This is a genomic window from Desulfomonile tiedjei, assembly GCA_016212925.1.
In the GTDB taxonomy this organism is placed as follows: Bacteria; Desulfobacterota; Desulfomonilia; order Desulfomonilales; family Desulfomonilaceae; genus JACRDF01.
Genome location: JACRDF010000022.1, coordinates 1 through 115,343, shown reverse-complemented (window position 1 = coordinate 115,343; position 115,343 = coordinate 1). Strand labels below are relative to the sequence as shown.

General features: G+C 53.0%; 98 protein-coding genes (1 of these 98 running past the window's edge). 66 read left to right on the top strand and 32 right to left on the bottom strand.

The genetic code is table 11. The features are described from left to right. Positions 1-431 carry the 5' end (the start) of a hypothetical protein gene (locus HY913_10055; GenBank protein MBI4963608.1) on the bottom strand. The gene continues 1,012 nt to the left of window position 1, outside the view, so the window shows 431 of its 1,443 coding nt (coding positions 1-431); it begins with the start codon at positions 429-431; the stop codon falls past the left edge of the window. A 279-nt stretch (positions 432-710) separates the two neighbouring features. Between HY913_10055 and HY913_10050 the strand changes: the two genes are divergently transcribed. The 3 genes from HY913_10050 to HY913_10040 all read left to right on the top strand — a co-directional run bounded on the left by HY913_10050 (position 711) and on the right by HY913_10040 (position 2,102). Continuing rightward, positions 711-1,184, top strand: coding sequence for a hypothetical protein (locus HY913_10050; GenBank protein MBI4963607.1), 474 nt, complete (start codon positions 711-713; stop codon positions 1,182-1,184). 223 nt (positions 1,185-1,407) lie between these two features. Further along, positions 1,408-1,701 (top strand): DUF433 domain-containing protein, encoded by a 294-nt coding sequence (locus HY913_10045; GenBank protein MBI4963606.1) that lies wholly within the window; start codon positions 1,408-1,410, stop codon positions 1,699-1,701. Then, complete coding sequence (locus tag HY913_10040) at positions 1,701-2,102, top strand: hypothetical protein (GenBank protein ID MBI4963605.1); 402 nt, start codon at positions 1,701-1,703, stop codon at positions 2,100-2,102. The genes HY913_10045 and HY913_10040 overlap by 1 nt, the downstream gene beginning before the upstream one ends. Before the next feature lie 34 nt (positions 2,103-2,136). Here HY913_10040 and lptG read toward each other — a convergent pair whose 3' ends face one another. The 3 genes from lptG to HY913_10025 all read right to left on the bottom strand — a co-directional run bounded on the left by lptG (position 2,137) and on the right by HY913_10025 (position 5,333). Continuing rightward, complete coding sequence (gene lptG / locus HY913_10035) at positions 2,137-3,219, bottom strand: LPS export ABC transporter permease LptG (GenBank protein ID MBI4963604.1); 1,083 nt, start codon at positions 3,217-3,219, stop codon at positions 2,137-2,139. Positions 3,220-3,327: 108 nt separating this feature from the next. Beyond that, complete coding sequence (locus HY913_10030; protein ID MBI4963603.1) at positions 3,328-4,284, bottom strand: NAD-dependent epimerase/dehydratase family protein; 957 nt, start codon at positions 4,282-4,284, stop codon at positions 3,328-3,330. A 62-nt stretch (positions 4,285-4,346) separates the two neighbouring features. Continuing rightward, entirely contained in the window at positions 4,347-5,333 is a 987-nt protein-coding gene (locus HY913_10025) for a glycosyltransferase (GenBank protein MBI4963602.1), read from the bottom strand. Between the two features lie 332 nt (positions 5,334-5,665). Between HY913_10025 and tig the strand changes: the two genes are divergently transcribed. The 6 genes from tig to HY913_09995 all read left to right on the top strand — a co-directional run bounded on the left by tig (position 5,666) and on the right by HY913_09995 (position 13,205). Continuing rightward, positions 5,666-7,003, top strand: a complete 1,338-nt coding sequence (tig, locus tag HY913_10020) for a trigger factor (protein ID MBI4963601.1) — start codon at positions 5,666-5,668, stop codon at positions 7,001-7,003. Beyond that, a complete protein-coding gene (clpP, locus tag HY913_10015) occupies positions 6,984-7,628 on the top strand; it encodes an ATP-dependent Clp endopeptidase proteolytic subunit ClpP (protein ID MBI4963600.1) in 645 nt (214 codons plus the stop codon). The genes tig and clpP overlap by 20 nt, the downstream gene beginning before the upstream one ends. Before the next feature lie 76 nt (positions 7,629-7,704). Beyond that, a complete protein-coding gene (gene clpX, locus HY913_10010; protein ID MBI4963599.1) occupies positions 7,705-8,958 on the top strand; it encodes an ATP-dependent Clp protease ATP-binding subunit ClpX in 1,254 nt (417 codons plus the stop codon). 141 nt (positions 8,959-9,099) lie between these two features. Further along, on the top strand, positions 9,100-11,508 hold the full coding sequence (gene lon / locus HY913_10005; GenBank protein ID MBI4963598.1) for an endopeptidase La: 2,409 nt from the start codon (positions 9,100-9,102) through the stop codon (positions 11,506-11,508). Between the two features lie 344 nt (positions 11,509-11,852). Continuing rightward, on the top strand, positions 11,853-12,041 hold the full coding sequence (locus HY913_10000) for a hypothetical protein (GenBank protein ID MBI4963597.1): 189 nt from the start codon (positions 11,853-11,855) through the stop codon (positions 12,039-12,041). Between the two features lie 207 nt (positions 12,042-12,248). Further along, positions 12,249-13,205: a hypothetical protein gene (locus HY913_09995; GenBank protein ID MBI4963596.1), complete on the top strand. Its 957-nt coding sequence runs from the start codon at positions 12,249-12,251 to the stop codon at positions 13,203-13,205. A 60-nt stretch (positions 13,206-13,265) separates the two neighbouring features. On the opposite strand, the gene HY913_09990 is transcribed toward HY913_09995, so the two are convergent. Then, entirely contained in the window at positions 13,266-13,970 is a 705-nt protein-coding gene (locus tag HY913_09990) for a hypothetical protein (GenBank protein MBI4963595.1), read from the bottom strand. Positions 13,971-14,426: 456 nt separating this feature from the next. Here HY913_09990 and HY913_09985 point away from each other — a divergent pair, with 456 nt between their 5' ends. Next, positions 14,427-14,711 carry an HU family DNA-binding protein gene (locus tag HY913_09985; GenBank protein MBI4963594.1) on the top strand — a complete coding sequence of 95 codons (285 nt, stop codon included), beginning with the start codon at positions 14,427-14,429 and terminating at the stop codon, positions 14,709-14,711. 283 nt (positions 14,712-14,994) lie between these two features. Here the strand turns inward: HY913_09985 and HY913_09980 are convergent, their stop codons facing one another. Both HY913_09980 and HY913_09975 read right to left on the bottom strand, forming a co-directional pair. After that, positions 14,995-15,438 (bottom strand): DMT family transporter, encoded by a 444-nt coding sequence (locus tag HY913_09980; protein ID MBI4963593.1) that lies wholly within the window; start codon positions 15,436-15,438, stop codon positions 14,995-14,997. A 355-nt stretch (positions 15,439-15,793) separates the two neighbouring features. Then, positions 15,794-16,216 (bottom strand): hypothetical protein, encoded by a 423-nt coding sequence (locus tag HY913_09975; protein MBI4963592.1) that lies wholly within the window; start codon positions 16,214-16,216, stop codon positions 15,794-15,796. Positions 16,217-16,454: 238 nt separating this feature from the next. Here HY913_09975 and gap point away from each other — a divergent pair, with 238 nt between their 5' ends. The 19 genes from gap (at position 16,455) to HY913_09880 (ending at position 41,635) form a co-directional block, all read left to right on the top strand. After that, entirely contained in the window at positions 16,455-17,465 is a 1,011-nt protein-coding gene (gene gap, locus HY913_09970) for a type I glyceraldehyde-3-phosphate dehydrogenase (protein ID MBI4963591.1), read from the top strand. Between the two features lie 19 nt (positions 17,466-17,484). After that, positions 17,485-18,669, top strand: coding sequence for a phosphoglycerate kinase (locus tag HY913_09965; GenBank protein MBI4963590.1), 1,185 nt, complete (start codon positions 17,485-17,487; stop codon positions 18,667-18,669). Between the two features lie 169 nt (positions 18,670-18,838). After that, on the top strand, positions 18,839-19,597 hold the full coding sequence (locus HY913_09960) for a triose-phosphate isomerase (GenBank protein MBI4963589.1): 759 nt from the start codon (positions 18,839-18,841) through the stop codon (positions 19,595-19,597). A gap of 21 nt (positions 19,598-19,618) precedes the next feature. Further along, complete coding sequence (gene secG / locus HY913_09955; GenBank protein ID MBI4963588.1) at positions 19,619-20,041, top strand: preprotein translocase subunit SecG; 423 nt, start codon at positions 19,619-19,621, stop codon at positions 20,039-20,041. Between the two features lie 236 nt (positions 20,042-20,277). Next, a complete protein-coding gene (locus tag HY913_09950) occupies positions 20,278-20,529 on the top strand; it encodes a DUF465 domain-containing protein (protein MBI4963587.1) in 252 nt (83 codons plus the stop codon). Between the two features lie 32 nt (positions 20,530-20,561). Then, positions 20,562-22,262, top strand: coding sequence for a biosynthetic-type acetolactate synthase large subunit (ilvB, locus tag HY913_09945; GenBank protein MBI4963586.1), 1,701 nt, complete (start codon positions 20,562-20,564; stop codon positions 22,260-22,262). Positions 22,263-22,265: 3 nt separating this feature from the next. After that, positions 22,266-22,778, top strand: coding sequence for an acetolactate synthase small subunit (ilvN, locus tag HY913_09940; protein ID MBI4963585.1), 513 nt, complete (start codon positions 22,266-22,268; stop codon positions 22,776-22,778). Beyond that, positions 22,775-23,428 carry a phosphatidylserine decarboxylase family protein gene (locus tag HY913_09935; GenBank protein MBI4963584.1) on the top strand — a complete coding sequence of 218 codons (654 nt, stop codon included), beginning with the start codon at positions 22,775-22,777 and terminating at the stop codon, positions 23,426-23,428. The genes ilvN and HY913_09935 overlap by 4 nt, the downstream gene beginning before the upstream one ends. A 207-nt stretch (positions 23,429-23,635) precedes the next feature. Further along, complete coding sequence (pssA, locus tag HY913_09930) at positions 23,636-24,631, top strand: CDP-diacylglycerol--serine O-phosphatidyltransferase (protein MBI4963583.1); 996 nt, start codon at positions 23,636-23,638, stop codon at positions 24,629-24,631. Between the two features lie 203 nt (positions 24,632-24,834). Then, on the top strand, positions 24,835-26,370 hold the full coding sequence (locus tag HY913_09925) for a 2-isopropylmalate synthase (GenBank protein MBI4963582.1): 1,536 nt from the start codon (positions 24,835-24,837) through the stop codon (positions 26,368-26,370). Positions 26,371-26,772: 402 nt separating this feature from the next. Continuing rightward, positions 26,773-27,006, top strand: a complete 234-nt coding sequence (locus tag HY913_09920) for a hypothetical protein (GenBank protein MBI4963581.1) — start codon at positions 26,773-26,775, stop codon at positions 27,004-27,006. Between the two features lie 56 nt (positions 27,007-27,062). Next, on the top strand, positions 27,063-30,458 hold the full coding sequence (gene cooS, locus HY913_09915; GenBank protein MBI4963580.1) for an anaerobic carbon-monoxide dehydrogenase catalytic subunit: 3,396 nt from the start codon (positions 27,063-27,065) through the stop codon (positions 30,456-30,458). An 88-nt stretch (positions 30,459-30,546) separates the two neighbouring features. After that, positions 30,547-32,754 carry a CO dehydrogenase/CO-methylating acetyl-CoA synthase complex subunit beta gene (cdhC, locus tag HY913_09910; protein ID MBI4963579.1) on the top strand — a complete coding sequence of 736 codons (2,208 nt, stop codon included), beginning with the start codon at positions 30,547-30,549 and terminating at the stop codon, positions 32,752-32,754. A 137-nt stretch (positions 32,755-32,891) separates the two neighbouring features. Continuing rightward, positions 32,892-34,235, top strand: coding sequence for an acetyl-CoA decarbonylase/synthase complex subunit gamma (locus tag HY913_09905; GenBank protein MBI4963578.1), 1,344 nt, complete (start codon positions 32,892-32,894; stop codon positions 34,233-34,235). A 190-nt stretch (positions 34,236-34,425) separates the two neighbouring features. Continuing rightward, positions 34,426-35,316 carry a dihydropteroate synthase gene (locus HY913_09900; GenBank protein MBI4963577.1) on the top strand — a complete coding sequence of 297 codons (891 nt, stop codon included), beginning with the start codon at positions 34,426-34,428 and terminating at the stop codon, positions 35,314-35,316. Positions 35,317-35,845: 529 nt separating this feature from the next. Continuing rightward, positions 35,846-37,018 (top strand): putative C-S lyase, encoded by a 1,173-nt coding sequence (locus HY913_09895; GenBank protein ID MBI4963576.1) that lies wholly within the window; start codon positions 35,846-35,848, stop codon positions 37,016-37,018. 226 nt (positions 37,019-37,244) lie between these two features. Next, positions 37,245-38,762: an undecaprenyl/decaprenyl-phosphate alpha-N-acetylglucosaminyl 1-phosphate transferase gene (locus tag HY913_09890; protein ID MBI4963575.1), complete on the top strand. Its 1,518-nt coding sequence runs from the start codon at positions 37,245-37,247 to the stop codon at positions 38,760-38,762. Positions 38,763-39,369: 607 nt separating this feature from the next. Further along, complete coding sequence (locus tag HY913_09885) at positions 39,370-40,791, top strand: sigma-54-dependent Fis family transcriptional regulator (GenBank protein MBI4963574.1); 1,422 nt, start codon at positions 39,370-39,372, stop codon at positions 40,789-40,791. 397 nt (positions 40,792-41,188) lie between these two features. Continuing rightward, a complete protein-coding gene (locus tag HY913_09880) occupies positions 41,189-41,635 on the top strand; it encodes a hypothetical protein (protein ID MBI4963573.1) in 447 nt (148 codons plus the stop codon). A gap of 196 nt (positions 41,636-41,831) precedes the next feature. On the opposite strand, the gene HY913_09875 is transcribed toward HY913_09880, so the two are convergent. The 6 genes from HY913_09875 to HY913_09850 all read right to left on the bottom strand — a co-directional run bounded on the left by HY913_09875 (position 41,832) and on the right by HY913_09850 (position 47,774). After that, positions 41,832-42,974, bottom strand: coding sequence for a PLP-dependent transferase (locus tag HY913_09875; protein ID MBI4963572.1), 1,143 nt, complete (start codon positions 42,972-42,974; stop codon positions 41,832-41,834). Between the two features lie 31 nt (positions 42,975-43,005). Then, positions 43,006-43,974: a cysteine synthase A gene (cysK, locus tag HY913_09870; protein MBI4963571.1), complete on the bottom strand. Its 969-nt coding sequence runs from the start codon at positions 43,972-43,974 to the stop codon at positions 43,006-43,008. 107 nt (positions 43,975-44,081) lie between these two features. After that, positions 44,082-44,963, bottom strand: a complete 882-nt coding sequence (locus HY913_09865; GenBank protein MBI4963570.1) for a HesA/MoeB/ThiF family protein — start codon at positions 44,961-44,963, stop codon at positions 44,082-44,084. Between the two features lie 405 nt (positions 44,964-45,368). Continuing rightward, entirely contained in the window at positions 45,369-45,818 is a 450-nt protein-coding gene (locus HY913_09860) for an Rrf2 family transcriptional regulator (GenBank protein ID MBI4963569.1), read from the bottom strand. A 286-nt stretch (positions 45,819-46,104) separates the two neighbouring features. Then, positions 46,105-47,244, bottom strand: coding sequence for a 4Fe-4S binding protein (locus HY913_09855; protein MBI4963568.1), 1,140 nt, complete (start codon positions 47,242-47,244; stop codon positions 46,105-46,107). 119 nt (positions 47,245-47,363) lie between these two features. Next, positions 47,364-47,774 (bottom strand): MarR family transcriptional regulator, encoded by a 411-nt coding sequence (locus tag HY913_09850; GenBank protein ID MBI4963567.1) that lies wholly within the window; start codon positions 47,772-47,774, stop codon positions 47,364-47,366. A gap of 428 nt (positions 47,775-48,202) precedes the next feature. Here HY913_09850 and HY913_09845 point away from each other — a divergent pair, with 428 nt between their 5' ends. From HY913_09845 to HY913_09820, 6 genes are all read left to right on the top strand, one after another. After that, on the top strand, positions 48,203-49,528 hold the full coding sequence (locus tag HY913_09845) for a hypothetical protein (protein MBI4963566.1): 1,326 nt from the start codon (positions 48,203-48,205) through the stop codon (positions 49,526-49,528). After that, positions 49,525-50,637, top strand: a complete 1,113-nt coding sequence (gene hisC, locus HY913_09840) for a histidinol-phosphate transaminase (GenBank protein MBI4963565.1) — start codon at positions 49,525-49,527, stop codon at positions 50,635-50,637. Before HY913_09845 ends, hisC begins: the two co-directional genes overlap by 4 nt. Before the next feature lie 65 nt (positions 50,638-50,702). Next, entirely contained in the window at positions 50,703-53,009 is a 2,307-nt protein-coding gene (locus HY913_09835; protein MBI4963564.1) for a xanthine dehydrogenase family protein molybdopterin-binding subunit, read from the top strand. Continuing rightward, a complete protein-coding gene (locus tag HY913_09830) occupies positions 53,006-53,473 on the top strand; it encodes a (2Fe-2S)-binding protein (protein ID MBI4963563.1) in 468 nt (155 codons plus the stop codon). Before HY913_09835 ends, HY913_09830 begins: the two co-directional genes overlap by 4 nt. Positions 53,474-53,478: 5 nt before the next feature. After that, positions 53,479-54,330 carry a xanthine dehydrogenase family protein subunit M gene (locus HY913_09825; protein ID MBI4963562.1) on the top strand — a complete coding sequence of 284 codons (852 nt, stop codon included), beginning with the start codon at positions 53,479-53,481 and terminating at the stop codon, positions 54,328-54,330. 290 nt (positions 54,331-54,620) lie between these two features. Continuing rightward, on the top strand, positions 54,621-56,015 hold the full coding sequence (locus tag HY913_09820) for an ABC transporter ATP-binding protein (protein MBI4963561.1): 1,395 nt from the start codon (positions 54,621-54,623) through the stop codon (positions 56,013-56,015). Positions 56,016-56,251: 236 nt separating this feature from the next. Here HY913_09820 and HY913_09815 read toward each other — a convergent pair whose 3' ends face one another. After that, positions 56,252-57,364: a class I SAM-dependent methyltransferase gene (locus tag HY913_09815; protein MBI4963560.1), complete on the bottom strand. Its 1,113-nt coding sequence runs from the start codon at positions 57,362-57,364 to the stop codon at positions 56,252-56,254. A gap of 300 nt (positions 57,365-57,664) precedes the next feature. On the opposite strand from HY913_09815, the gene HY913_09810 reads away from it, so the two are divergent. The 5 genes from HY913_09810 to HY913_09790 all read left to right on the top strand — a co-directional run bounded on the left by HY913_09810 (position 57,665) and on the right by HY913_09790 (position 64,076). Then, positions 57,665-58,732 carry a methyltransferase domain-containing protein gene (locus HY913_09810; protein MBI4963559.1) on the top strand — a complete coding sequence of 356 codons (1,068 nt, stop codon included), beginning with the start codon at positions 57,665-57,667 and terminating at the stop codon, positions 58,730-58,732. A 38-nt stretch (positions 58,733-58,770) separates the two neighbouring features. Then, positions 58,771-59,838, top strand: coding sequence for an NAD-dependent epimerase/dehydratase family protein (locus HY913_09805; protein MBI4963558.1), 1,068 nt, complete (start codon positions 58,771-58,773; stop codon positions 59,836-59,838). A gap of 372 nt (positions 59,839-60,210) precedes the next feature. Continuing rightward, the gene (locus tag HY913_09800; protein ID MBI4963557.1) at positions 60,211-61,278 is read left to right on the top strand and encodes an NAD-dependent epimerase/dehydratase family protein; all 1,068 of its coding nucleotides are present in this window, start codon (positions 60,211-60,213) and stop codon (positions 61,276-61,278) included. A 70-nt stretch (positions 61,279-61,348) separates the two neighbouring features. Further along, the gene (locus HY913_09795) at positions 61,349-62,812 is read left to right on the top strand and encodes a radical SAM protein (protein ID MBI4963556.1); all 1,464 of its coding nucleotides are present in this window, start codon (positions 61,349-61,351) and stop codon (positions 62,810-62,812) included. A gap of 46 nt (positions 62,813-62,858) precedes the next feature. Beyond that, complete coding sequence (locus tag HY913_09790; GenBank protein MBI4963555.1) at positions 62,859-64,076, top strand: glycosyltransferase family 4 protein; 1,218 nt, start codon at positions 62,859-62,861, stop codon at positions 64,074-64,076. A 58-nt stretch (positions 64,077-64,134) separates the two neighbouring features. Here HY913_09790 and HY913_09785 read toward each other — a convergent pair whose 3' ends face one another. The 3 genes from HY913_09785 to HY913_09775 all read right to left on the bottom strand — a co-directional run bounded on the left by HY913_09785 (position 64,135) and on the right by HY913_09775 (position 68,386). Then, positions 64,135-66,291: a HAMP domain-containing protein gene (locus HY913_09785; protein MBI4963554.1), complete on the bottom strand. Its 2,157-nt coding sequence runs from the start codon at positions 66,289-66,291 to the stop codon at positions 64,135-64,137. Beyond that, a complete protein-coding gene (locus HY913_09780; protein MBI4963553.1) occupies positions 66,288-67,259 on the bottom strand; it encodes an ABC transporter substrate-binding protein in 972 nt (323 codons plus the stop codon). Before HY913_09780 ends, HY913_09785 begins: the two co-directional genes overlap by 4 nt. Positions 67,260-67,552: 293 nt before the next feature. Then, entirely contained in the window at positions 67,553-68,386 is an 834-nt protein-coding gene (locus tag HY913_09775; GenBank protein MBI4963552.1) for an aldo/keto reductase, read from the bottom strand. Positions 68,387-68,864: 478 nt separating this feature from the next. Here HY913_09775 and HY913_09770 point away from each other — a divergent pair, with 478 nt between their 5' ends. Beyond that, positions 68,865-69,545, top strand: a complete 681-nt coding sequence (locus tag HY913_09770) for an ankyrin repeat domain-containing protein (GenBank protein ID MBI4963551.1) — start codon at positions 68,865-68,867, stop codon at positions 69,543-69,545. Positions 69,546-69,835: 290 nt separating this feature from the next. Then, positions 69,836-71,479 carry an ankyrin repeat domain-containing protein gene (locus HY913_09765; protein ID MBI4963550.1) on the top strand — a complete coding sequence of 548 codons (1,644 nt, stop codon included), beginning with the start codon at positions 69,836-69,838 and terminating at the stop codon, positions 71,477-71,479. 698 nt (positions 71,480-72,177) lie between these two features. Here HY913_09765 and HY913_09760 read toward each other — a convergent pair. Continuing rightward, positions 72,178-73,392: a 6-phosphofructokinase gene (locus HY913_09760; protein MBI4963549.1), complete on the bottom strand. Its 1,215-nt coding sequence runs from the start codon at positions 73,390-73,392 to the stop codon at positions 72,178-72,180. Positions 73,393-73,669: 277 nt separating this feature from the next. Between HY913_09760 and HY913_09755 the strand changes: the two genes are divergently transcribed. The 4 genes from HY913_09755 to HY913_09740 all read left to right on the top strand — a co-directional run bounded on the left by HY913_09755 (position 73,670) and on the right by HY913_09740 (position 77,747). Beyond that, complete coding sequence (locus tag HY913_09755) at positions 73,670-74,995, top strand: hypothetical protein (protein MBI4963548.1); 1,326 nt, start codon at positions 73,670-73,672, stop codon at positions 74,993-74,995. Positions 74,996-75,662: 667 nt separating this feature from the next. Beyond that, positions 75,663-76,103 (top strand): hydrogenase iron-sulfur subunit, encoded by a 441-nt coding sequence (locus HY913_09750; protein MBI4963547.1) that lies wholly within the window; start codon positions 75,663-75,665, stop codon positions 76,101-76,103. A 43-nt stretch (positions 76,104-76,146) separates the two neighbouring features. Beyond that, positions 76,147-76,815, top strand: a complete 669-nt coding sequence (locus tag HY913_09745) for a methylenetetrahydrofolate reductase C-terminal domain-containing protein (GenBank protein MBI4963546.1) — start codon at positions 76,147-76,149, stop codon at positions 76,813-76,815. Further along, positions 76,812-77,747 carry a methylenetetrahydrofolate reductase gene (locus tag HY913_09740; protein MBI4963545.1) on the top strand — a complete coding sequence of 312 codons (936 nt, stop codon included), beginning with the start codon at positions 76,812-76,814 and terminating at the stop codon, positions 77,745-77,747. The genes HY913_09745 and HY913_09740 overlap by 4 nt, the downstream gene beginning before the upstream one ends. Positions 77,748-77,821: 74 nt before the next feature. On the opposite strand, the gene HY913_09735 is transcribed toward HY913_09740, so the two are convergent. The 8 genes from HY913_09735 to HY913_09700 all read right to left on the bottom strand — a co-directional run bounded on the left by HY913_09735 (position 77,822) and on the right by HY913_09700 (position 87,253). Continuing rightward, positions 77,822-79,054: an O-antigen ligase family protein gene (locus HY913_09735; GenBank protein ID MBI4963544.1), complete on the bottom strand. Its 1,233-nt coding sequence runs from the start codon at positions 79,052-79,054 to the stop codon at positions 77,822-77,824. A gap of 74 nt (positions 79,055-79,128) precedes the next feature. After that, positions 79,129-81,546, bottom strand: a complete 2,418-nt coding sequence (gene gyrB / locus HY913_09730; protein ID MBI4963543.1) for a DNA topoisomerase (ATP-hydrolyzing) subunit B — start codon at positions 81,544-81,546, stop codon at positions 79,129-79,131. Positions 81,547-81,590: 44 nt separating this feature from the next. Continuing rightward, entirely contained in the window at positions 81,591-82,685 is a 1,095-nt protein-coding gene (dnaN, locus tag HY913_09725) for a DNA polymerase III subunit beta (GenBank protein ID MBI4963542.1), read from the bottom strand. 223 nt (positions 82,686-82,908) lie between these two features. Next, entirely contained in the window at positions 82,909-84,264 is a 1,356-nt protein-coding gene (gene dnaA / locus HY913_09720) for a chromosomal replication initiator protein DnaA (GenBank protein MBI4963541.1), read from the bottom strand. A 70-nt stretch (positions 84,265-84,334) separates the two neighbouring features. After that, positions 84,335-85,234 carry a ParB/RepB/Spo0J family partition protein gene (locus HY913_09715; protein MBI4963540.1) on the bottom strand — a complete coding sequence of 300 codons (900 nt, stop codon included), beginning with the start codon at positions 85,232-85,234 and terminating at the stop codon, positions 84,335-84,337. Then, positions 85,179-85,985: a ParA family protein gene (locus HY913_09710; protein ID MBI4963539.1), complete on the bottom strand. Its 807-nt coding sequence runs from the start codon at positions 85,983-85,985 to the stop codon at positions 85,179-85,181. Before HY913_09710 ends, HY913_09715 begins: the two co-directional genes overlap by 56 nt. Positions 85,986-86,268: 283 nt before the next feature. Beyond that, on the bottom strand, positions 86,269-86,952 hold the full coding sequence (gene rsmG / locus HY913_09705) for a 16S rRNA (guanine(527)-N(7))-methyltransferase RsmG (protein ID MBI4963538.1): 684 nt from the start codon (positions 86,950-86,952) through the stop codon (positions 86,269-86,271). Beyond that, positions 86,936-87,253, bottom strand: a complete 318-nt coding sequence (locus HY913_09700) for a divalent-cation tolerance protein CutA (GenBank protein ID MBI4963537.1) — start codon at positions 87,251-87,253, stop codon at positions 86,936-86,938. The genes rsmG and HY913_09700 overlap by 17 nt, the downstream gene beginning before the upstream one ends. A 275-nt stretch (positions 87,254-87,528) precedes the next feature. Between HY913_09700 and HY913_09695 the strand changes: the two genes are divergently transcribed. Together HY913_09695 and HY913_09690 are read left to right on the top strand one after the other, a co-directional pair. Next, positions 87,529-88,053 carry a CarD family transcriptional regulator gene (locus tag HY913_09695; GenBank protein ID MBI4963536.1) on the top strand — a complete coding sequence of 175 codons (525 nt, stop codon included), beginning with the start codon at positions 87,529-87,531 and terminating at the stop codon, positions 88,051-88,053. Between the two features lie 201 nt (positions 88,054-88,254). Next, the gene (locus HY913_09690; protein ID MBI4963535.1) at positions 88,255-89,106 is read left to right on the top strand and encodes a TRAM domain-containing protein; all 852 of its coding nucleotides are present in this window, start codon (positions 88,255-88,257) and stop codon (positions 89,104-89,106) included. A 20-nt stretch (positions 89,107-89,126) separates the two neighbouring features. Here HY913_09690 and HY913_09685 read toward each other — a convergent pair whose 3' ends face one another. After that, a complete protein-coding gene (locus HY913_09685; protein MBI4963534.1) occupies positions 89,127-89,801 on the bottom strand; it encodes a hypothetical protein in 675 nt (224 codons plus the stop codon). A gap of 714 nt (positions 89,802-90,515) precedes the next feature. Beyond that, positions 90,516-91,565, bottom strand: a complete 1,050-nt coding sequence (locus HY913_09680) for a hypothetical protein (protein MBI4963533.1) — start codon at positions 91,563-91,565, stop codon at positions 90,516-90,518. A gap of 882 nt (positions 91,566-92,447) precedes the next feature. On the opposite strand from HY913_09680, the gene HY913_09675 reads away from it, so the two are divergent. The 4 genes from HY913_09675 to HY913_09660 all read left to right on the top strand — a co-directional run bounded on the left by HY913_09675 (position 92,448) and on the right by HY913_09660 (position 96,078). Then, positions 92,448-93,473, top strand: coding sequence for a hypothetical protein (locus HY913_09675; GenBank protein ID MBI4963532.1), 1,026 nt, complete (start codon positions 92,448-92,450; stop codon positions 93,471-93,473). 78 nt (positions 93,474-93,551) lie between these two features. Beyond that, positions 93,552-94,211 (top strand): dCMP deaminase family protein, encoded by a 660-nt coding sequence (locus HY913_09670; GenBank protein ID MBI4963531.1) that lies wholly within the window; start codon positions 93,552-93,554, stop codon positions 94,209-94,211. Positions 94,212-94,219: 8 nt separating this feature from the next. Next, positions 94,220-94,828, top strand: coding sequence for a hypothetical protein (locus tag HY913_09665; GenBank protein ID MBI4963530.1), 609 nt, complete (start codon positions 94,220-94,222; stop codon positions 94,826-94,828). A gap of 368 nt (positions 94,829-95,196) precedes the next feature. Continuing rightward, a complete protein-coding gene (locus HY913_09660; protein ID MBI4963529.1) occupies positions 95,197-96,078 on the top strand; it encodes an MBL fold metallo-hydrolase in 882 nt (293 codons plus the stop codon). A 93-nt stretch (positions 96,079-96,171) separates the two neighbouring features. On the opposite strand, the gene fusA is transcribed toward HY913_09660, so the two are convergent. Next, positions 96,172-98,208: an elongation factor G gene (fusA, locus tag HY913_09655; protein MBI4963528.1), complete on the bottom strand. Its 2,037-nt coding sequence runs from the start codon at positions 98,206-98,208 to the stop codon at positions 96,172-96,174. Positions 98,209-98,344: 136 nt separating this feature from the next. On the opposite strand from fusA, the gene HY913_09650 reads away from it, so the two are divergent. From HY913_09650 to HY913_09635, 4 genes are all read left to right on the top strand, one after another. After that, entirely contained in the window at positions 98,345-98,893 is a 549-nt protein-coding gene (locus HY913_09650) for a hypothetical protein (protein ID MBI4963527.1), read from the top strand. Between the two features lie 7 nt (positions 98,894-98,900). Beyond that, positions 98,901-99,365 (top strand): NYN domain-containing protein, encoded by a 465-nt coding sequence (locus tag HY913_09645; GenBank protein MBI4963526.1) that lies wholly within the window; start codon positions 98,901-98,903, stop codon positions 99,363-99,365. Further along, on the top strand, positions 99,362-100,174 hold the full coding sequence (gene pgeF / locus HY913_09640) for a peptidoglycan editing factor PgeF (GenBank protein MBI4963525.1): 813 nt from the start codon (positions 99,362-99,364) through the stop codon (positions 100,172-100,174). Before HY913_09645 ends, pgeF begins: the two co-directional genes overlap by 4 nt. A 185-nt stretch (positions 100,175-100,359) precedes the next feature. Beyond that, positions 100,360-101,646: a hypothetical protein gene (locus HY913_09635; protein MBI4963524.1), complete on the top strand. Its 1,287-nt coding sequence runs from the start codon at positions 100,360-100,362 to the stop codon at positions 101,644-101,646. 170 nt (positions 101,647-101,816) lie between these two features. Here the strand turns inward: HY913_09635 and HY913_09630 are convergent, their stop codons facing one another. Together HY913_09630 and HY913_09625 are read right to left on the bottom strand one after the other, a co-directional pair. Beyond that, on the bottom strand, positions 101,817-103,187 hold the full coding sequence (locus HY913_09630; GenBank protein MBI4963523.1) for a CoA-binding protein: 1,371 nt from the start codon (positions 103,185-103,187) through the stop codon (positions 101,817-101,819). A gap of 95 nt (positions 103,188-103,282) precedes the next feature. Then, positions 103,283-104,479 (bottom strand): PAS domain S-box protein, encoded by a 1,197-nt coding sequence (locus HY913_09625; GenBank protein ID MBI4963522.1) that lies wholly within the window; start codon positions 104,477-104,479, stop codon positions 103,283-103,285. Between the two features lie 577 nt (positions 104,480-105,056). Here HY913_09625 and HY913_09620 point away from each other — a divergent pair. From HY913_09620 to HY913_09610, 3 genes are all read left to right on the top strand, one after another. Beyond that, positions 105,057-105,326 carry an ogr/Delta-like zinc finger family protein gene (locus tag HY913_09620; protein ID MBI4963521.1) on the top strand — a complete coding sequence of 90 codons (270 nt, stop codon included), beginning with the start codon at positions 105,057-105,059 and terminating at the stop codon, positions 105,324-105,326. Between the two features lie 521 nt (positions 105,327-105,847). Continuing rightward, positions 105,848-106,318: a hypothetical protein gene (locus tag HY913_09615; GenBank protein ID MBI4963520.1), complete on the top strand. Its 471-nt coding sequence runs from the start codon at positions 105,848-105,850 to the stop codon at positions 106,316-106,318. Positions 106,319-106,454: 136 nt separating this feature from the next. Beyond that, complete coding sequence (locus tag HY913_09610) at positions 106,455-107,072, top strand: cysteine hydrolase (protein ID MBI4963519.1); 618 nt, start codon at positions 106,455-106,457, stop codon at positions 107,070-107,072. A 115-nt stretch (positions 107,073-107,187) separates the two neighbouring features. Here HY913_09610 and HY913_09605 read toward each other — a convergent pair whose 3' ends face one another. Next, positions 107,188-108,201, bottom strand: coding sequence for a stage II sporulation protein M (locus HY913_09605; protein MBI4963518.1), 1,014 nt, complete (start codon positions 108,199-108,201; stop codon positions 107,188-107,190). A 225-nt stretch (positions 108,202-108,426) separates the two neighbouring features. Between HY913_09605 and HY913_09600 the strand changes: the two genes are divergently transcribed. The 7 genes from HY913_09600 (at position 108,427) to HY913_09570 (ending at position 115,166) form a co-directional block, all read left to right on the top strand. Continuing rightward, entirely contained in the window at positions 108,427-109,260 is an 834-nt protein-coding gene (locus HY913_09600; protein MBI4963517.1) for an RDD family protein, read from the top strand. Between the two features lie 33 nt (positions 109,261-109,293). Then, a complete protein-coding gene (locus HY913_09595; GenBank protein MBI4963516.1) occupies positions 109,294-110,679 on the top strand; it encodes a hypothetical protein in 1,386 nt (461 codons plus the stop codon). 231 nt (positions 110,680-110,910) lie between these two features. Continuing rightward, the gene (locus tag HY913_09590) at positions 110,911-111,258 is read left to right on the top strand and encodes a hypothetical protein (GenBank protein MBI4963515.1); all 348 of its coding nucleotides are present in this window, start codon (positions 110,911-110,913) and stop codon (positions 111,256-111,258) included. Positions 111,259-111,549: 291 nt separating this feature from the next. Continuing rightward, positions 111,550-112,806, top strand: a complete 1,257-nt coding sequence (locus tag HY913_09585; protein ID MBI4963514.1) for an ABC transporter permease — start codon at positions 111,550-111,552, stop codon at positions 112,804-112,806. Continuing rightward, a complete protein-coding gene (locus HY913_09580; GenBank protein ID MBI4963513.1) occupies positions 112,799-113,464 on the top strand; it encodes an ABC transporter ATP-binding protein in 666 nt (221 codons plus the stop codon). The genes HY913_09585 and HY913_09580 overlap by 8 nt, the downstream gene beginning before the upstream one ends. Then, on the top strand, positions 113,461-113,877 hold the full coding sequence (locus tag HY913_09575) for a hypothetical protein (GenBank protein ID MBI4963512.1): 417 nt from the start codon (positions 113,461-113,463) through the stop codon (positions 113,875-113,877). Before HY913_09580 ends, HY913_09575 begins: the two co-directional genes overlap by 4 nt. 47 nt (positions 113,878-113,924) lie before the next feature. Further along, positions 113,925-115,166, top strand: a complete 1,242-nt coding sequence (locus HY913_09570) for an ABC transporter permease (GenBank protein MBI4963511.1) — start codon at positions 113,925-113,927, stop codon at positions 115,164-115,166. Positions 115,167-115,343 lie beyond the last annotated feature (177 nt).

Genomic DNA, 115,343 nt, shown 5'->3' with positions numbered 1-115,343 from the left:
AGCGCCACGAGAACGACCACGGCGAGGAACTTGGCCGAGGACCGAGTCAAATCCCTAAAGATCTCATAGGATACCGGAGTTACAAGCCTCACCCTGGGCCAAACCGACGCGAGCTTTCGGAACAGCCACGAAGCAGACCGCCAGTACTGGGCCTGGCCTTCTCGCAGAGATTCCGCGACCAGAGCAGGTTGATCCAAATCGGCGGGATGGATGGTTCCCCTTCGGGCCCGCAAAACCTCCGCCAGCCCTGAAAACCCCCAGAGGGCCCCGACAAGGATCGCGCAGATGGAACTTACGAGAACGATGAAGAGTTTCACGATAAAAGGAATGGATACCAGGACGCGCGCGGGAGTAACATCTGAGAATGACAGAGGAAAAAAAGGCCTGAATTCGATCCACAGGTCCCAAAGTTTCAGAAGACCTTCCCTCATAACTACAACGCCTGCGACCAAAAGCACAAGGCCGATCAATGCGGCGCCATTGGTTAAGAGAGGTACTTTACGAATGATTTGCCTGATGTCCCGCATACATTGTCATGGTCATCCCGGACAAGGGATGTCAAGAGAAAAAAAGGTTATTCTTGCGCGACAGAGGCTCTTATGTTAATGTCGCCCCGTCTAAGTAGTTGCATATTTTCTCATCCTGCCGTCTCATAATACCATGTGAATCCAAACAACTAGGACGGCCTTTGGTTCGGAAAGGAGTCGCTCGTGAGGATCAAGCGGACGGTCGCTCTACTCTTTGCCGGGTTCTTATTGAGCCTTTTGCTTCCCCCGATTTACGCGCAGGAGAAGAGGGCTGACAAAAAGCCCGTTCTCTCGCAAGAAGCCGCACAATTGATCGGCAAATGGGAAATCGTAAACACCAAAGAACCCAGCCAGCCGTACAGGACCGGGTACAAGGGCCGCCCTTTTGTAAACAGAGGGCCCAACGCGTTTACCCTTATCATGGAGTACCAGGAAGACGGGTCTTTCCGCCGCATTTCTCGCGTGGGGGACAACGAGACGGTCCACGAAGGCTCTTGGACGCTTAACGGCCATGAACTTCAGCAACAACGCAAGGGATCACGAGATCCTGAAGTCATGTATGTCCGCTTCGACGGGCCGGACCAGTACACGTCCATAGAAGTTTACGAAGGAACGCCGGACCCCGGTCTTTTCGCTCAGTTCAAGAAGGTCCCGTGAGACTGTTCCCAGAAGCCTCAGCCATTATGGGCCTCATACCCGAGAAGCAAGCAGCGTTTCTGCACTGTTGCCCCTGACTGTCTGCCAAGTATTCTTCTCATTCGTGAGCCAGGAAGTGAAGAATGTGCGAGAATGAGCGTGTACCCTGTCGAGATCGCTTGAGCAGCATTGACGGTCGCTCTAGTTCTTGATATTATTAAATCGACAGGACACGAAGGAGCATATGATGCCCAAGCGAGTAACGGAATCCGTGGGCGGTGAACCTTACGAGTATTACCCACTGGGGAAATATGTTGTGCGCGCTAAGGGCGTATGCGCTGGAAAACCTACTTTCAAATATACCCGAATCGAGATTGCAGGTACTCTATCAAGGATCGCGTCTGGTGAGACCATTGATGCCATCGTTGACGGGTACCGTGGGAGAGTGCCACGAGAGGCAATTCTTGAAGCGATTGAGATTGCAAGTAAACTCGGCAAAAAACCTAATAGAACACGGCCCAAGCGCGCGGCGGCCTAGTGATTGTACTCGACGAGCAATTACTAGGTCGGCAAATAGAACAGACTATTGCCGAATGGTATCGTGGTCCAGTCTGTTTTGTCACTGACTTGCGAGCAGGCATCGTTAAAGATGATGCCATCCCTTCCCTCCTTTGCCGGCAACGGCAACCAGCCTTTGTCACTATCAATACCAATCATTTCTGGAAAAGATTACGGGCTGATAGGCGCTTTTGTGTACTTTGTTTCAATGTCGGTGACAAGGATGTTCCAAGAATTCCTGGGCTTCTCAAACTTCTTTTCCGCAATCGTAATTTCAGCACCAAAGCTCAGCGAGCGGGTCACATTTTTCGAATAAATATTGATGAAGTAGTCAAGTTCTACAATGTAGGTTATCAAGCACCACAAACATTTCAATTATGATTGCTAGATCCCACAGGGAGGGGCCTTACCGGCTCTAGGTTCCCACTTGAAGCAGAAGAATCGCCGCTCCCAGCCCGAAGATCACATTTGCGGCCCAGGCCGCTGCAATTGGCGGAATGTACGCCCCGTGTCCCAAGGCAATGAACATGGTATGAACTATCCAGAAGCCGAAGGCTACACCGATTGACACCGCAAGCCCAATGGCCACGCCCCCGCCGCGTGGGCTGACCTTTATGGCAAAAGGCACACTCAACGCGGCCATAATCAGGCAGACCAGAGGGAAAGCGATTTTGTCATGCCAGTCCACAAGGTACCGAGTGGGGACCTGTCCTTCTTGGGAGATTTTATCGATGTAGTCTCCCAGTTGGGTAAGGTTCATTTCTTTGGCAAGTCTCTCCACCCTGCCGAAATCATCCGGAGATTTTTGCAATGGCGCGGTCATGGTTGGGAGGGTCTCAACCTGGAAACGTCCGTCGGGATTCCTCGAGGTTCGGTTCACTCCGTAGAGAATCCAATGGTCGTTCCACCACTTGGCCTTGTCTGCGAAGATCCTTTCCGCGAAGTTGTAATCGGAATCCCAGATGATGATCGAAATCCTTTCAAGGCTCTGTTTGGACCTGTCCAGGTTCCGAATGTGAGTGATTGAGTCACGCGACCGCAACCAGATCTGATCGCTCTTGAAGAACGTGGTATCCGATTTGCCGGCTATCTCAACATCCTGGACATACTCGCTGTAGCTGTTGGACCAGGGTATGACCGTTTCGTTGAGAAAGAACATCACCAGGCTTGCAATACAACCTATTACCAAGACCGGTCGAGCTATGTTCAGAGCGTCAATTCCGTTAGCTTGCATGGCGATGATTTCAAAGTGCCTGGCCATCATCAAAAGCGAGAGCATGCCGCCCAGCAAGACGCTGAGGGGTATTGCAAAGAACAGATATCCGGGGATCTTCGTCAGGAAGAATTTTAGCATCAGCCATCCTGACGGGTTGTGTTCGAAGTAGTATTTGATCTTATCCGTGATCTCTATGAGCAGAAAAACCAAGGTAAATCCCAGCACACATATGGAGAAGACCTTGACGAACTCTTTGGTTATGTAACGATCAATGATTTTCAAAGCTGACCACTTATATCTGTAACCTATCCCACGAGGAATTGCCTATTCACGTCCCGTCACTCCGGCGGAATCCGGGGTCCAGTCCCGCGTTCCGTGGTGCCACAGCCTCTAGCCGCGGGCGTTCAACAACCAGGGGTTGTCCAGAAGGTAGCACACGGTCCTGCGAATCCCTTCTTCTATACTTATCAGCGGCCGAAATCCTGCCTGCGAGATCTTCGAAATGTCAAGGTGAACGAAAGGGCTATCGCCCAACCACCCTCTGACCCCACCCGTGTAATGGTAGGAGACGTTCTTCAGTCCCATTTCTTCACAAACGATGTCGGCCAGGTCTGTGACGTTCATGTACTCCACATGGCCAAGATTAATAACGCTCTTGGGTTCCGGAATCCTTTCCAATGCCAGGAAGATACCGCGGACTCCGTCCTCTACATGCAGGTAGGACTTCCTCTGTTTGCCGTCGCCGAGGATTTCCAGTTTAGTGGGGTCCTCGCGAAGCTTGTTGACGAAGTCGTATACCACTCCGTGCGAGTAACGTTCGCCAATCCAGGACACGAATCTAAACGCAAGGCTCCGTATCCCGAAATACTCACAATAGGCCTGAATAATCGCCTCTGCCGACAGCTTCGACGCGCCGTAAAGTGATGTCTGGAGCGGCGCGTAGTCTTCCGGCGTGGGAAAACGATCCGGTTCGCCGTAAACCGTGGCTGAGCTGGTGAAAACGATTTCGGTCGCTCCCACCTTTCTCATGGCCTCCAGCACCCGGTGAGTGCCCATGACGTTTTGTTCCAGGTCAACGAAGGTATCCTTTATCCCTCCTCTTACATCTGCGTTCGCGGCAAGATGGAACACCATAGATGCCCCAGCCATTGCTTCTGCCAGTCCGGCCGAATCGAGGATGTCCCCTTGAATCAATTGGACGCGGCCGGTCTTCATGGCAGGCTCTAAGTACCGCCGGAAACCTGTGGAGAGGTTGTCGTAGACACTAACTTGTGTTCCGCGGCGGGCCAATTCATCGACCAGATGGCTGCCGATGAAGCCCGCTCCCCCGGTTACCATGACTTTCATGGTTTGCTTTTCCGTCCTGTTGGGTTGTTGATGACCAATAACTCCTTAATATGTGGAGGGGATTATTCGGCCCTGGAGATCCTCCTGGCCAGAGTCGAGCCCTCCTCAATTGTGTCTATGATGTACAACGGGCGCTCCCGGGACTCCTCGTAGGTTCGTACCATGTATTCACCCAAAATGCCTATGCTCGCGGTTATGATGCCGGTGAACAACACCATCAGCAGGCACAGAAGAACAATGGGCCACTGTTCCAAAAACCCTCTAACAAGGCCTAGAAGTAGCCAAACGAGACCTATCCCCGCTCCCGCAAGCGAGAGGGCCAGGCCGAACCAGAAAACCATGCGAACCGGCACGCGGGAAAATGGCACTATACCGTCCAGGGCTATGTTGATGGCTCCACGGAAAGAAATCTGGGCTTTGCCGGTGTGTCTCGGATCTCTGTCAAAAGGGACCACGGCTACGGGAAACCCGACCGCCGCAGTAATGCCCCTGAGGAAGCCGTGACGCTCTCGAAAGCGGCAAATCTCTCTGACGACCCGCGCGTCCAGGAGCCTAAAATCCCCTGCGTCTCTGGGAATTTTGACCTCCGAGATCCGATCCAAAAGCCGATAGAAGAAGCGAGCCGCCTGAAGATAGAGAGGATTTTCCCCTTTCCGTGAAATCCGTTGCGCTACAACCACCTTGTAGCCTTCACGCCATTTTTCAACCATCGCTTCAATGAGTTCCGGAGGGTCCTGAAGGTCCGCATCGATAACCACGCAGGCATCACCCAGACAATGGTCCAAACCTGCCAGGAGCGACAGGGGTTTGCCAATGCGACGAGAAAAAGTGACCAGCCGGATCGGATACCCTTGGTTGACCAGGTCAAGTATCTTTTCTCTGGTCCGGTCAGGACTCGGGTCCAGAGCGAACACTACTTCCCAACCGCATTCCAGTCGGTCAAAAACCTGCTTGAGCCTCTCCATCAGCGGTACGACGTTGTCCTCTTCATTGTAAAGGGGAACAACCACACTGATTACTGTTGTTCCGGCACGGTTCGGCGTGTTCAACTGTTGCTCCGTGGGATGGTCGTCCGAGAGGTATTTGAAGGCATGGCTGGGGTCCTGGGGGACGCGGGACTACCAAAAGGGCGTCACCGGTCATTCTTCCGAGATCACGTGGGCTGTTCAACAAGCTCTAACAGAATCACCGCTGAGGAGCAACAAAAATGAGGCAGAAGGGGCTGTTTCGGCTCCCCTTCCCTTTTCTTTTAAAGGCTTTTGCCGTATAATACAATCAGTCGGACGGCGAGAGGGCCGGAATGGGCTGGCCGGACCGTTCACCAAAAAAGCTTGTAAATTTACACAAATAATGTGGGGCTGCCGCCTATGAAAGAGGAGTTATGACAAACATTCAAGTTGAAGACCTGAGTGACGTGAAGAAAAAGGTCACTGTTGAGGTGCCGCAAGACAAGGTTCTGGAATTGCTAGACTCCCAGTACCGGGACCTGAAAAAGACTGTCCAAATCAAGGGCTTCAGAAAAGGCAAGGTGCCTCTTGAAATACTCCGGAGCTATTTCAAAACGCAAGTAGAGGCCGATACGGCCAAAAAAATCATCGAAGATACTCTGGAGTCCGGCCTGGAAGAGAAGAAGATCGTTATGGTCTCCGTGGTGAAAATAGACCCGGACGCGGTGGAAGCTGGGAAACCTTTCAAATACACCGCCGAGATCGAGGTTCCGCCGAGCATAGAAGTCAGGGATTACACGGGTCTAAAGCTGAAAAAGACCCGCCGCGAAGTAGGCGAGAAACAGGTCGAGGAGCGTCTCCAGAGTCTTCGGGAGCGGAACGCCCGATTGAGCCCTATTCCTGAATCAAGGGGCGTCAAAGAAGGCGACCATCTAGTGGTTGATGTGAAGGCTGAAGCCGAAGGAAATGTAATTCCCGCGTTGACCGTGACGGATTATCACATGGAACTGGGGAGGAATTTCTATCTTCCCGACTTCGATTCCAAGCTTGTGGGCTTGAAACCGGACGAGACGAAGCAGATCTCCATGGAACTTCCTTCGGATTTTCCGAGGAAGAACCTGGCAGGAAAGGCCGCTTCCTTCGAACTGACTGTCAAGGAAGCCAAGGAACGCATCTTGCCGGATCTGGACGATGATTTTGCCAAAGATCTCGGTGAGTTTGAATCCCTGGAGCAGGTCCGCGCGGAGATAACGGAAGATTTGCGCAAACTCGCGGAAAGCCAGTCTAAAAAAGAGATCGAAAACCAAATAGTGGACTTGCTGATTGAGAAAAATGCCTTTGAGGTTCCGGAATCCATGGTGGAAAACCAGGTGGACCATTTTCTGAATCAATCCATTCAGAGTCTGGTGTCACGCGGTATTGACCCGAAGAGGCTTCCCGCCCCTTCGGAAGCGCAGCGCGAGCAGATTCGGCCTTCAGCGGTCAGGACCGTCAAGGGCGGCTTGGTCATGAGAGCCATTGCAGAGCAGGAGAAAATTGAAGTAAACGATGAGGAGCTTCAGGCGGGCATCGAGGAAAGAGCCGGTGAGATAGGCTTATCCGTCGACTACTTGAAAGATCAGCTTGAAAGTAACAATATGTTGGAAGAGCTTCGCGCGTCGCTGCTTCAGGATAAAGTGTACAAACTGATACAGGAAGCCGCGGAGATTACCGAGCAAGAGCCTCCTTCGGAATCGGAGAAGGCTCCGACTGATGAAACAGAGAAAGAGTAACGAGCACATGTTGGTACCCATCGTTGTTGAACAGACAAGTCGAGGCGAAAGGTCGTACGACATATATTCAAGGCTTCTGAGGGAGAGGATTATTTTCCTCGGCAGTGCCGTGGACGACTACATAGCCAATCTGGTCATCGCACAACTCCTTTTTCTCGAGAGCGAGGACCCTGAAAAAGACATCAACTTCTACATTAATTCCCCCGGCGGTGTGGTGACCTCGGGTCTGGCAATTTACGACACCATGCAATATATTAAACCTGATATCCAGACTATTTGTATCGGTCAGGCCGCGAGCATGGGCGCATTGCTCCTGGCCGCGGGAACAAAAAGCAAGCGTTTTGCCCTGCCCCACTCACGGATCTTGATCCATCAGCCATTGGGTGGGTTCCAGGGACAGGCGACGGATATCGAGATTCATGCAAGAGAGATTCTGCGGATGCGCAGCGAACTCAATGAAATCCTGGTCAAACATACGGAGCAACCATTGAGCCGGATTGAAGCTGATACTGAGAGAGACTTCTTTATGAGTGGTGAAGAGGCCGCCCAATACGGAATAGTGGATACGGTGATTTCCCGAAGGGAGCTTCCCTCTGCTCAGGTGGTAACCAAAACCGTCCGCTGAGGCAAGCCCTGTGCGTCCGGACGAATAAAAGATATCAACGGTCTGCCTGCGAAGACCGAGTCCTAAGGAGGAATTTATGGCGGGCAGAAAAGGTAACTTCTCATCCCTTTACTGTTCTTTTTGCGGGAAAAGTCAAGATGAGGTTCGCAAATTAATTGCCGGACCGACCGTGTACATCTGTGATGAATGCATTGAATTGTGCAATGAAATTATAGCGGAGGAATACGAAAAAGAAGAACTTGGGCGCTCTCGGTCCAAGGTGCCTACACCGTCTGAGATTAAGACGGCCCTTGACGAATACGTGATCGGACAGGAATTGGCCAAGAAGATCCTGTCTGTGGCGGTCCATAACCACTACAAGAGGATCGAGGCCAAGCCCGATTTGGATGGGGTCGAGCTGCAAAAGAGCAACATACTGTTGATAGGCCCCACGGGTTCGGGCAAAACCTTGTTGGCCCAGACGCTGGCAAGGATTCTCAATGTCCCGTTCGCCATAGCGGATGCCACCACTCTCACAGAGGCGGGGTATGTGGGCGAGGACGTGGAAAACATCATTCTCACGCTTCTGCAAAGTGCTGACTATGACATTTCCCGAGCCTCTCGCGGAATAGTATACATAGATGAGATAGACAAGATCTCCCGTAAAACCGAAAACCCGAGCATCACCCGAGACGTCTCAGGAGAAGGCGTTCAGCAGGCGCTGCTCAAGATCGTAGAAGGAACGATGGCCAACGTGCCTCCCAAAGGGGGCCGTAAGCACCCTCAACAAGAGTTCCTGCAGGTCGACACGACCAATATACTGTTCATTTGCGGAGGGGCATTTGTTGGCCTTGACAGAGTCATTCATCAGAGAATGAACATGAAGTCGATGGGCTTCAATGCCCAGATCGGCGGTCCGAAAAGCTATGAAACCTCGAACATACTCGAAGAGGTGCAGCCGGAAGATCTGATTCACTACGGCCTGATACCGGAGTTTGTCGGCAGACTTCCGGTAGCCGCGACACTGCACGAACTGGACGAGGAGTCGCTTGTGCGTATCCTCCTGGAGCCGAAAAACGCCCTGGTAAAGCAATACAAGAAGCTCTTCGGGTTTGAGCACGTCAAATTGCGGTTCACCGATGAAGCCTTGAAAGCGGTTGCTTCCGAAGCGCTCTTGCGCAAGACGGGCGCTCGCGGCTTGCGATCCATACTCGAATCGGCCATGCTCGACATTATGTATGAATTGCCTGAATTCAAGAACCTCCAGGAGGTCATCGTCAGCGAGGACGTAATTTACTCCAATGCGGAATGCATCCTCGTGTTCGAGAAGGAGGCCGAAACGGCCTCCTGATCCGGGATTACCTCCCTCAAGCATCCTGGCTTTTCGTTCAGCCGATAACTCAAGCTAGCATCGAGTCGGAATTCGTCTCCAAGGTCATGGCAAGTCAGAGACGGTTCCGGCTCCTCTACCGATTTTTGCGAGGAATTCCAAATGTTTTTCGCTAAGAAGGAAGATTTGCCCGCGGCACCGCCATCCCTGTTGCCCCTGCTCCCCTTACGGGACATAGTGGTGTTTCCGCATATGGTGGTTCCATTGTTCGTCGGCCGGGACCGCTCCATTAAGGCCCTGGAATCGGCAATGAAATCGGACAAGATGATTTTCCTGGCATCGCAAAAAGACGCTCAGCAGACAAATCCCGAGGCAGAAGACATCTTTGATATTGGTACAGTCGGCCAGATCATTCAGATGCTCAAGCTTCCCGACAATACCATAAAGGTTTTCGTGGAGGGTAAGAAGCGCGGCAGGATCAGACAGTTCTTGGAGAGCGACAGGTTCTTCAAAGTTGAAGTCGAGCCTCTCGCGGATCAGTTTCAGGAACGAGACGTAGAAATGCAGGCCCTGGTTCGCGGGCTCAAGTCGGTGTTTGAAAATTATCTGGCCCATAACAAAAAGTTGCCCCAGGAATTCGTCACTGCGGTCCGCTCGACAGAAGACGCTACGAAGCTGGCGGATACCATAGCGGGCCAGTTGAACCTGAAGATCGAAGACAAGCAGGATCTGCTAACCAGATTGTCCTTGAGGGATCGAATTGAGAAGCTCCTGGAATTGATGCAGAGCGAAATCGAAATCGCGGAGATAGAAAAGAAGATCCGTGACCGGGTCAAGAAGCAGATGGAGAAGAGCCAGAAGGAATACTATCTCAGCGAGCAGATGCGTGCCATCCAAAAGGAGATGGGAGAAAAGGACGATTTCCGGAACGAAATAGCCGAACTGGAAGAGCAGTTGTCCAAGAAGAACCTGCCTCCGGAAGCTGATGCTAAGGTGCGAAAAGAAATACGAAAGCTCAAGCTTATGTCGCCGATGTCGGCTGAAGCTACGGTCGTCCGCAACTACGTCGACTGGTTCCTGGTGTTGCCGTGGTCGACAGGCCCGGAATCCGATCTGGATATTTCGGACGCTCAGAAGATCCTGGACGAGGATCACTATGGGCTAAAAGAGGTCAAGGAAAGGATCATCGAGTACTTGGCCGTTCAAAAGCTGGTTCCGAAGGCCAAGGGACCGATTCTCTGCCTGGTGGGCCCTCCGGGCGTGGGCAAGACTTCGCTGGCCAAGTCCGTGGCCCGCGCGACGGGTAGACAATTCGTTCGCATCTCGCTGGGTGGTGTGAGGGACGAGGCCGAAATCAGGGGCCATCGTCGCACCTACATAGGCGCGCTCCCCGGCAAGATCATCCAGAGCATGAAAAAGGTCGAAACCATAAACCCGGTGATGCTTCTGGACGAGGTGGACAAAATGAGCATGGACTTCAGGGGCGACCCTTCCGCGGCGCTTCTGGAGGTGCTGGACCCGGAGCAGAATCACGCGTTTAACGACCATTACCTGGATGTTGATTATGACCTTTCTCAGGTCATGTTTATAACTACGGCCAATACACTGCACGGGATTCCGGCTCCGTTGCAGGACAGAATGGAGATTATTCGGCTCCCCGGGTACACGGAAATAGAGAAACTCAAGATCGCCGAGCAGTTCCTGGTACCGAAACAGACCGAAGCAAACGGTCTGAACGCAGACAAGATAGGTTTCTTGCCCAAAGCGATTGTCCGGATAATTCGCCGTTACACGCGGGAAGCTGGTGTGCGAGATCTGGAAAGGCAAATCTCCAAAATCTGCCGAAAAGTTGTCCGCGAGGTCGTAGGCGGTGTGGTGGACTCCAAGTTGGAGGTTGACGCTAAACACGTTGCCAAGTACTTGGGCGTTCCCAAGTTCCGCTATGGAGTCAAGGAAGAAAAGGAAAAGGTTGGTGTGGCAACCGGCTTGGCGTGGACCGAAGTCGGGGGCGAGTTGCTCATTGTCGAGGTAGCCTTGATGCCGGGTTCGGGCAAGCTCATTGTGACTGGCAAGCTGGGCGAAGTCATGCAGGAGTCGGCCCATGCAGCGATGAGCTATGTCAGGTCCAGGGCTTGGGGCCTTGGCCTAAAGGCCGATTTCTACAACAAGGTGGACCTCCACATCCATGTTCCTGAAGGAGCGACTCCCAAGGACGGCCCCTCCGCGGGTGTAACCATGACATCGGCGATAATTTCAGCTCTCACCAAAAGACCTTTCCCCAACGACTTGGCCATGACAGGTGAGATCACGCTGCGCGGGCGCATCCTTCCAATAGGCGGCCTCAAGGAAAAATTGCTGGCAGCTAAGCGAGGCCTCATCGCGCGTGTCTTGATCCCTGGAGAAAACGAAAAAGACCTCAAAGAAGTGCCGCAGCGAATTCGCAGGGGTCTACAGATTATTCCTGTGGACCATATGGATGACGTGCTGAGCATAGTTTTCCCGGACATACAGCAAGCCGTGTTTCCCGAAGAGTCTCTTGCAACCGAGGCTACCTTTCAACTCAAACAATAGCGCCAATGTAGCCGGAGAGGGGTGGCTTTTTAGCCATCTCTCTCAGCCGGTTTGACAAGAAAGATCGAATAAACCGATGCGCGGTCAAGAAAGTTTCATTGGGTGAAGCCTACTTGTTTTCTTTGAACCGGATCTCGGGGCCTCTTCCGTCCTGACTTTGATATCCCGCTAAAAATACTTGACATCAGTCGAACACGGGTCGTAAATAGATCTGATCTTCTTTGCCGTGAAACTCATGTGATTTTTTAGGGTTTTAATTGGTGAACCGCTTTTTTTTTGAAAAAGGGAACCTTCGGCGATGAAAGATATCTTAGATATTGTAGTACGTAAAGAAGGAGTAGCTTATGCTGAAGATGGAAGGCTCCCGAGTCAGATTGACTCCCGAAAATGTGCACCGGATGCTGAAGCAAGGTATGTCCTTTAAGGAAATAGCTGCCCGATGTGATGTGTTTGAAGACGCTATCGACGCGTCCCTGGTGCGCTGGCTCAACCAAGGCCGGTGGCCTGTGGAAGACGACGCGGCCGCGGCGTAAGGATTCTCCATGAGGCGCGGTTTGTATCGCGTGTTGCCTAACCTCGTCTAAGCAAAAACTGCCCGTAATATAAAAGCCGACTTCCCCGTAAACAGGAGGCCGGCTTTTCTTATTGGCCGGATTCCGGGATTTCTTGGTTGCCCCCTCGTATGGAAAGGTATATAAACCGTCCCGCCGTAACGATTCCTTGAGCGAGGGGTCATACCGATGTGCGTTACATCAAACAGGACCGGCGGCAAGTTTCCAAGAACAAATCAGGTTTGTCGTTCTCGGTGGCGCGGGCACGCGGCCGCGAGCGACAAAGCTGCTTATTCGGCGGCACAGTGGTATCGCTACCCAATGCGTGTGATCGCGCGGATTTCATGGCACCTGATTTTGCTGACAGGGATTCTGGCCTTGACTGAGGGTGTTGGCGTGGCCCAAGAGCAGTTTCGGCTTATCCCTGAGGCGCGCTTTCTATTTGGCATGGACTGGAGCCATCAATGGGTGGCCGGTGAGGTGCTCGTTCCGGCGGGCGGCCAACCGGGGTCAGGGACCAAAATAGATGTTGACACCGACCTAGGGGTGAATCAGGGTGAAGCGTCCTCAGTCACTCTGGAAGGGGTAATCCTGGACAATCATTTGTTCAATGCAGACTTCTTGATGTTTTCTCCCACCGGTATGAAAAGGATTCCGAGGACTTTCCGCTTCCACAACAAAACCTATGAGGTCGGTACGGTTGTCGACACGCGCATCGATTTGTATTGGCTCCGAGTGTCCTACGGGTACAAGGCCTTGGATTATCCGCCCTGGTGGATAGCGCCGCGTGTAGGGGTCCACTATATTGGCTCCAGCACGACCTTGAACGGGGAAACTCGCGAGGCCGGAGTCATGTCCAACACCAGAAGCCTCGATGGGGTCTATCCGGTGCTCGGCCTTGAAGGGCGATTGCAGTTTCCTCACGGGATCGACTTTACCCTGGAGCTGGAAGGAACTCACCTTATCACAAGGGGGTTTCTCACGATGGTAAGATTAGGGGTAGCCTGGGAAGTTTACCCGGACATCGTGATCAACCTCCGCTGCACTAACCGCCTGGTCCAGTGCGTGGAGGACTTTCAGCCGCTTAATAACGAGTGGTTCTATATCGTGTCAGGAGTATCCGGAGGAATTTCCTTCGGGTTCTAAGTAGCCTGTTCACACTTGCCCCGCGCAGGCTCGGTGTTCCTCCGCAGAAGAATGGTCAGCTCATCTCCTTGCCTCGGCCTGGTTCCACTGAGACGCGGCCGCTGCGGCACTTCTAGCGGCCAGCTTCCTTGCCACGTGAAACGAGTACAAGGCTTCCATTTTCTTCACGAGCCCGGGATGATGATGTAACACCGTCGGGAAACATATGGCGCTGTAAGTAACGTCCAGAGACGTGTACTCGCGCCTGTCCAGGTCAATGAAGCGTTCGCCGTTGGTGTAATTGGGATCGTAGATCTTCAGAATGTTCTGCTCCGGGACCCACTCGTAGGCCAGTACGGCGTGGAGCACCGCACCGCGAGCCCCCTTGTTCATGAGAAGCACTATTTGAGGCTCTCCTGCGACTACCCCCGCTAGGAAGCGTTGAAAGGAGTCCGTTTGATTGCCGTGGAATCGGTTGCAGTAGTCCGCTTGAATGTTTATGAGGTTCTTGCTGTAATACTGCTGAATTTCCCGCGCTATCCGCTCCTGGACCTTCTTATCGACAACCTTTCGCAGGGATGGTTCGCCCTGGTGACGGAGGTAATACCACCTGGAAAAGGCGGTCATCGCGAAGCAATAGCCGGGTGCGTTGGATATGGAAAACCCGTCGTCTCCGACGCAAAAAGAGGCACTGGCATTGCCCGTTCCCGGGATTAATAGAAGGCCTGCAACCAGGAACGCGCAGACAGCAAACCTCGACAACCTTCCAGAGAATAATTCGTGCATAAATTGCAACCCCGATGAATAAAAAGCTAAGAATTCTATTATATCGAAAATTGTGTGAAATGACAAGTGCTTCGGCAATGAATCTGGTGTAGTGGTGCAAGTGCGCACTGACAGACCGTAGCAGAACCAGCCATGCTGTCAGCGGGGGGATTGGTGTGTCGTGGCACAGGGTATCGGAAGGCAGATAGGATAAAACTAGCTGAGGAGAGGGTCTGTGGGCTGTCCTTTTTGAGCAAAGATCGCAAATCGTCGTTGTTGGGAAAACTGCCGTCAAATCAACACGCTACAGGAGCATTACGCTGATTATCTAGCGCAATCCGAGGTTTTTTGTGTAATCATTCATCAGACAATGCAATTTTATCTTGACAAATCGGTCGGGTACAAATAACGTAGCGTAATCGCATTGAGTAGCTTCAATTCTTTGAAGTCGTTAATCTTTTTGGGGAGGTTTCGAGAATGACGAAAGATGAACTGGTAACCAAGATCGCAGCGGATTCTGGCATTTCAAAAAAGGCAGCGGGCTTGGCCCTTAATGCCGTTGTGGGCGCTATCCATGATACGCTCAAGCGCAAAGAAGGGTCGATTCGCCTCGCCGGTCTGGGCACTTTCAAAGTGGTCCAGAGGCAGGGCCGAAACGGAATCAATCCGCAGACAAAAAAGAAGATAAAGATTCCGGCCACCAAGGTTCCCCGTTTCAGCGCGTCCAAGGCGCTCAAGGAAGCCGTCAAGAAGGCGAAGTGACCTATCGGAGCCTGTCACTGGGCTGATTCGCGCGCAAATAACCGCGCGCCTATCGTATGTAGCTAAACCAACCGAGTTGCCATGTTTCAGGCGGTCGGTACACAGCGGCGTTAGAAGCGGACAAAGGGAGGTGGGCAGCGCCCACCGTTGCCGCTGAGTTGCAAGTCGAGCAACAGGCTCCGAAAGCTACTCCTTCCGTCACCGAGATGACCAGTGGAGACGGGACCCGGGGAAAATCACGACTGAGTGATGTTTCCTTGCGGGCTGAGGGACCCGCTGTGATTTAATTGGTTGCGGGCCGGTTTACCAGATAAATGCCCGAAGCCACCAACGCGAGCCCTACCCACAGCAGGAGAGGGAGCGTCTCGTGCAGGACCAAGCCGCTTAGAATGACCCCGAACAGTGGGGCGAGAAAAGTGAAAGCCGCCAACCGACTTACCGCAAACCTGTGGATCATCCAAAACCATAAAATGTAACTGAAGAAGGCCACCACCAGGGTCTGGTACGCCAGAGCCGACACCACCATAGCGTCCAAATTGACCGGCGCGCCCCATTCCAGCACCAGAGAACAGATAACAAGCAACGGGAGGGAGAAAAGCAGCTGCGAGAACAGGGTCTGATAGTGCGTAATCGGCCTGTTCCATATGAATTTCTTTATGTAGATCGTCGTCGCGGCCGCGGAATTCCCGCGTTGCTGATTTTGATACTCACCATGCTGCCGCCCCACAGGAGGTTGACCGTGATCAGGGGTAACATTCCGGCAAAAGGGATGGCCTCGGAAACATGGTTGGGTTTGCTACTCAAGGTTGGATCTCGAATCTTATGCCCCGACTCTCTGGTGGGGCCAAAGCGGCGCTGTATTATTGGATTTTCGATGAAACGGTGGCATCATAGAAGTTCTCGAAAGTAATGACGGATTGACTCATGGGCGCCACTGCTGGCTTGTCCAGCAGTGCGACTCCATTCGGAAAGAACTTTCGAGAATCACTACAATAGCGTGTGCCGGGGACGCGAGACGTGCCTACTTGTGCCAGGGGCCTATTTTTCCTTGAGGAGACTGACTAACGGCTTTGGGGGCCACTTCAGAAGAATTCCCAGCATTCACCGGCAGTTGGCCGCTTTTCGTCGTATTGAAAAGTCCTTGAACCGTTTTGATCGGGCAGAGAGAATTTTACAGTATTCTTCGTTCCGGATTTGAGGGATAACCCAGCGCCAAGGAGTTGAAAAGAGACCAGGCGACCTTGTTGGTAGACCGGTTTCGCGTCTGCTACGCTGCCATTCACTGTCCAAACCGGCCGAGGGACAAAAAAGGAATAGACCGGGTAGCTGCCCAGCACCTCTATGTCCGAATCCAAGGCACCTGACGGGGTGCGACAGACTTTAACGCTGGTTATCTTCCACTGAGCCGAGGACGAGGACACATCCGCTGTATATATTATTGATGTGTGAGAAACAAATATCGATAACGCCAGCGAGAAAATCAATAAAGCAGTTAGTCTGATCATTTCCGGATCCTCGTCAGCCTACCATCCCAAAGCCTAATTGGCTCTTGCTGGCCCTCTGTCGAGTTCCTGACGGTGCAGCGCTAATTGAGGCTGCCCCCCGGAGTCCGGGGACTCGAAAAACAATTCTCTATAACCGAAAAGCGCTGGAAACACAAGGCAAGAATGATTCACGATTGACGAGGCAAAGGAAATAAAATACACTTCGAACACTTTAATAGCGGGTGAGGGAGACAGAATTATGGCAGTTAAAATAGCGATTAACGGCTTTGGACGCATAGGGCGAACAGTAATGCGAAACGCCTTTACCAATCCCAAAGTGGAAGTTGTGGCCGTCAATGACAGAATGGACCCAAAATTGATGGCGTTCTTATTCAAACATGATTCGGTTCACGGCCCCTATCATGGCGAAGTCTCTCATACCGAAGACAGTATGAAAATTGACGGAAAGGATGTGAGAGCCCTCAACATCACTGACGATTTGCTGAAGCTCCCGTGGGCCGATCTCAAAATTGATGTTGTCATGGAATGCACAGGCCTTTTCAGAGACAAGGAAAAAGCCGGCAAGCACATTCAGGCCGGCGCCAAAAAGGTGATTATTTCAGCTCCAGGGAAAAATGTAGATGGCACATTTGCACTCGGAGTGAACGAGGAAACATATGATCCGCTGAAACATCACGTCATATCCAACGCTTCGTGCACGACAAACTGCCTGGCCCCTCTGGCGAAGGTGCTTTTCGACGAGTTCGGCATTGAAAAAGGGATTATGACTACCATTCATTCCTACACCATGGACCAGAGCCTCCTGGATACGGTTCATAAGGATTATCGTCGAGCCAGGGCCGCGGCCATGAACATGATCCCCACGACCACAGGCGCAGCCACGGCAGTGGGGTTGGTTATTCCGGAATTGGCCGGAAAACTGGACGGACTGGCCATCAGGATTCCGACTCCGAATGTATCGCTGGTGGACCTCAGTGTGGTACTCAAAAGAAACACCACTGTCGAAGAGATCAATGCCGCGATGAAGAGGGCGTCGGAAGGCCGCATGAAGGGCATCCTGGCTTATGTTGACGAGCCCCTGGTAAGCACGGATTTTGTGAACAGCACCTATTCTTCGGTCTTTGATTCCCTGGCCACATACTGTGTCGGTGGCAATTTGGCCAAGGTGCTTGCCTGGTATGATAATGAATCAGGCTACTCAGCTCGAATGGTCGATCTGGCTGTGTACGCAGGCGAAAGGCTTACCTGATCGGGCGTGGGGGTTTGAGATGTCGGTCAAAAGCATTAAGGACCTGGATATAAAGGGCAAAAGGGTCTTCTTCCGCTTTGATTTTAACGTGCCCTTGGACCAGTCCGCCGCGATCAAGGACGATACCAGGTTGCGTAGAGCGCTGCCCACCATAGAGTATGCAGTGGCGCAGGGAGCGAAATGCATCCTGGCGTCGCACCTGGGGCGGCCAAAGGGTGAGAGAAAAGCCGAAATGAGCCTCCAACCCGTGGCAGCACGCCTGACCCAGTTGCTCGGTCGAGAAGTACGTTTCGTGGATGATTGCATCGGGCCCAAGGTGAAGGAGGCTGTGGAGGAGCTGCCGGAAGGCGGTATATTGTTGCTGGAGAACCTGCGGTTTCATGCCGGCGAGACCAAAAACGATCCGGAACTTGCGCGTGAACTGGCCTCCTTGGCTGACGTTTACGTCAATGACGCATTTGGGACCGCTCACCGTGCACATGCATCCACGGTAGGCGTTGCGCTATTGGTAAAGGAGAAGGCTGCCGGCCTGCTCCTCAAGGAGGAGCTGGACAACCTTGGCAAAGCCCTCGCCAACCCTGCAAAGCCCGTGGTAGCGATTTTCGGCGGGGCAAAGGTGTCGGACAAAATCGCTGTGCTTCAGAACATCGTCGACCGGATGGATGCGATACTTATCGGCGGCGGCATGGCAAACACCTTTCTCAAGGCCCGAGGGATAGAGACGGCCTCATCCATGATTGAACAGGATATGATTCCGGTGGCGTCGGAAATCATGGAAAAGGCGGCTAAAAGAGGATGCCGGGTGTTGCTGCCTATTGACGTGGTTGCCGCGGATAAAATGGAAGGGCCCGCACGTGTCGAGACCGTTGATCTTGGCGCTGTTCCTCAGGGAGAAATGGCCCTGGATATAGGCCCCAGAACAACTGAAGCGTTTCGTAAAGAGATAAAGGACGCCGGGACTATCGTCTGGAACGGCCCTATGGGCGTATTTGAAATTGATGAGTTCAAGCGCGGAACCATGGAGATTGCCTCCGCGGTGGCGGCCGCGAAGGGCTTTTCCGTCGTCGGCGGTGGAGATTCCGTCCGCGCTTTGCAGCAGGCCGGAGTAGCCGACAAGATCTCGTACATATCAACGGGTGGCGGGGCCTTCATGGAGTTCATGGAAGGCAAGACGCTGCCCGGAGTGGCCGCGTTGGAAGGGTAACAACGCGAAAGCACCTGCTTTGCGTCATGCCAAGGCTGTGGGCCAAGCGGCTGGTGGCTTCGCCTTACATCAATTCGCGTCAATGGGGTAACCCTTGTGTTCGAACAAAGGTTGGCGGTAGAATTACGATTCCTGTGTCCTAGGCCCCAAAGAAAAGAAGGTGCCCAAAATGCGTGAGCCGGTAATGGCTGGCAACTGGAAAATGCACAAGACTTCCGCGGAAACTAGGAGTCTTGTGCGCGAATTGCTTACCGGCTTGCAGAACGGGCGGATCAATTGCGAGATCATAGTTGCACCTCCTTTTACGTCGGTCCCTGCCGCGGTGGAAGAAACGCGCGGCACGGTGATCAGGGTAAGCGCTCAAAATCTTCATTGGGAAGATCGAGGCGCGTTTACAGGGGAGATATCGGCGCCGATGCTGAAGGAAATCGGTTGCAGTTATGTTATAGTGGGCCATTCGGAGCGGCGGCAGTTGTTCGGGGAGACTGACGAAAGCGTTAACCTGAAAATAAAAGCTGCCCTGCGCAATGACTTGGTGCCGATCTTCTGTTTGGGCGAGACCCTGGAGGAACGAGAACGGGGCACGACATTCGATGTCGTCAAACGGCAATTGACCCTGGGAATGAACGGAATAAAGCCCCGAAATCCATCCCGGTTTATTATCGCCTACGAACCGGGGTGGGCGATCGGGACAGGACGGACCGCGTCGCCTGAGCAGGCCCAGGAGGTTCACTCCTTTTTGAGGAAGGAACTAGGCTCGCTGGTCGGTGAGGACTTGGCACAAGAGATCCGAATATTGTACGGTGGGAGCGTCAAGCCGGACAATACTCGCGGTCTCATGAATTGCCGTGACATTGACGGAGGACTGGTGGGTGGGGCTTCTTTGAAAGCGGAAGATTTTGTGGCAATAGTTCGCGAAGGATCTTGAGCTACGGAGGGAACAGCACGAATGTTCACATTCTTTATCCTGGTAATTCATATCATGGTTTGCATTGCACTCATCTTGATTATCCTTTTGCAGTCGGGAAAGGGCGCCGATATAGGAGCCGTTTTCGGCGGAGGATCGAGTCAGACGGTTTTCGGTAGTTCGGGCGCGGCCCCGTTTTTGAGTAGGGTTACCATAGTGGCCGCTGTGGTTTTTATGATCACCTCGATCATCCTAACTTACTTCTCGGGACGAGGCATGGTGCTGGAGAAATCTGTGGTAACCGAGCAATCCGCACCTGTAACTCCTGGTGGAGAGGGCGGTACCGTTCCGGGTGCGGAAAAGGGCGAGGCCATACCGGTTCGACCTGAAGCGGCCCCTGGGCAGACAGGGCAACCCCCTGCTCCGCCGGCACCGACAGCGCCCGCGGAAAAGCCGGGAGGATAAGCGCCCAAAAACGGAGCGATGATTCAAGTAATATTTTAGAATAACTAGAACAATCGGTCCGATGTTTCACGTGAAACATCGGGCTTATTGTTTTTGCCGTACATCTCACCCTAATGATTCAACGCGCCGTGGACCCAATAACTGCCGAAAACCATCACTTAGACCTGTTGACAAATGCCCCTTTCGGTCGTATAAGCATACGAAAACATGAAAAAATCCACAGTAAGGGCGTTCCCATGGAAAAAAGAGACCTTGATCTGATAACCAGACATGAAGACCAAGATCCCGAATTGAAGAGACTGTGGCAGGAGCACCTCGAATTTGAGGAACAGCTCGAAGTGTTCAATAAACGGGTGTACCTTTCTCCCACCGAGGAGTTGGAACGCAAGACACTCCAAAAGAAGAAACTGAAAGGGCGGGATCAAATCGAGCGGATCCTGGTCAGACTTCGTCAGGACGAGAAATCCGGCGGTCATCCTGACCTTTGAAATGCTCGGTTAGTCGCCCGATCGACAATAGAGTGAAAATGAACGGTGCCCACATTCTCCTTCGGTCTCTCAAAGAAGAAGGAGTGGATACTATTTTCGGTTACCCCGGTGGAGCGGTCATAGACATCTTTGATGCCCTTGCGACCAAATTTCACCGCGATTTCAAGTTCGTACTGGTGCGCCACGAACAGGCAGCGGTTCACGCTGCCGACGGTTATGCCCGGGCCACGGGCAAACCCGGCGTCTGCCTGGTCACGTCCGGTCCGGGTGGAACCAATACCGTGACCGGCCTGGCCACCGCGTACATGGATTCCATACCGGTGGTTGTCTTTACGGGGCAAGTTCCCACACCGCTCATAGGAAACGATGCATTTCAAGAAGCGGACATTGTCGGCATAACAAGACCCTGCACGAAACACAATTACCTCGTCGGCGATGTCAAGGAACTCGCCCGAACGGTGAAGGAGGCTTTCACCATCGCGGGCACGGGGCGACCCGGCCCTGTCCTTGTCGACCTTCCCAAAGATGTAGTCCAGGCCCAGGGCAATTTCGAGTACCCTCGTTCAATCTCGATCCCTACTTACAAGCCCACGCTCAAGCCACACATCCCTTCCATCAATAGGGCGGCGGACTTGATAGTCCAGGCCAAGCGGCCCGTAATTTATGCGGGCGGCGGTGTCATAACCTCCGGCGCCCACCAGGAACTGAGAACTCTCGCGGAAATGACCGCATCCCCGGTTACCATGACCCTCATGGGCCTCGGCTGCTTCCCGGGAACACACCCCCTGTCCCTGGGGATGTTGGGAATGCACGGCACGTACAGGGCCAATATGGCTGTGGACAACTGCGATCTATTACTGGCGATAGGTGCGAGGTTCGACGATCGCGTTACCGGAAAGGTCGAGGAGTTCGCTGCCAAGGCCAAGATCGTCCATGTGGATATTGACCCCACTTCAATTCAAAAAAACATTAAAGTGGATGTCCCTATAGTGGGGGATGCTCGTTTGGCTCTGGCAAAGCTAATTGAGGCCCTTAACAAGCGGGGCCATTCATCCAAGGACCGGGACAAACTTAAGAAATGGCACGCCACCATTACGGCTTGGCGCAGCGAGCAGCGTCTGCGGTTCGACCGAACCACCGAAATCATCAAGCCCCAATATGTCGTCGAAAAGCTTTATGAACTCACCGAGGGTAACGCGATTATAACCACCGAAGTGGGCCAAAACCAGATGTGGGCTGCTCAGTATTACCTGTTCGACAATCCTCGAACCTTCCTCTCTTCAGGGGGCCTCGGGACAATGGGTTACGGCTTTCCTGCCGCTATCGGAGCCCAGGTAGCTTTCCCGACCAAAACCGTCATCGACATTGCCGGTGATGGATCGATCCAGATGAACATACAGGAGCTTGCCACCGTGGCCACCTATGAACTGCCGGTAAAGATAGCCATCCTCAACAACGGCTACCTCGGCATGGTCCGCCAATGGCAGGAGCATTTTTACGAGAAAGTCTATGCCCACACCGATATAATGACCGCGCCGGACTTTGTAAAGTTGGCCGAAGCTTACGGCGCCACGGGATTGCGCGCACGCACGGTACAGGAAGTGGAGCCGGTGATCAGGCAGGCCCTGGACACAAAGGGGCCGGTTGTCATGGACTTCATAGTGGAACGAGAAGAAGGAGTCTACCCGATGGTCCCCGCCGGCGGTTCGGTGAGGGACATGATTCTGGTCTGAGCAGTGGAAAATCGACACGTCATATCTGTGCTGGTCGAGAACAAACCCGGCGTGCTCGCAAGGGTCGCCGGTATGTTCTCAGGCCGCGCTTTCAACATACACTCGCTGGCAGTGGCGCCCACGATGGATCCCGACTATTCTCGGATGACCATCGTGACCCAAGGCAGCGAGCAGATCATGGAACAGCTCATCAAACAACTCAGGAAGCTGATTAACGTGGTAAAGGTCCAGGACCTGACCTTGGGTGACTATGTGGATAGAGAAATGATCCTGATCCGCCTGAAGGCCACAGCGGCAAAGAGGGCGGAAATACTCAGGATAACCGATATCTTCCGGGGCAAGGTAGTGGACGTGTCCCATGATACGATCACTCTGGAGGTTTCCGGGGCGGAAGGCAAGATCGAAGCAATTATCGAGCTTCTCACACCACTAGGTATCGTCGAACTCATCCGGACAGGCACAGTTGCCATTCCAAGGGCCAAGAAAGCGGCCAAAGCATCAGGAACCGATCAATGATCTGCAAGGCCGGACACTACGAGCCGATAGCTCGCGAGGGATTTGTGTTTATAATCCCCGGGATAATTATCTCGTTCCTGTTATGGTGGACCGGGTACTCATGGAGTTCTTTTGCGTTTCTGCTCCTATCTATCGCGATTGCCCTATTCTTTCGGAATCCCGAGCGGGTGCCTCCTCGTGAAGACGGGATCGTGCTCTCCCCCGCAGACGGCCGGGTCGTGGAGATCGTAGAAAACGTGCGATCGGAAAACCTGCCGGACTCTCCATTCAAACGGGTCAGCATCTTCATGTCTCTGTTTGACGTTCATGTAAACCGCTGGCCGATCTCCGGCATTGTCGTGAAGATCAAACATGTGCCGGGAAGTTTCTTAGATGCCCGTGAGTCTGCCGCGTCCGAGGTCAATGAACACAATTGTGTTGTTGTCGAGGGCGAGCAGGGGACACTTCAGGTGGTGCAGGTGGCCGGCAAAGTGGCCCGGAGAATCGCGTGCTGGGTGGAGGAAGGCGACCAGGTCAAGCAGGGCGACAGGTTCGGACTGATCCGATTCGGATCGAGGCTGGATGTTTACCTTCCGGAAGGCTTCGCTGTGGTGACCCGGCGGGATGACATAGTAAAAGCAGGCCTTTCCATTATAGCACGCAAGGCTTAGGCCTCCGCAGCCTTTCCTCCTCGCCGCTCCTATGCCCCGCGCTCGGTGGTTCCCAAAAAAGTATACTCGAAGCCACTGTTTTTAGTGTAAAATGACTACGGCATTCGCAGGAGTGTCGTTTGACTCCCATGTGCGGACGGCATCGCCGCCAACGTTCGCATCACTTGTGTAACGGCCCCAGACCTTAGCTGAACCGATAGGCATATTATGGCAACACGCATACGAAGGAAGAAGCCCTTTTTCAGACGCCGCAAGCAATGGGCGACCGGCGAGGAAACCCCGGACAGGCACCAACGAAGGGCCATACAAATGGCCAAGATGAAGAAGGGGATCTTTATCCTTCCGTCCCTCTTGACGTTGTCCAGCATATTCCTGGCCTTCTATTCCATTGTGGCCGCGCTCAAAGGCGAGTTCACGCTGGCGGGCGCGCTGATTCTGGGCGCCGGCTTCTTCGATAAACTCGATGGCACGGTAGCCCGCCTAACCCACACGGCGACGCGGTTCGGTGTAGAATTGGATTCCCTTGCCGACGTGATCTCCTTCGGGGTGGCGCCCGCCCTCCTGATGTACGTGTGGACACTGGCGCCTCACGGGCGCATAGGATGGGTCACCGCGTTCCTTTTTGTCGCCTGCGGCGCCCTCCGCTTGGCAAGATTCAACGTGCAAACCGGCACCATAGATCCGAAGAGATTCAACGGGCTCCCCATTCCCGCGGCCGCTGCCATGGTTGCCACGACCGTGATGTTCTTTCAGAAAATGGAACTGAACCCGTCCGAGTTCGCAATACATCTCCTGATACTGACTCTGGCTCTCTCGTTCCTAATGGTAAGTTCCGTAAAATTCCACGCATTCAAGGACCTGGCGTTCGTCAAGAAACAGCCGTTCAGTTCGACGGTGGCTTTCGTCCTCTTGCTTGCCCTCATTGCAGCCTCACCTTATGTGATGCTGTTCCTGCTCAGCGCAGGATACGTGATCTCCGGGCCCATCTTGACCATATGGCTGTACCGCAATAGGCAAAGGACACAGGAACAAGTGGCAGAGGCCCCGGCCCCGCAGGAAGCAACCGCAGCGGACCACCAGGCGCCGACAACCGGTGGCGACCTTATCCCTCTGTCCGATCATAGACGGGGGCCTAAGGGTCAGCCGCAACGCGGCCCGTCTGATCAGACGCCTTCCGACCCTTCTTCTGAAAAGCAAGGGTAATGGCCCATTGTCCCTTTTGTAAACGCGGGACAGGACGGACCTTGCCCGCTGTTCTCGCTCTTGCCCTGAGCAACCGCACACTTTGCATCGCGGGTCCGCGCCGCATTCACCGTCTCCTCGAACACCCTGGCCATTGAAATCCGTTGCGTTGCAGTGTAAATCATTAATTGCTTCGTGGGGGGAAACTTGATTTGGAGGATGCTATGTCTGACCGCGTGCTGATTTTTGATACTACTCTTCGGGACGGTGAACAATCGCCCGGCGCCACTATGAATAAGCAGGAAAAGCTCCAACTCGCCAGGCAATTGGAAAAGCTAGGTGTAGACATCATCGAAGCCGGCTTCCCGGCCAGCTCTGAGGGAGACAAGGAAGGTGTCGGCCAAATTGCCGCGGAAATCAAGAATTCAAGGATTGTGGGCCTGGCAAGGACCGGTGCTGAAGATATTGAAACGGCCTGGCGTGCGGTCGAAAAAGCCGCAAAACCCGGCATCCATACTTTCATCGCTACGAGCGATATTCACATGGAGCACAAGCTCAGGATGTCCCGCGACGAGGTTGTGGACAGAGCGGCTCAGGCCGTGCGTCTCGCGCGATCATTGTCCGATTGGGTCGAGTTCTCCTGCGAGGATGCCACGCGCAGCGACCCTGAATTCATGTGCCGCGTAATACAGACGGCCATTGACGAGGGCGCGGGCACCATAAACATCCCCGACACGGTGGGTTATTCCTATCCGGAGGAAATGGCCGAGCGAATAAGAACAGTTCGTGAAAAGGTCAAAGGCCTCGAAAAAGTCGTTCTATCAGTCCACTGCCACAACGACCTTGGTTTGGCGGTAGCCAACTCCCTGGCTGCCATCAGAGCCGGAGCCAGACAAGTGGAGTGCACCGTGAACGGAATTGGAGAACGGGCCGGTAACGCCGCGCTGGAAGAAATCGCTATGATACTGAAGACTCGAAAAGAGGCCTTCAACGTCCACACCGGAATAGTTACCGAACAGATCTTTCACACAAGCCGCCTCGTGACCGCGATCACCGGTATGGCGGTTCAGCCCAACAAGGCCATAGTAGGGTCTAATGCCTTTGCACACGAGTCGGGCATTCATCAGGACGGTGTCATCAAGGAACGGACCACTTACGAAATCATCGACCCGAGAGCGGTGGGAATTGGCAAATCTTCCCTCATCTTGGGCAAGCATTCCGGCCGCCACGCGTTCCGCGAGCGCGCGAAATCCCTTGGATACGACTTGACGGACGAGGAGATAAACCGAGCGTTCAAACGTTTCAAAGCCCTCGCGGACCACAAGAAGACCATCTTCGACGAGGACATTGAAGCAATTATAGCGGAAGAGGTCCTCCGGATCGCCGAGACGTACAAGCTTCTGTCCGTCACGATCATGTCCGGTACGGATGTGGTGCCGACCGCCACAGTTCGCCTGGAGGTAGAAGGCACTGAATACCATGGCGCTGAACTGGGTAATGGACCCGTTGACGCGACTTACAACACCATTTTGAAACTTACGGGCCGCCAGCCGAAGCTTCTGCGCTTTTCCATATCCGCAGTCACCGGCGGGACCGACGCCCTCGGCGAGGCTACGATCCGCCTGGAAGAGGACGAAAACATTGCAACGGGTAAGGGCGCTCACGAGGACATCCTGGTGGCGTCGGCCAAGGCAATGGTTAATGCTCTCAATCGCTTGGATTACCTTTCCAAAAGGCCCAAGCCTTCAGTCAGGCTGTAGTTTGCATTGCAGCTAAGCCGTTTCGGAAACCCATTTCCGATCGAATTATGAGCGCTATTGCCGGCTTATCCGCCCCTGCGAGCCCATTGGTAGTGACTTTCCGGGAAGGCCGCACATTTCCCTCAGGAAATCGGGATACCCGCCGCACATGGTGTGGATTGATTTTCTGCGCGTTTATCGGTAGAATAAAGTTGTGCATGTCGGGGGAATGAGACATGCGCGCGTCATTTTACAATTCGTACTATTTGCCGCAAAATCCAAAAAAAATATTGCGGTTGGGACCTCAGTCCTTCATAATATTGCAGATCCCCATCGCAAACCCGGATTCTCGGGAAAAGAAAGTCCCTTGGCAATATTTTGCCTTAATGTTCTAAACGCTCTATGAATGAGAGGAGTCTCACTATGGCCGAAGATAAGTACGAGGAGAAAGAGAGATTTGACGGGCAAAAGGTCAAAATCCTACTGCCAACGTATGCTCAGGGAACGGACCAGGACAGCTACCAGTGGCGCAAGAACATCGAATATGTGAACGTAGGCGAGGAAGCCAAGCCGATCAAGAAATACTTGACCACAGCGGAAAGATATTTCTATTCCAACGACTGGTTCGGCAGCGAGAAAAGAAAAAATCCCGCCTGAGACCGTCATTTTGATTCCCTACTTTTATAGATCAACTCGGTTAAGGAAGGTGGCAAATGGCTGAACTGCCAAAGGTAAAGTATTCGGGAAAAATTCGTGAAATCAAGATCGGTAAGCCGGGATGTGAAATCGTCGTCGGTGGACAAACCGGGTACAGCTTCTACTCTTTCGAAGGGAAAATGCCCAACGTCCCAAAATTAGCCCTACAGGTGCTCGACATCACTCCTGAAGAATGGGCCGCGGAGGCGTTGGAGCCCTTCAAGGACGTGGTAGGCGACCCGGTGAAATGGGCCAAGAAATGCGTCGATGTGTACAAGGCGGATATAGTCTGTTTGTGGCTTGCCGGAACGGACCCCAACGGCAAGAACCTACCTGCAAAGAAGGCTGCTGAAACGGCTAAGAAGGTTGCCGAAGCCGTCAACGTCCCGGTGATCGTCTGGGGAGTTTCCAGCGACGAAAAGAACACCGAGGTGCTCAAGGCTGTCGCGGAAGCCTGCGCAGGCCTAAACGTGGTGCTCGGCCCCGTTACCGAGGGCAATTACAAACAGGTCGGAGCTGCCGCAATAGCATATAAACACGTTGTAGCCGCAAACTCTCCCATTGACATCAACCTCGCCAAGCAACTCAACATCCTATTGGAAAACCTGGGCGTGCCAAACGATAAAATCCTGATCGATCCGACCACGGGCTCCGTGGGCTACGGAATGGAATATTGCTACTCGATCATGGAGAGGATCCGCCAGGCCGCTCTGACTCAAAACGATGAGAAGCTCCAATACCCGATCATCAATAACATCGCCGAGGAAGTGTGGAAGACCAAGGAAGCCAAGCTTCTGACCAAGGACGCCCCCACGTTGGGAGACGCAGCAGTCCGCGGCGTCAACTTGGAAGCCATCACAGCCTTGAGCGCTTTGCAAGCAGGGTCCGATGTTCTGATTTTGCGGCACCCCAAGACTCTGGAACACCTTCGCAAGTACCTCTCCGACATTATGGTGGAGACCGACTTGCAGTCCATGGGCGTTGACATGTCGCTTGCCCCTGCCGAGGCACCGGCCGCGCCGGCCAAAGCGGCTCCTGCGGCTAAGGCCGCGCCCGCAGCAAAGCCTGTTGAAAAGAAAGCCGATCTCGGGGTAACGATTACTGCCGTTCCTTTAGAGAAGGCGGCTGAAAAAGTCGCGGAAGCGCTGGCCCCACCCTCTGCCGCACCTAAAGAGGAACCTGCGCCCGCAAAGCCCAAACCTGCTGCAGCCGCAGCCCAGCCTGCGACAGAAGAAGAGGAAGCGCTTATGGGACAATTGACCAAAGATGACATCCAAAGCTTGAAAGAAATGGCCGGGGTGTTCAAAGCCGTGAAGAATCTGGCTACCGGCCTTGGAAGCCTCTTGTCCGGCCAGGTACCGGTCGCCGCGGCTCCCGCGGAAAAAGCGGCCGCACCGGCGGCTGTGGCTCCCCCCCTGAAGAAGAAGGAGCTGGAACCCGCGGACTGGACAAAACACACCGTTGACGCGGTGACCCTGGAAGGCCTCAAGATAGCTGATCGTGAAGGCTACTCCACCGCTTTTCATCGTGCACGCACCATGACCGCGTGCCCCATCGGAAAGGGCGGGACCTGCTGCAAAATCTGCAACATGGGCCCGTGCCGAGTGCTGCCCCCCAAAGGCAAGGACGAGACCCCGGAAGAACGCAAAAAGAGAACCGGCCTGTGCGGCGCCACCCCGGAAACCATCGCGGCACGTAACTTCGCCAGGATGGTCGCAGCGGGCACAGCGTCTCACAGCGATCACGGCCGCCATATAGCCCACACCTTCATCCACGCGGCAAAGGGGGAACTCCCGGACTACCACATTAAAGACGTTCCCAAACTCTTGGCGGTTGCCATGGATTACGGCGTGGAAACCGAGGGCAGGGAAGTAAAGGACATCGCCGTTGAAGTGGGCGAAAAAGCGCTCGCTCAATACGGGCAGCAGGACGGCGAAATAATCAACATCAAACGAGCCCCGTTGAAAAGACAGGAAATCTGGAGAAAAGAAGGGGTTATCCCGCCCGGCGTCGACCGAACAGTCGTCGAGGTCATGCACATGACGCATATGGGCGTGAACCAGGAAATGGAGCACATCATTCGTCTGGCCACCAAATGCGCCCTGGCGGACGGATGGGGCGGCTCGATGATTGCCACCGACCTGTCGGACATCCTCTTCGGGACCCCCGTGCCAATCCTGGGCAAAGTGAACCTCGGGGCCATGAAGGAAGACACTGTAAACATAATAGTCCACGGGCACGAGCCCACTCTCTCGGAGATTATCGTCCAGGCCGTTCAGGACCCCGAGATGGTAGCCTACGCTCAGAGCAAGGGTGCTTCGGGAGGAATCAGCCTCGGCGGTATTTGCTGCACCTCCAATGAGATCCTGATGCGCCACGGCATCCCCATTGCCGGTAACTATCTCCAGCAGGAGATGGCCGTGATCACCGGCGCGCTTGAAGCCATAGTCGTCGACGTGCAGTGTGTAATGCAGGGACTTGCCGAGCTGTCCAAGTGCTTCCACACCCAGGTGGTGACCACCAGCCCCATAGCCAAAATGCAAGGGGCCCACAAGCACTACGACTTCAAGGAAGAACACGCGCTGGATATAGCGAAGCAGATCGTTCGTGAAGCCTGCGACAACTTCCCCAATCGTGACAAGACCAGAGTAAGCCTCCCCACCGAGCAGCAGGACATGGTCGTGGGCTTTAGCCATGAGACGATCAACTACATGCTCGGCGGAATGTTCCGCGCAAGCTACAGGCCGTTGAATGACAACATTATCAATGGTCGCATTAGAGGCTTGGCGGGAATAGTCGGCTGCGGCAACCCCCGTATCCAACATGACGCTCTGCATGTCAATCTGGCCAAAGAGCTGATCAAAAACGACGTGCTGGTCCTGACAACAGGATGCTCCGCCATCGCCCTTGGGAAACACGGCCTGCTAACTCCTGAAGCAGCGGCAAAATATGCCGGCCCGGGTTTGGCAGAGGTCTGTGAGACTGTGGGTATCCCGCCGGTTCTCCACATGGGTTCCTGCGTAGACAACACCAGAATCCTTATGGCCGCTACCGCGGTGGTCAGGGACGGCGGTTTGGGTGATGACATCTCCGATCTGCCCGCTGTCGGCGTAGCACCGGAGTGGATGAGCGAAAAGGCTGTTGCCATCGGCCAGTACTTCGTCGCTTCAGGCGCTTATGTCCTCTTCGGCGTGGGCTTCCCCACAATCAACGAGGACGTCTGCACCAACTACCTGTTCAAAGACATCGAGAAAGTCTACGGCGGACGCTGGGATTTCGTCGAAAAAGACCCGTACGAAATGGCCAGACGAATCATAGCTCAGATTGATTCCAAGAGGGCCGCCCTGGGCATCGACAAGGCCAGGGAGCGCGTCCTCATGGATATGGCCATGCGCCGAGATATAGCCTTGTAGTTTGTGAGTTTCGGCTCCAACACGGGGAGGGGCCACCCCTCCCCACCGATAAATTTAAAAGTTCCGATTTCCACAGGAGGATATAACAGTGTCCAAGATCGTTGCAGCAAACGTCATAGCCGGTGCTCACACGGTCTACGAAAAGACCAGAAAAAAATACGAGAAGGCTGTGAAGAAGTTCGGCAAGAAGAAAGAGCTGGCCTTCCCCAACACCGGATATTATCTGCCGGTCATCTACGGAATTCTCGGCTTTCCGGTTAAGAACCTTGGCGACGCGGGCGTGGTGCTCGATCGCTCCGAACAGCTCATTCCACCCCCGGTTCGTGAAAAGACGCACCTCCCATACTTGGGACCGGTACTCGACGCGGGAATGGCGACCCTTTTCAACTATGAGATCATGGAAGCCATTCGCTATCTGGAAGACCCGGATTTTTACCTGCCCGCTGAGGACCCCACTGAAGACAAACTCTGGCTGGGGGCAGCGGATGACATCATCCTGAGAAAGCGCGGAGTGGAGTTCGTTGACGGGACAGCCCCCGGCTTTGCCGCTATAGTCGGTTCCGCCCCTACAAAAGAGATAGCGGCTGATATGGCCCTTGAGCTTCAAAAGAAGAACCTTTACGTCTTCATGGCCGCAGAACACAACGGAACCACTTTTTCACAGCAATTGCGCGAGGCCGGTGTCCAGGTTGGCTGGCCGACTCGTCTGGTTCCCTTCGGCCCCGACATCTCCTCCGCGATCTTCGCGGTGGGATTTGCCACTCGAGCTGCCTTGAGTTTCGGCGGCATCGAACCAGGCGATTTCCGTAAAATCCTTATATACAATAAAGACCGTGTCTTTGCTTTCGTTTTGGCGCTGGGCGACGTGTCCGACGAATGGTACGCAGCCGCAGCCGGCGTTATCAACTATGGGTTCCCGACCATCGCGGATACGCCCATTCCGCAGATTCTGCCCACCGGCGTGTGCACGTACGAGCACGTAGTCTCGAACATTCCTCACGCCGAGATAGTGGGCAAGGCAATAGAAGTCCGCGGTTTGAAGGTCACCGTGACGGAAGTTCCTGTTCCTGTCGCTTACGGCCCGGCCTTTGAGGGTGAGCGAATTCGCGGTGAAGACATTTACATGGAAGCCGGTGGTGGCAAGACCCAGGCCGTCGAACTGACTGTCATGAAGGACATGAACGAGGTTGAGGACGGCAAGGTCGAGGTCTTTGGTCCGGACCTCAAAGATGTTGAGGCGGGCACGCGTATGCCATTGGGAATCCTTGTCGAGGTTGCCGGCCGCAAGATGCAAAGCGACTTCGAGCCGATCCTTGAGCGCCAGATCCACCATTTGATCAACTACGCTCAGGGTCTGATGCACATCGGACAGCGGGACATCGCTTGGGTGCGCATTGGCAAAGGCGCTGTGGAGAAAGGCTTCAGCCTGTCCCACATAGGGTCGATCCTCCATGCCAAGTACCATCAGGACTTCGGCTCAGTGCTGGACAAGGTCCAGGTCAAGATCTTCACTGACCAAAAACAAGTCGAAAAGCTGTTGAAAGACGCCAAGGCCAAATACAAGGTCAGGGATGCTCGTGTCGAGGGTATGACTGACGAAGATGAGGCCATCTTCTATTCATGCACTCTTTGCCAAAGCTTTGCACCGTCCCACGTGTGTGTGGTGACACCTGAAAGGACCGGTCTGTGCGGCGCGTACAACTGGTTGGATTGCAAGGCATCTAATGAGATCAATCCTACCGGCCCCAACCAGCCCATCGAAAAGGGCAAGGTTATCGACGAGCGTCTGGGGCAATGGGAAGGCGTCAATGAGTTCGTTCAGAAGGCCTCCCGCGGGAAGGTTCAGAAGTACAATGCGTACTCCATCATGGAAGACCCCATGACATCGTGCGGGTGCTTCGAGTGTATCGCTGCCGTGCTCCCGGTTGCCAACGGCGTTATGACCGTGGACCGTGACTACAAAGGCCCCACACCTTGCGGTATGAAGTTCACGACTCTGGCCGGTAGCGCGGGCGGTGGTAACATCACTCCGGGCTTCGTGGGCCACAGCAAGCTCTACATCGGCTCGAAGAAATTCGTCTCCGCAGAGGGCGGGATACTCCGTCTCGTCTGGATGCCCAAGGCGCTCAAAGAGATGCTGAAGGAAAAGATAGATGCTCTGGGTGCAGAGAGGGGAGTTTCCAATCTCACCGACAGAATCGCTGACGAGACCGTTGGAGTGACGGAAGACGAGATCTATCCGTTCCTCCAGGAGAAGGAGCATCCGGCCGTGGGCATGGACTCGATCGTGGGCTAACGTACCCGCGCGTATTTCCAAGTATGACCCGTCAGGAAGGGGGCCAGTTTCACTAGGCTCCCTTCCCTCTCGTTTTTACCAGACCTTACTTCTTTCTTTTCCTCGGAGGTATTTCCTCGAGGTGGAGGTTGTGATCAATGGCGCTTTCCGGAATACAGATTTTCAAAATGATGCCCAAAAAGAACTGCGGGGAATGTGGAGTCCCCACTTGCCTCGCCTTTGCAATGAATCTTGCCGCGGGAAAGGCCGAGTTGGAACAATGCCCTTACGTATCCGACGACGCAAAGGAAAAACTTGCCTCCGCGTCCGCGCCCCCCATCCGGACGGTTCAGATCGGAGCGGGAGACAGCGCGGTTAAGGCAGGCGGCGAGACAGTTCTGTACAGGCACGAAAAAACTTTTAACAATCCGACGGCCCTTGGATGCCTCGTTGATGCCTCGGATAACGACAAGGCCATCGACGGCAAGCTCAAGGCCTTCAAGGAACTCAAGTACGAGAGGGTGGGCTTGACCCTCCGACCCGAGCTTATAGCTGTCAAAGACGGCGCGGACGCGAAGCGTTTTGCCAAAGTGGCAAAGAAAGCCTCCGACGCCGGAGCCGCTCTGGTTTTGATGAGCGACAGCATTGATGCGCTGAAGGCGGCTCTGGGAGAAGTCGGCAAAAACAAGCCCCTTCTGTATGCCGCCACAGAAGCAAATGTAGACGCGGTTTCCGCCCTGGCCAAAGAGTTCGACTGTCCGGTCGCCGTGAAGGCCGACAAAGTCGGTGACGTGGCGAAACTTGCCGCTAAGCTGGTTGAAAAAGGACATAAAGACCTCGTTTTGGACTCCGGGACCAGGAAACTCGGCGAAGCCCTCCGGGATCAAGTCATGATTCGCCGACTTGCCCTTGAGAAGCTCTACCGGCCCCTGGGCTTTCCGACCATAATGTTTCCCTGCGAGATGGCGGATAACCCTGTCGATGAGGCCATTGTCGCCGGAACGTTCGTGTCCAAGTACGGCGGCATAGCCATATTGAGCGATCTCAGGGGAGAGGTCCTTTTCCCGTTGCTGCTTCAGCGATTGAATATCTTCACCGATCCTCAAAGACCGATGACCACAGAGCAAGGCATCTACCCGATCGGTAACCCGGCTGAGGATTCCCCGGTGTTGATTACCAGCAACTTCTCTCTGACGTACTTCATCGTTTCCGGAGAGGTTGAGGCCAGCCGGGTGCCTTCCTGGCTGTTGGTGCTGAATACCGATGGGCTTTCCGTCCTAACTGCGTGGGCAGCGGGAAAGTTCGTGGGCGATCTGATAGGGCCGTTTGTCAAGAAGTGCGGAATTCAGGACAAATCGAAGCTTAAGAAGCTGGTCATTCCAGGGGCGGCCGCAATTATCAGCGGCGACTTGGAAGAAGAACTCCCGGACTGGGAGATTCTCATTGGCCCCAGAGAAGGCGCTCACATCCCTGCCTACCTGCGTCAGAATTTTCTCAAATAAAAGGCCCTACCGGCCTTGACCAGACCCAATCGCGGGGGAGAATTATGATTCTTCCCCGCTTCCCGTAATTTCGAAGCGGGGCGAAAAAAAAAGGATATTACCCTTTTATCATGGGGGGGAGTGTGGTAATCCTTTTCTATTTAATGGCGTTCCGCGGAGGAACGGGAGTCAAATCAGGAGGTGCTGTTAGATGATAAATGTGGTGGCTGAAAACATCAATATCATGTCAAAGTATACCGGCAATGCCATGAGGGAGAAGGACCCCAAACCGATCCAGGAATGGGCCGTGAAGCTCACGGAAAGGGGTGCCGATCTCCTGGACCTCAATTTAGGGCCAGCCCGCAAGGGTGGTCCGGAGATGATGCAATGGCTTGTCCAAACCGTCCAGGAAGTCACAGACCTGCCGCTGTTTCTGGACACCACGAATAATGAGGCCATTGAAGCCGGCTTGCAGGTGTACAAACCCAAGGGAGGCCCGGCTGTTATCAACTCCATTATGGCCACGCCTGAGCGTATGGCCATGCAAATGCCACATGTGACCAAGTACGGTTGCGACATGGTAGGCCTTATGTGGGGACCGGACGGCATTCCCAGGGACGAAAACGAACGCGCGGTGCTTCTCGACAGCATGATGACCAAAGCGGCCGAAGAAGGCATAGCGCTGGAAAGCATCTGGTTCGATCCGATTGTGGTTCCGGTTTCTTCTCAGCAACAGGAGCTTCAGGGATGTACTACGTTCATGCAGTGGCTTCCCGACCTCGCTCCCGGATCAAAATCCACCTGCGGACTGTCCAACGTTTCCAACGGTTCACCCGATGAACTGAGGGACATACTGAACCAAGTCTATCTTTGCATTCTCAAAAGGTGCGGGATCCATTCTGCAATTTTGGATGGCTTTGACGAAATGATAGTCAATATCGCACATGACAAGACCCCGGAGCTGGAGGAGTTGGTCGGTAGGGTTTTTGACGGGGAAGAGGTTGACATCTCCGGCATGGACAAACGGGAAGTCGATTACGTAAAGACGGCAAAAGTGCTGCTTGGCCATTCGCTTTATTCTCACTCCTGGCTTGAACTCTGATTTGGGAGCGTCCTGACCGGAGTAACGCTGCCGGCCGCGGAACGGTCATATATCGGTTCAAGAGGGCGGAATGAATGTTTCGCCCTGCCCTTTTTGACTCGACACTCTGAATAGGCCCGCGTGAGGGAGATCGTTGCGGAACTTCTCCTCCGGCGGGCCTTTGTTGGTTCTGCCTGGTTGTGTTTAAGGAACGCCATGTAGCAAACGTCAAAATTAGTGTCTGATTACAACGGAATTTTTCACTTTGCAAATAATGCCTCATCTTCGCGGAAATCATAGCGCCGACCACAGGGTATCCGTACTTGTTTCTCATCGCCTGATCCTGTAGGGGCGATCCCGCGCAGAACGCGGGACCGCCCTAATACGGGCGCACGCCATGCGCGCCGTACAGGAATTGGAGATGCAGCTCCGGATGATGGCCAGCTAGCAGCCTCTTATTTGCCAAGTGCATGATTCCGAGATTAGAAATTGCGGCAACTGGTATAATAGCAACCGCTTTAATCGCGAATTCACGTAACAGAGACGAATCTTGAAGCAAACTAGCCCATTCGACTTCGATACGCCTGTAGACCGACTCGGGACCTCCAGCCAGAAGTGGGCCATGTATGAAGAGCGGAACATCCTGCCTTTGTGGCTGGCCGATATGGACTTCCGTTCCCCACCCGCGGTGATAGACGCTCTCCACCGCCGAGTCGAACATGGGGTTTTCGGCTACACCGCAGCGCCCGAAGAGCTGGTCAGGGTTGTCCAGGCGATGCTTAAGTCCTCGTACGGCTGGCAGGTGGAACGCGAATGGCTTGTCTGGCTGCCCGGACTGGTCACCGGGCTTAATGCCGCGTGCAGAGCGGTGGGCCAGGATGGTGACGACGTGCTGACAGCGGTCCCGGTGTACCCGCCGTTTCTTACAGCTCCCAGGCATTCGCGAAGAAACATTATAAAAGTATCGCTCGAATGCCCGCTCGACAAATGGGCTTTTGATTTCGCGGCTTTGAAAAAAGCCATAACCTCGCGAACTCGCCTCTTCCTGTTGTGCAATCCGCACAACCCTGTGGGACGTGTATTTTCGCGCGAGGAATTGACCGAATTGGCAACAATATGCCGGGCCCACGACATCGTAATTTGTTCCGACGAAATTCACTGCGGCCTGGTGCTCGATCAAGACAAGGCCCACCTTCCCATAGCGACCCTGGACTCATATGTGGCGGAGCGGACCATCACGTTCATGGCTCCCAGCAAAACATACAACTTGCCTGGTCTCGGATGCGCCTTTGCTATAATTTCCAACGAGGAGTTGCGCGGAGTTTTTCGCAAAGCTATGGCCGGCATCGTGCCGCACGTTAATGCGCTCGGCTATGCCGCGGCCATTGCCGCCTATCGCGACAGCTGGGCTTGGCTCGCTGCTCTCCTGGATTATCTGCGCGACAACCGTGAAACGGTCACGCGGGCCGTAAACGCTATGCCAGGACTGTCAATGAGCCATGTGGAGGGTACCTACCTTGCATGGATCGACACACGAGCCACTGGTCTGCAAAATCCTGTCGCTTTTTTCGAAAATGCAGGAGTGGGACTTGCCAACGGAGCACCTTTCGGCGGGCCGGGCTTTCTCCGACTCACGTTCGGCTGTCCGCGTTCCATTCTTCTGGAGGCCCTGAGAAGAATGGAACTGGCGCTGTCTGGTCAGAGACAACAGTCCGATCGGTAAAAATCCCCGATCAGAGCGGAAACACAGCAGCGCACAGGCACCTCCGTGCTCCCTCAGCCCCATGAAACACAGGTGTGTAAGCACGGCTAAACAGCGACCCCTCTTCTTGACATTATCGGAATTCTCGGCCATATAGCGTGATAGTTGCAGGGCGCATAGGTTGGTTGTATAATTTATGGCTAAATTGTACCCTGGCCGATTCGCATGAAATTTAGAGGGGGTGTGGTTGACTTCGTCAATTCTGATGGCTGCCTTTTTAAGCGCCTTCGGGTTTACCACGACCTGCATTCTCATTCCTCTGCTAAAAAAGGCGGCCCTAAAAAATGGCCTTGTAGCCGCTCCAGGCGGCAGGCGTAATCATGCCAAGGCAACTCCTCTCCTGGGAGGCCTGGCGATTTACCCTCCGTTTGCAGTGGTTTTTTTGTCGTTCTTTGCGCTTTTGTGGTCGGGTTACTTGTCGTTGCAGCATCCGACCATGCTGAAAATGCTTTCCCTTTTTGCCGGAACCACGTGGCTGCTTATTCTCGGAACACTGGATGACAGGAAGGATTTGGGGTGGCGAAAAAAGCTGCTCGGTCAAATTCTCGGAGGCGTTATCCTGGTGGCCGGCGGCCATAACATATTTTCAGCCACTCTTCCATTGCTGGGGCCCATCGAATTCGGGTGGTACGGTATCCCCCTCCTTGTAGTGTTGGTTGTGGTGATAACCAATGCCATCAACCTGATAGACGGGATGGATGGACTGGCCGGCGGAATTTGTTTTTTTGCGGCCTTGACAAGTAGTGTCATTGGATTGGTCAAGGGCGATATTTTCACTGCGACGATTGGATTTACGATCTCCGGAAGCCTGCTTGGGTTCCTGATGTTCAACTTCCCTCCTGCCTCAATTTTCCTGGGCGACGGCGGGAGCATGATGTTGGGCTTTCTCCTGGGGACACTTGCCACCAGCCATGCCGCGGCAGTGTCCCCCGGACAACGTTTCGGGACCTCCATGATGATTTTGATTCCTTTCTTGCCTTTCGGGATTCCCCTCTTCGAGGTTGCTCTCTCGATTTCGAGACGCTGGATACGGGGCCAGGCCATCTTTCTTGCAGACGGGGACCACCTTCACCACCGCCTTATCGACAAAATGAAGAATCCCAGGCTGACCGTTGCCGTTTTTTATTTTTTCAGCGCGGCTCTTTGCGGCCTGACGCTCTTCCTCGTATTTGAAGAAAGCTCCATGGCATTCAGGTTCCTGGCTGCGGCAATAGCAACGGTGGTCTTTGCAGGCGCAATAGCGTCGATCAGATTGTATCGGGTGAACCAGTTGTTGACCACCCTGCGGAACAGGCGTCACTTCAAGTTCCTGGGAACCTTCTTGCCTTTCATGAGAAACAGGTTGAGCAGGGCGAGGTCCTTTCATGAGCTTGTCGAGCTTTTGCAGACTGGGGTCAAGGACCTGGGATTTGATTATGTCGAAGTGACCCACGGCGACCACTTGCTGGAACGATGGACGAATATCCGGCCCCCCCACCCGGAAAACCCTAGAATACACGCCGAAGAAACCTTTCAAGAGTACGTGATCAGCATTAGATGGGCCCGCGCCCTTCATGATGACGAGACCTACAATGAGTACCTAATGCTGACGTGGCATCGTTTTTTGATGGCTTTCAGAAGTGAAATGAAGAGTCATCAGTTGGAACTGGCCGGCTCGAAAAAGAACAACGTCGTCGAGTTGACCAGAAAAATTCACGCCGATTAAATCCTGCGTTCGTAACAGTCGCTTGAAAGAACATTAGAGCGTACAACACCCCTCGGCAAACGGGTGTTTCTAGCCTACGGCCCATCTCTTGAAAAAAAAGACGCCAGGGGTAACCCTCGACGTCCCGCAGTTTGTGCAGCGTGTGTTACTTACAATCCGAACATCTATCCACTATTTTTCCACCGGCTCTGATGCAGTCGGACTCAGTCACGAGCTTCCGACAGAAGCTTTCCATGCAACAGCACTTTCTTTCGGATGACCTCTCTTCCATGTCAGATCACCCCCTTAAGGGCCTTTCAATTGTCTGTTTTTAATATAGTCAGGCCCTTTCGAGAGTCAACGTGCCGGCTCATGGACGACGGCAAGAGGTCTGTCCTGCCGCGCCTTGTGTCGAGCGTGCCGGGGCTTCCCGGCCCAACTGAATGCTTACGGCGGGCAGGTTGACAAACATTTCGGGGTGGGCTAACAAAGTTATAAGTTACTTGAATTGGCTAAAATTACGGTGAAGAATGGGAAGCTGCCTTGCCGGTTGTCGGCAAGACGCTTTGGTCCATGAGCAAGCTCGGTTCCGCGCTAACAGGCAGGAACCGGAATTGAGGGTCATTGGGTGATGCAACGAGGCGGTCGGATCCTAATCGTCGATGACGAAAAGGATATTTGTGAAATTCTTTTTCGCTTGCTCAAAAAAAGCGGGTTCATGCCCCTGGTGGCGCATGACGGTGAGCGAGCGTTGGAAATGATTCGCCTGGGTGTACCGGACGCCGTGGTCTCAGACATGATGATGCCGGGAATGGACGGCATGGAGTTGTTGCGGCGTGCGAAAGAATATGACCCGACCCTCCCGTTTCTCATTATTACCGGGTACGGCGGCATTGACGGGGCCGTGCGGGCCATGAAGGAGGGGGCCTTTGACTATCTGCCAAAGCCTCTAAACAACAAGGAATTGGTAGACAAGATCAGGCTTTCACTGGAAACCAGGCAATCTGCTCGCAAGACGCCGACGCCCTCCGACACCGGAGAGGGTTCCGAAATCGCCAGGCTTCAGGAGATGATGGGGCCGAGCGCGGCTGTTCAGCGGATCGCTGCTGAAGCTGCACTTGTTGCACGCTCGAATTTCAGCGTCATCATTCAGGGAGAGACCGGCACGGGAAAAGAACTTGTGGCCAGAGCTATTCACAAATCGAGCCCAAGGTCCGCCGGTCCGATGATACCTGTTGATTGCGGTGCAATTCCGGAAACTCTCTTTGAAAGCGAGCTGTTCGGTTATGAAAAAGGCGCCTTCACCGGCGCCGCGGCAATGACACCAGGAAAATTCGAATTGGCTCAACATGGGACCTTGTTTCTGGACGAAATCGGCAATATGCCGCTTTCCTCTCAGATCAAGCTTCTCCGGGCCATACAGGAAAGAAGCTTCTTCCGGGTGGGAGGCAGAAAGCCCGTGACGGTTGATCTGCGTCTAATAGTGGCCAGCAATCAGGATTTGAATGCCTCGGTGGCCGCGGGCTCATTCAGCCGGGACCTTTTCTACCGTTTAAGTGAGTTTACAATTCTGATCCCGCCTGTCCGAGACCGAAAACAAGATATCATTCACCTGGCCAATCGTTTTCTCATCGCGACCAATGTGGAATTGGCCAAAAAAGTGAAAGGTTTTTCAGAATCAGCGTTGAACACAATGACCACGTACGGTTGGCCTGGAAACGTGCGTCAAATTAAATCCGTTGTGCGCCGTGCAGTGCTGATTGCCGAAGAGTTGGTCACACCCGAGCATTTGTCGCTTGGCGAAGTTGGCGCAACGAGTCCGGAAAATGACGCTCAAATTGAAGAATGCAGGGAAATAGTAGGGCTTCCTTTGAAAGAGGCCGTGCAGCGCGCTACCGCGGAAGTTGAGCGGCGCTGTTTGATCGACGCATTGAAGCGAACGGGTGGGAACAAGTCCAAGGCAGCCCGTTTACTACAAATTGATCGCAAGACCATGCACTCCAAAATAAAGGAGTACGACATACGGCCGGACGAAGACGCTTCAGAGTAGTTCCCTAAAGGGCCGTAGATACTCACCAACCCCCTCGGAATTTCCGTCAAGCTTCTTTATTTCCAACCTTGATCCCCAGTTGACGTGGAAGAATTTGCTTTATTGCGTAATCGCCAAGGGTGAAATGCCCAATCAATCTCCAGTTTTACCGGCACAGATCGCTTCTCTAGCTTTCCAATAGGGGTCACGATGGCAGTATTTCGCCAACCGCAACTGAAGGACAGTATTCGCGGTCCTGCCGGGAACCGAGGTCCGTCCATTCTTGCCTCTTCGTATTTGGGTGAGTAATTAAAAGAGTAATAGAGCAAATGAGGAAGGAAAGCCTCAAGGACAATTATATCACCGTAAGTGACCAAATTAAGTCCTGAGAATAACAATAGTTGAAGGAGGAATTGTCATGAGCATAGGAGAAGTATTTGAGAAGGTCAAAGAAGCATTCGGAATTGAAGGAGAAATTACGAGAGAATCCGATGTTCACAAGAGGCTGGGGGACAACCCTCATGCCACCTTTGAGCAGAGTCATCCCGCGGTGAACAAAGACGAACCCGCGGCTTTTGCAAATCCGATCGAAGCAGGCGCCAAGAAACTGTCTGAAGAGCAATGCGGAAGACCCATGCCCAGGCCATTCACCGACGATCTTCAACCAAGTTCGGATTACCGATGCCCGGCGGACGCCCATGCCAGAATGGGTGACAATCCGCATGCGACATTCGAGCAGGGTCATCCGGCAGTCAACCTGGAGGAACCCCGCGGTTTCGCAAATCCTTGTGAATCGGGCGCCAAGAAACCTTCTGAGGCACAGATGGGAAAGCCCATGCCTCAGGCGCAAACGTTTTGCCAATAACAGGGCCTATCAACGGCACGGATGGGCGCACAGCGATTCCCGCGGCGCCCATCTTGCATGAAACCTCGCGTGCGACTCTGCGGGTATTTTCACAGCCCCTGCGAAACCCAAGTCAACCCCGAAAATGGGCAAGAACCGTTGCCGCGGGCGAGGTTAGTTGTTTTATCGCGAAATGGTATGGCACCTTCGCTCTTGATCAGACATATTCGAAGGCCCGCGCCAGGTCCGCAATCTGGTCATCGATATGCTCGATCCCCACCGAGATTCTGATCATATTGCGCGTAATACCCATAAGTTCGCGGACGTCTTCAGGCATGGACACGTGAGTCATCGACCAGGGGTGCTCGATTAGCGACTCTACGCCGCCCAACGACTCTGCCAGCGTAAAGAGCTTGACCGCCCCGAGCAATCGGAAAGTCTCGGCCTCGCCTCCTCTGACGCAAAAGGAGAAGGTACCGCCGTACCCTGTCATCTGTAGCTGCGCGAGAGCGTGTTGAGGGTGACTTTCCAGACCGGGATGCAGCACGCGCTCCACCTTGGGATGTGCTTCCATCCAACGTGCCAACTCCAGTGCATTACTATTGTGGGCTTCCATACGAACCGCAAGGGTCTTCACCCCGCGTAAGACCAGAAAACAGTCCAATGGCCCGGCGCATGTACCCATAGCGTTTTGGAGGAACCCAATCTTTTCGGCCATATCGGGATCTTTGACAATAACCGCTCCCCCCACCACGTCAGAATGGCCGTTGATGTACTTTGTAGTGGAATGGACAACCACGTCGATACCCAGGTCAAGTGGGCGTTGGAAATAGGGCGACAGAAACGTGTTGTCACAGATGGTCATTATCTTGTGTTTTCGCGCGATGTCAGCGATTGCTCTCAAGTCCAGGAGGTTCATCATGGGGTTTGTTGGGGTCTCGGTCCACACGGCCTTGGTGTTCGGGCGGATCGCCTTGCGCAGCAGGTCCAAATCGCGCAGGTTCACAAACTCCACGTCCACGCCGTGTTTTCGCGTGACGTTCACCAACAGCCTGTACGTTCCTCCGTAAAGGTCATCGTGGACAATTAAGTGGTCGCCGGGGCCGTACGTTTCGAGCACAGTGGTCTCCGCGGCCATTCCAGTGGAGAAGACGAATCCGTCCGTGCCGCCTTCCAAAGCCGCTAGACAATTCTCCAAGGCTTTACGAGTGGGGTTGCCGCTACGCGAGTAATCGAACTCGCCCGGCTGATTGACATCTTTAAACGCGAAGGTCGACGTCTGGTAGATTGGTGTCATCACCGCGCCGTACGTGGGGTCCTTCTCCTGGCCGGCATGAATAGCTAGTGTTTCAAAGCGCATATCCGCTCCTTTACAATTATCCTTAAATGTCTCAGGCCTGAATACCCTCAAATAAGACCGTCGACAGGTAACGCTCACCCGCATCCGGAAGCACTGAGACAATCAGTTTGTCCTTGTTCTCAGGTCGGGCCGCGACGCGCACGGCAACTGCCGCTGCCGCTCCACTAGAAATGCCGCAGGTAATACCTTCTTCACGGTGCAGGCGTAATGTCATTTCAATTGCCTCGTCGTTAGACACGGTCGCGATTTCATCCACCAGGTCCAGATCCAGAACATCGGGTTTGAATCCTGCGCCGATGCCCTGAATCTTATGTGGCCCGGGCTTTGGGTCCTCACCGTTTCGGATCATCGTCAACACGGGGGAATGAATTGGTTCAACCGCCACTGACCAGATATTCTTCTTCTTCACGTTCTTGATGAACCTGCATACACCGGTGATGGTTCCGCCAGTGCCAATGCCGGAGACCAAAATATCCACCTTTCCGTCAGTGTCGTCCCAGATTTCCGGGCCCGTGGTCTTGAAGTGGATTTCCGGGTTGGCGGGGTTCTTGAATTGCTGCGGCAGGAAATATTTATCGGGATCGCTCGCCAGAATCTCCTCTGCCTTGGCAATGGCGCCCGGCATTCCTTTGGCGCCTTCGGTTAGAATAAGGTCGGCTCCGAAAATCCGCAGCATCTTTCGACGCTCTACTGACATGGTCTCCGGCATCGTAAACAACATAGGATAATTGCGAGCAGCGCACACAAAGGCCAACGCCAGGCCTGTGTTGCCGCTGGTCGGCTCCAAGACCGTCACCCGCCGCGATCCTGGAGTCAGCTTCCCGTCTCTCTCTGCTGCCCAGATCATCGCGGCCCCGATGCGGCATTTCACGGAATAGGACGGATTGCGTCCCTCAATCTTTGCGAGGATTATTCCGGGAAGCCCCGCGGCAACTCTGTTCAAACGTATCAGCGGGGTACCGCCGATGCTAAAGCTGTTGTCGGCATGAATTCTTGCCATTGGCTCTCCTCCGTGGGAAATACTCGACCGTGTTGCCAAAAAGACCGCAAAACCTGCGATCTTGGTCGGTTGTCTAAAAAGTGTCAAATCTAGTCAAGGAGCCTGAATTACTGGCCCTCTGGTTCCCATGTCCGGTATTCACATTCTTCGCGATTCCGAATTAAGTAAATTCCGTGGCGCTGCTCAAAGGGAAGCGAGTCCTGTTCCACCGCGTGCGTGACAGGCGACGCGTCGCCACAAAGTGGACAGTCCGGATCGCGGACCCGTTCCCCAATAACAAACCGGCAACGCAGGCCGTCGTACATCAAGAAACGGCGGGCACTATCCGCATCACGCTCCAAAAAAACCTTCACGGTTTCCACTGTCGCCAGGCTCCCCATGACTCCCACAATCCCGCCAAAGATACCGACCACCCGGCAAGTTGCCGCGGTGCTTCCAGGCGATGGTTCAGGGACGAGGCACCGATAGCAGGGGTTCTCCGCACCGGGAATCACCACTAGCAGCTGTCCCTGGAATCCAACTGCCGAGGCAGAGACCAGCGCAACCCCCTCAAGCCAACAACAATCGGCCACCAGAAACCGCGTGCAGAAATTGTCACTTCCATCGATGACAACATCGTAACCTCGCACTATGTCTCGAGCGACTTTGGCGTTGTTGAGCAGCATGTGGTACGTATCCACCACACAATTGGGATTGAGCGCGGAAATCGCCTCTTTGGCGCACTCCACCTTGGCTCTGTCCACGTCAGTTGTTCGGAAAACGACCTGTCGCTGTAGATTCGAAAGCTCGACCGCGTCACAATCGCACAGTCCGATGCGCCCCACCCCGGCCGCGGCAAGATACAGGGCCGCGGGCGAGCCGATGCCGCCCATTCCAATGAGAAGCACGCTGGAGGCTTTCAGGCGTTCCTGCCCGGAATGGCCGACCTCCGGCAAGATCATGTTGCGGGAATAACGCATAATTTCTTCTTCTGAAAAGTCGAGGTTCATTTGCCTTACCTCCTTCTGTTTTGACTAGGACCAACTGTTTCAGGAGCCGACCTCGTGGTCTTTTCGGACGCCGGTAAGGCCGTTCCATTCCTTCCGCTCACAAGGGTTATGGGGCCGACGTCGGGGTTGAAATCAACAAAAGTGTCCTACCGCGAGACCCGGGGAAAAGGGATGCCTCCTATTAGTTAAGTAACTCGATCGTTCTGATAGACATTTACCGCAAAAAAAATCACCCTAGTTTCCAGGAACTCCGGTTGATCGAGGACAAAAGATTCAAATGTGGAGGGGCCGCTAAGGAGATCCCCACACAAGACCCGCATGCATGACACTGCCATGAGAGCGAAGGACCTGTCATTTTTTTTTGGACAAGGTCGCTCGAAACCCGAAGCTTCGACCACGAAGATTTCAGATCGCATAGTCAACAAATCCTTCCTCCCGTGCCTTGGCTTCCTGCTGTACAAGCTCCTGAAAAGTAGTGCCGTCGTAGACTGCTTCCAGGGCCTTCTCCGCTCGTTCCCACAAGGAAAGAAACGGGCAATACCCATACATGGGGCAAGTGTCCTTTTTAGTTTTTACTCCGCAGTCCACAGGAGACAGGGGGCCTTCCGTAAACCTTAGAATTTCGCCGACTGTGAGTTCACGAGCCTGACGAGTCAGGAAATATCCGCCGTCTCTACCCCGAGCCGACTCGACAAATCCCCCCCCTTTCAAACGGTTGAGAATATTCTCCAGGAATCGACGGGGAATGGCCTGGGCCTCCGCTATCTCGCTGATCCTGATGGCCCCTTTCCCATGGCGCTTTGCCAATTCAAAGACAGCTCTCACAGCATATTGAGATTTTTGAGAGATTGACATACGCCCTGCCGCAATACTACTTTCTCGACCGATTAAGTAGAGTTTTACCACCGCAATGTTTCCGTGTCAAGTTTTTTTACCAATCTGGGGGCGCGCGAAGGCGGCTGTCTCAAAACTAATGGATACGGCGGAATTGTGTTGCGCGGCGGGTAGCCCGGACGTTCGGTGGGACAGGCTTCCAGCCTGTCTATTGGAATGACCGGCAAGATGCCGGTCCCACCCGCGGGGCGCGAAGCGACAGGAGGTCTGGTGGCCGGGTCCTGCGCGCAGAGTAGAATATCTTTGATCAATCGTGTTTTCGTTCGCTGAGCAACCTCTTGCCAAGTTCCAAAACGTTCTCAGGAATATCCTCCTCGTTCTCCCCGCGGCGGACGAGGCTCAAGCTCTGAGTCGGGCATTTGTGAGCACAGGCCCCACATCCGATGCACTGATCGGGATCGTAGGCCACTTCCTTAAGGTCTTTTGACTTAAGTTTCCCGCGGTTTCCCGGTTTCGGGACATTATCTTTGCCTTTCAGTTCAATCGCTTGCACAGGGCAACGCTGCGCGCAAAGCCCGCATGCCTGACAGGTCTCGGGGTTGACTTGCACCCTGTAATTCGACCGCTGGTGCTTGCCCATAACCAAATGAGGCATCTTTACCGGTTCGAGGAACTGGCAACAGCATGAGCAACAGTTGCATATGGTATCGATCCCCGTCTTGGTGTTCGAGATGCCGTGGACCAGTCCTGCATCCGCGGCTTTTTTGAGAATCTCCAGCGTTTCTTCACGGGCTATCTGCCGGCCCATACCATTTTCTACCATGTAACGGGCCAATTGCCCGAAATGCAAACAAGTTTCAGTGTCGTGCTTACAGTCGGGGAGGCTGGGATCAAGATTGTGACGATGACGACAAGGACAGGTGGCCACTGCGTGATAGTCGGCTGTCAGCACGTATTCAAGAACGTCCTCATAGGGGAGTATCTGCCTGGTATCCTTGATCGTTTGCCCTACGGGTATTGCTCGAAGGCCCCTGGTGGGGTGTCCCATGACCTCCGCGCCCAGGTTTTCGACGTAATATTTGTTCAGCATTGGCGATATCTTACGATTCCATTCATCATCTTCACCCTTCCAGCCAGGCATGCGGTAAAAGAAAAACATCGGGTCAGAAAACGAATACCTAGCCCCTGATTTGCTCTCGTATTCGCGGATAAACCCCTTTTTAACCATTGGCTCCATTTTTGCCTTCAGCTCTTCTGCAGGCAGGCTAAACCTCTTCACAAGGTCTTCGATGGTTTGAGGCTTGTCAGGCAAATCCAAGAGGAACGCTGCTTCCTCCCGTGTGAACCGAATCTTGAACAACGGCAGAAGCAGTTCGGATTCCGGAAGACCGAAAATCCCGGTTCGGCATCGGTCTATAAGAGCCACGTACGCTTTCTCGTCAGTCATGATCACCTCCAAGACTCATGAAACCGGAAAATAGATGGACCTTCCGCACCGTCCGTTCCTCCTTTTGAAGATATCGGTTGGGGGGGTTAGTTTGCATACAAGATATCGGACCAAAAAAATCACCCACTGATGTGCCTGAGCAGTCGCTTCAATAGGACCTGTTCCTCAAGCGACAATTCACCGAGGATCTCCTCGTTTGCTTTTTCCCGCTCCACAGCTATGAATTCGTTCAGGTCACGGGCCTTCGATCCAAGGTAGATCCGCAAAGATCTCTTGTCCGCTGAATCGGTTTCCTTGATTATCCATCCCTTCTCGACCAATCTATCGAGGACACCGGAAAGTGTAGCACTGTCCAGCATTAGTTTCCGACCCATCTCTCCGGCGGAGACCCCCTCTTCATCGCGCAATGCTTCAACGACTAGAACCTGAACAGGTGTGAGCCCGAAAGGGACAACTTTTCTTTTCAGATTCCCGTGAGCCTTCTGGTAGGCCTTTGCGAGAAGAAACACTATGCATTCGTGGTATCGCATACTTTACATCCGTTAGTATACTAACTAAATCTTTCGCTATGGCCTGTCAAGAAAATGGTCCACCCCCCATAACCGTTCAGTCGCGACCAGAGAGAGCCGCACCGATATGAGCGGATTGCTTCGCTGCGCTCGCCATGACATGCCGGATGGCGTCAGTGAGGCCGCGAAAGGGGTAAGCTATCCCCCATGCGGCCAACAAAGAGCTTGGTCGCTCGTTCGGATGCCTGCAAGGACAGACTGATAAACACATCCCTTCGAGCACTTAATATTGATTGCGGTACCAAGAGCTTTTCCGCTATCCTCATGCTTGTCGCTGCCCGCTGTCTTTCATGTATTGCTGCGGGTAGGCCGGGTCTGTTTGACAAGCTCACATAAGCGGTCCAAAACGCCCCTAAGAATCGTTAGCCTACAGGAGCCGTCCCCCTCAAATGCCTCGGAAGCAGCAAGTTACACTAAGCCTCGAAGCCGATACGGCGTTTCTCAAGTTGGCCACCTCTTTTGTGGAAAACAGCGCCGGTGCTTTTGGAATGGATCACTCGGGCGCACTGGCTCTAACCCTGGCCACTGAGGAGATCTTTGCCTACCTCTGCACGGTTGGAGTCCCGCGCCAAGAACTTGAAATTCGATGTTTCGGAGGTCTGTACTACGTCAAAGTGCAGTTCTTCTTTGAAGCGCAAGACTTTAACATGCGGTCTTTCAACCTGACTGCAACCGCGTCTGTCCAGGACGAAACGAGCTTTCAGGAAACCGGGCTTCTTATAGCCTCCCGCATGGTAGATCGCTTCGATTTTTTTGTGGGCGAAAGCAACAAACACCTTCTGACTCTCACTAAGGACAAGGATTATCCGGTCATTGCTACGGATGATCTGCCAAAAATACAGGGCCTTGTTCATTTCAAACTGAGAACGCCAGACACTGAGGAAGTCAAATTATTCGTCAGCCTTGTCCATAGGCAATATGCCGGAATGATTCTGCCCCCCTTCTTTAGTTTTCCCGGCAAAGTCGCCGATATGGTGGCTTCGGGAGAATATCGGGCAAGCATAGCGAGCGACGAACGCGGGCAGATCGGAGGAGGGATCTTATGGCACATGGCCAGGCAAACCGTTGCGGAATGCTATGGACCATATGTCCTCGGACCCAAATCAGAGACTCGCACCGAAATGGCCGCGTCACTCGTAGATAGGTGTATAGAGAACCTGGCCCGAACCGAGGTTGTTGGGCTGACAAACCGATTTCCGACCCAGGACCTGCCCGAAGGATATTTCCAGAAGCTGGGAATCTTGAGGTATCGGACCGAGGACCGAGGCACACGGGAGCTACCTATATTCTATCGTGAGCTGCTGGAGGATGCAGGGACCGCGGTGTGGTGCCATCCGGAACTCGAAGCATTCCTGAAAGGGGAATTTGAGCGTCTTTTTCTGGCGCGGGAGATTCGGCTCGTTCGGAGTCAAGGAGAAGCCACGCAGGCGTACTCGGTGTTGTCCGCCGAGTTTGACCGTCCCAATAAGCAGGTTACCCTCAACCCCGTCTTGTCAGGGACTGATTCAGAGGACAATCTGGCTCGTCACGTGGAAATCCTCACGAACGAAGGCCTAACGAACGTTCTCTTTCCGCTGGACCTGGGAGAGCCCTGGCAGATGGAATTCGTCCCCGCATTGTTGAAGAACGACTTTGAACCTCGCTTGGTCTTGCCTTACGCGGGCAATCGGGACCTGGTGGTCTTCCAGCTCAAAACAGGTGATCTGCCAGGATGAACCGCCCCACTTTGGAAAGATTGGTTCCGGATTATGTTCGGCATTTTGAGGCATATATCCCTAGTAAGCCTGATGCCGAATTGATGAAACTATACGGGTGCTCTCGCCTGTATCGTCTCAACAATAACGAGAACCCCCTAGGCCCACCTCCTCTCGCCCAAGCAGTAATTAAGCGCTTTCCGCCTCCCGGAGCGGCCGTTTATCCCAGCGGCGACTCTTATTATCTGCGCAAGAAGTTGGCCGATCAATTCGGCAAACACCCTGACCAATTCCTGGTAGGCAACGGAGCCAACGAGGCAATAACGTTCGTCATAAAAGCCTTTTGTGAAAAGGGGGATAATATTGTCACCGCGGATAAGACATTCGCGGTCTATGAGTGGGTGGCCCAGTTTTCCGGCTTCGAGGCGCGACTGGTGCCTCTGAAGGACTACGGGTTCGATTGGCAGGGAATGTTGGAGCAGATAGACCAACGCACCAAGATCCTGTTTGTGTGCAATCCAAACAATCCCACCGGCACTTATTGGAACCGGGTCACTATGCGGGCGTTCCTCGATGCTGTGGGTGGCCGCCGGATCGTGGTGCTGGATGAAGCTTACTTCGAGTTCGTCGATTCGGATGATTTCCCCGACGGAATGTCCCTGATGAACGAGTACCCGAACATAGTGGTATTTCGGACGTTTTCCAAAATGTTCGGGTTGGCCGGCCTCCGCATTGGTTACCTTGTAGCTGACCCGGATGTGGTAGACATAATACGACGGACTTGCGTCGTGTACTCGGTCAATTCCCTGGCACAGGAAGCAGCCCTGGCCGCGGTGGGCGATACGGAGCACATCCGGCGAACTCGCGAGCTGGTGGCGGAAGGTAAAAGGTTCCTTAGCCGCGAACTGACCGGCTTAGGGCTTCACACGGTCTCAGGAGAGGGCAACTACATGATGATCAAGCTCCCCATGAGCGACACTTTGGTCTATCGCAAGCTCATGGCCGAGGGCGTCATGGTCAGGACGATGACCGGGTTCCGTTTCCCGAACTATATCAGAGTGACTATCGCTAGAATGGAAGCAATGGAAGCCTTTGTCGAGGCGCTCGCCAAAGTGGTTCGGAGACCTTAATGTGGTTGGTCCTTAATTTTTCCATGGCCAAGAAAATCTAAATGAAATTCCAGAACAAACAATCCATGAGGCCTTGTAGCATAGGCACACCCTTGCCTCGGGTTGACGCTTACGAAAAAGTCACGGGCACGACCAAGTACGCGGCGGACTATTACGGCCGAGACATGGTCTGGGCAGGAGTGAAGAGGGCAGGCGTTCCGCATGGTATCTTGAAAAGCATCGATGCTGAGTCAGCCCGACAGCTTTCCGGAGTCATTTGCGTCCTCACCCACAAGGACGTTCCGGGAACCAACAGGCAGGGAGTTATCAGAAAAGATCAGCCTGTCCTGGTTGACGACAAGGTGCGTCATTGCGGCGACGCGGTAGCGCTTGTCCTCGCGGAAAGCAGAGAAACTCTGAACCGAGCGCTCGACTTAATAAATTGCGACATCGAGGCTCTTCCCGGTGTGTTCGACCCGGAGCAGGCGCTCCACGGTGACGCCCCCCTCGTGCACACGGACAACGCGGAAGGCAACGTCCTCTTGAAAGGCGACCTTAAAACGGGCAAAGGACCGGAAGCCGAGGAAGAATGTGATTTGCTCCTGGACGCGTGCTTTGAAACTCAGCGGCAGGAGCACGCCTATTTGGAGACCGAGTCCGGCTGGGCCCGGATCGAACAGGACGACAAACTGGTAATAGTCTGTTCTACGCAAACCCCCTTCCGTGACCGCATGGAAGTGGCTGAAGCGCTCGGTATGGATATGAGCCGGATTCGAATAATTGCACCGTATGTTGGAGGCGCGTTCGGAGGCAAAGACGGTGTGACGGTCCAAAGCCTGCTCGGCCTCGCTGCTCTCCATTCGGGCGGAAGGCCTGTGAAAATGTGGTGGGGAAGGGAGGAATCCTTCCTTTCCGGGACCAAACGACATGCTGCACGCATGTATTACAGACTGGGCGCCAAGAACGACGGAACTCTGCACTTTCTTGACGTGAAACTCTTCCTTGATACCGGCCCATACGACCACCTCGGTGGCGTGGTTTTGGCCCTGGCCCTGGAACACGCCGGGGGGCCCTATCGCATACCCAATGTTCTGCTGAAAGGCTGGGCTGTTTATACAAACAATCCCATCGGTGGAGCGTTTCGCGGATTCGGGGTCCCTCAGGTCACTGCGGCAATGGAACAGATGATGGACATGTTGGCCGCAAAACTTGGGATGGACCCCGTGCAGCTCCGCCTTAAGAATGCGGTTGTAAAGGGCGACCAGAATTGTGCGGGCAAGACGCTGGTCTCCTCCACAGGGGTTGCCGATTGCCTTGAGACGCTGTCCAAACATCCGTTGTGGACAGGACGGACAGGATGGAAGTCGAATGCCGGGCCGTTCAAACGCCGCGGGGTCGGCGTGGCTGCGGTCATGCAAGCGTCCGGATATGGACCTGTGGTGCCGGATTATGCCAATGCCAAGCTGGAGCTGACTCTTGACGGCAGGATACGAGTGTACTGCGGAGTGGTGGATATGGGTCAGGGGAATGCCAGCACAAATGTTCAGATAGTAGGCAACATTCTGGCTCAACAAGCGGATGGGATCGACATCATCTTGCCTGACACGGACCAAACGCTACCGAGTGGATCGGCCTCGGCCAGTCGCTGCACATACACTTTTGGCAACGCTCTTATCCAAGCCGCGGAAACCCTCAAAGGCCGCATCCTCCAAAGGGCCGCGGACCTGTTGATGGCCCCCGGTAAGGAAGACCTGGCGATGATTCCGGGTGCGGTCCGGCATCTGAAAACAGGGCGGGAGTTGTCACTTTCCCGCATCGCGCAGCTACTCAACCCGGCGGAAAGAGTCGCGGTTGGATATTTCAGGGCGCCCACCGCCACAGATGATCTCGGCGTCCCTGATGACCTCCGGCTGCACGGATTTCCACACACCCTGTTCTCTTACGGCGCTCACGTGGCCTTGGTTGAAATTGACGAGCTTACGGGCGCGGTAGACGTCAAGCGGTACCTTGCGGTCAGCGACTGCGGCAACGTTATGAATCCGGAAATCTATGAACAGCAAATACAGGGAGCTATTGCTCAGAGTCTGGGCTACGCCTTGTCCGAGGAATTTGAAGTACGCGCCGGAAAGGTGCTGACACCGGACTTTTCCACCTATACCATCCCCACGTCCGCGGATGTGCCGGAAATTGATTCTATTCCGGTCCAGGTACACGAGCCGACAGGGCCTTTCGGGCTCAAAGGCGCGGGAGAGGTCGCCACAAACGGGCCTCTGCCGGCTGTAGCAAATGCTGTGGCCGATGCATGCGGTGTGCGGATTTTTAGGTCTCCCTTGACACCCGAGCGCGTGCTCCGAGCAATTCGTGAGGCCGAAGGCAAGGAACCAGCAGAATGAGAATCACCTTCAGGCTCAACGGTGTGGATACCGTGATTGACACAAATCCCGATCGCCGCGTGGTTGATCTGCTTCGCGAGGACTTCAACCTCACAGGTACGAAGGAGTCCTGCGGCGCAGGGGATTGCGGCGCGTGCACTGTCCTGGTTGACGGTGAAAGCCGCCTCTCCTGCCTCATGCTCGCGGCCCAGTTGGAGGGTCGTCAGATTACCACTATTGAAGGGGTGGCAAATGGAGACGTTTTGAACCGGGTTCAGAGGGCATTCGTCGAAAAGGGCGCGGTTCAGTGCGGCTTCTGTATTCCGGGAATGGCTCTTGCCACTCTGGATCTTTTGAATCGGAATCCCGCTCCGTCCAGAACCGAGATCCGGGAAGGCCTCGCGGGCAACCTCTGCCGTTGCACCGCGTACCAAAAGATCGTTGACGCTGTCGAAGCGGCCTCTGCTTCCGCCACAGACGAGTAAAACCAATGCGGAACGTTTTTCTGCCCCGTGACCCCGAAGAGCTTTGGGCAATTTTGCAGAAAGAGCCTGACGCGGCGATTTACGCGGGCGGAACTGACGTGCTGGTGATGATGCGCTCGCGCCGACTCAACCCTCCGTGCCTGATTTGCCTGGAACGCCTGGAGGCCCTCAAGGGCATTCGAGAGCACGGCGAAGAGGTTTTCATCGGAGCCGCCACTACTCATAGCCGCGTTGCAGCCCACCAACTAATCAGACAGCATTTTCCCGTCCTGGCCAAAGGAGCAAGCGTGCTCGGCTCGGCACCCATTCGGCATATGGGAACCATAGGGGGCAACATCGTGACTGCCTCCCCTGCCGGAGACACCCTTCCGGCCCTTTACGTCCTCGAGGCCGAAGTGGAAATCGGTTCGGCAAACCAAACCAGACGCGTCCCCTTGAACGAATTTATCACCGGACCGGGAACGGTGGGCCTCGCACAGGGTGAAGCACTCACCGGAGTGTGGCTGAAAAAGACTTCCGGGTGGAGTGTGTCTCACTACGAGAAAGTCGGCAGGCGGAAAGCCCAAGCCTGTGCCGTGGCCAGCATGGCAGCTCTTTTGAACGTGTCGGAGGCAGGTATGGTAGAGGACGCGCGACTTGCCTGGGGCAGTGTCGGCCCGACCGTGGTCACTTCCCGAGCGGTGGAGACCGCCCTAATTGGCGAGCAGCTCACCTCGGCCACGTTGAAAAGCGCTGCTCGCCTGGTCGAAGAAGCCGTATCCCCCATAGACGATGTTCGGGCCTCCGCGGAGTACCGCCGCGTGGTCGCCGGCGCTCTGCTTTCGCGTCTTTCCCTTGAAGGGAAGAGCCGGTTGTAAAAACCTCGCGGCCGAACAAGTACTCATTCAGTTACGCGAGGGAATTTGCCGTTCCCTGTCATTGCGAGGAGTGGAACGACGAAGCAATCTCCGCCTTCAAACGCTGAGATTGCTTCGCTGCGCTTGCAATGACACGTTTTAAGCGGGAAGGCTCCCCCGCAATACTGAATGGTTGCCACAACAATAAGTAGTCTATTGACAATAAGACTTATGGTCCTAGAACATGTCCCATCGTTCTCACCGATTTTAGAGTCGGAAGACTTAACAGGAACCTCCAATAAGCCTGAGTGATGCAAACAGAACCTACCTACAGCCCCCGCGGATCAGGACCGGAAAACAAAGATATTGCTGTTTCCGCGCGCGACCTCGGCAAATGTTACCGAATTTATCGCTTTCCCAAAGACAAGCTCAAAGAGGTTCTGCTTTTGGGGCGACGGTTCTATCACCGGGAGTTTTGGGCCCTCCGAGACGTCTCCTTTGACCTTAATAAAGGCGAAACAGTCGGCATCGTCGGAAGAAACGGCAGTGGAAAAAGCACTCTGTTACAGATAATATGTGGGACACTGGCTCCCACGACGGGAACCGCAGAAATCTACGGACGGGTGTCAGCCTTGCTCGAACTGGGCGCGGGGTTCAGCCCTGAATTCACAGGCAAGGAAAACGTTTACATGAACGCGTCCATCCTCGGTCTTTCCCGCAAAGAGATTGACGAGCGATATCAGGAAATTGTGGAGTTTGCCGACATCGGGGATTTTATCAACCAGCCGGTCAGGACATACTCCAGCGGCATGTACGTCCGCCTGGCATTCGCGGTGGCCATTAATGTGGAGCCTCAAGTTCTGGTGGTTGATGAAGCGCTGTCTGTGGGTGACGAGATCTTCCAGCGCAAGTGCTTTTCCCGGATTCGGGCCCTCAAAAAAAAGGGCTGCTCGATTCTCTTTGTCTCACATTCAGGGGCTACGGTTATCGAGTTGTGCGACAGAGCCATGCTGCTGGATAAAGGCGAGTGCGTCCTGAGCGGCGACCCCAAGCAGGTGGTCAGTAATTATCACAAGCTTATCAGCGCCCCTCGGGAAGACCAGGAGCGTTTGAGAGACGAGCTGCGTTCCCGGAAAGGACCTACGGAGGCGAGACTCGAGAAGGAATCGGTTGACACCGAGCGATTGGGAAGGGTCCGCCAAACGGGCGAAAAGCCCTTTTACGACCCTGACTTGGTCCCCAAAACAACCGTACGCTACGTTTCCAGAGGAGCGGAAATCTCCAACCCTGTGATAACCGCTCTGGATGGCGAGATCGTGAATAATCTTGTAGGCGGCGACGAATACCTTTATTGCTACACGGTAAGGTTTCACGAAGAGGCTTCTTCAGTCCGGTTCGGGATGCTCATCAAGACCGTAACCGGGTTCGAGCTTGGCGGAGCGAAAGATGCCACTTTTGACGAAGCGATATTGGTTGTGGAGGCTGGGACCGTCGTCGATGTGAAGTTCAGGTTCAGTTGTTCTTTATTGCCAGGAGTTTATTTCTTGAACTGCGGCGTGGTGGGAAACGTGGAGGGCGTCGAAACCTTTCTGGATAGATGCGTTGACGCGGTAATGTTCAGGGTCATGCCTCAGCCGGACATGCGACCGGCAGGAATCGTCGATTTCAGGATCAGAGCCTCAATTGATATGCGGCGGGAACAGTAAAAAGACATTATATTGTCGCCAAGAGTTTTGGCATCTAAGACTCTCTGTAAGGTATTCGTTCAGTTACGAGGGGCGGAAGATTGTCATTGCGAGCGAAGCGAAGCAATCTCAGCGCATAAAAGCAGAGATTGCTTCGTCGTTTCACTCCTCGCAATGACAGAAAAGCGGCAACTCCCCCGCGTAAGTGAATGGTTGCCTCTGCAAGTAGCATCACCACGTACGATTTTGGTCTGGTTTCAAATTGACTTTCGCTTGCCGGTCAGTACCTCCCGGAGAGCCTGGACACTCGTCGCCAACGTTTTATAAATACCGTGTTCCTTACGAAATGCCCATACGCGCTCGAGCAGATCAGGATTTCGGGTCGCCAGGTAATGCCTGCCCAGTCTCAGAAGCTCCTTGTGCGTGGGGTCGTAGGACGCTCTGAGCATCCTTATCATTTCCCTGGGAGTCGGAAGCGGGGGCTCATGGTCGCGCACGAAACGCATCGAGAAGTTAATTACGTTGGAACCTATGAGAAAGTAGTTGTAGTTGCCGCCTGAACACTTCAAGCCGTGCATGGCGGTCAGTAAGCCCAAAGTAAAGGGATCAAAGAACAAGGTGTGGTAGATGTCTCGGTATTTTTCTTGTTCCAAACTTGTGTCATCTGTCAGAGGGGTATGAAGAACTATCATACCCTCCTTTTCGAGGCACTTGAGCAATTGTTTCAGGAAGGTATGCGGGCATGATACGTGCTCGATCACATGGCAGGCCCAAATGCAATCATATTTCTCTTTGCACTCGAAGTCATCCAAAGATGTTCTTACTACATCAATGTTCAGTTCTTCGCGTACGAATTCGACGTGCGACGCGGACAGATCCAGTCCGGTGACCTCAAACCCTATTTGCTGAAACACCCATAAATGAGTCCCCCGGCCGCAACCGACGTCAAGAAAGCGCGGTTTGCGGGAATGCTTCCTTTGAAACTCTTCTCCCCAAGCCTGGAATCCCTCTGCTATTGTTGCTACTTTGTGGCGCTCCAGATAGTCTCTCCCCTCAGGGCCGGTGAAGTTGCTCACGGCAAAACTGTCATCAAGAAAGCGTTCGTACCCCGGACACTCATACAAGCTGGCAAGCTCTTCTTCAGTATACGTGGGATGGATAAATTGCATTCCGCACACCGAGCACCGGAAGACTTCTCTATTAAAGGTTTCTAGGTCCGTCACGTATGGGGCGTAACCTTTAATGGTGGTGAGGTCGGACCTACGTCCCAGCAATGTTGTCTCGCTGTCACCGCACACCGGACAGGTATTGGCCTCATGGCGGTGACCCGACGATACGGGCTTCACGCCAGGGCTAGCTTGGTTGTTCATCCCGTGCCGATCCCCAAGTACATACTGAAATAACAGAGAAGCCGCTGATCCCGCGCCTGCGCAAGACCGCCCGCTTTACGCTGGAAAGTCACTTTCAGCGCATTCCGTCGAACAGTACATCACCGCTATTCGCCAGTCAACGTCGAAAGTCTACACGGCATCGGCCTCCTGTAAACCGCGGAAGTGTTTCCGTGTCCGCTGATTGATGCTATCATGCCAAAACTTCGACCACGTAATACCAATGTGCGTTCCGGCGAGTAATAGCAGAGCAAGGGAACCGGCGATTCCAGGAGAACCAACATGGCCGTAAAGTGCCCGGTCTGTAGCGCCACCGATTGTCGCCGCCTGGGAAAGAGATCTGATTTCAGACCATTGGACGAATACGCGGTTTATGTTCATGACATTTCGGTGTACGACCGGGATGTCCATCTGTGCACAGTTTGTGGTCTCCAGTTCATTGACCCGATTTATGACTCGAAAGACCTCGATGGCCTGTACAATCAAGAGGGTTATGAAGAGTTTCTCAGCAATACGCATCTCTTCGAAAGCCCTCACGATCCTGGCGCGCGCGGCATTCTCGAGCAGTGGAAGTCCAAATTCTTGGCCGCGGGAGTTGATTCCTGGCTGAAGGGATTTCGCCGGAGTAATACGACGGCCCCCACCTTCCTTGACGTTGGCTGTGGCCGGGGCCATAACTCGCTGATTTTTAAAGAACTAGGCTTTGAAGTTACGGGCATTGACCTGAGCGAAATTCAGATCCGCTACGTTCGAACCCACCTGGGACTTAGCGTAAAGAAGGCTTCCCTGGAAGATTTGGACACTGCGGAGAAATTTGACTGTATCCTTGCTGCGCACGTCATCGAACATGTTACAAATCCCCATGCATTTATGGTCAAGCTCGCGGACCTGCTTGCTCCCGGAGGAGTGCTCCTCATTGAGACACCGCTAACCAATGACTGGGGCATTGAGCAACACAGATATCGTGACATATATCACACCTTGTTTTTCGACCATTTCTCGCTCGCCTTGCTGGCCGGCATGCATGGATTCCAGTACCGAGAATCCATGAATGTCATTTGGAAGGCTGATTCAGATAGTATGGACATGTTGGTTTCGTTCGATCCGAACCGACAATTATCGGAGTACGAGCTGCCGCCTGCACAAATAAGGCATCTCAGAGCTTGCCACGATGCGGTACATAAGGACTATCTTAGGCTTGCACGATATTATTTGGGAAAAGAGTTCGAGAGGAGTTCCAAAAGCATCCTGCGAAGTGGCTTGGCATACTGGCGCAAGTTCGGATCTATTGCTGCGGCCAAGAGAACTGTGTTATTCTTAAAAGACAGGTACTTAAACCGAGTTGGCTGACACCTGAAAAACCTGCCTTACTGAGGTAACATATGCGGATGCTGGTAACTGGAGCCGGCGGTTTGATAGGCTCTGAAGTGGTTTCCTACTATTCAGACAGAGCGAAATCAATAATAGGCATAGACAACAACATGCGGGCTGATTTCTTCGGCCCTGAAGGCGATACCCGTTGGAACGTCAAACGCCTCGAGTCCATTCATCCAAATTTCAAGAATCACGATATTGACATCAGGAACCGAGAAGCCGTCTTCGACCTGTTCGAACAAGCTTCCATCGATGTCGTGGTTCACTGTGCAGCCCAACCGTCTCACGATCTTGCCGCGAGTCGGCCTCTGGACGACTTCGATGTCAACGCGGGCGGTACTCTCAACCTCTTGGAGGCCTGCCGACAGCATCGGCCGGATGCCGTGTTTGCTCACCTAAGCACCAACAAGGTCTATGGGGACGCTCCGAATCTTCTGCCGCTGAAGGAATTGGAGAAAAGGTATGATTTTGACCGGCACGAGGATTTCAACGGCATAAAAGAAGACTTCACAATCGATAATTCAAAGCATTCAATCTTTGGCGCATCAAAGGTTGCCGCGGACATCATGGTCCAGGAGTATGGAAAATATTTCGGAATGAAGACTGTTTGCTATCGCGGCGGCTGCCTGACCGGACCAAATCATGCCGGGGTTGAACTGCACGGCTTTCTCAACTATCTGGTCAAGGTGAATGTGCAGGGCGGACTGTACAAGGTGTTCGGGTACAAGGGAAAGCAGGTGCGAGACAACATACATAGCCTCGATGTGGCCCGAGCCATTGACTGCTACATCGAAAACCCCCGACCCGGCGAAGTTTACAACTTGGGCGGCGGCAGAGGTAATTCCTGCTCCATCCTGGAAGCTTTTGAAATGACTGAGAGTATTACCGGCAAGCCGATGAATCACGAGTACGTCGAAAAAAACCGTGAAGGCGACCACATCTGTTACATCTCAGACCTGTCGAAACTCAAAAGAGACTACCCTTCATGGGATATAACCGTAACCCTGGATGAGATTTTCCGGCAAATAGCCGAGAGCTGGATCGCAAGATCGAAGACAACAGCGGGGAGAACCTTTTTGTAAAAAGGTTCCTCCCCGCACCCCTCTCCAAAAACTTCTATATCCTGCTCGCTTGGCGGCTTCCGCTGGCAGCGGAAGCCGCCAAGCGAGTGCTATAGAGATTTTCAAAGAGGTACCGGGGCAACTCTCTTTCAGAGAAAGGCCTCGCCCAGAAGTTTAGAAATGGCCTCAAAACCTCGCAGTGAGAAAGAGGTATTGAATCTTCGTGCAGCACACCATTGTCGGCTCTGGCGACAATGGTGCAAAATCATGGGAGTTTTTGGGGAGGGGTCCGGGGAGGCCCTTTTTGTTCGGCCTCCCCGGAAACTCTTCCAAGAAATCATAGGTTTCGCAACCATTTCTACGGCTTGAAAGCGAATTCCAATAATGCCTAGCATGCGCATCATAATCACCGGAGGCGCCGGATTCGTAGGCTTCAACCTGACCAGGGACCTTGCCGAGGCGGGTCATCAGGTCACGGTGTTCGATAACCTTGTCCGTCGAGGAAGCGAGATGAACGTGCCCAAGCTGCTGAAGTTGGGCATTCGCTTCATCCACGGTGACATAAGAAGGGTCGAGGACTTTGCCGAATTGCCTGCTGACGCTGATTGCCTGATTGAATGTTCCGCACAACCTTCGGTCGTTTCCGGTTACGCCAATCCCCTATATGACTTCACTACCAACGTGGCCGGCGTCATCAACTGCCTGGAATTTTGCCGAACCCGAGGGATCGGCATGATTTTTTTGAGTTCAAGCAGAGTTTATCCGGCTGACAAGGTCAACTCTCTGACGGTGGTGGAGCGGGCGACTCGATGGGATTGGGATGCGCATGTCTCCAGTGAGTCGCTGCCACGAGGATTTGATCCGTTGAACGGGATCAGTGCGCAGTTCGATATGGACGGCGCGACTAAAACCATATACGGGGCATCCAAAGCGGCCGCTGATTTTTTCTGCCAGGAATACTCCGACGCGTTCAACCTACCTGTCATAATAAACCGATGCGGTGTGATCGCCGGAGAGGGGCAGTTCGGAGTAGTTCATCAGGGATGGCTAACCTTCTGGGCCATTAGCTGTTTTTTTGGAAGACCGATCGCCTACCTGGGCTACAAAGGCAAACAAGTTCGTGATATTCTGTTTATCAACGACTTGTGCTCCTTAGTCCGGATTCAGTTGGAAAGACTTCAGCAACTCTCGGGCCGAGTATGGAACGTCGGCGGAGGCCGAGAGAATTCCCTCTCACTTGTCGAAGCCACTGAATTGATGGAACGGCTCATGGACAAGAAGCTGGTGACAAGTCATCAAGACCAAATCAGAAAAGGCGACATGATAATATACATAACCGACAACTCGGAGATCACGCGAGACCTCGCTTGGTCCCCAACCGTCTCTATCCAACAAGGCGCGGAGAGCATAGCTCGCTGGGTCCGCGACAACAAGACCGCGCTCGCGGAATCGGGACTCTAATCCAAGTCTCAAAACAACCACGTCGGAATTCTCCGGGTGGTCCGGAAAGCTTAACAGGCGCGATGATTTCATGAAAATATTGATGTTGAATCCCCCTTGGTCCAAGGGAGGCCTCTACGGAGTTCGAGCCGGCAGCAGATGGCCCCACCTGGAAGACTGTGCAATCACTGATTATATGCCTTTCCCGTTCTTCATGGCGTATGCTGCGGCGGTGCTTGAGAGAGCAGGAAAGCAGGTCTCGGTTGTCGATGCATGCGCAGAGAAGTTGAACGACGAAGCGTGCCTTTCCCGTATCACCGAGGCGGACCCCGACCTCGTGATTTTGGAAACAGCCACTCCTACTGTTGACCTGGATCTGGCCTTCGCATCCAAGATCAAAGAGCGGCATTCAAAGGCCTTGATCGCCTTTTGCGGCACGCATGCCCTGATGCTTGAGCCCGACTTTCTTGCGAAAAACGGGCAGGTGAGTTTTGTCTTCCGCGGGGAATACGAAATGATCCTGCATGATTTGGTGCACGTGCTCGAACAAGGCGGAGACCTTGGCCAGATCAAAGGCCTTGTCTACAGAGGTTCCGACGGGAAAGCCCACGACAATGGGCCGAGGCCGCTGCTGAAAGACATTGATTCATTGCCCTGGCCGGCCAGGCATCTTTTTCACATGGAGCTGTATAACGACAGGCCCGGCGGGATTCCGGTCCCGTCTCTGCAAATGTGGGCCAGTCGAGGATGCCCGTACCAGTGTGTCTTCTGTGTCTGGCCCCAGATAATGTACGGCGGGAATCGTTATCGTGCCCGCAACCCTGTGGATGTGGTCGACGAGCTTGAATACTGCCTAAAAAAGTGGCCGTTCAAATCCTTCTATTTCGACGACGACACTTTTAATGTAGGAAAAGAGAGGATAATCCGCCTTAGCCGTGAAATAAAGTCCCGGAAAATAGGACTGCCCTGGTCTGTCATGGCACGCGCGGACCTTGTGGATCGGGAAGTCCTCCAAGAAATGAAAGACGCAGGGCTGGTTTCGTTGAAATACGGGATGGAGTCCGGTGTCCAGGAGTTGATCGACGCCAGCGGAAAGAACTTACAGATCAAGCAGGTTGAAGAAGCGGTAAGGATCTCCAAGGAGCTGGACATAGAGGTGCACCTGACTTTTACCTTCGGACTTCCCGGTGAAACCAAAGAAACCATCCGTCGTACCATTCAAAAGGCCATTGAACTGGATCCATTTTCCGTTCAATTCAGTGTGGCCACACCCTTCCCGGGCACGGCGTACTATGCTGACCTGTTGAAAAAAGGTCATATTTTGACCAAAAATTGGGAAGAGTACAGCGGGTCGACCGGCGCTGTCCACAGGACCAATGAGCTGACCAAGTCAGACCTCGATAGGGCCCTACAGGAAGCCCACGCCTTGTGGAATATCCACCTTATGGCATCTCGTGAACGCTGGCCGCGACTCGTTTTGCAGGGAATCAGGCATCCGGGCAGAGCGCTGGCTACTCTGAATAAGATGCTTCGATTTCGTTTCGGGTTGGGATGATTTCCTCTTTCCGCTCGCAATTCACGATGAAGTGATATGGAATTAAATGGTTTCTCTGGCTAGGAAACTGTTCACTGTAATCAGAGTTCTTGGCCTTCCGTCCATCGCGTTGCTCGGGGCATGGGTAATTTTCTTTCCCGTCCTATGGATCTACGCACGGTTTTTCCCGAGGAAATCCGACCGCGTCCTGTTCTGGACCAATGAAGGCTTCCGTGTCGCGCCGTCCAGGCTAAGATGTTACGGGTTTTGCGCTGAAATGAAAAAGCGGGGGGCTGACGCCAGTGTCTTGTCTTTTTGGGATCACATTGCCCATTACAAAGGTCTCCCGCCCTTTGAGATTTCGCTCTTCCGCAGAATTCTGTTGCTATTTAATGCAATGATGGCCGCGGTCCACTCGCGCGCGGGCATTTTGTTCGCACAGCGGCCTTTCTATGAGTTCTTGCCTCTGCTCTGCTTGAAGATCATGTACCCCTTCTCGTTGAAAATCTGGACCGATGTCGACGACTGGATCTATGAATATTCTCTCGGCTCATACGTGAATTTTAGAGATACGTTGCCTGTTCACACCCTTATTTCCGAGGGATGTGTGGTCTCAAGCCGGCATCTTGAACAGGAGATGCACAAACACTACAACAGGGTTGAGATCATCCCGACTTTCCCCGACGCCACTATGTTTCAACCGTCAACCGACTCCAAACCAGGTGAGGCATTGGTGGTGTTCGCGTGGACCGGCACGCTTTTTATGGAAATGAACCTTAAGGATGTGGTCTTCCTCATAAGAGCTTTCGAGCTGCTGAAGGACGACAGGGCGGTCCTGGAGATCGTAGGGGCTGGGCATTTTCTTGACGAAGCGAAGCGTGAGGCGGACAAAATCGCCAAACACGCAAATGTGGCCTTCCTTGGCTGGAGAGAACCGGAAACCATGCCGGATTACTATGCGGGGATTGACGTGGGGCTGTACCCCCTCACCACGCACGACGATTTTTCGCGTTCCAAGAGTCCGACGAAACTGTTCGAGTACATGGCCTGCGGCAAACCAACCGTCGCGACCGATTTCGGCGAAGCACCCAGATTTGTCGAACACGGGGTCACCGCTTTCATAGCGGCCACGGAGGAGGATTTCGCAACTTGCTGCACACTGCTTCTCAATGATCCTGAATTACGGAAGAGAATGGGCCGGAACGCGAGGAGGAAAATAGAAACTGAATATAATATCTCTGCGGCAGCTTCAAAATTGAGTGAAATCCTAAATTTAAGACGGTGATGTTCGCTCCTCAACAGTTGTACTCTTTGCCAAAAGTTTTGTCCGATTCGACGCGCCATCATTCATCCCGTCGGAATATTTTGTATGCTTCCGCGGACACAGACGTGAAGCGGATCACGGCTTCACATTTGTCTTCAATTCGTTCAGTCGAGACTACTTTCGCGTACACTTCGCCTTCCACCGCCTTGGTCGCGCCATCGAGGAGCAACACCCGCAGGTTCTCCCATTGGCGGACGTCCTGGTCCAACGTGATCCGTGCCGATGTGAGGGAGGCATGGGTGATTTCCGCGGAGATCTCCGCCTGGGTGACGGTCTTCTGGTCCAGGCGTCTGATTCGAGCGTAGATTTTTTCGGGAAGCCGTATCGGCGGGTCATCATGGTCGCTGAGGTGCACGTCATAAGGTCCGCCGATGCCCCGCACGTCATATAAGGACACCTGGCCTGATATGCCTTTCATTTCAACGTGGAGGACATTCCGAACATCGAGCAGGTTTGATAGACGGTCGTGAGTGGAACTGCTGATCAAAACTTGCCCGCCTACGGTGAAAGACTCCATTCTACCCGTGAAGTTCACTTGGGAGCCCACTGCACCGTATTTCGTTCGCTTCTCCGAACCGATGTTTCCCACAACCACGCGTCCCGTGTTCACTGCGACGCCCATCTCGATGCGCGGCAGCCCGTCAGCTTCATTAAGAGCGTTGATCGCGTCCATGGCCTCCTGCATTTTCAGCGCGCACGCGACAGCTCGCGCGGGGTGGTCTTCCAGCGGTTCTGGCGCGCCAAAAAAAGCCAGGATGCCATCTCCTATGATCTCGTCGATGGTGCCACGGTAATCAAGCAGAATTTCCAGCATCTTGCCAAGGTAACGGTTTAAGAACGTGATCACCTGTTCCGGTTGCATATTGGCCGTAAGAGCCGTGAAGCCCCTGATGTCGGACATTACGATAGAGATTTCTCGACTCTCTCCCCCAAGCCGCAGACCGTCTTTTGCCTCCAGCAGACGAGTCACCACTTCACGGGTCAAATAGCGACCAAAGGTATCCCGTATGAAATCCCTCTGCTTGAGACCTTCGGTCATGTCCATAAACGCCTTGGCGAGCTGACCTACTTCGTCATGAGTCCGGATATCTGAAAGATCAATATTGAGATCGCCCCGCGCGACCTTTGCGGTTGCCCCGGCCATGCGACGCAGCGGACCTGCAATGGATCGAGCCACAAGGAGACTTACTGCAAGCAGCAGTGTAATCCCCAGAAGTCCCAACACCTCGTTAGTCAGATGGAGTTGGTTTACTCCCGCGAACAGCTCCTCCTTCGGCAAGACGGCACCCAGGGCCCAACCCGAGGATGGAATGCGGGCATAGGCCAGAAATGCCTCTTCTCCCCTGAGGCTCCTGCCCAGGTCCACGAACCCGGATTTTCGCTGAATCATCTCGCGGCCTATTTCTCGCAACTTCGGCCTGTTAAGTTCTTCTGCCAGGCTAAATATGGATTCCCGCATGACAAGTTCGCTTCGCGGGTGGGTGACAAAGTTTCCGTTGCCGGAAATGAGAAACCCGTATCCCGTGCGGCCCACGCTCATGCCGGCCACGAACTTGCCGAGCCATTCCAAAGACACGTCCGCGGTAATGATGGCCTTGACGTTAGATCCTCTGCCTTCGTCAGCCTCCGCGAAGAGCGGAAATGAATAGGTGGCCATAAGTATGTTGCCGCCGCCTTCATCGAAGTAGGGCTCGCTCCATACAGGGCCTTTCAGCTCTTTGGGTATGTGGTACCAGTCCTGCTGGAAATAGTTGTATTCCGGAGTCGCGAGCTGAACGTACTCGACCGTCTTGGCCTTTTTGCAAAAATAGGGTGCGTAGGTCCTCCTGGTGACGTCAAAAGCATAGGGTTCGTACGCGACCGCAACGCCAAATACCTCGCTGTTGTCTTCCACCATTTGACGCATTATGCGGTGAAGGGTGTTTTCGTTATACCGGGAACTTTCAAGAAAGCAGGCAAGGTTCCTCGGGACTTTTTCCACTCCTCTGAATTCTCGTTCGATCCGGTTCGCTACTGCCTTGGCGAGATTTACCGCGCTGCGTTCCGTCTCTTCGAGGATCATACGCTTGCTGCATACATAACTGTACGCAAGGATGCCTGAAAAAACCACGGCTGTGCCCACGAGCACGAGGAGCGTTATCTTTACGGCTATACTTCGAAGGCCCAGGAACCTCATTTGGGGCCTCGATAAAACTCGGCAAATGGGGGAATATCGTTTATGAGATTAAAATCGAGCAGTATTCCGGCTACTCTGGAGTAATCTTCGATTTTCAGCTTGCCAAGCCCTGACCCATTACCATCCGGTAGGATAAGGTCTTTCATGCGGGCAAGCATCCAGCGTTGATGGGCCCTGTTGGTACCCGTGTGGGCCTCTTCCGCGTATCTCATGACCACATCCAGGGCCTCTTCCGGGTGCTTGAAGGCATAAAGCCACCCCCTGAGAGAGGCGTCTACTACTCGCGCACATACTTCCGGGTTGGCGAGGAATGTCTCTTCAAGACAATAGATCCCATCTTCGGGAAAGTTCAACCCGAAGTCCTTCAGGAAGAAAGCCGTAAGCTCGTCCGGATTGAGGCCGCAGTTGAGAAGGGCGTGGTATTCATTGTACCACATGGCCGATATGGCATCCACTCCGCTTCTTAAGAATAGGTTCGCTGTGCAGTAGAGCGGAACCATCTCGACCATGAGGTTATTTTGACGAAAGAAAGCCCGTGGTTGTATGCGGAAATCTCCTTCCCAAAGGCCTACTCGTTTCCCATGTAAGTCGGCCGGTGAGGTAATACCGCTATTTTTCTTGGCAATCAGCATCAGCGCCGACTGCTGAACTATCTGTCCCAGGTTTATTACTCGGTTTCCCGCGCTCCTTTGCTGGATACCTGTGGAGAGCCAAGCTGTGCAAAACGTGGCGCGCCCGCTGGACAGCATCTCAAAAGGAAGACTGTCAGGACCGCCCCTGATGAGGGTAAGGTCAAGGCCGGCCTCTCTGTAAAACCCCTTTTCCAAGGCCACCATATAGCCTGCGAACTGTGCCTGTGGCATCCACTGAGGGACCAGAGAAACCTTGGTCACAGTCTCGGCCGCACAGAACGTCGCAGCCATGCAACTCAGTAGGACCAAAGAAACGACTATGCAGAGGTTCTTCATTATGCCGGTAAAAACATGACACATTAGGCCGGAGATTATATGCCCGTGAACCCTTGCGGATTGGAACAGCACTTGTCGGTTGACAAGAAGCCTCCGCGGCTCAATCCGGTAGTCATTCGAAGAATACCATTATGAAAGCTCGGAGTCTAATTTTTCCCCTTTCTTTGTCCGTCCTTTTTTCTGCCTACCCCTACCTGTTCGTCATTCAGGCCGAACTATCCAAATGTAATACGATCATGGTCACATGGAACAACAGTTCGCTCGTGGCCGGGATCCGTAGTGAAGCGCATTCGTTAGGGTTTGTAGTACATTAACGAATGTGCGTGCGGGTTCACCATGTCCAGCAAAGACTGTTGCTCCTCCTGGGACATCGGGCTGAAAGATCCGGCAAAAACTACATTTTCTTCAAGTTGCTCCACGGAATCACATCCGATCACTACATTGGTGATTGGTTGGGACAAGGCAAAGTGGAGGAAAGGTTTCATGGACGCGTACGCGGGCAATTTTGACGCGAAGCCCCGAAGATAGACCTTCATTCCTATTATCCCCATGCGCTTTTCGTTTGCCAAAGGAACGACTCCATCGAGGAAGCTCCGGTAAAACGGCTCAGCCGGGTTCACCGGAAGGAGAACCGTATCGAAATCGAACATCTCAATGCATTTCTTGATTATCATGGGATCATGGTGGCCGGTGACGCCGATGAACCGCGTGAGGCCCTTTTCCTTGGCCTCCACAAACGCTTCGATCGCGCCGTTCGGCCCAAAGATTTGCGCAATGTCTTCTTCGCTCCTGACGTCATGAACTTGCCACAGATCCAGGTGGTCGGTCTTCATGTTTGTCAAGGTCTGGCGCAAATGATCCAGAGCGCCTCTTTTATCTCTGGCGTGGGACTTGCTCGTGAGAAAGATCTCGTCACGTCTTTGTCTCAGTGCGTTCCCGTAATATGCCTCACTGCCGGAATATGCCAGCGCGGATTCGCAATAGTTGATCCCAAGGTCGATTGCCCGATTGATTAATTCGTATGCCGCCTTGTCATACCCAAAGGTCCTGAGGACCCCTTCCCCTCCAAGTCCCAAGATGGTGACTTCCACGCCGGTTTTGCCTAGTTTCCTTTTCGGAATTTCCATGAACGTTTCCTCTCCGAAGGCGTTTCACGTCCTTGCGTTTCGCGAAGACCAGGCCTCTACATTTTAGAGTATTTACTCTGAAGGTCGTTGCAAACTGTGATTTTGAGCAACATAATGCTCAAAGCCTCGACGGTCATGATCTGCGGTTTATGGCTTTTGCCAGAAACTCTGGCTTCTTCCATTCGGCAACCAGCCGGCGAGTACTATGGCTTGGGTGCGATTGCTGAAACTGGCTCAGAATTGGGGAGCGGAGGATTTCTCATGTAGGGGCGCTTCGAGAAGCGCCCTAATTTCGGGCGGTTCACGAACCGCCCCTACCGGTGCCATAGCAGAATCCTCGATTCTGAGACAGTTTCTGCTAGCTTGCCCAGCAGTGGCACCCGCAGCAAAGTCATGCCCCAGTAATGGTGCGACGCGCTGAGATGAGGCGGGCCTTCTTAAGAGCAATCGGACGCCAATTCTGGCAACCACTATTATTATGCGAAAACACGACTATCTCCTATTCGTTTTGATCTTTCTGTTGGCCTTGGCGGCTTTCGTCCGGGACGCGGCAGCCCAGCCCAAGGAATTTGAAGACAAAGACCAATCACTCATTAAAGCGGCTACCTATGGCGTGCTGCCCGCGGTGCAGCGGTTTCTCCGAGAGGGCGCGGATGTAAACGCGAGGGACAAGAAACGTCGTCTGACCGCTTTGATGTGGGCATCGCTAAATGGGCATGTTGAAATTGTCAAAGTGCTGCTCGACAAGGGCGCGGACCTGGAGGCTACCAGTGACGACGGTGCCACTGCGTTGATCGCGGCTGCGGGTCAAGGCTCTCTCCCCGTTGCTCAGCAACTCCTGGACAGAGGAGCCGACATTAATGCCAAGACAAACAAGAGGGTTACGGCACTGATCGCGGCCGCTGGCGCAGGACATTTCCCCTTAGTGAGGCTCCTCCTAGATCGCGGTGCAGACGTCAACGCCCGAACCGCTAAAGGCGCCACCGCGCTGTTATGGGCTTCTGCAAACGGTCGTGCCGATGTGGTGGAATTGTTGCTTGAAAGAAAGGCCGGTATTAATGCCAAATATGACGGCCGTGAAACCGCCTTGAGCCTCGCCCGCAAGAACGGCCACCAGCAAGTGCGGGAACTGCTGCTCAAACACGGCGCGGGGGAATGACGCCAATCGGGGATGAAGTCGGAGCATCGGCACCTAGGCCCTGTAGGGTGCGGTTCCGTTAGCCACCGTCTCAGCCCGGTTGTGTGGGGCCTTTTTCGCGACCGATGCGGTTCGCTTCGTTCACCACATCCCACAACTCGGCAAAAGCCAAGATTAGCCTTGACTGCTGCGACCATGCAGAAGTATGCTCCAAAACTGGGGGAGAAGCCTATCCGTCGCAAAGAAGAGGCTCGTATCTTTGGCCTAAATAAATTGAAAATTCCGCCCATACTCTCGGGGGGTTTAATCTCATGGACTCAAACATAGTCTGGAAATGTCCGGCATGTGGGATGCCCCAGTCTCACCCATGTGAAGAATGCCCTCAATGCGGGGTAATAGTCGCAAAGTACAATAAGCCGAAAGAATACTTGCCCGCTGGTGCTCAGGAAAACGATCAAGGCTCCGCTGCCCACTCTGGCCCGGGACCTATGTCAGCCTCGCCCGCCGGGATTAGAAGTAGCTTTGGCTATAAGAAACCTCTGACTTCCAAAACAGTGATAATTGGCGTCGCAGCTTTTGTGGGTTTGGCAATCTTAGCTTTACCGTTTATCGAAAACCCAACTGAAGCGCTGTTCCAGGCGTGCGGAGAAGGGGATGAGAAAAAGGTTAAACGACTCTTGAAGAAGGTAGATCCTAACTCTAAAGTAGACGGTCGGTCTCTAATTATGGTGGCTTCCCAAAACGGTCATACTCGAATAGTTGAGGCGCTTTTGGATAGTGGAGCCAACATCAATGACGAATCTCAAGACCGTCTCCCGGGTGAGTGGAATCACCTTAAGAAACCTTTGATCTGGGCAGCTGAGTACGGCCATGGAGAGGTAGTGCACCTGTTGTTGAAAAGGGGGGCGGCCCCAAATCAAATCGATGCCAACGGCAACACGGCCTTGATGTATGCCTGCAAGGAAAACCATGTCGATGTCGTCAATACTTTGATCAGCGCGGGTGCAGACGTCAGACAACAAAACATCAAGGGGCGCGTTGCAATGTATTTCGCTGCTTCGCACGGCCATCCTCGAATAATTCGGACACTTCTTGATTACGAGAGGCAAAATGGAATCGACGTTAATTCAAGAAATATAGCGGATGGTGCCTTGATACTTGCGGCACAGGGGGGCCATGTGGAGGCGATGAAAATACTTATACAGAGCGGCGCTAACATCAACGCCAAGGCCACTGACGGAACGACAGCTTTAATGCTTGCGGCAACCCCCGCGGTTATAGACCTGCTTGTACAAAATGGTGCACGTGTGGCCGAAAAGAATAATAAAGGCAGAACGGCCCTAGAAACGGCGGTAACTGATATTTTTCGTTCCCGTCATGAGTGTGTGGAGCGCCTGCTGAGAGACCGGGGCACCCATGACCGCAAAGATGATGCCCTAATACTGGCGGCAGCATTCGGCAACTTTAAGGATAGCGACAAAATAGTTGAGATGCTTCTGGACGCCGGAGCTGACATTAATGTCGTGACCACAAAAGGCGAGGGCCTCCTGGAGCTGGCCGCCAGTGACTGCAGTCTCAAGGTGGTTGAGTTGCTATTGAACAGAGGCGCAAATAGGGGAGCCGTTTCAGCATATTACAAGGCTGAGGCCCGGGGCGAAGAGTCCTCAGAAGGGAAGGACCCCAATATGCTTCATTTGGAGGGTTTCCCGCCGAATTGCAAGAAGATAGCCACCGTGATTATGGAAAGGAGGCGTAACCAAATTGTGGCCGCTCAAGCGGAGGAGAAACGAACAGCAGAAGCGGGGCAGCGGGCCATAAACGCGGTGAACCAGAGGGAATGCCTTGAACGTTGCGCAGCCTATTACAAGTATCAAGTCCACCCGCATAGTCCAGAGGGGGAAGATGGGCCGAAGAAATGCAGAATGGAATGCTATCGAAAATATGGGGTGTATTAAAAGAAATATTTGTGAGAAGCCTTCAACATATTGACATTACGGCGGTTCTCTAATCACCCCCCACTTTCACATCCGTTTATAGTAGTTCCCAAAAAGTTCTGTTAACAGGAAGCAGCATACTGGACAAGTCACCAGTGGCATCCATGAATCAATCCGTGAATAAGTCCCGCACACAACCATGCCACGCTGGAACAGTACGATGGAATAGCTGTCCGAAAGTACTCAAGTGGAAAGAGGAATACCTCGTCGTACACCGACAAAAGGAGCACAAGCTAATGGCGCATATTGCCCGTCTGGAGGGTTGGGTGGTCTTGGTTGCTACGGATTGGTACCACAAGCACGGAGTCAACCGGGGTCGACGATGTGAGAAGTGCGGTGCGCGATGGACAGTTCTTCGAGAAAACGGGCAGTTTAGGGCCTGGAAGGACAACCGGGAACGGACGCAGGAGGACGTCCTGGATTTCATTGGTAATAACGTTGTAGTAAGATGCTGTCAATTACAGTAGGGACAAGCAGCCTAATTACGCAGCCGTGTCGGGGAATACCCCGACCCTGAAATTCTGGGGACGCTATACGCCGCACGTAGGATGCGGTGACCAACGGGACCAGCATTATTGGCGGTGCGCGATTCTCTACCCACGACCGATGCGGTTGGCTTCGCTTACCGATCCTACCGGGACTGATGGTATAAGATCCTTCTACTTATTCAATATTTTTTCCACGCGCGGTGCGTGGATCCTCTCGTATGCAGGAAAATCGCCAAGGAGCGGTCTCGCGTAGTTTTTAAATTCAACGGTCACATTGTTAGCGCCTTCTATGAACGAATCAGGCATGCACTTCGTCTCCTTGGCGACTTCCTTTAGCGGAGTCAGATTGTATCTAACTCCATAATCGCCGACTCTTTCGATCGTGATCGAGCCGTCAACCCTGTGCCATGCCACGATCTGAACCGCGCGCTCGCCGACCTCCCGCGCCTCGTGCGCATCGACTTCGCTGACGCATCCCAGGAACGACCTCTGGAGATATCCGAAAGTATCAGATCTCACGCGCTTGATGTTCAGCTTGCTCTTGACCAGATTCATGAGCGCGTCGCCCAGGGATGTGGTCCCGGAAAGCTGGATATTCCCATGGGAGTCCCGCTCAACGTCTTTCACGAGGCCCGCGAGTACCGGCCTTCCCTGGGCATCCTGTATGCCTTCGGACACCGCGACAACCGCACGTCCATACTTGCTGTACATCTTGTCTACGCTACCAACGAATTCGTCAGCGTCGAACGTTCGTTCCGGAACATAAATCAAATGGGGCCCGTCATCCGGATACTTGCGCGCAAACACGGACGCGGCGGTAAGAAAGCCCGCGTGCCGACCCATTACTATGCCAATGTAAACCCCGGGCAGAGACCGGTTGTCCAGGTTTACGCCCGAGAAAGCCTGGGCCACGAATTTGGCCGCGGAACCGTAACCGGGGCAATGATCCGTCACCCGCAGATCGTTGTCGATAGTCTTGGGAATGTGCATTACCCGGAGTTCGTAGCCTTCTTCCGTAGCGAACTTATTCACGATTCGGCAGGTTTCCGCTGAGTCGTTGCCGCCAATGTAGAAAAAATAGTGGATCCCATGTGCCTTGCAAACGTCGAAGATTCGCTTGCAATACCCTTCGTCCGGTTTGACTCTGGTGCTGCGAATCCCCGCTCCGGGTGTCCTGGCCACCATTTCCAGGTTATGTCCGGTTGCTTCGGAAAGATTGACAAATTCTTCATTCACCAGGCCTTCGACCCCTCGGAATGCTCCATAAAATTGGGTTATGTACGGGTACTGGCGCGCCTGGAGCACTGCCCCGACCAGCGACTGATTGATGACCGCGGTAGGACCGCCCCCCATGGCAATAATTGCCTTTCCGGTCAATTTTTCCATTGCTCACTCCCTCATTTCATAAGAATCAAGTTAATCCCTGTTTGTCATGTTTCGGTCGATTTTACGCGATATTCGAGGAAGGTTCAAAAGGTAACGAAAAGTTCCCGCCAATATTATTAAAACAGGACCGGCAGGGACGCCGGCCCCTACTTTCCAAACCGCCAAGGCCTGGCCAAAAACCAGTTTGACAATCCCTTGGTCATACTATCATGAGATCCCTGCATTCCCCAAGATGGGGGATGTTGATTTCCGACGGGTCTGTGGATAAACTCGTTACATGAAGGACATGGAAACCGCGGAATCTTCTGTACGAGTCATCGAGTCGTTCGATGCCCTACCCTTGGACCGGCGAATCCGGATCTTCAGCGAGCTGTCCCCCGAGGCCCGTGAAGAGTTGGTCAGGGTTGTTGCGCGACCAGGCGAAATTGTCCGACAAATGTCAGAAGAAGAGATGTTCTTCACTGTAAAGAAGTTGGGGGAAGAACATGCCCCCGGCCTCATAACCTTTACCACCGGCAGGCAATTTTTGTACCTGCTGGATCTGGATCTATGGAAAAAGGACATGCTCCACTTTGAGTCTGCAGGACGCTGGCTAAATATGATAGCGGCCATGGGTGAGGGAAAGATTCTGCAATTCGTGCAAGTGACGGATTCCGAACTCATTGTGTCGTTGATGAACGCTTTCGTGAAGGTCCGAATAAGAAATCCCGACATCGATCTCGTTGAGGACTCCGACACGTTGCCGCCGTTCACACTCGACGACCTTTTCTTTGTCAAGTTCTCATCGCCGGCGCACGAAGAAGCTCTGAAGCGATTTCTTCAAACCATTTTTGAGTGGAATACGGAATACTACTTCGGCCTCATGGAAGAACTTGCCCGGGGCATACATTTGGAAAACCAGGAGGAGGCTCGCAGACTGCGTATGGCCCGGCTGGCCGATCGAGGCTTTCCGGAATTCGACGAGGCTGTTGAAATATACGCGTACATTCAACGAGGCGCCTTGTCGTATTCGCCGCCTGAACCTTTTGACGAAAGGGTCGAACCCTATGAAGCCCCTCGAAATGTCTTGAAATACCCTTTGAAGGTGTTGGAGCCGGATACTTTATTCAAGAAGGCATTAGACGAGATTTCAGACCCGCATGAAAGAGACAGGCTATCTCAAGAACTGGCACATCTTGCCAACAAGGTCATGGTCGCTGACGCGCGCGATCCGGGACAGGTGGATGACCTGCACGGAAGCCTGAGAAAGGTCAGCGGGTATATAAATATTGCCCTGGAAGAACTATCGAGAGAGGACATCTCAAAAGCCACCAACCTCCTGCGATCAAATCACATGGAATACCTGTTTCGCAGGGGATTCAGCCTGATCCTGGACTTGCGCAAAGAAGCCCAAAAGCTCCTTCGCAGTTACGAAGGAGGAGTTGAGAACCTGGGACATCCCCTCGCCGGTCTGATTCAAGGGCTTCTTCAAAAGAGACCGCTTTACGCTAGCACCACGCTGGGAGAAAAAAAACCTCGAGAGTTCGAGTCGCTCGACGACATAAATCTTATCCGTGGATTATTGAACAGAGCCGGCACGGAAGAATCCTGGGAGCCGGTGTGAAAGCGCTGGACCAATCCTTGTACGGCGCGCACGGCCGAGGCTGTCTGAAAACTAATGGATACGGGGGAATGGTGTTACGCGGCGGGTAGCCCGGACGTTCGGTGGGACAGGCTTCCAGCCTGTCTATGAGAATGACCGGCAAGATGCCGGTCCCACCCGCGGGTCGCGAAGCGACAGGAGGTCTGGTGGCCGAACAAATTCTTGAACCTGCTATATTCATCAATGAATCCATTGCAGTATCATAGGTCCAGACCTCTTTTGCCTGCGGCACCCGGAGGCAGTAGCGTCCGGGCTACCCACCATGGGCCGCTGGGGTTCAATTCGTAGCACGATCTGAACCTTTCTCCGACTTCTGAGACAGCCTCGGCCGTGCGCGCCGTACAAGGGAATTCCCCCATTCCAGTATTTTGAGACCCCCTTGGCAAGCCTGTCCCACCTATGGCTTTCAAAGCCGCTTCTAACGGCATGTTTAATTTCATTCCCCTCTGGTTCTCATCCCTTGTTTTTACCACTTCCATACCGTAGTATAGTTATATGTTCTCGACTTGTATGGTCGAGCAAGTCTTTAGAGGAAGTTGGCATCTTGCATTTTTTTTCCGATTAGTTTAAATTCAGACTCCTCCCCATCGATTTCTCCAGTTATGAAAAGATCCAGGAGAGCAAACTAATGGCAGATTTTGAGCCCACTATCGTAGCATTTTGCTGTCACTATTGCGCCTACGGCGCCGCAGATTTGGCCGGCAGCATGAGACTGGAGTACCCGACCAACATACGAGTGATCCGATTGCCTTGCACGGGAAAAATAACCCCGGTTTTCCTTTTGCGCGCCTTCGAAAAGGGGGCTGATGGTGTTTATGTTGCGGGATGCCTCGAAGGTGACTGTCATTTCATTCAAGGCAACCTGGTAGCCAAGCCGAGAGTGAACTATACAAAGAAACTCATACAGGAAGTAGGCCTTGAGCCCGAAAGGCTCGAAATGTACAACATGAGCGCAGCCATGGGCCCGAGGTTCGCCGAGGTGGCTCGTGAATTTACCGAGCGTATAATCAATCTGGGGCCGAGTCCCCTTAATAAGAACGTCAAAATCAAGAAAGAACAGGCAGCTTAACCCACAGCAGGCGTTTGCTTCAACGTCCTTTTGGAGGCATAAAATGGTCGTAGGTGAGAGGAAACCCTTCGATGAGATTACAAGAATGTTGGAGGGTCATAAGAAAGTCCTGGTACTCGGTTGCGGCGGGTGCGTTACTGTCTGCCTGACCGGCGGGCAAGACGAAGTTCGCGTCCTTTCCAGCCAGTTGCGGATGGCTCGGGATAAAGAAGGCAACCCCCTTGAGATCATAGAGAAGACCGTTGAAAGACAGTGCGATCCTGAATACATAGACGAAGTTCAGAGTCTGGTCCCGGAAGTGGACGCTGTGCTTTCCATGGCATGCGGGGCCGGCGTTCAATTTATGGCCGAACGATACACAGGGACACCTGTTTATCCTGCTTTGAATACCAGCTTCGTTGGCGGATCCAAGAAAGAAGGATACTACGTCGAGCGCTGCCAAACGTGCGGTGAGTGCAAGCTGTACTACACCGCCGGGATTTGTCCCATTGCCAGGTGCTCTAAAAGCCTCCTTAACGGTCCTTGCGGTGGATCGACCAAAGGCAAATGTGAAATCGATCCTGAAGTGGATTGCGGTTGGCAACTGATCATAGACCGTTTGGAATCCCTGGGCCAAATGGATCGGTACGAAGAGATCATGGCAATCTGCGACTGGAGATCCAACCGGGATGGCGGTCCGCGTAAGATGATCAGGGAGGACTTTCAACGATGAGCGGTGAAATCAAAACTGACAGCAACCTTGAAAAGATCCTGAAGTCAGGACAATTTGCCGTCACGGGTGAATGCGGTCCGCCCAGGGGAGCCGATCCTGAAGTCATTCGCAAAAAATGCGGGCTACTCAAAAGCAACGCGGATGCGTTTAATATTACCGACAACCAGACCTCCGTCGTCAGGATGTCCTCCATCGCCTCGGCAGTGATCATGATGCAAGAGGGATTGGAACCCGTCATGCAGATGGTTTGCCGTGATCGGAACAGAATAGCCATCCAGAGCGATGTTCTAGGTGGAGCGGCTCTAGGCATCAAAAACATGCTTTGTCTCTCCGGAGACCATCAGAAGTTCGGGGATCACCCACAAGCCAAGAATGTCTATGATATAGACTCCATACAGTTGATTCATACTGTTCGCCAAATGCGGGACGAAGGAAAATTCCTGAGCGGCGAGGAAATAAAAGGCGTGCCGAGATTGTTCATCGGGGCCGCGGAGAATCCTTTCGCGGACCCTTTCGCCATCCGTGTGCCGAGACTTGCCAAGAAAGTGGCCGCGGGCGTGGAATTCATTCAGACGCAGTGCATCTTCAATCTGAATAAGTTCAAAGAATGGATGAAAGGTGTGGTTGATAGAGGCCTGCACGAGAAAGTCTACGTACTGGGCGGCGTAACCCCGTTCAAATCCTTCGGAATGGCAAGGTACATGGCCAAGAACGTGCCAGGTATGGACGTTCCCGAAGAACTCTTGGAGCGTATGAAAGGCACCCCGAAGGAGAAACAGGCTGAAGAAGGAATAACCATCGCTGTGGAAACCATTCACCAGTTACGGGAAATCCCGGGCGTGGCGGGTGTGCATATAATGGCTATAGAATGGGAAGAAAAGGTCGGCGAGATAGCTCAGAAGGCAGGTCTTCTGCCACGTCCGACTGTTTGATCAATATTCTGACTGTTGGTGCAAAAGGGAGGCTTCACGTAATTTGAGGCTTCCCTTTTTTGGTTTCTTCATGCCTACTTGCTCGAACCGCCGTAGGCTGGAACAAGGCCCAGCAACACATGAAAATACCAATTGATGTCGCCATACAATAGTGCATCCAAATCAACGAAATGCATTGTCGAAGCGACCACGGGGATGAGGATCGCCAGTGGATGGAACCCGAAACCGGGCGGCGGCCGCCACGCGATCCTCAAGAGCTTCCAAAGCATGCCCAGCAAGGCGCAAAGATACAAAAGGAGAAACGGCAACCCGAGGTACACCATAAACGCCAGGTACATATTATCGGGACTATTAATTTGCTTTACCATGTCGTAAAAAAATTGGCGGTTGGGCCAGCGAGTAAGCTTTGAATCGTAATTCCACAGAAACTGGCTTAGTGGTGTCTCCAACCCTATTCCTATCACCGGATGCTGTTTGACGATATGCCATGAATATTCATAGTTCTCCAGTCTGTACTTGGTCCGGTTATCATTCATGATGGTATGCAATTTCGACTGAATAGGACTAAAGACATACACGGCCGTAATAAACACCACAACTCCACTGCACAATACCAGCGCGAGCTGCAATTTGGTCCACCGGCCGAAGACCGCTACCAGAAGCCACGCTACCAACAAAATTATCGACATTGTGTGGATGAACCGGTTAAACCCGATGGCATCCAGCAACAAGGCAACGTAACTCAAACAGACCAGCAGGATACCCAGAATGACGGTTACCGGCTTCCGTGTGCCGATCATGGCAATCGGCCCGAGAGAAAGAAGCAGAATGCGATTGATAAGTGTCCTGGGATTAGGATCAATCAAATAATGTATGGTCTTTCCCCACACAAAATAGGTGAGCAAACTGATTGCGAGGAAACCCACCAGGATGCCCACACAAAGCCACATGAACACCCGTTTTCCGACTTCGTTACGCAGCAATATCTGCGAACACCAAAATCCCCCCAGCCCAGAGGACATTAGGAAGAAAGACCTTGCCGAGGAAGAAAGTGGGGTAGAACTGAATGCGCCACTGATTATCGCCAGCAGCAAAAGAATAAAGGACACGGTCAAGTGGGACGGTTTGAGAGCTACTCCTTTGCTACGTGCTGCCGCGAGCGCGGTTATTAGGCTAACCGCGCATAACAGGCCTCCGTAAACATCGGCTTCATGTCCAAAGACGGTGAAGAGATAAGGTTGTACGAAGGCGACTGCAACACAGGTCAGGAAGAAGAAAGACCAGGCTGCTTTCTCTGCTAAGCTCATTTTTCCCCGTGTCTTTTATATGCAAGTCCTAAAAGACCTTTCAAAAGACATGAGGCGAGTTATCACAAATTGTCTTAGTAATCAAGGTTCACTACATTTAGCGCGTTCTTCTCTATAAATTCCCGCCGCGGTTCCACCTGATCCCCCATCAGGGTTGAAAAAATCTCATCTGCCTTGACCGCATCTTCGATGGCCACCTGCAGAATCTTCCTGTTCTCGGGGTTCATGGTGGTTTCCCACAACTGCTCTGCATTCATTTCGCCCAAGCCTTTGTACCTTTGTATGTTGAGGTTCTTGCGGCCGTGCTCAATTATAACATCTACCAATCCGGAGAAAGATGGTACTTGCAGAGTCTTATCATCTATCTGAAGTCCAAATGGCGGTTCACCGACGGAAGAAACCTTTTGCATGACAGATGCTATTTCACCGAATGACGGGGATTCCGTCAGATCGAAATCAATGACGGTTCTACGGCTCAACCCGTTGCGATGAGACATAACTTCGATACAGTATTTGGACTCTTCCTCATCTTTGATTATATTCACGTTGACTGGAAGAAGCTCGGGGTAGGTCGTCTCTATCCGTCTTAGAATGCGCTGAGCTAACTGCGCGGATCGCTCATAGTCGTCAAAGGAATCCGGACTCAAGCCCTCCCGCACAAAGGCCTTCAGCACCAGTCGCTCCATGTTCTTTCGTTCAAACACGTCCAGGATTTTTTCCATTCGCATCAGGCTTTTGACGGTGTTAATGAGCTGCGCTCCTTCGAGTACTTCCCCTTCTTTTGTCCGGATTTTAAGATTCTCGATCCCCTTATTGAGTATTATGTCATCCAGGGAACTCTCATCCTTCACGTAGAATTCTTGCTTGCCCTTTTTTACCTTGAAAAGCGGCGGCTGCGCGAAATACAAATAACCTCGGTTAATTACTTCCTTCATCTGCCGGAAGAAGAAAGTCATTATGAGAGTTCGAATATGCGATCCGTCCACATCCGCGTCGGTCATAATGATTACCTTGTGATACCGGATCTTTGAAATGTCAAAATCTTCTTCGCCGATACCGGTTCCCAAGGCCGTGATTAGTGTTCGTATTTCTTGGCTCTGCACTATCTTATCGAAACGGGCTTTTTCCACGTTTAGAATTTTGCCCTTAAGTGGTAGAATAGCTTGGGTTTTACGATCTCGACCTTGTTTAGCCGATCCTCCGGCTGACTCGCCTTCCACGATGAACAACTCTGCTCCTGCCGGGTCCCTCTCCTGACAGTCTGCCAGCTTTCCGGGCAAAGAAGACATTTCCAGGGCGCTTTTCCTCCGAGTCAATTCTCGGGCTTTGCGAGCGGCTTCTCTTGCCCTGCTGGCTTCCATAGCCTTGTGAATGATCCATTTGGCTGTCTGTGGGTTCTCTTCCAGATATTCAGAAAGCTTTTCGTTTATGAGTTGCTCTACTATTCCCTTTATGTCCATATTGCCCAATTTCGACTTGGTCTGACTGTCGAACTGGGGATTGAGCATACGTACGCTCAAGACCGCTGTGAGGCCTTCTCTCAGGTCTTCTCCGGATACACTGAGTTGAGTCTTGCCGTTTTTCAGGAGGCCTTTAGCGCTGGCATATTGATTGACCGTCCTCGTAAGCGCGGCCCTGAATCCCGAAAGGTGAGTGCCTCCCTCAAAAGTATTTATATTGTTGCAGTACGTAAAGACCGTTTCAGAGTAACCGTCATTATATTGTATGGCACACTCGACAAAATTATTATCCTTTTCCCCGAAGATATAAATTGGTTTGGTTTCCATGGTCTTTTTAGCCCGGTTCAGATGCTCGACGAATGAAACAATTCCTCCTTCGTATTCAAACTCTACCGGCGGTTTTTGCGAGCGTTCATCCTCGTAACTTATCCTCAACCCTTTATTGAGGAAGGCCAGCTCACGCAGCCTTGCAGATATTATCTCATAGATCAATTCGGTACCACCGAATATCTGTTCATCCGCCTTGAAGGTTATCTTCGTACCGTTTCTCTTAGTGGTTCCGGTGACCTCAAGCTCCGTATCTTTCTTGCCTCTCCGGTAGATTTGTTTAAACGCCTGGCCTCCCCGGCGGATCTCTAATTTGAGCACTTCCGACAAGGCATTGACCACCGAAACCCCTACCCCGTGGAGTCCGCCGGAGACCTTGTAGGTATTGCTATCGAACTTGCCGCCTGCGTGAAGCATTGTCATTACTACTTCGGCCGCGGGGATTCCTTCAGTCGGATGGACTTCCGTGGGTATGCCCCGGCCGTCGTCTTCTATTGTCACAGACGAATCCAGATGAACGGTCACGGAAATATTCTGACAATATCCGGCCAGGGCCTCGTCCACTGCATTGTCTATGACTTCCCAGACTAATTGGTGCAGTCCTTCCGAGCCTGTATTGCCAATGTACATTCCAGGCGTATTGCGGACCGCTTCCAAGCCCTCCAGCACTTTTATTTGTTCAGCGCCGTAATGTTGGTCTTGCACCTTCGTTGATTCCCTTATCTATTTGGTTGGTGGCAATTGCAAGGCTACTTGCGCATAGGCATTACCAGATTGAAGTATTCTTTGGCAGGATCAGGACGAATAACAATAGGAGCGCCTTCCTTGTGATATTCAATAGATACGATGTCTGTATCTACCGCAGCCAGAGATTCCATCAAATAAGTCACATTAACTATGACCTCAAAACCCTCCCCCTGGTAATCCACTTCAATGATGTCTCTAGCCGTACCCAGATCCGGATGAGTTGCCGTGACCTCCAGGCTTCCCGGATTCACTTGAACATTTATGCCCCTATTGCGTTCCGAAGTCAAGACAGCCACTTTTCTAAGACTCTGCGTCATATTGACGCGGTTCGCCTTGACCACTCTATCGCCCGCTTCTGGGATTACTTTTCGATAATCCGGATAGTCGCCGTCAATAAGCCGAACCGTCATCATAAACTGATCCGTTTTCACGAACAGATTTTTCTTCTCGAACCCCATAGAGATCTCGTCCTTCAGGTTTTCCAACAATCTCCGCAACTCCTGAAGCCCTTTCTTGGGCACTAGAACCTTGGACGTGAAGGGCACGGCTATCTTCTGGTTGATCATTGCCAGACGATGCCCGTCCGTGGCTACCAGTCGCGTCGTATCTTCAGCCTGTTCGAAAAGGACCCCGTTGAGATTGAACCTGGAATCATCACTGGATGAAGCGAAAATGGTCTTGTCTATCATATGTGTCAGAGTGGCCGCTTGGATAGGCGCTGTCTCTATATCGTCAAAGGCTGGCCAGGCCGGATAATCCGACGGGTCCATGCCGGCCAGATGGAATTCGCTTCGTCCCGATACGATCTTGACTCTACTTCCCTCGATGAGGTGTACCGAAAGCGGTCCTGAAGGCAATTCCCTGACTATCTCATATATTTTTTTCGCTGGGACCGTCACTGACCCCGCTTCCTTAACATCACAATTATACCTCATCTGCAACCCGACTTCCAGATCGGTGGCAGTGAGGACGAGTTCAGCATTGTTCGAGTCCATGAGGATCTGCGATAAAATTGGCAAAGGCGATCTTTTCTCCGTTATGGGCACTGTTTTGGACAGCCCCTCGACCAAAGCGTCTCGTTCTATTTCAAAAAGCATGAAGAACTCCTTTGTTCTGTTATTAATAAAAAGATAATTTAAAATAAAGTAGTCGCAGTAAGGGCTGTGAATTTGTGAAATGGGGGCTGGAAACACCCTCCCAAGCCGACCGAGGCACTGGAATTCGCGTGGATAGATTGACCGTCAACCTGTTGACAACAAAGAAGGGTCAAATGACTCACCTCTTGTGAACAGGATTTCCACAGCTATTCCCCTGGGACATTCATTCTCGCAGATTCTTCTTCAGTCCTTCCACCATGTTCCTGAGCGAATGATCCTGCTCCATTTTTTTTTCAACTTTCCTGGTGCCATATATGACTGTGGAGTGGTCTTTGCCTCCCATAGCCGCTCCGATCTCCGGGTATGAAAGCTCGGTCAGTTCTCTGGCCAGATACATCGCCACCTGCCTGGGAAGGGAAAACTGTTTGTGCTTCTTCTTGGATTTGATGTCTGCCGGCTTTATGTTGAAAGCCTTAGCTGCGTGGGAGATGATGTCATCTATGGTGATAGCTTTAGCGTGCCTGTGCAGGATCTCCCTCAAGGCGAGCTGCGCCAATTCCTTGGTCAGGGGTATACCTTGAAGGGTGCTCATGGCAATAACCCGAATCAAGTATCCGACAAGATCCCGAATATTTGAATCAACCTGCTCGGCCAGGAAATAAGCCACTTCATCCGGCAACTCCAAAGAGTCCTCAAAGGCCTTTCTTTTTAGAATAGCTACCTTAGTTTCCAGATCCGGTGTCCCCATATCAGCGACCAGGCCCCAACTGAAACGAGAACGCAGTCTATGTTCCATGTCCGATATTTCATTGGGAAATCTGTCGGAGGTTATCACTATTTGCTTTCTGGCCTCGTATATGCTGTTGAAGGTATGAAAAAACTCCTCCTGAGTCCGTTCTTTGCCCGCCAGGAACTGGATGTCATCGATCATCAGCAGGTCTACATTTCTGTATTTATTGCGAAAATCCACCATCCGGTCAAAACGCAATGCATTGATCATCTCGTTGGTGAACTCTTCCGAGGTGGCAAAGGAGATCCGCTTGTTCCTGTCCCTGGACAGGACAGTATATCCAATGGAGCTTAATAAGTGGGTCTTTCCGAGGCCAACTCCACCAAAAATAAAAAAAGGATTGTAGTTGCCTCCTAGATTCTCGGAAACAGACAGAGCAGCGGCATGCGCAAACCGATTGTAGCTGCCAACTACAAAGCTATCGAAGGTATATCGAGGGTTTAAATTGTGCTTAAGCGCAAATTCATCGGAGATTACCGAGGGCGACGTAGCCTGAAGCATGAGATTTCCCGCTCCGCTGAGACCATCCTGAGCGGTCCGCCGAGCGAAGTCGTCCCGGGACTTGAAATAAAGTTCATAATCATTTCCGGTAACTTCGAGTATTGATTCACGTATTAATTTAAGGTGGTTGTCCTTTAGCCAAGCCACGAAGAAATTATTGGGAACCGAAAGCGTGATTTTCCCTTCAGAAACGTCTTCGCATACGATGGGCTCTATCCAAGTAGACATTGTGTGTTCGTTGACCTTGGACCGTAGCACGTCCATGCAACGCGGCCAGATTGCGTCCATTGTTTCTAATAATTCCTAATGTTTTTAATATGATATGCGAAGCAAAGGGTAGCACGCGAGACCCCGAATTTCAAGAAAAATCTTCAGAATAACCAAGCGACTCAAGGAGCCGCTCAAGCTCTTCCCTGGAATGAAAAAATATTTCCAACCTGCCGGAATTACCTTGCTTTGTTCGTATGACAACTTTTGTTGAGAGATGCCGGGACAACCCGGTTTCCAATGCAGCCAGAGCGTGATCCTTGGGAGACGCGGTTTTCTCCTTGCTCTCCTGTTTGACTTTGTAGTTTTGAACTATTCTCTCAAGATCCCGGACAGATAGTTTCCGATTTACTACTCTTCGCGAGAGGTTCAACTGGGTAGGCAGATGATCTATCGCTAGAAGGGTTCTTGCGTGCCCCATTGACAGACGGTCTTGGCGCAGGTCGTCCTTTATGGGATCTGGAAGCCTTAATAGCCTAAGATAATTGGTAATATTAGTTCGGTCCTTGCCCATTCGCTGCGCCAACACCTCGTGGGTGTACGAAAACTTCTTTATCAAAGTCTCGTAGGCCTCCGCTGTGTCGAGCGGGTTCAGGTCTTCTCGTTGAAGATTCTCCACCAAAGCTATTTCGAGTGATTCCGAGTCGGACATTGACCGAACGATTACCGGGATGGTCGTGAACCCGGCCATCCTGGCCGCGCGCCAACGACGTTCGCCAGCCACTATCTCATGGGCCCCGCCATCCGCAGGTCTTACTATTAATGGCTGAATCACCCCGCGCTCTTTTATGGACTGACTCAGATCCGCGAGGGATTCCTCTGCGAAGAGTCTCCGGGGCTGATGAGGATTAGCCAGAAGGGAATCAATGGGCAAATAGGTTATACCGCGCTCGGATCCCTTGCGAACTGCCGGCTCGTCAAGAGGAATCAGGGCATCAAGACCCTGCCCCAAAGCAGTACGCCTCTTTGGATTTTCGATCACCTTCTGCATCCATGATCTCCTTTGATAGGGAAAGGTAGCTGACGGCCCCTCTGGAAGTGATGTCATAAAGCACCACCGGTTGGCCGAAACTGGGAGATTCAGACAATCTGACATTTCTCGGGATTATGGTCGCAAAAACCTGGGAGGCCAAGTTTTTCTGCACATCCTCTACTACCTGATGACTAAGATTATTGCGGGGATCAAACATAGTCAGGAGGAATCCCTCTATGTGCAATGAATGATTGAACGCGGACTGTACCCGCCGTATGGTCTTCAAAAGATTCCCGACCCCTTCTAAGGCATAATACTCGCACTGAATGGGAACCAAAACAGAATCCGCGGCCACAAGAGCGTTAAGGGTCAAAAACCCCAACGAAGGGGGACAGTCTATAAAGATATAATCATAGTAGTTGGTTATATCGACAATTGCCGAGAGAAGCATCCGTTCCCGGCCTTGCAGACCCACGAACTCTATCTCGGCTCCAATAAGGTCTTGAGAAGACGGTAGAATCTGCAAATATTCCAGTAAGGTTTCCCTCACGACCCGCTGATGAGTCTCCCTGGAAAGAAGCAGGTCGTAAACCGAAGGCTCCCCCTGAGCGAGACGAATTCCCAGGCCGCTCGACGCATTTGCCTGAGGATCCATGTCAATGAGCAGGGTACGCTTTTCGGCGAGAGCGAGGCATGAGGCGAGGTTAACCGCGGTGGTGGTTTTTCCCACCCCACCCTTTTGATTGCATACGCAGATTACGCGTCCCATAGTGAGTGACCCACAATATGTAGTGTTTTAATTCCCCGGCTGACCCTCATATCACAAAATCGCTTGACAACCAATTTAAATTCTTCAAAGGAAGCGATCATTCTCGTGCCGACGGGGGAAGGACCGTCATTGTGATCGAAGCGAAGCAGTCCCCGCATTCGAGCCTTGAGATTGCTTCGTCGTCTCACTCCTCCCAAAGACAATTCCCCGCGGCATCCTGAGGCTACGGCCGGCGCCCATGTGTCTACAGCGTCGGCAAAGCCAGCGGACGTAAGGACACGATCTATTCCCGAGAAGCCTGAGTAGATTGCCTGACGGTGTACCGCAGGACCCTGCGAAACCGGTTGGAAAAAGGTAAAACTCCTTCCCAGGAATCGGTCAAAACATATTTCTTCAGAGAGAAATCGTCCCTGAGCGAGGCAGGGCCGGCCATTCTGACCAGAGAACCTCCGGCGGAAATCAAAGGGACCAGGTTATCCATCAGGACGGCATCGGAGGAGAAAGCGCGAGATACCATAAAATTGAAGCCTGATTCCGGCGGATTAGCGAGCAATTCCCGGAGCTGTACATTCAGGAATTTGACGCGCGTAAGCCTTAGCTCCTTGACCGCGTACTTCAAAAAGACAATCTTTCTGACATCTCGGTCCATAAGAGTGACTTCCAGGGTCGGGTCCGCGATGCTCATAACGATTCCGGGGAAGCCCGCGCCGGTGCCTATGTCCAGCAAACTAAATCCATGACCGCGCGGAAGGACCTTGAAGACGGTCAGAGAATCGAGAAAATGAAAAATGGCTATTCTTACCGGATCGTCCAATGAGGTAAGACGAGCCCGTTTACGCCATTGGAGAAGAAGATCGATATATACAAAGATTGCTTCGAATGCTTCGGGGGTCAGCTGGAGCTGTAAAATACGAGTCCCCTCGGCAAGCACGTAGGCGGGATCGAGCTTATCAGGTGGTTGAATCATCGATCCATTTCAGGTACTCTGGCAACCCTTGGGTAATGTCCAGCGCGATAATTTCCGGCACCTCATAGGGATGGAGTTGCTTAACAGTATCGCGGAGTTGATCAAACAGTTCGGCTCGCGTTTTTACGATCATCAGATATTCGCGTTCGTCGCAGATGCGGCCTTGCCAGCTATAAATTGATCGTAATTCCGGTATGATATTAACGCAGGCCGCCAATTTACTTTCAACAACTTTTCGTGCAATTCGCGAGGCCTTATCCATATCATCAATAGTAACAAGGCATACGATGTATGGACCCATATTCACTCCATATTGTGCTTTTTTGTTGACAAACCACAACCGGTTGTATATCCTTCGCCCGTCCCTGGGGGGCGGACCTAGGCTTAGGTCGCGTTCGGGACAAGCGCGAATTCTATCCTCTCCGTCGCTTAAACTCAAGCCCAACAAGGAGGGTGAGAATTCCTTGAGAGGAGAAATCCCTTTTTATTCGATAGGCTAGGTGGGGGGCGCAATTAATCAGTGCACTTGAGCCGATCGAGGAACTTGAACCGTCCAATGGAAGGGAGCAGGGGAAAATGTTCAAGGTCGGAGACGTAGTAGTTTATCCCAACCACGGGGTAGCACGAATTACCGGTATCAAAAAGGAGAGGATAGGGGACTCTCAACAGCTATGCTATATTTTAGAGGCAGAGATTAGAGGTTCCAACAGGAGACCGTTGATAATACTTCCCGTGGCCAAAGCAGAGGCCAACGGGGTGCGCCCGATTGTAGACGAGGAAGAAGTCCCCAGGGTAATAGAAATTCTGAGAACCAGAGGGATGAAAACCGATTCTCAGACTTGGAATAGAAGACATCGCGAATATCAGGAAAAAATGAGGACCGGCAGTATCTTTAAGGCAGCAGAAGTATACAGGGACCTGTGCTTGCTTAAGGAAACCAAGGACCTCTCCCACGGCGAACGCAAGCTCTTCGATCAAGCTAGATCTTGGCTGATAAACGAACTCTCTATTGCAAAGAGGATCGACGCGAGCGAGATAGAGCGTACTATCAATCAAATTTTCACAAAATCGATTCCTTCCAGACCCCCCGATGAGGATTAGATCTGATCAGACTCTCCTGTCGGGCTTCTCTTTCTCTTTCCTTCATCTAGTTGAAAGGATCCTCCATTGAGGCCTCATTACCTGTTAGCGGGTTTCCTTTTGTTTTCGTGTGTTTTCCTTGGGGGGATCACCGGCTTTTTTTCATCGGGCAGCCCTGCGGCGACTTTGTTTTCAGCTCTCGTAGGCCTCCTGGTCGGTTTGATGGCTTTACACCTACTCCGAATATGGTTGAGGCTCGACGCGCGTACGATAGTCGGCGGAACCATCGGAATCATGACAGGGGCCATTCTCGGCATCTTGGTTTACTCCGGCCTGTCACAGAATATCCAGCAGCCCGAGGTGTCATTGGCAATCTATGCCCTTGTAATGGTGACTTTTTGCCTCGTTGGCCTGCAATTGGGATCGTCAAAAGCCAAGGAGTTCACGAGAAAAGGAGACTCTCGCAGTACAAGGCGGGAGCAGACGATCGGGATCCTGGATACTTCGGTAATTATTGACGGCCGCATTGCCGATGTCTGTGAAACAGGGTTCCTGGACGGCAACTTGATAATTCCTCAATTCGTGCTGAAGGAACTCCAGGCCATTGCCGATTCCTCGGAATCCACCAAGAGGACCCGAGGCCGCCGGGGCCTGGATATACTGAACAAAATTCAGAAGCAGGCTTTTGTAAAGATAATAATTGACGATACAGATTATCCGTCTGTCAAGGAAGTGGATCAAAAGCTAATAACCATGGCAAAAGAGCGGGGTCATGCCATTTTGACCAATGACTTCAATCTGAACAAAGTGGCAGAAGTGCATTCCATCCCGGTCCTAAACATAAACCAACTGGCAAACGCTCTCAAACCCATAGTCCTTCCCGGCGAAACCATGAAGGTGCAAATCATCAAAGAAGGGAAGGAACACGCTCAAGGGGTGGCCTACCTGGATGACGGAACCATGGTCGTGATAGACAACGGCAGGAAATACATGGGAAAGACAATGGAGGTCACTGTCACCAGTGTCCTCCAAACCACAGCCGGACGAATGATTTTTGCCGTTGTCAAAGCATGAGACGATTCTGCTCTTACCTCTTACCTCTTACCTTTAGCCGAGCGAAAATCTTTCCAGAGTTTGAAACCCGGTTCGGGTGGTGATCCCGCGTCAGCCCACCACTGAATGAATTCCCTGTACATACCCAGGAATTCCGGCCAGGTGCCGTTGGGGGCCTCAGTCTTTTTCCAGAATGGGTACAGGTCATCATCGGCCAACTGAAATTCGTCCTGACCAAATTCCGGAAAGGCTCTCTGAAAGGCCTTGAACCGGTCTTCTTTGCTCATCGCCGGCGCTTCCTTAGCTTGAAGCTGAGGACGCTGGCCGCGACTTGCGTCAATATCCTCTTTTGCTACACCCGGCTGCATGAGATCGGTCGAGGGGGGAATTCCCCCGGTCATGGGAACAGCTTGAGAACCCATAGACGGCGGCTCCATCATGGAGAGACCCTGCGGCGGCCCCATGGATTGAAGCTGCGCTGTAATCCATCCCTTACCGGGGTCGAATTCCTGAATTCCGCCAAAGACCTTGTCTATTCGATAGGCTTTGCCAAGCCCTTGAGGGCTCAGGTAATGATATCGATTCTGCGCGGCAATTACCAATAAGCCCAGGGCCACAATTGCAAGAAATATCCAGGAATGGAGACTTGTCCATCCTGCTCCGTTTCGCGGGCCCCTTAGTTCGGGACGTCGCACCTCATTATCATTGACGATCATCCCTGCGCCTCCTTGTTTTTCTTCAACGCGCGGATAGGCCGCGCGATTCACCAAATATATCACATTCAGGTTTTTTTGTAAATACCTTGATATCAGGCCTTTTTTTATCAGACCAGGAAGACCGGCCGGAGAAAGGAGTGAGGACAAGACTCTAGGCAGATCTTTACAATTTTGTATGTGCCCGGCGAATACCAGGGCGTGATCAAACGGATGATGGTGGAAATGGCCGGCAGGTGCCCGCCATCTCTATTCGCATGAAAGCGAAATGGTTATTGTCTTGAACCCTGACGGTTCAGTCCGGAGTGCACCGCGGTAAAAACGAGATAAATTGGAAAAATGTATCGTAAATCAACAAACAGGATGAAATTATTGCTCTAACATGGCTAGTATTAAAAGGTTATTATTATAGCAGTTTTTTGGCCGGTTACGAAAAAAAGTGCTTGCCCGACGAGAAAATTATGATAGTAGGGAGTTACTTCTCAACATACCCTTTCGTCTTCAGTGAAAAGCCCAGAAAGGGGCGGCTGATTTCAGCCGTTTTCGGGCTTTTCGTTTTTCTGGAGTTGAGGTAAAGAAGGAATGGCGCCGGTAGGGGGAGGCTTTTCAAACCCGTCATTCCTTGAGAGTGGACATTCAGTCAAGGTAGGGTCGTCAAAGCCCCTGTATGGTGTTTAGGACATCCAGCCTCCGGCGCCATTCAAAACTAGCCGCTAACTAAAAGATGAGTCCCATTTCAGCGTATCCGCCTTGCATAACCGTATCCAGCCGAAGGTCGTCTCTATCCTCTTTGAAGTTCAGGTAACGGTATCCGCCTCTTATATAGCCCCAGCGACCGCAATTCAGAGGAATGCTGAATCGCATTCCAGGTTCGACATCCAGAGCAAACACGCCGTCGAGAAAACCAATATCGACTTTGCTGTCGCAGGACAGCGTGGCGCCGTTGCAGAGAGTGCGAATGCATTTCTCAATCCCTATACCGGTCATAACCATGTTCCTCGTCCGATTCACGGTTGCGCATGAGCCGGCGCAAATCCCGTTGCCCAGCTTAAATTGTTGATCGTTGAACACCCAGCTCGCGGAGATCGAGACATTGGTATTGCAGCCGAAATACGGTTGATACACCAGCCCGACCCTCTGATAGACAAAGTCCCACGTAGTCTTGATCGGTGCGCCCTGGATTATTGTCTGCTGCCCTATATATAAGGTGCGAGGAGCTATGTTATTAGCCTCCAGGTGTATGGGCATTATCGAATAGAAAACGGCCCAGCTTGGACGGAACTGGAATTTCCCTTTGTATTCCCAGAGGATTTGATGCACGGGAAGGCCCAAGTCAGTATCGAAATCGACTTCTGACGCAGGCAGCCCGAATACCAAAGCAGGCGACTGCACAGTACCGCCTGTTGTGGCAAAAAACGCCTGAATACCGAACTCCCACTGGCCCATCATTCGCTTGGGCAGAATGCACGGCGGAGCAGGCTTGGGACCGCAGGGGACACCCACAGGGCAGGCAGGCGGCTTGCACTTTACCACCGGCTTCGACAACGGAGCCGGTGCGTAGGTCCGCGCGGCCGGGTGCCTCCGAGCCGAAGCTTGAGTGAAAACCGGGCCGTCGCCATTGTACTCCGCGGGAATTCCACCTTGTGCAGTGACCGTAGACGGGCTGATAATCACATTGATGGATTTATCAGATTGTGAGGCGAGAGCGTTTAAGCTCAGAAGTGAAAATGCTATGCATACCAGTAGCGTACAAGGGTTTCTTCTCATCTGACCCTTCCTCCCAGCTCGAACTAACTGTGATCGCTTAAATATGTTTTTCGGAATTGTGTCAAGAAAAAAAACGATAATATTCCAAATAGTTTGATTTTGTTTCGAGAATATACTTATTTTAGAAGGATTAAGATATCAATGTAAACATATTATTTTAATTTATTAAAGTAATATATAATAATTAGAAACTAATAAACTGTTTTTTAAGGCAAAGCAATTCAATTGAAGCCGAACCTGCCGCGAAGCTCAACCCAGTCCGGGACGCGTACGCGCACTTGAGCGCGCGTACCTCCCCCCCCGGTCACGGGCCACGCGATTTAACGGCGGTTCAGCCCATCCCACCAATCGTCGGAACATGGCGGCGGAATTCTCTTTTGGCACCTAAGCCGGCCGGAACTGCCGGGCGGATTGGATATGGGGCCGCTCGAGTCTGGGAGAGATTCGGGTCACGCGTTGTTCAGCGCGGCGCCCCCAAAGCTCTTAGCCGTCTCCGGGCTTCATCCTGGCCGCGAAGCCTAAGTGCTGGAAAATCCGGCCTATTGCCATGTTATAGAGGAAATTTTAGATAAAACAGTGGTATGAAAGGATTACTTCTCAACATACCCTTCCTCCCAGTGAAACTATCTGTTTTCGTTCAATTACTCATTGCCGATTCATTGTCAAGAAAAAAATCAACCTTAATTCAGCAATGTTAATCAAAAAAACTAGAACATGATTAATGCAACGCCACGGTTATAAAGGTAATACCACGATATAACACAATAAGTCGTACGGATATGCCGGAACCGCCCAGCCCTTGGCATCCACAACCGCCAGTGATATCTTCTCCGACTCATGAGCGCGTACCTCCACTATAGGGCCGGCCCGGGGATACTGGAGATGATAAGAGACGAAGGGCTGGACCCTACCAGAATTAGGGTTTTTGTTGGTCCTGCAGGGGGGCCGAAATGGTTCGTCTCGGTGGGCTTTGATAGAGCTTTGATTAGTGCAGGCCTACTTGGCAGATCAGCGGGAAGGGTCATCCTTGCAGGCGCATCTGCGGGGGCGTGGAGATGCATAACCATGGCTTGCCGGGAACCACTTGAAGCTCACGAAAAGCTTCGAGTAGCCTACTCTCGCAACATCTTCACGGCCGCGGACACCCCCATAACCGTCGGCCGGGCCCTTGCCCAAAACGTGGAGGATTTCCTCAGTCCCCAGGATGGGGAGTTTATCGTTAATCACCCCATGTTCGATCTTGCAGTGCACACGGTTCGAGGTCACGGCCCGGGCGCGTCTGAAAATCAAAAGATCCAGGGAGTGGCCCTAATCGCGGGCGCTCTGCTGAATGTCCTCTCTCCCTCCGGGGTGGAGCGCTTCTTTAAAAGGGTGGTGTTCTTCTCGGGCCCCGAGAAGCCGAGATTTCTCAACAGCTCCTTCCGGGGGGAAGCGGTGAAGTTGAGTGCGCGCAACATACAGAAGGCAGCGCTGGCCACGGGGAGTCTCCCGTACGTGGTGGCCGGAGTGCAGAACATATCCGAGGCTCCAGCCGGTGTTTACCGCGACGGGGGGCTCACCGATTACCAGCTCAACCAGGACTATTGTCCCGGTGACGGTGGTCTGACCTTGTTTTTCCATTACCAGGAAAGGATAATACCTGGCTGGTTCGACAAGCCGCTAAAATGGAGAACACCGCCGAGAGCTACGTTAACGAACGTTCTTCAAGTATACCCGGGTCCGGACTTTATCAAACTTCTCCCGGACCGGCGCCTTCCGGATCGGAATGATTTCAAGAAATTCGTGAACGATCCCGTGGAGAGGATCAGGAGATGGGACGAGATATCAGAAACCAGCGAAGTCCTTGGAGAGACGTTTATCAACGATGTGGAATCGGGTAGAATTAGGAACCTGGTACAACCGCTTTGAGGCCCAGGGAGTCTACAGGGGAAAGCTTACGGTAAAAGTGCTCCCCACAAGTTTCCTCCGCTCAGGGGTAAAAACAGAATGAATAGGCCATCTTGGCACGAATACTTCATGATGCTGGCCAAACTGGTGAGTGTCCGATCCACCTGCAATTCGAGGAAAATCGGCGCGGTTATAGTCAGAAATAACAGGATATTGTCCACAGGATATAACGGAGCGGTTCATGGCGCGCCTCATTGTATCGACCAGGGGCCGGACTTTTGCCTGAGGCGTTCCATCGGCGCACACGATGCAGAGAAATATAACTATTGCATTTCAAGCCACGCAGAGGTTAACGCGATCGACCAGGCCGCGCGGTTCGGGATTTCCTTGGACGGATCCGCGCTCTATTGCACCCTCGAACCTTGCAACTGGTGTTTCAAGCAGCTCATTCAGGCGGGCATCAAGGAGATATACTTCGAGGAACCTTATGATTCCCGGAACAAGGATTTCGACCTGTACTGGAGAAGAATCATGCAATCCCACGAAGGCCTCGAAGTCTTCGAACAGGTCTCGGTGTCCGAAGAAGCGCTGAAAATGGTGATCGAAGTGCTTCATGGCTCCTCGGCTCGCCAGATGACTGCCACCTCGCCGGACGAAGAAGGGAGCCTGGACGCTGGGGCTTTGGCTACCCTTTTGGGTCAGGAAGCCCCTGACGAACCGAGAAGTAAATCGCCAAAGGTGCGGAAGCTGAAATTATAGGACAAGTCATGAAAATCGTCGCGGTGGAAAGATTCCCGGTGGATGCCCTGATCGAGAGGCTCAGGGAAGTCACCATGCTGAAAGCCCCTGAGATAAAGGTGTACGGCAAGGCTTTTATTTCGGTTGAACACATATCCATTACAAGCCTTTCGCCACCGCAGAACTATATTCTGCGGGAAGAGTTGAAAAAGGTCCGAGAACTGAAGTGGGCCCTGGAAGAGCATGGGGTGGACATATTCCGGCTTGACGGATTCGTGAGGCTCACTCTGGATGGTTACGACGAACCGGTGGATCTCTTGCCGCCCATCGTGGAAGAGTCAATAGAGAAAGACGGCACCGTACATTTCATAGTGAATGACGGGATGCACCGAGTGTACATGGCCCTACGTGAATGGGTTATACCCCAGGTAGTCCTCGTCCGTGGCATTCCCAAGGATCTGCCGTATTACGCCTATCCGGTGCCCGGAGGATGGAACCATATAGAGGAAAGGGACGACCTCCCTCCGGGATATTTGAAAAAATGGCATCGGATTGAGAATTATCACGCGCTTTACAGGAATTTTAACTCAGCCTTCAGCAATGTGGGCGGCCCCAGACCATTTTTCAATAAGTCCTGAAGAGTGGCCGGATAAGCCAATGCTGCTGACTTAAATAGAATCCCATATAGCAGTTGCCATAATTTTTGTCCGATTTGCAGGCACCCCATTCCGTCATTCCTGCGGCAGCAGGAATCCAGTCCCGCGTCTCGCGGGATTTCCTGGGTTCCCGCTTTCGCGGGAACGACGGGCGTTATGACGCTCTGGCAAAGGAGGCGCCGTCGATACGGCCTGAAAACCAGACTGATCATCTCGTGGCCAAACGGACATTACTTTTGGCAATCGGTATAAGTCACGCCACAGTCATCATCGCCACACCGGCGGGCGCTGGTATGACCGCCAAAGGAATCATATCAAGAGCTGACAGCTCTCGTTGAGGAGTTCATTCGATGGAACAAACCTTCGGACCAATACGGTTCGTTCCGGGCAGCAATTCCGGGAAGTATCCACATTGCCATTCGCTCTACATCGAGGCTGATCGGAAGGTCCTTGTCGATCCGGCATCCGACAGAAACAGGCTCATCGAGCTTCGTGACGGACCGGGAGTAGATGCTGTGTGGCTATCACACTGGCACGAAGATCACTTCAAGGACCTGGATCTGTTTGAGGAAAAAGAGCTGTGGATTTCAGAGGCGGACGCTCCGCCGCTCGCCAGCCTGGATGCGCTTTTTGACGCGTACGGCATGACCGCGGAGGAACGGCAGGGCTCGGAACCTGTCATATTAAAGGTTTTCCGCTTCAGGGCTCGCAAACCCAGCCGGGTGTTCAACGGACAAGGGGTAATGGATCTGGGCGGAGTCAAGGTCGAGGTGATCCCGACGCCCGGCCACACCCCCGGCCATTGCGCGCTCTTGTTCCCGGAACACGAGGTGTTGTTCCTCGGTGACTATGATTTGTCCAAATTCGGGCCTTGGTACGGCGACCGGGATTCAGACATCGACGACACGATTGCTTCGGTGAATCATCTGCGGACAATTACCGCCAAGGTCTGGATAACAGGACATGAACACGGAGTATACCGAGAGGAACCGGGTGAACTCTGGGACCGCTATCTCCACGTCATCAATCAACGTGACGAAAAGCTTCTCGATCTTCTGAAGGAACCACGGAGCATTTCCGACGTAGTCGATGCTCGAATCATCTATGGCCGCAAGCGGGAGCCCGCGAGCTTCTTTGACTTCGGGGAGCGAGCCCTGATGGGAAAGCATCTGGAACGGTTCATGAGAAAGGGGATAGTAGTGTCCAACGACTCGCTGTACAGCCTGGCTTAGAAGGCTGAATATATGAGGATAGCCCTAATTCTTGTTCGGTTTGCGGGCACGCCACCCCGTCATTCCTGCGGCCCGCGGGAAAACCGCAACACACTAGACCTTCGCGTCGTAGTGGGAATATTGCATGGTGAAAATCCCTCGACCCTGGGTGATGGATCGAAGGGATGTGGAATACCCGAACATCGTGATTAGGGGCACGATAGCTCTCAAGACCGAGGTCTTACCTCGCGGAGAAACGTTTTCCAGCCTGCCGTGCCTGCTGTTCAGGTCCGCGATGACCTCGCCGACGAATTCTTCAGGGACCACCACTTCCACATTCATGAACGGTTCCAGGAGCACCGGCGACGCTTTTTCACAAGCTTCCTTGCATGCTTGGGACGCGGCGACCTTCAGGCCGAGCCCGGTCATGCTCGCCAGGTCAGGTCCCACAGCGTCCAAGGTGACCTTTACGTCAACAACTTCGTTCCCTGACAGCACGCCTGACCAGGCAGCCTCGCGCACACCCTGCTCCACGTAATTAATCAGTTCGGAAGACACAGCCTCAGTATCCAAACCCGGTGAAATTCCGAAGGCAAAGCCTTCGCCTCTGGCTGCGGGTTGCACGCTGACGGTCACCTCACCGAACTGTCGGACATCGTGAATATCCCGATCAAAAATCACATGAGCCTGTGCAGCCGCGCGGACGGTTTCTTTAAAGACCACCTGCGGCTTGCCTGTCTGGACTTCCACATTATATTCGCGGCTCAGCCGGTCCAGAATTATTTCCAGATGAAGTTCACCCATTCCTGAAATAAGGAGCTGTCCGGTTTCCTCATTTTCTCTAAAATCAAAAGAGGGGTCCTCGGCCATGATTCTTTCCAGGCAAGAGAGGAGCTTCTCCTGATCTCCGCGAGTCTTGGGCTCAATGGCTATGGAAATCACCGGCTTGTACATATCGATCGCCTCAAGAATCAGAGGCGCCGACGGTTCGGTGAGGGTGTCGCCGGTTTTGGTTTCTTTGAGCCCAACGGCCAGGACAATGCTCCCGGCAGACGCGGACTTGATTTTCTCCCGCTTGTTGGCGTGCATGAGAAAGAGCCTTGCCAGCCTTTCCCGAATTCCTCTGGACGCGTTATATATCTCCTTTTCAGCTTCCAGCTCACCCGAGTAGACGCGCAGGTAAGTGGCTTTGCGCCCTTGATCCATGATGACCTTGAAAGAGAAGGCGCATAAAGGCTCCTTTGCTTTAGGGGCCCGTTGCTCCTCTTCGCCCGTCTGCGGGTTGATTCCCACAATCGGTGGGACGTCCAACGGTGAAGGCAGGAAATCGAGGACCGCATCAATGACCGGCTGAACCCCCTGGTTCCTCAAAGCGGAACCGCAAAGCGTCGGCACGATCCGATTTGTGATGGTCCCCTTCCTCAACCCCTCGATAATTTGCTTTTCGTCCAGGTCATCGTGGTCGAGATAATGCTCCAAAAGCTCTTCATCCATTTCCGCGGCTGATTCGAGCATAAATTTTCTGGCGCTGAGGGCTTCATCCATGAATTGATCCGGTATGTCTATGTACTCGAATTCTGCACCCTGGGAAGCCTGATCCCAAATAATTCCCCTCATACGGATCAGATCCACGACCCCGAGAAAATCATCGCCGATCATCATGGGAATTTGAACAGGCACGGGATTTGCCCCGAGGCGTTCCCTCATCATCTCCAGGGCCCGATGAAAGTTCGCGCCGAGACGGTCCAGCTTGTTGACGAAGACGATTCTTGGTACGGAGTATCGTTCAGCCTGATGCCAAACTGTTTCCGTTTGAGGCTGCACCCCCGCCACGCCGCACAACAAAGCCACCACTCCGTCCAGAACGCGCAAAGACCGTTCAACTTCGATGGTGAAATCCACATGCCCCGGGGTATCTATGAGATGAACGTCGTAGCCCTTCCAGGTGAAAAAGGTGGCCGCGGAGGTTATGGTGATGCCCCGTTCTTGCTCCTGGGGCATGTAATCCATAGTAGCGGACCCTTCGTCCACTTCGCCTATTCTGTGGATTTTCTTTGTATAGAACAGGATCCGCTCGGTAAGCGTTGTCTTGCCTGCGTCAATATGAGCAGTGATGCCTATGTTTCTGATTTTTGAAATATTCTGCGCCACGATATCTCCAACGGCTTTGTGGAGCCCCGGTAAAGGGCTTCAAGACAATATTAAGTCGTGGCAAGTTTCCGAAAAAAGGCGTCTTGACAATAGACTCCTCTGTCGGAACTGTCCCTGAACGCTCTTCGGATAGCAAGTGATTGCAGAGCCTGCCTGTCTACCTCTTTCACGTCACGGTTGCATGTTCACTGGCCTGGAACGGGGAATTGAGCCGGAAGAAGTTTGCAACAGCGCAGGTTCGAGTGTCTCTGAAAAAAACAGGTCTATTTTTCGCATCTTATTTGAATCTTGTCAAGCGGGTTACGGACTGGATATTATTTGCCTTTCTCGTTCAGGACATGATAAAGTCCAGGGTCACCAACACAGTCGTTTTGCAGAGGTTGAAATCATGCAGACTATGGCTAATTTCTTCGAGGCAATAAACAAGCTTCTTGGCGTGACCGGCCCTGGTGAATTGATCTTTCACCCGGTCTTTATAGGTCTTTGCGTTGCCCTTTTTATTTATGCCATCCTGCGACGCAAGAAGTTTTTGACGCTTGCCCTCGGTGGATTGATGGGTTCCGCCGTCATATTTCACTATTTTTATCCCAGGGACTCGAGCAACCTGACGGAGCTTATTACTTTTATTGCTGCAATGGGCATACTCGCTCTTCTGGTGGTGTATTTCGCGTTTGTGAGAGAGTGAAGGCCCGATGCCGTATCTCATCGATGGCAACAACGTGATGGCTCAGACAATAGGTTGGCACAAGGACAAAGTTGCAGCCAGGAGGAACTTGATCCACAGCCTTGCGAAATTCCTCGCGGTCCGGAAGGCAAAGGTCACGGTGGTTTTCGACGGCCCGCAGGACGCGGAATTTCCGGAAGGATCAAAATACAAAAGCGTCAAGATACTCTATGCCCACCCCGGTTCTGACGCTGATTCCCGAATAAAAGACCTGGTAAAAAAATCCACTAACAAACGCGATTTGATTCTCGTTTCGTCTGACAAGGCTTTGGGTGGCTTCGTCGCTCACCAGGGGGCGCGAGTCATGCCGTCAGGACAATTCCGGAAACTATTGGAGGAAGCGGCCGCGATGAGTCCGACGAAACCGATGCAAACGGAACATATTGACATTGACGATTGGCTCGACTTCTTCAAGCGGTCTGACAAGAATTGAACATAGACGTGTCCCTATCCAAGGTGCAAGAAAACCAAATAGCGCTTGCCGTTTCGGCCGCGGAATCGTTTGGAGCTGTCATGGCCTTTTCCTTGAGGCAAGGCGGTCAGTCCCCCGAGCCTTTCGATTCCCTGAACTTCTCCGCCAGCCAAGGCGATTCACAGGAAAATGTTAGGAGCAACTTCGCGATTCTTGGCAAACATATCGGAATTGATCCTCAGAGAATAGTGACTTGCCGCCAGGTACACGGGGACCACATTCAGATGGTAGACGCGCCGCTCGATATGCCTTCGCAGGCCGACGCAATAGTGACGGCCACACCCGACATCTTCCCCGCGGTAAAGACTGCAGATTGCGTCCCCATACTGATACTCGACCCTGTCCGAAAAATCGCGGCCGCAGTCCACGCGGGCTGGCGAGGGACAATATTGAGAATTACGCGCAAAACCCTGGAGTTTATGGGAGCCACGTTCCACTCAGATCCCTCCCAACTCCTGGTCGGGATAGGGCCCGGCATCGGCCCATGCTGCTACGAAGTGGACGATGCAGTTCTGAAACCCTTCCGTAAGAGTTTCCCCGATGCGGAGCGTTTTATCAGCGAACACAACTCAAGTCCTAGATCGACGACATCGTACCATTTGGACCTGTCCGCCGCGAACCGGTTCGAACTGACCGAAATGGGTGTTCCCCAAAAAAACATCCATGTCGCGGATCTTTGCACAGCTTGCCACAAAGACCTCTTCTTCTCCCACCGCCGCGACGGCGCCAATTCCGGCAGACATATAGCCGTGGTAGGCTTCCGAGGGTAGGTCTGGAGGAGGAGAGAGGGAAAGGGAGGAGGAGAAGAGAAGAAGGGATTTTCCGGGGAGGCCCCTTTTTGCAAAAAGGGGCCTCCCCGGACCCCTCCCCCAAAAACTCCTATATTATGCTAAAGTTATTTGCAGCGTGAGAATACCCCGATTTTGTAGTTGGAAGGACGGCTTAAGAGGCAGCTATGAAATTTCGCATTGTCGCAGCAGAATGGACGATTCATTCCGAGGATGTTTTGAACACTGCGTTCGAGGATGAACATACATGGGCAGATGCTGACATCCTAGTCATAGCTCCTCCCGCCCTGACAGATCTATTTCGACTTGGTGGCTTCCAGGCGAAATCTATCTTAGAACGTAGACGCAAGGAAGTGGAAGGCTTACTGATGAGGGGCAAGCTTGTGTGCACCTATCTATTGCCGTATGAAACCCAGCGCTCGAAGGAACCCCCATACCCGGACTTGCATTCCCCAGGCCCTTTTCGCGCTACCAACTATGACTGGTTACCTCAATCGCAGTTCACGGAGAATCTGACTACTGCTTTAGTACCGGGTCGCGGATATGCAATTGATCTTGTGGAAGCTAATCATCCCTTCGCCGCATACTTTAGGGCTTTTCAGAAGCAATTGGTTTATGAAGCCTGCCTCACTACGGGGGCGAAGATCATCGGCGAAGTATTCTTGAAAAATAAGGCAGGGAATTTCGTGGGCTTCACATGGAAAGTTCACCGGGGAAGAATAGTGTTCCTCCCACGCTCTCTTGAGTATGTCGACCCCGTGAAATTAATTAACGTATTAGTAGAGGGAGCGCGGCCGTATTTGACAGACAATTTCCGGACCCCAGCACCAGATTGGACTAAGTCCTTTCTTGTTCCGGGAGAGGCTGAAATCCTCGCAAGTATCGAATCTGTGGAAAAAGAGCGTGCCCTGATTGAGGCCAAGTTGGGTGCCTTGACCGAGGACAAGAATGAACTAGCCGAGTTTAGAGGGCTTCTTTATGAACAGGGGCGCTCGCTGGAAGAAGTGGTGTTACGCGCATTAAATCTGATGGGGTTCGCGGCTGACAGGTTCAGGCAAGACGACATGGAGCATGATGTAGTCATGGAGTCCAATGAAGGTCGGGCCTTGGCCGAAGTCGAAGGCAAAGACAGGAAGCCGATTAATGTTGACAAAATCGACCAGCTTTCGCGCGTAGTCGACGAAGATTTCAACGAACGCGGAGACTATTCCCACGGAGTACTAATAGGCAATCCCTTTAGACTGGTGCCCTTAGATCAGAGAGGAGAGCCGTTTACGGAGAAAGCTCGGAAAGCAGCAGAGCGAAAACAATTTGGTCTCTTGACGACTGCTGAGTTGTTCAAGGCGGTTGTGAAGATTCTAGAGAATCCCGAAGAGGAGGACTTCAAGCTCGGTTGCAGAAAGGCAATCCTGGAGACTAAAGGCAAGGAAGTTGTCTTTCCCAGCCCGAAATGAGCCAACATATCCCGTTGAAACCGCTCCCTCACGTTCATGTGCCAAGCCTATTACAATAAGATACAAGAGTTTTTGGAAGGGGGGTGCTGGGGGAAACTTTTTTGCAAAAAAGTTTCCCCCAGCATTCTCTCTCTTTCTTCCACTCTCTTCTTCTTCCTTTCCCCTCTTCTTCACCGCACCCTGCGGAGCAGGGCTGCGAGGCCGAGGGCTGCGTCTTCGGGGAGGACGTATGTGGGGACACCTGCTTCATGGAGTCGGGCGCGGTCTGGTCCGATTTTTTGGATTGTGCCGATAAAGCACGCGATGATTGGCTGTGGGTATTGCGCGGCCAGTTCGATGAGTGCTTGGGAGGGATAGGCCCAGTTTTTGTGTTCACAGAAGATCGCCAGCAAGGCGTCCACCGACGGATCGGCAAGCAGGGCTTCCGCGATGTCGTGGAACGGCTCAGTGAGGAAGGCCCCCGCTGCGCCGTCCACCGGGTTCTTGTAAACTACCGGGACAGTGGGGCCGAGTATGTCAGCGATGCGTTGGATCGTGGCTGGAGTCAGTTCGGCAAGGACGCAACCAGGCTCTTTGCTGAGCATGTCCCACGCCACGATGCTTGGACCGGCGGTATGAGTGAAGATCCCGAGCCTTTTTCCGCGGGGGACTTTGCCCACGGACAGGCCTTTGCACACAGCCACCATCTCGTCGATGGAAGACACCATATGCGCGCCGGCTTGTCGTAAAGCGCCTTCCCATATGCGAGCGGAACCCGCGGCCGCTCCGGTGTGGGTTACCGTAACCCTATCCGCGTCGTCTCCCAAACCGCCTTTGTACACGATAACGGGCTTTTCGGGAGTGATTGTCGCCACCTGCTTCACGAAGGCCCTCGGATCAGCGGACCCTTCGGTAAAAATGCCAATGACCCGTGTTTCAGGATCATCTTTGAGGTATTCCAGCAAAGTATCAAATTCCAGGTTCACCCGGTTGCCGACTCCTACCCATTTGGCGAGCCCCAACCCCTCGTCGTCCGCTCGGCCTTTTATGCCTAGTCCGATGCCTCCGCTCTGGCTGAGGAAAGACACCGTCCCCGGATGCAATACTCTCGGATAAAAGGTAACATTTAGCTTTGCCCGAGCATTGAGGAACCCCAAAGTATTGGGCCCAACCATAGGCATGTCGCCGGCCGCGTCTTTCAATGCTTCCTGAAGCTTGGCCCCGTCACTGCCCATTTCCGAATATCCGCCGGCAATTACACTGACGCCACTGACGCCCATTTCTCGCAATCGCGCGGTGGCCTTAACCGTCGACTGCTGATTCAACGCTACCACAGCCAGGTCAGGGACCTCCGGCAAATGGTCCAGGTCGGGGTAAACCTTCAGCCCCAGAATGCGCTCATGCCGCGGATGCACGGGATAGATCGGGCCTGGAAACCCCCCGGTAACCAAACTATCCATTATAGCGTGCCCCACTTTGTCGGGGCTGGCTCCAGCGCCTATTACAGCAACGGAGCGCGGGGAAAACATTCTGTCCAATCGCTTGCGAAAAGCCGAATCCATCAGCCACCTTCATTCTATTGGCTAATCAAGGCCTCGAGGTGAGGGGGTCATTGATATTGCTACAAACGCGTTGGAGTGCGGGTATGGGCAGGGCATCATCGATTCACACGTTGCCGGAAAAGCACTGAAAACGTAGTGCCACCGGATTCGCGGCATCCTTCATTGTCTTGCACGTGGGAACATGACGCGATGGCGCCCGGGCAATGGTCCCGACCCGTCGGGACATATTTGCACCGGGAAGTCTCGAAGGCAATTTCAAAATAGCCAAGCTCGGCCAATGCCTTCAATCTGAGCAACTCCAGGCCCGCACCACCCGCGTTGAAATCGAACGGCTTTTTTGTGGAGTATTCCACTGTGGGCTGGGTGTGATGGAACCCCTCGAATATGAATTCTTGATCCTCAACAGGTATGCCGACTCCACGGTCCCGGACCTGGACCAGGATTCCTTCCGGTGCCTGTTGCACTGAAACGGAGACCTCTCCATCATCCGGGGTGTTCTCGACCGCGTTCTTAACCAGGGTTTCCAGGACAAGTCGCAGGATGTTCGGATCCAGCGTCTCTGTCTGCACATCCTCGATATGAGAGACAAGATCGAATGACCGGTGGCGTGAGCGTTCTCGAAGATCATCGAGGATTCCCTCGACAAACGGCAAGACCTGCAACGTTTGAGGCCTGTACTCGGGAGGGCTCAGGATTTGCTCCACGAGGACCTGGATATTGCTAAGCCTCTGAACATTGCGGAGAATTCGGTCCAGAGCGCCAGCAGACTTCGAGTCAGCCTGACGGAGCTTAGCAAGGGACTCTGTCGAGGCCTTGATAATGGCAAGAGGAGTTTTGAGTTCGTGGGACAGATGATTAACGGCACGCCTTTTAACGCGTTCCAGAGACTTGAACGCTGTGATGTCACGAAAAACTATAGCGACGGTCTGGCTGCCGGGCACGCATTCATCCACTTCCAGAAAGGACGTGGCGACCGCCAGATCCAGCATTTGGCCGTCATTTCGCTCGAATTGAATTTGCTCGTGCACCGTTCCCACACCCGCCTGAACGCGGGCAAAAACGTCCCTGAAAGGCGCGTTTTTCGGCTGGGAAAACACAGAGTCAAATTTCCTGCCGTGGATTTCCTGCTCGTTTAGCCCCAAGATCCTAAGAGCAGCCGGGTTCGCGGTATGGATGTCCCCATTGCATTCAACCGTGATGACACCTTCGTTCATGCTGCGCAGAATGATCTTCTCGATCGGCTCCTCAAGCTGCTCAGCGGGTTCAGTGGTTTTGCCGTTGTCGTCGATCATGTCGATGGTCCCTTGGCGTTTTTCGCTATGCTAACCCATACATTGATCTTGCTTCCAGATCATTCACCGGTTCGCGATCAAACATGTAACATTATTAAAGAACGGCAGGGACACCAGGCCGAACCAGTGGATTGGTATCCGAAAAACGTGCCGACACGGGGAAACTGTCTCAAAACTGACAATTTCACGGCATTGTCGGTAGGGGCGGTTCGGGAACAGCCCGAAATCAGGGCGCTTCTCGAAGCGCCCCTACCCTGAATTCCGTCCATTTCAGGGTTTTGAGACAGTTTCCGGAGGCCGCGACGTACCAATTTCTAAGAGGGGCTTTTCGTAATCGGTCACCATTTTTGACACCTGTTATAATCCGTTTCCGCGGGGGATAAAATCCCAGCAGCCCCTTGCTTCCTTGAGGAGAAAAGGTTACCTATAAAAAAGATATATGTCGACAGTGTTATTCCTCAAACACCTACGAATAAGACGCGACGATCAATCTGTATCGCGCAAACAGGAGATGCCGGCGACAGGGCCTTCCGGCCGGCCGCCGGACCGTGTGCCAGAATACAAGGAGACCTAGAAAATGGAAAAAGATCCAACTTGTCCCCACTGCGGGTCTAAAATGGACCCTATAGAGACCCCTCTCGAATCGACGTGGGGTGGAGAGATTCATCACGTTTGCTTTAACGACGAATGCTGCTATTTCAAGAACAGCTGGCAAGCGCTCGAAGGCCAAGGCGTCGATAAAACGGGGTATCGCTGCCGCGTAGACCCTCGTGGGGCCTGCGGCCCTTTGGCGGTTTGGTCGTCCAGTGCGCTGAAAGACCTTGTGTGTCGAGAAAAAGGAGAATAGGGGGTCTAGCGCAGTCTCCACCTTCGGGCGGGAGAAGCTTATCCAACGATCCGGCCCCTGCTTCTCCTGCCGCCCCTTCAAAAAAAATGCAATTTTTTGGTGTTACAGCCGCAAGGGGGCCGACGGACGGCTTTATACCAGTTCGCCATTTTCCTTATAAGACAGGCGGCATGTCTCTTCCTCTGCGAACGGCGGACCTGACTTCGCTCCGGAGACATGCCACCTGTCCACCCAAAGTCAGGTTATTTATTGCGAACTGGTATTAGCCCGCACTGAAGTCTCGAAGGATGAAAACGCTGCCGGGGCTGTATGCCCCTGGACGCCTTCAAGGGGCTGATGCAAGCCCCTACCACGGGACCATGAGCATTATTCATTTGGTATTCGCGGCGATCCGTTTTATGCTATCCGGGCCGAGGCACGGAAATAATCCGTCGCGATCATCAGGACATTGCCGGTTGCAACAATAATAGCCGCTCACAACGCCAAAGGGATATACTCGTTCGATGGGGAATAATCCTGCCATGACCGGAGCACGCTCCATCTTGCCACTTGTTCTCTGCCTTCTGATTGCCAGCCAATTCGTTCATGCTGCCGAAAAGAAGAAAGAGACCATCACCGGTTTCGAGGTCCCGACCTCGGGCAAGATCGTTGACGTGGAGTATCGCGCTGAGTTCGACGAATGGTGGGTCAAGTGCCGCGAAGGCGAGACAATAGCGGTCTATTCCTACGACAAGCGCGCAAACAGGTGGGGGAAAATCGTTTTTTCCCCAAAAAAGACTGAAGACCAGGCCAAACCCGGCGATAAGGCCAAGGCCCGGCCACCAGGGGAGACGGAATCGTCAAGCCAGGAAGAAAAGGCCGATACCGCTCGTAGAGCCCCGGAGAAGAAGCCGGACACAAAGAGCGACAAAACCAAATGGTGGGACCCTCTCAATATTCTCAAGGGAGGAGAAAAGCTCATCCTCCCACCCTCGCCATCGGAAAAGAAATGACGAGTCCTAACGGTTCTCCGAAGTGATGTCCGGTTGCCTGGAGGAGACCACTGCCGGCTCGTCCGGCAATGCTGTTTCGCTCCAACAAAACTTCTGAGAACAACTGTAGGAATTCGCGTAAGTTCAGGAGGTTCAGTTGTCGGGTCACGTGTTGATTGTGGTTGACATGATTAAGGATAATGTCAACACCGCGGGCCATGGCCTGATGGATTCGGAAGCAAGGAATATTATCCCGTCTATTCTTCAGATGACACAGGTCTTCAGACGCTACGGGGGCCGTGTGGTTTTTGCATGTGACAGCTTTATGGAAGGCGATTTCATCTTTCGGGGCCGAATGCCTCCTCATGCTATTCGGGGGACAGGCGGAGACATGCCGATTGATGAACTTGAGATGCAACCTGAGGATCTTTACCTTCCAAAGCGGCGCATGAGCGCTTTTTACAAGACCGACCTGGACCAGACCCTTCGCACCTGGGGCGCTCATACCGTCGCGGTCTGCGGAATAGTTACAAACGTGTGTGTGCTCCTCACGGCCCTGGACGCGGTGCAGAACGACTTTAATTCAATCATAGTCTCCGATGCGTGCGCGTGCCACAAGCCTGCTATTCATGAAACAACTTTGCAGCTCTATGACAAATTTCTTCTTGCACCCATTTTTCGAGTAATGACAGTCTCGGAATTGACCAGTGAATTGGCGGCCGGCGACCGGCTTGTCTCCAATAGCGATTCACCTTCAGAAAAGCAATTCAGGTAATAATTTGTCGGGCGTGGATCGCGGCCTGTGCTGGTTCTACCAGGAGGGCATTACCGGGCAAGGTCACTGTTGACGCGCCGGTCCATCGGCCGCCTGTCCGCCGCGTTCGGCTTTTTCACTGCGAACCCGCTCCCATGCCTGACCGATCTTCATCAGCTCCTGCCTCCCCGGCATGCCGTCCTGACATGAGAAGGAATGCCCAGAGCGACGCGAACATCACTATTCCAAAAGCGATTTTGAACCAAGCCGGTAACGGGGACGGTGAAAGGAAAGCCTCTACCAGTCCCGCCATAATCAAAAGGAACACACATCCAAGAGCAAGACGCCCCGCAGGTCGGCTCCGCACGGAAAGGATTTCCACCCGCTTATAAGGGCCCGGATCGAGAAGGGCGTGACCGAGAATCAGCCCTGCCCCCCCGGCAATGAATATGGCCGACAGTTCTATGCTGCCGTGAGGCAGCAAAAACGACCAGAACTCGAGCGAAAGACCGTGGCGGAAGCACAAGGCAGCCACCGTTCCTATGAGTAAACCGTTCAGGGCCAACAGGTATACTGTCCCAACGCCAAAGGTTATGCCTGACGCTATAACCAGGAATGTAACCGAAACATTGTGGGTCATCAACTGGCTGGAGGCCAGTGGCGCCACCGCGTGAAGATCGCTAAACCAGACCTGACCTTTTTCAACTGTTGAAATAATACGCTGTGGAACGACAAGTTCAATGAATTGCGGTTCGGTCAAAGCAAGAACGAAACCGACTAAGAAAAACGAAGCAAAAATCAACCAGGCAACAGCCGTATAGATAAGGGTCTTGCGGACAGCTCCCGGAAATTCAGTCAAAATGAAGCGAGGAATGGTCATCCATCGGAACGCGGGCTTTCTGTAGATCATCCCGTGAACTTTAATCACCAGGCTGTTCAGATAGGCAATCACCTCGTTGCCGGGATCCAGCGCCAAATCGGAGGATTTCAGAAGGGCCAGGTCCGAAACGGCCGCGGTATAAAGCTTGCCCAACTGCCACAAATCCGCGCGGCTGAGGCGATTCGCTTTGCCGGGCTTGAAATCTTTTGCTATTCCCTCCAGCTTTTCCCATTCGCCTTTGCGTTCCGCGATGAACTGGTTTATATTCACGCAAGCCTCTCGGGGTCTGTGCAAAACACGACAATCAGAGGTTCAGCCACGCCGCAGGCGTCGGATCTGCTCCAGTAGACCGTTTCACAAGTTTGTTTGCCAATGCCTAAGGGTACCACTGCCGGCTCCCCCGTCAGTGCGTGGCTTCTCTAGTATAGGGCCACTCAGGAACCCCACCGGCAGTCTCAGCGTCCTTTGCTGAGTGCCAAGGTCGCGACATTATCCGTGCCTATGATATCACGTCAAGAAACAGCTATAAAAGGAAACCGGCAAACGGTTTCTATTGAAACGGCCGAGCATTTTGAATTGCAGGTGGAGTTGGCGGGTATAGGCAGGAGGTTTTTGGCCTATTTCGTCGATAAGCTGGTTCAGTTAGGATTCGTAGTCACATTGATTTTGACGGTAGCGCTCCTGGCATTTTTCACCAGCCGGTCCACGTTGGGATGGGATTATCTGATCAAATTGAGAGCCATGCTCGGCCAATGGGTCCTGGCTCTGGCGTTTCTCACATACGGCATCATAGTTATAGGTTATTTCATACTTTTTGAGTACCTGTGGGACGGGTCGACCCCTGGCAAGAGATGGCAAAATATTAGGGTCATTCGCAGAGACGGCCGCCCCATTACGTTTATCGACTCGATGGTTCGAAATGTTCTCAGGTTGGTCGACATCCTTGCAGAAATCTATCCCCTGGGGCTTATCGTAATGTTCGTGGACTCCAGGAACAGGCGCCTGGGAGACCTGGTAGCAGGGACCCTCGTCATTTCCGAGAGGGAAGTCAGCAGGCCGGTGACTCTGGAATCGTCCAGGGAATGCGACCAGTCTGATGCGGAGATCCGTGAAGCGGCAACGCAAATGACCGTGGAAGATTATCAGCTTGTTTCGAGATTTCTTTCGAGACGCCGGGGTCTCGACGCGGAGCCCAGAGAGCGCCTCGCGCGAGAAATTTATGAGCGAGCATTCCGGAAGCCTTTTGTGCCCAGTGCCATCGCTTCGGATCTCGAAGAGGCACTGGAGAAACTCGAAACTTGCTACACCGAAAGAACCAGGATTCTGTAGAAGCTGCAAGTCGTCATGAAAAGAGGGGATTCTATGGCCGACGATCCTTCGGAAACCCTTTACACAGTTGTAATTACCAAGATCCAGGATGCGTCCACCAAAGCCAGGGTTACTCGAGGTCTAGCTCGGATAATCAGGAATTTGCCCGTGGAGCAAATTGCGGTTCGATTGGAAAAGGTCCCCTGGACCCTTACTCGCCGAGCAAGCTTGAAGAAGGCATCCCGGCTCGTTGACCTGCTGGAGAAGCTCGGAGCAGCGGTGGAAGTCTTTCCTCCCTTGCCTCCACCTATCATGCGGGACGTTGCAGGGACCCAGATCTTACCGGGCACGAAGCTGCTCTCTGAAACGCAAGTCGCGGATTCCACCGAATTTGTCGCTATGCCTGAGCCGGTCACGCCTTCTTCAACACCACGGCCTTTGTCAATGAAACCGCCGGAACCTGAAGCGCAAAAAGAGACCGCCGAGGATGAGGATTCCGGGGCCTTCGATATTGAACCTCTAACGCTGGCAGGCATCCTTGACCGCACATTTCAAATCTGCCGGCGCCATTTTTGGAAGCTCTTCGTCATAGACGCGATACCGTGGCTGGCTATGGCGGCTATAGGAATAGTCGCGGCAATAATAGTCGGAATAGTCGGGCTTACGTGGAAGAGTCTTGGCGGATTTCCTACCTGGATTCTTATCGTTGCCGGCGCAGCTTTGATTCCTTCGGCCTTCGTCTTTTTGATCGGGGTTTTCTATCTTGCGCAGGGGGCCATGATCCATGCGGTGTCATCCATATACATCGGCCGACCAATAATGATCAAGGAGGCGTATCGCTTTGTGTTCGGCAGACTCGGCCGATTATTTCTGACGACTTGCTTGTTCGGCCTCGCCGCGATTGGGATGGTGGCGCTTCCAATGATATCGGGATCGTTTATCTTTTTTGCGTTTCGAGAGGTGACCGGATCCGGATGGTGGTCCGTGGTAACATGGCCGTTTCTGGCAATAATACCTTTTTACGGGATAACCAAACTGATGCTGTTTGACAAAGTGGTCATAATTGAAGGCGTGGCGTACGGCAGCGCGTTGAAGCGGAGCTGGAATTTACTTTCCGGCAAGGCGGAAGGCCCCTGGCCCAGGGGTTACTTCTTAAAGCTGATAATCCTTTTGCACATTTTGATCCTGGTGTGGATCGCCATTGACATCCTTTTCAACGTGCCCGCTACCCTGCTGGCGCTTTTCCTTTCCGAACCAAGCTGGCTGGGCACCGTTGTGAAACAGTTTGTGGCCCAGATAGCCGGCCTTGTGGCAGGGATATTCATGGCCGTAAGCATGGTGGTGTTCTACTACGACATCAGAAATCGCAAAGAAGGGTTTGACCTGCAGATGCTGTCGGAGATGGACTATAGCACCTCTCAAAACAAATCGCGAAAATAGCTATCGTCCACGTCTTTTTCCTGAAGAAGGAGATCGCTTCCTCCGCGTTCCGGCGGCGTCGCAATGGCAGTCTGTCCCCACCTGCACGTGAATTCTTACTGCTGCAGCGGCCTCCCTCTTGACACAGTCCTGGAATGGGTGTAAATGGGCCTTATGTGGAGCAGAAGCCTCAACATAGTATTGGTTTTTGCATTTCTGACATGTTCGAGTTTCCCGCTGCCGGAGTGTTTTGTGACCAAGACGAGCTGCCCCGTGCGAGCGAAGGGTTCCTTTTGCCAAACCTTCTACGGCCAGTCTTGTGCCGGGGTTTCGCAATGCAGCACGGCCTGCCCGTTCTCCAACGAAGGCCAGAAGGAGCAAAAAGCAAAACCCTTTGCAGAGTCTCTTCAGAAGCTGAAGTTCCAGGCCTTGAAGTCGATTGTCACTGCGGTGGCTGAAGCGAATCACACGCCGGTCACAGTTGTCCATGCAACCATCCTCCCCGTGGACCTGCATGGCTATTCCATTCACCCCACCCCATGTACTCCGCTGGCAAGGTCCTCTCCCATTATTTTGGAAAAGCAATCCTTCCTCTTTTGATATAGCCCCTCCACTTAGTCCTCTAAGCGTTTGTTTGTTCGTTTTCGAATAAAGAAAGCGGTCACGTGAGCTGATTACTTCGGTCTTCTTCGGCTGTGTCCCCACTAATGGTCGCGGTGGAAGCCCGAAGAACAACCTCCCTTCAGCGTTTTTGCACCCGTGCCGGCAGTATCCGGCTCGTGCGGAATGGGGAATTGAGCCTCAGCAACAGCCGCTTTGAAAAAGGACCGCGGTGCATCCGAACCGCTCGGCCGCGTTCAAGACCGCGCCGCTCTTCCAAAGGAGTCAAGCATGATTCACTGGAATTATGTTTTCAGCGAACTCTCCCATCGGTGGAGGAGGACGTCTGTAAACATCTCGATAATAGCGTTTTCGATAGGTGTGCTCATCGTAGTGAATGTCGTTGGTAGTTCGTTTCAAAAGGCGTTTCGGGTCCCGATGGAGGACATGGGCGCCACGTTAACGATTCAGCGTGCCGGCGACGTTCCCGAAAAAATGGAAGGACTTGTACTACCCTGCTCGGTGGCCCCCATTCGCCAGGAAGAGGTCAGGAGCATATCGCAACTGGCGGGCGTGCAGTCCGTCAGCGAAGCCTTGCTGGTATGGGACTTTGACAAGACGGGCTTCCGGATCATCGCGGGACTGGAACCGTATGCCGTCTCGGGGCCGTCACTCCTGAAGAAGGCCCTTGTATCGGGAAGGTTCCTCGAAAAAGACGATGCTAACAAGGTAGTGATCGACCTGTCCTTCGCGGGGAAGGGAAATCCGGAACTTGGTCAAACCATGGACATTCAGGGCAACCAGTTTGAGGTTGTCGGTGTAGTGGATTCTTCACGGGTCAGCCAACTGGCTGCGGCCCAAGTCTACCTGAACTTGCCCCAGGCACGACAGTTGGTCGCCGATTCGCCACAAGTAAAGGCAGTGCACACTTTCAGTCCCGGCGACTCGAACCTTCTTTTTGTTCAGACTGATCGAGACATGGTGGACACCATCGAAGAAAGTATCAAAGGCCTGATGGGTGACAAGGCTAGCGTGTCCAGTCCTTCCTCCTTCAGAGAAATGCTTGGCGGTGTCTTTTCGCTTACGGACCGCTTTTCCGGGATGATTTCCATTCTGGCTCTAGTTGCGGCTCTTGTGTTAGTCGCCCGGACTGCGGCGGGCAACGTTCAAGAGCGAAAGGCCGACATCGGCACGATGAAATCCGTTGGGTGGACAACAAAAGACATTATTGTCCAGATTGGCTCCGAGACGCTTGTCGTGGTCTTGATCGGCACCATCCTCGGTGTCTTGATGGGGATCATAGCGGCCAAGATGTTGGCTCTTGTGACCATTTCAATTCCAATCCCATGGGAAATGTCTCCCCGGCCCCATTTCATGCCGGGCGGCGGAGATCAGCTTACACGTGACGTGCAGCTGTCAGTATCCATTTCTCCCCTGCTACTGGTTTCCGCTTTTGCCGGAGCTTTGGTTATCGGCCTGACAAGCGCTTGGGCAATAGCTCGAGCAATAACCCGTCTAAAACCTTCGGAGGTCTTTCGCTATGAATGAAATCATCAAAACTCACAACCTTTGCAAAAGCTTTCAAGGCATAGAGCCTGCAAGGAACGTCAACATATCCGTCAACCGAGCAGAGTTTGTAACACTTCTCGGCCCGTCGGGTTCGGGCAAGAGTACGCTTCTGGCTCTGATGGGCGGCCTTGAGAGCCCGTCGGCAGGTACCGTCTTTCTCGAGGGCCAGGACTTGAGCCAACTCGACGAGGATCAACTGGCGTTGCTTCGCAGGGACAAAGTGGGATTTGTGTTCCAGACGTTCAACCTGATTCCCACATTGCCGGCAATCGAGAACGTGGGGATTCCGCTATACCCCACCCGTATCTCATCACAGGAACGGAGAGACCGAGCCAGGGCGCTGCTGAAAAAAGTCGGGCTTGAAGAGCGATCTGCCAATCTTCCTTCACAGCTTTCCGGCGGAGAACGCCAGCGCGTCGCCATAGCGAGGGCCCTTATTAATGAGCCGTCCCTGGTCCTGTGTGACGAACCCACCGGGAACCTTGATTCCAAGACCGGACAAGAAATCATAGACTTGCTTAGGCAGCTCAACTCGGAAAACGGGGTGACTCTCTTCATGGTCACGCATGACAAAGCGATTGCAAAGCAAGCACATCGCTCTCTCTTCATGAATGACGGGGAGGTGCGAGAGTCATGAAACGCTTCATATTCGTGACTATGCTGGTGGTGCTTTGCGCAAGCCTACTCGGCCCGGAGATCGGCGAAAAATGCGTAGCCGATCAGTCTGTCACCCTCGAAATCCTGTTCATGAACCATGGCCCCATGCAACCGACAATAAGAGGGCTCAAGTCCCTGATCCAGCGCCATGCCGGTAAGATTCGACCATTGTGGTTTGATTTCGATCAAAAAACCGGCAAGGAGTTCATGAACAAGAAGGGCATTCGAGAGCATATTCCGCTTCTGATTTACATCAACGGCACCCATACGTTCGACGTGAAGGGAAAGCGTGTGACCTTCATGGGGTTCCCGTCGGGAGAAGGTCCCTACCAGTTTCAAGGAAAATGGACCTTCCAGGACCTGGAAGAACTGATTGTCTCGATGAATCGATGACGGGGGCCCGCAAGAGTTTAGCGGCCATCGTATCGAGGAGGTGAAATATGCTTAGAATGATCAACATAAGTTATGCCCTTCGGCAACTGGCGGCCCGTAAAGGCAGGTCGATTGCGGCCATAGGAGGTCTGTCCATAGGGATCGCTCTTTATGTGGCTTTCACCACGCTGTCCGATGCGTACGGCAGATTGATAAACCTGCCCTTTTCCCAGCTCAATGTGGACCTGATAATTCAGCAGCCGTTGTCTTCCAAGACAACGGAATCAACGGCCGGCATAAGATTGCCTTTTTCCAATCAACCGATTCGTGGTGCGGACGCAGAGCGTATTGCGAAGATCAGAGGTCTCGAATCGTTGAGCCCGTCCCTACTGCTGTGGGACCAATCCGCCCAAGGATTTGTGGTCATATCGGGGATAAATCTTAAGCCGCCGTCCATCGGCCCTGCAAAGGCCCAGCAGTGGGTTGTGGACGGCAAGCCCCTGTCCGGACACGGCCGAGAGGTCTTGCTGGAGAAACACTTTGCCAAATTCTATCGCAAGAAGCCCGGAGACAGTATGGAATTGGGCGGGAAACCTTTCAGTATAGTGGGCCTCGTGGAACTCAAGGAGGGGAACACCATATCCTCCGCGAATGCCTACGTTGCCATCGAACAGGCTCAGGCTATGGCTGCTTTGGAGGCCGACACTTCAAATGTGCTCTTTGCCCGCTTGAAGCAAGGGGTTGACGCGGATTCCGTGCGCAAAGAATTGGCCGGTATTTTGACCGGCGCCATTGTGTCAACCGCGGACAACATCGGCGACATGATGAAGGGATTTAGCAGAATCTCCCATGGATTCTCGTCCATGATCAGCATCCTCTCATTTTTGTTTGCTGCTGCCATCACGTACAGGATTCTCTCAGGTTCGGTCAATGAACGCATCGCGGAGATAGGCATCATGAAAACGGTGGGCTGGAGGAGGAACGATATCGCGGTCACCGTGTTGGCCGAATCGTTCCTTTTGGGGCTGGCAGGCGGCGTGATGGGGATCTTGCTCGGCTACGTGGCGGCCTATCTGCTTGGTACTATGAAGATTTCTCTCTCTGTGCCGTGGAATCTCAGCCCTGTCCCGGCAGGGATCGGCCACATGGCAAAGATGAACGTGCACTCGGTGTTTCTGCCCATTGCCCTGTCGTACCAGACGGTGGTGGTGTCTCTATTTGTTGCGGCAGTGATCAGCAGTGTGGCCGGCGCGCTGATTGGAAGGAAACTGGCCGGAATCAAGGTGATGGAAGCACTGCGAAGTCTTTAGCACTCATAATGATTCTCAAAAACGATGACTGAATCGCGAATGGCTCGGTAGGTACGGCCCCCGGCGGAACGCGGGGTCGCCCGTCCTCGTATCCATTCACTTACGCGGAGCGGTCGCAGAAAACCGTTTCACTGCAGAGGCCGCGGAGATCGCGGAGTAGGGGCGCACGGCCGTGCG

What these genes read in the sequence shown, in the direction of transcription:
- lon (MBI4963598.1), top strand. Translation starts at nt 9,100, where the DNA reads ATGTTTTTCGCTAAGAAGGAAGATTTGCCCGCGGCACCGCCATCCCTG.
- HY913_09770 (MBI4963551.1), top strand. Translation starts at nt 68,865, where the DNA reads ATGCGAAAACACGACTATCTCCTATTCGTTTTGATCTTTCTGTTGGCC.
- HY913_09715 (MBI4963540.1), bottom strand. Translation starts at nt 85,234, where the DNA reads ATGCAGAAGGTGATCGAAAATCCAAAGAGGCGTACTGCTTTGGGGCAG.
- HY913_09900 (MBI4963577.1), top strand. Translation starts at nt 34,426, where the DNA reads ATGATAAATGTGGTGGCTGAAAACATCAATATCATGTCAAAGTATACC.
- rsmG (MBI4963538.1), bottom strand. Translation starts at nt 86,952, where the DNA reads ATGATTCAACCACCTGATAAGCTCGATCCCGCCTACGTGCTTGCCGAG.
- HY913_09765 (MBI4963550.1), top strand. Translation starts at nt 69,836, where the DNA reads ATGGACTCAAACATAGTCTGGAAATGTCCGGCATGTGGGATGCCCCAG.
- HY913_09595 (MBI4963516.1), top strand. Translation starts at nt 109,294, where the DNA reads ATGGCCGACGATCCTTCGGAAACCCTTTACACAGTTGTAATTACCAAG.
- pssA (MBI4963583.1), top strand. Translation starts at nt 23,636, where the DNA reads ATGGCAACACGCATACGAAGGAAGAAGCCCTTTTTCAGACGCCGCAAG.
- HY913_09775 (MBI4963552.1), bottom strand. Translation starts at nt 68,386, where the DNA reads ATGGAAATTCCGAAAAGGAAACTAGGCAAAACCGGCGTGGAAGTCACC.
- HY913_09850 (MBI4963567.1), bottom strand. Translation starts at nt 47,774, where the DNA reads ATGCGATACCACGAATGCATAGTGTTTCTTCTCGCAAAGGCCTACCAG.
- HY913_09875 (MBI4963572.1), bottom strand. Translation starts at nt 42,974, where the DNA reads ATGCGCTTTGAAACACTAGCTATTCATGCCGGCCAGGAGAAGGACCCC.
- HY913_10030 (MBI4963603.1), bottom strand. Translation starts at nt 4,284, where the DNA reads ATGAAAGTCATGGTAACCGGGGGAGCGGGCTTCATCGGCAGCCATCTG.
- HY913_09615 (MBI4963520.1), top strand. Translation starts at nt 105,848, where the DNA reads ATGACCGGAGCACGCTCCATCTTGCCACTTGTTCTCTGCCTTCTGATT.
- HY913_09795 (MBI4963556.1), top strand. Translation starts at nt 61,349, where the DNA reads ATGAAAATATTGATGTTGAATCCCCCTTGGTCCAAGGGAGGCCTCTAC.
- HY913_09975 (MBI4963592.1), bottom strand. Translation starts at nt 16,216, where the DNA reads ATGATCAGACTAACTGCTTTATTGATTTTCTCGCTGGCGTTATCGATA.
- clpP (MBI4963600.1), top strand. Translation starts at nt 6,984, where the DNA reads ATGAAACAGAGAAAGAGTAACGAGCACATGTTGGTACCCATCGTTGTT.
- HY913_09960 (MBI4963589.1), top strand. Translation starts at nt 18,839, where the DNA reads ATGCGTGAGCCGGTAATGGCTGGCAACTGGAAAATGCACAAGACTTCC.
- HY913_09665 (MBI4963530.1), top strand. Translation starts at nt 94,220, where the DNA reads ATGAAAATCGTCGCGGTGGAAAGATTCCCGGTGGATGCCCTGATCGAG.
- HY913_09780 (MBI4963553.1), bottom strand. Translation starts at nt 67,259, where the DNA reads ATGAAGAACCTCTGCATAGTCGTTTCTTTGGTCCTACTGAGTTGCATG.
- HY913_09745 (MBI4963546.1), top strand. Translation starts at nt 76,147, where the DNA reads ATGGTCGTAGGTGAGAGGAAACCCTTCGATGAGATTACAAGAATGTTG.
- dnaN (MBI4963542.1), bottom strand. Translation starts at nt 82,685, where the DNA reads ATGCTTTTTGAAATAGAACGAGACGCTTTGGTCGAGGGGCTGTCCAAA.
- HY913_09580 (MBI4963513.1), top strand. Translation starts at nt 112,799, where the DNA reads ATGAATGAAATCATCAAAACTCACAACCTTTGCAAAAGCTTTCAAGGC.
- HY913_09965 (MBI4963590.1), top strand. Translation starts at nt 17,485, where the DNA reads ATGTCGGTCAAAAGCATTAAGGACCTGGATATAAAGGGCAAAAGGGTC.
- HY913_09710 (MBI4963539.1), bottom strand. Translation starts at nt 85,985, where the DNA reads ATGGGACGCGTAATCTGCGTATGCAATCAAAAGGGTGGGGTGGGAAAA.
- HY913_09575 (MBI4963512.1), top strand. Translation starts at nt 113,461, where the DNA reads ATGAAACGCTTCATATTCGTGACTATGCTGGTGGTGCTTTGCGCAAGC.
- HY913_09645 (MBI4963526.1), top strand. Translation starts at nt 98,901, where the DNA reads ATGCCGTATCTCATCGATGGCAACAACGTGATGGCTCAGACAATAGGT.
- HY913_09810 (MBI4963559.1), top strand. Translation starts at nt 57,665, where the DNA reads ATGGCCGTAAAGTGCCCGGTCTGTAGCGCCACCGATTGTCGCCGCCTG.
- HY913_09630 (MBI4963523.1), bottom strand. Translation starts at nt 103,187, where the DNA reads ATGGATTCGGCTTTTCGCAAGCGATTGGACAGAATGTTTTCCCCGCGC.
- HY913_09860 (MBI4963569.1), bottom strand. Translation starts at nt 45,818, where the DNA reads ATGTCAATCTCTCAAAAATCTCAATATGCTGTGAGAGCTGTCTTTGAA.
- HY913_09865 (MBI4963570.1), bottom strand. Translation starts at nt 44,963, where the DNA reads ATGAACCTCGACTTTTCAGAAGAAGAAATTATGCGTTATTCCCGCAAC.
- HY913_09685 (MBI4963534.1), bottom strand. Translation starts at nt 89,801, where the DNA reads ATGATCGTCAATGATAATGAGGTGCGACGTCCCGAACTAAGGGGCCCG.
- HY913_09995 (MBI4963596.1), top strand. Translation starts at nt 12,249, where the DNA reads ATGTGCGTTACATCAAACAGGACCGGCGGCAAGTTTCCAAGAACAAAT.
- HY913_09695 (MBI4963536.1), top strand. Translation starts at nt 87,529, where the DNA reads ATGTTCAAGGTCGGAGACGTAGTAGTTTATCCCAACCACGGGGTAGCA.
- HY913_09855 (MBI4963568.1), bottom strand. Translation starts at nt 47,244, where the DNA reads ATGACTGACGAGAAAGCGTACGTGGCTCTTATAGACCGATGCCGAACC.
- HY913_09825 (MBI4963562.1), top strand. Translation starts at nt 53,479, where the DNA reads ATGCGGAACGTTTTTCTGCCCCGTGACCCCGAAGAGCTTTGGGCAATT.
- HY913_09680 (MBI4963533.1), bottom strand. Translation starts at nt 91,565, where the DNA reads ATGAGAAGAAACCCTTGTACGCTACTGGTATGCATAGCATTTTCACTT.
- HY913_09820 (MBI4963561.1), top strand. Translation starts at nt 54,621, where the DNA reads ATGCAAACAGAACCTACCTACAGCCCCCGCGGATCAGGACCGGAAAAC.
- HY913_09790 (MBI4963555.1), top strand. Translation starts at nt 62,859, where the DNA reads ATGGTTTCTCTGGCTAGGAAACTGTTCACTGTAATCAGAGTTCTTGGC.
- HY913_09785 (MBI4963554.1), bottom strand. Translation starts at nt 66,291, where the DNA reads ATGAGGTTCCTGGGCCTTCGAAGTATAGCCGTAAAGATAACGCTCCTC.
- HY913_09690 (MBI4963535.1), top strand. Translation starts at nt 88,255, where the DNA reads ATGGCTTTACACCTACTCCGAATATGGTTGAGGCTCGACGCGCGTACG.
- HY913_09675 (MBI4963532.1), top strand. Translation starts at nt 92,448, where the DNA reads ATGATAAGAGACGAAGGGCTGGACCCTACCAGAATTAGGGTTTTTGTT.
- HY913_09935 (MBI4963584.1), top strand. Translation starts at nt 22,775, where the DNA reads ATGATCTGCAAGGCCGGACACTACGAGCCGATAGCTCGCGAGGGATTT.
- HY913_10000 (MBI4963597.1), top strand. Translation starts at nt 11,853, where the DNA reads ATGCTGAAGATGGAAGGCTCCCGAGTCAGATTGACTCCCGAAAATGTG.
- hisC (MBI4963565.1), top strand. Translation starts at nt 49,525, where the DNA reads ATGAACCGCCCCACTTTGGAAAGATTGGTTCCGGATTATGTTCGGCAT.
- HY913_09990 (MBI4963595.1), bottom strand. Translation starts at nt 13,970, where the DNA reads ATGCACGAATTATTCTCTGGAAGGTTGTCGAGGTTTGCTGTCTGCGCG.
- HY913_09805 (MBI4963558.1), top strand. Translation starts at nt 58,771, where the DNA reads ATGCTGGTAACTGGAGCCGGCGGTTTGATAGGCTCTGAAGTGGTTTCC.
- HY913_09620 (MBI4963521.1), top strand. Translation starts at nt 105,057, where the DNA reads ATGGAAAAAGATCCAACTTGTCCCCACTGCGGGTCTAAAATGGACCCT.
- gap (MBI4963591.1), top strand. Translation starts at nt 16,455, where the DNA reads ATGGCAGTTAAAATAGCGATTAACGGCTTTGGACGCATAGGGCGAACA.
- HY913_09735 (MBI4963544.1), bottom strand. Translation starts at nt 79,054, where the DNA reads ATGAGCTTAGCAGAGAAAGCAGCCTGGTCTTTCTTCTTCCTGACCTGT.
- HY913_10045 (MBI4963606.1), top strand. Translation starts at nt 1,408, where the DNA reads ATGATGCCCAAGCGAGTAACGGAATCCGTGGGCGGTGAACCTTACGAG.
- HY913_09740 (MBI4963545.1), top strand. Translation starts at nt 76,812, where the DNA reads ATGAGCGGTGAAATCAAAACTGACAGCAACCTTGAAAAGATCCTGAAG.
- HY913_09585 (MBI4963514.1), top strand. Translation starts at nt 111,550, where the DNA reads ATGATTCACTGGAATTATGTTTTCAGCGAACTCTCCCATCGGTGGAGG.
- HY913_09905 (MBI4963578.1), top strand. Translation starts at nt 32,892, where the DNA reads ATGGCGCTTTCCGGAATACAGATTTTCAAAATGATGCCCAAAAAGAAC.
- cysK (MBI4963571.1), bottom strand. Translation starts at nt 43,974, where the DNA reads ATGGCAAGAATTCATGCCGACAACAGCTTTAGCATCGGCGGTACCCCG.
- HY913_09635 (MBI4963524.1), top strand. Translation starts at nt 100,360, where the DNA reads ATGAAATTTCGCATTGTCGCAGCAGAATGGACGATTCATTCCGAGGAT.
- dnaA (MBI4963541.1), bottom strand. Translation starts at nt 84,264, where the DNA reads ATGGACGCAATCTGGCCGCGTTGCATGGACGTGCTACGGTCCAAGGTC.
- clpX (MBI4963599.1), top strand. Translation starts at nt 7,705, where the DNA reads ATGGCGGGCAGAAAAGGTAACTTCTCATCCCTTTACTGTTCTTTTTGC.
- HY913_09920 (MBI4963581.1), top strand. Translation starts at nt 26,773, where the DNA reads ATGGCCGAAGATAAGTACGAGGAGAAAGAGAGATTTGACGGGCAAAAG.
- HY913_09800 (MBI4963557.1), top strand. Translation starts at nt 60,211, where the DNA reads ATGCGCATCATAATCACCGGAGGCGCCGGATTCGTAGGCTTCAACCTG.
- HY913_09625 (MBI4963522.1), bottom strand. Translation starts at nt 104,479, where the DNA reads ATGATCGACGACAACGGCAAAACCACTGAACCCGCTGAGCAGCTTGAG.
- HY913_09925 (MBI4963582.1), top strand. Translation starts at nt 24,835, where the DNA reads ATGTCTGACCGCGTGCTGATTTTTGATACTACTCTTCGGGACGGTGAA.
- secG (MBI4963588.1), top strand. Translation starts at nt 19,619, where the DNA reads ATGTTCACATTCTTTATCCTGGTAATTCATATCATGGTTTGCATTGCA.
- HY913_09985 (MBI4963594.1), top strand. Translation starts at nt 14,427, where the DNA reads ATGACGAAAGATGAACTGGTAACCAAGATCGCAGCGGATTCTGGCATT.
- HY913_09835 (MBI4963564.1), top strand. Translation starts at nt 50,703, where the DNA reads ATGAGGCCTTGTAGCATAGGCACACCCTTGCCTCGGGTTGACGCTTAC.
- HY913_09750 (MBI4963547.1), top strand. Translation starts at nt 75,663, where the DNA reads ATGGCAGATTTTGAGCCCACTATCGTAGCATTTTGCTGTCACTATTGC.
- cooS (MBI4963580.1), top strand. Translation starts at nt 27,063, where the DNA reads ATGGCTGAACTGCCAAAGGTAAAGTATTCGGGAAAAATTCGTGAAATC.
- HY913_09670 (MBI4963531.1), top strand. Translation starts at nt 93,552, where the DNA reads ATGAATAGGCCATCTTGGCACGAATACTTCATGATGCTGGCCAAACTG.
- HY913_09570 (MBI4963511.1), top strand. Translation starts at nt 113,925, where the DNA reads ATGCTTAGAATGATCAACATAAGTTATGCCCTTCGGCAACTGGCGGCC.
- HY913_09700 (MBI4963537.1), bottom strand. Translation starts at nt 87,253, where the DNA reads ATGGGTCCATACATCGTATGCCTTGTTACTATTGATGATATGGATAAG.
- HY913_09950 (MBI4963587.1), top strand. Translation starts at nt 20,278, where the DNA reads ATGGAAAAAAGAGACCTTGATCTGATAACCAGACATGAAGACCAAGAT.
- tig (MBI4963601.1), top strand. Translation starts at nt 5,666, where the DNA reads ATGACAAACATTCAAGTTGAAGACCTGAGTGACGTGAAGAAAAAGGTC.
- HY913_09755 (MBI4963548.1), top strand. Translation starts at nt 73,670, where the DNA reads ATGAAGGACATGGAAACCGCGGAATCTTCTGTACGAGTCATCGAGTCG.
- HY913_09660 (MBI4963529.1), top strand. Translation starts at nt 95,197, where the DNA reads ATGGAACAAACCTTCGGACCAATACGGTTCGTTCCGGGCAGCAATTCC.
- HY913_09845 (MBI4963566.1), top strand. Translation starts at nt 48,203, where the DNA reads ATGCCTCGGAAGCAGCAAGTTACACTAAGCCTCGAAGCCGATACGGCG.
- HY913_09815 (MBI4963560.1), bottom strand. Translation starts at nt 57,364, where the DNA reads ATGAACAACCAAGCTAGCCCTGGCGTGAAGCCCGTATCGTCGGGTCAC.
- HY913_09880 (MBI4963573.1), top strand. Translation starts at nt 41,189, where the DNA reads ATGAGCATAGGAGAAGTATTTGAGAAGGTCAAAGAAGCATTCGGAATT.
- HY913_09760 (MBI4963549.1), bottom strand. Translation starts at nt 73,392, where the DNA reads ATGGAAAAATTGACCGGAAAGGCAATTATTGCCATGGGGGGCGGTCCT.
- HY913_09830 (MBI4963563.1), top strand. Translation starts at nt 53,006, where the DNA reads ATGAGAATCACCTTCAGGCTCAACGGTGTGGATACCGTGATTGACACA.